This window comes from Haematobacter sp. (assembly GCF_032102465.1).
GTDB lineage: Bacteria > Pseudomonadota > Alphaproteobacteria > Rhodobacterales > Rhodobacteraceae > Haematobacter.
The window spans coordinates 1-107713 of the sequence record NZ_DAMDHB010000012.1; the positions used below are offsets into that span (position 1 = coordinate 1).

Annotated in this window: 112 protein-coding genes, 3 tRNA genes and 1 riboswitch; of the genes, 54 read left to right on the forward strand and 61 right to left on the reverse strand. The window is 66.3% G+C overall.

The window, feature by feature from the left end; translation table 11 throughout:
• The 15 genes from RT513_RS09435 to RT513_RS09505 form a co-directional block, all read left to right on the forward strand.
• Positions 1 to 530, forward strand: a 530-nt coding sequence (locus RT513_RS09435) for a hypothetical protein (RefSeq protein ID WP_313533939.1), incomplete at its 5' end; no start/stop codon positions are given.
• Positions 527 to 907, forward strand: a complete 381-nt coding sequence (locus RT513_RS09440) for a DUF6950 family protein (RefSeq protein WP_290689925.1) — start codon at positions 527 to 529, stop codon at positions 905 to 907. The genes RT513_RS09435 and RT513_RS09440, both read left to right, overlap by 4 nt.
• Positions 904 to 3996: a phage tail protein gene (locus RT513_RS09445; protein ID WP_290689923.1), complete on the forward strand. Its 3093-nt coding sequence runs from the start codon at positions 904 to 906 to the stop codon at positions 3994 to 3996. The genes RT513_RS09440 and RT513_RS09445 overlap by 4 nt, the downstream gene beginning before the upstream one ends.
• Positions 3993 to 4400 (forward strand): hypothetical protein, encoded by a 408-nt coding sequence (locus RT513_RS09450; protein WP_035708892.1) that lies wholly within the window; start codon positions 3993 to 3995, stop codon positions 4398 to 4400. Before RT513_RS09445 ends, RT513_RS09450 begins: the two co-directional genes overlap by 4 nt.
• Positions 4400 to 4798 (forward strand): DUF4376 domain-containing protein, encoded by a 399-nt coding sequence (locus tag RT513_RS09455; protein ID WP_131389554.1) that lies wholly within the window; start codon positions 4400 to 4402, stop codon positions 4796 to 4798. Before RT513_RS09450 ends, RT513_RS09455 begins: the two co-directional genes overlap by 1 nt.
• Position 4799: 1 nt before the next feature.
• The gene (locus RT513_RS09460) at positions 4800 to 5675 is read left to right on the forward strand and encodes a hypothetical protein (protein WP_051911015.1); all 876 of its coding nucleotides are present in this window, start codon (positions 4800 to 4802) and stop codon (positions 5673 to 5675) included.
• A gap of 63 nt (positions 5676 to 5738) precedes the next feature.
• Positions 5739 to 6161: a hypothetical protein gene (locus RT513_RS09465; RefSeq protein WP_035708887.1), complete on the forward strand. Its 423-nt coding sequence runs from the start codon at positions 5739 to 5741 to the stop codon at positions 6159 to 6161.
• 42 nt (positions 6162 to 6203) lie between these two features.
• Positions 6204 to 8591 carry a hypothetical protein gene (locus RT513_RS09470; protein WP_313533941.1) on the forward strand — a complete coding sequence of 796 codons (2388 nt, stop codon included), beginning with the start codon at positions 6204 to 6206 and terminating at the stop codon, positions 8589 to 8591.
• On the forward strand, positions 8591 to 10420 hold the full coding sequence (locus tag RT513_RS09475; protein WP_035708880.1) for a hypothetical protein: 1830 nt from the start codon (positions 8591 to 8593) through the stop codon (positions 10418 to 10420). The genes RT513_RS09470 and RT513_RS09475 overlap by 1 nt, the downstream gene beginning before the upstream one ends.
• Position 10421: 1 nt before the next feature.
• Positions 10422 to 12620: a hypothetical protein gene (locus RT513_RS09480; RefSeq protein ID WP_035708876.1), complete on the forward strand. Its 2199-nt coding sequence runs from the start codon at positions 10422 to 10424 to the stop codon at positions 12618 to 12620.
• A gap of 704 nt (positions 12621 to 13324) precedes the next feature.
• Positions 13325 to 13792, forward strand: coding sequence for a hypothetical protein (locus RT513_RS09485; RefSeq protein WP_035708873.1), 468 nt, complete (start codon positions 13325 to 13327; stop codon positions 13790 to 13792).
• Positions 13779 to 14078 carry a hypothetical protein gene (locus RT513_RS09490; RefSeq protein WP_131389550.1) on the forward strand — a complete coding sequence of 100 codons (300 nt, stop codon included), beginning with the start codon at positions 13779 to 13781 and terminating at the stop codon, positions 14076 to 14078. Before RT513_RS09485 ends, RT513_RS09490 begins: the two co-directional genes overlap by 14 nt.
• Positions 14079 to 14091: 13 nt before the next feature.
• Positions 14092 to 15045, forward strand: a complete 954-nt coding sequence (locus RT513_RS09495) for an N-acetylmuramidase domain-containing protein (protein ID WP_051911014.1) — start codon at positions 14092 to 14094, stop codon at positions 15043 to 15045.
• Positions 15045 to 15266, forward strand: coding sequence for a glutaredoxin family protein (locus tag RT513_RS09500; RefSeq protein WP_242685183.1), 222 nt, complete (start codon positions 15045 to 15047; stop codon positions 15264 to 15266). The genes RT513_RS09495 and RT513_RS09500 overlap by 1 nt, the downstream gene beginning before the upstream one ends.
• On the forward strand, positions 15263 to 15493 hold the full coding sequence (locus RT513_RS09505) for a hypothetical protein (RefSeq protein WP_290689920.1): 231 nt from the start codon (positions 15263 to 15265) through the stop codon (positions 15491 to 15493). The genes RT513_RS09500 and RT513_RS09505 overlap by 4 nt, the downstream gene beginning before the upstream one ends.
• Positions 15494 to 15749: 256 nt before the next feature.
• Here the strand turns inward: RT513_RS09505 and RT513_RS09510 are convergent, their stop codons facing one another.
• From RT513_RS09510 to RT513_RS09535, 6 genes are all read right to left on the reverse strand, one after another.
• Positions 15750 to 16655 (reverse strand): SOS response-associated peptidase, encoded by a 906-nt coding sequence (locus RT513_RS09510; protein WP_313533942.1) that lies wholly within the window; start codon positions 16653 to 16655, stop codon positions 15750 to 15752.
• A gap of 1139 nt (positions 16656 to 17794) precedes the next feature.
• Positions 17795 to 18046, reverse strand: a complete 252-nt coding sequence (locus tag RT513_RS09515; protein ID WP_313533944.1) for a hypothetical protein — start codon at positions 18044 to 18046, stop codon at positions 17795 to 17797.
• Positions 18039 to 19640, reverse strand: a complete 1602-nt coding sequence (locus RT513_RS09520) for a DUF927 domain-containing protein (RefSeq protein ID WP_290689934.1) — start codon at positions 19638 to 19640, stop codon at positions 18039 to 18041. Before RT513_RS09520 ends, RT513_RS09515 begins: the two co-directional genes overlap by 8 nt.
• 85 nt (positions 19641 to 19725) lie before the next feature.
• Complete coding sequence (locus RT513_RS09525) at positions 19726 to 19944, reverse strand: hypothetical protein (RefSeq protein WP_290689918.1); 219 nt, start codon at positions 19942 to 19944, stop codon at positions 19726 to 19728.
• 194 nt (positions 19945 to 20138) lie between these two features.
• Positions 20139 to 20498, reverse strand: coding sequence for a hypothetical protein (locus tag RT513_RS09530; protein WP_290689917.1), 360 nt, complete (start codon positions 20496 to 20498; stop codon positions 20139 to 20141).
• 114 nt (positions 20499 to 20612) lie between these two features.
• Positions 20613 to 20810: a hypothetical protein gene (locus RT513_RS09535; RefSeq protein WP_313533945.1), complete on the reverse strand. Its 198-nt coding sequence runs from the start codon at positions 20808 to 20810 to the stop codon at positions 20613 to 20615.
• A gap of 90 nt (positions 20811 to 20900) precedes the next feature.
• Here RT513_RS09535 and RT513_RS09540 point away from each other — a divergent pair, with 90 nt between their 5' ends.
• Positions 20901 to 21134, forward strand: coding sequence for a helix-turn-helix transcriptional regulator (locus RT513_RS09540; protein WP_290689913.1), 234 nt, complete (start codon positions 20901 to 20903; stop codon positions 21132 to 21134).
• A gap of 23 nt (positions 21135 to 21157) precedes the next feature.
• Positions 21158 to 21715, forward strand: a complete 558-nt coding sequence (locus RT513_RS09545; RefSeq protein ID WP_313533946.1) for a hypothetical protein — start codon at positions 21158 to 21160, stop codon at positions 21713 to 21715.
• A gap of 243 nt (positions 21716 to 21958) precedes the next feature.
• On the opposite strand, the gene RT513_RS09550 is transcribed toward RT513_RS09545, so the two are convergent.
• Complete coding sequence (locus RT513_RS09550; RefSeq protein WP_290689910.1) at positions 21959 to 22393, reverse strand: hypothetical protein; 435 nt, start codon at positions 22391 to 22393, stop codon at positions 21959 to 21961.
• A 15-nt stretch (positions 22394 to 22408) separates the two neighbouring features.
• Positions 22409 to 23791 carry a hypothetical protein gene (locus tag RT513_RS09555; protein ID WP_290689909.1) on the reverse strand — a complete coding sequence of 461 codons (1383 nt, stop codon included), beginning with the start codon at positions 23789 to 23791 and terminating at the stop codon, positions 22409 to 22411.
• Between the two features lie 623 nt (positions 23792 to 24414).
• Between RT513_RS09555 and RT513_RS09560 the strand changes: the two genes are divergently transcribed.
• Together RT513_RS09560 and RT513_RS09565 are read left to right on the forward strand one after the other, a co-directional pair.
• Complete coding sequence (locus tag RT513_RS09560) at positions 24415 to 24750, forward strand: hypothetical protein (protein ID WP_313533947.1); 336 nt, start codon at positions 24415 to 24417, stop codon at positions 24748 to 24750.
• 792 nt (positions 24751 to 25542) lie between these two features.
• Entirely contained in the window at positions 25543 to 25698 is a 156-nt protein-coding gene (locus tag RT513_RS09565) for a hypothetical protein (protein WP_290689908.1), read from the forward strand.
• Positions 25699 to 25711: 13 nt separating this feature from the next.
• On the opposite strand, the gene RT513_RS09570 is transcribed toward RT513_RS09565, so the two are convergent.
• The 7 genes from RT513_RS09570 to RT513_RS09600 all read right to left on the reverse strand — a co-directional run bounded on the left by RT513_RS09570 (position 25712) and on the right by RT513_RS09600 (position 32920).
• Positions 25712 to 25788 (reverse strand) — tRNA-Pro (locus tag RT513_RS09570).
• A gap of 179 nt (positions 25789 to 25967) precedes the next feature.
• Entirely contained in the window at positions 25968 to 26726 is a 759-nt protein-coding gene (locus RT513_RS09575) for an ABC transporter ATP-binding protein (protein WP_290689907.1), read from the reverse strand.
• Entirely contained in the window at positions 26723 to 27712 is a 990-nt protein-coding gene (locus RT513_RS09580; protein WP_290689906.1) for an iron ABC transporter permease, read from the reverse strand. The genes RT513_RS09575 and RT513_RS09580 overlap by 4 nt, the downstream gene beginning before the upstream one ends.
• Positions 27709 to 29202 (reverse strand): ABC transporter substrate-binding protein, encoded by a 1494-nt coding sequence (locus RT513_RS09585; RefSeq protein WP_290689905.1) that lies wholly within the window; start codon positions 29200 to 29202, stop codon positions 27709 to 27711. Before RT513_RS09585 ends, RT513_RS09580 begins: the two co-directional genes overlap by 4 nt.
• Positions 29196 to 31091 carry a TonB-dependent receptor plug domain-containing protein gene (locus RT513_RS09590; RefSeq protein ID WP_290689903.1) on the reverse strand — a complete coding sequence of 632 codons (1896 nt, stop codon included), beginning with the start codon at positions 31089 to 31091 and terminating at the stop codon, positions 29196 to 29198. The genes RT513_RS09585 and RT513_RS09590 overlap by 7 nt, the downstream gene beginning before the upstream one ends.
• A 130-nt stretch (positions 31092 to 31221) precedes the next feature.
• Positions 31222 to 31420: riboswitch (cobalamin riboswitch) on the reverse strand.
• 59 nt (positions 31421 to 31479) lie between these two features.
• Positions 31480 to 31944: a copper chaperone PCu(A)C gene (locus RT513_RS09595; RefSeq protein ID WP_290689902.1), complete on the reverse strand. Its 465-nt coding sequence runs from the start codon at positions 31942 to 31944 to the stop codon at positions 31480 to 31482.
• Between the two features lie 157 nt (positions 31945 to 32101).
• Positions 32102 to 32920, reverse strand: a complete 819-nt coding sequence (locus RT513_RS09600) for a protein-disulfide reductase DsbD domain-containing protein (RefSeq protein WP_290689900.1) — start codon at positions 32918 to 32920, stop codon at positions 32102 to 32104.
• A 142-nt stretch (positions 32921 to 33062) separates the two neighbouring features.
• Between RT513_RS09600 and RT513_RS09605 the strand changes: the two genes are divergently transcribed.
• Entirely contained in the window at positions 33063 to 33617 is a 555-nt protein-coding gene (locus RT513_RS09605; protein WP_290689899.1) for a YqgE/AlgH family protein, read from the forward strand.
• 404 nt (positions 33618 to 34021) lie between these two features.
• Here the strand turns inward: RT513_RS09605 and RT513_RS09610 are convergent, their stop codons facing one another.
• A complete protein-coding gene (locus RT513_RS09610; protein WP_290689898.1) occupies positions 34022 to 35026 on the reverse strand; it encodes an L-threonylcarbamoyladenylate synthase in 1005 nt (334 codons plus the stop codon).
• Between the two features lie 82 nt (positions 35027 to 35108).
• Here RT513_RS09610 and RT513_RS09615 point away from each other — a divergent pair, with 82 nt between their 5' ends.
• The 4 genes from RT513_RS09615 to RT513_RS09630 all read left to right on the forward strand — a co-directional run bounded on the left by RT513_RS09615 (position 35109) and on the right by RT513_RS09630 (position 38850).
• Positions 35109 to 36815 carry an acyl-CoA dehydrogenase gene (locus RT513_RS09615; protein WP_290689896.1) on the forward strand — a complete coding sequence of 569 codons (1707 nt, stop codon included), beginning with the start codon at positions 35109 to 35111 and terminating at the stop codon, positions 36813 to 36815.
• The gene (locus RT513_RS09620) at positions 36812 to 37843 is read left to right on the forward strand and encodes an MBL fold metallo-hydrolase (RefSeq protein ID WP_290689894.1); all 1032 of its coding nucleotides are present in this window, start codon (positions 36812 to 36814) and stop codon (positions 37841 to 37843) included. Before RT513_RS09615 ends, RT513_RS09620 begins: the two co-directional genes overlap by 4 nt.
• Before the next feature lie 187 nt (positions 37844 to 38030).
• On the forward strand, positions 38031 to 38186 hold the full coding sequence (locus RT513_RS09625) for an aa3-type cytochrome c oxidase subunit IV (protein WP_306424941.1): 156 nt from the start codon (positions 38031 to 38033) through the stop codon (positions 38184 to 38186).
• 37 nt (positions 38187 to 38223) lie between these two features.
• On the forward strand, positions 38224 to 38850 hold the full coding sequence (locus tag RT513_RS09630; protein WP_290689892.1) for a hypothetical protein: 627 nt from the start codon (positions 38224 to 38226) through the stop codon (positions 38848 to 38850).
• A 69-nt stretch (positions 38851 to 38919) separates the two neighbouring features.
• On the opposite strand, the gene RT513_RS09635 is transcribed toward RT513_RS09630, so the two are convergent.
• The 4 genes from RT513_RS09635 to greA form a co-directional block, all read right to left on the reverse strand.
• Positions 38920 to 39240 (reverse strand): AzlD domain-containing protein, encoded by a 321-nt coding sequence (locus RT513_RS09635; protein ID WP_088215274.1) that lies wholly within the window; start codon positions 39238 to 39240, stop codon positions 38920 to 38922.
• Complete coding sequence (locus tag RT513_RS09640; RefSeq protein WP_290689889.1) at positions 39237 to 39944, reverse strand: AzlC family ABC transporter permease; 708 nt, start codon at positions 39942 to 39944, stop codon at positions 39237 to 39239. The genes RT513_RS09635 and RT513_RS09640 overlap by 4 nt, the downstream gene beginning before the upstream one ends.
• 140 nt (positions 39945 to 40084) lie before the next feature.
• Complete coding sequence (locus tag RT513_RS09645; RefSeq protein WP_290689887.1) at positions 40085 to 41065, reverse strand: hypothetical protein; 981 nt, start codon at positions 41063 to 41065, stop codon at positions 40085 to 40087.
• 25 nt (positions 41066 to 41090) lie between these two features.
• The gene (greA, locus tag RT513_RS09650; protein WP_035708809.1) at positions 41091 to 41561 is read right to left on the reverse strand and encodes a transcription elongation factor GreA; all 471 of its coding nucleotides are present in this window, start codon (positions 41559 to 41561) and stop codon (positions 41091 to 41093) included.
• A gap of 269 nt (positions 41562 to 41830) precedes the next feature.
• Between greA and RT513_RS09655 the strand changes: the two genes are divergently transcribed.
• From RT513_RS09655 to RT513_RS09665, 3 genes are all read left to right on the forward strand, one after another.
• Positions 41831 to 43480 (forward strand): electron transfer flavoprotein-ubiquinone oxidoreductase, encoded by a 1650-nt coding sequence (locus tag RT513_RS09655; protein WP_290689884.1) that lies wholly within the window; start codon positions 41831 to 41833, stop codon positions 43478 to 43480.
• A 96-nt stretch (positions 43481 to 43576) separates the two neighbouring features.
• Positions 43577 to 45280, forward strand: coding sequence for a tetratricopeptide repeat protein (locus tag RT513_RS09660; protein WP_290689882.1), 1704 nt, complete (start codon positions 43577 to 43579; stop codon positions 45278 to 45280).
• 7 nt (positions 45281 to 45287) lie between these two features.
• On the forward strand, positions 45288 to 46133 hold the full coding sequence (locus tag RT513_RS09665; protein WP_409518405.1) for a 4-(cytidine 5'-diphospho)-2-C-methyl-D-erythritol kinase: 846 nt from the start codon (positions 45288 to 45290) through the stop codon (positions 46131 to 46133).
• Between the two features lie 3 nt (positions 46134 to 46136).
• Here the strand turns inward: RT513_RS09665 and RT513_RS09670 are convergent, their stop codons facing one another.
• The gene (locus RT513_RS09670) at positions 46137 to 47075 is read right to left on the reverse strand and encodes a polyprenyl synthetase family protein (RefSeq protein ID WP_256947299.1); all 939 of its coding nucleotides are present in this window, start codon (positions 47073 to 47075) and stop codon (positions 46137 to 46139) included.
• A gap of 100 nt (positions 47076 to 47175) precedes the next feature.
• Between RT513_RS09670 and RT513_RS09675 the strand changes: the two genes are divergently transcribed.
• From RT513_RS09675 to RT513_RS09685, 3 genes are all read left to right on the forward strand, one after another.
• Complete coding sequence (locus tag RT513_RS09675; protein ID WP_290689880.1) at positions 47176 to 47391, forward strand: DUF2007 domain-containing protein; 216 nt, start codon at positions 47176 to 47178, stop codon at positions 47389 to 47391.
• 20 nt (positions 47392 to 47411) lie between these two features.
• A complete protein-coding gene (locus RT513_RS09680) occupies positions 47412 to 48203 on the forward strand; it encodes a tRNA1(Val) (adenine(37)-N6)-methyltransferase (protein WP_290689878.1) in 792 nt (263 codons plus the stop codon).
• A 111-nt stretch (positions 48204 to 48314) separates the two neighbouring features.
• On the forward strand, positions 48315 to 48482 hold the full coding sequence (locus tag RT513_RS09685) for a YdcH family protein (protein WP_088215282.1): 168 nt from the start codon (positions 48315 to 48317) through the stop codon (positions 48480 to 48482).
• Here RT513_RS09685 and RT513_RS09690 read toward each other — a convergent pair.
• From RT513_RS09690 to RT513_RS09700, 3 genes are read right to left on the reverse strand one after another with little or no spacing between them, the layout of a single operon-like run.
• A complete protein-coding gene (locus RT513_RS09690) occupies positions 48460 to 49395 on the reverse strand; it encodes a DMT family transporter (protein ID WP_290689876.1) in 936 nt (311 codons plus the stop codon). The two genes, RT513_RS09685 and RT513_RS09690, sit on opposite strands and share 23 nt — an antisense overlap.
• Complete coding sequence (locus RT513_RS09695) at positions 49373 to 50095, reverse strand: beta-ketoacyl-ACP reductase (RefSeq protein ID WP_035741638.1); 723 nt, start codon at positions 50093 to 50095, stop codon at positions 49373 to 49375. Before RT513_RS09695 ends, RT513_RS09690 begins: the two co-directional genes overlap by 23 nt.
• Positions 50096 to 50150: 55 nt before the next feature.
• Complete coding sequence (locus RT513_RS09700) at positions 50151 to 51326, reverse strand: acetyl-CoA C-acetyltransferase (protein ID WP_088215284.1); 1176 nt, start codon at positions 51324 to 51326, stop codon at positions 50151 to 50153.
• 157 nt (positions 51327 to 51483) lie between these two features.
• Here RT513_RS09700 and RT513_RS09705 point away from each other — a divergent pair, with 157 nt between their 5' ends.
• On the forward strand, positions 51484 to 52074 hold the full coding sequence (locus RT513_RS09705) for a DNA-3-methyladenine glycosylase I (protein WP_290689872.1): 591 nt from the start codon (positions 51484 to 51486) through the stop codon (positions 52072 to 52074).
• Here the strand turns inward: RT513_RS09705 and RT513_RS09710 are convergent.
• Positions 52043 to 52609, reverse strand: a complete 567-nt coding sequence (locus tag RT513_RS09710) for a TlpA disulfide reductase family protein (RefSeq protein ID WP_290689870.1) — start codon at positions 52607 to 52609, stop codon at positions 52043 to 52045. The genes RT513_RS09705 and RT513_RS09710 overlap by 32 nt on opposite strands.
• 28 nt (positions 52610 to 52637) lie before the next feature.
• Between RT513_RS09710 and argH the strand changes: the two genes are divergently transcribed.
• The gene (gene argH / locus RT513_RS09715; RefSeq protein WP_088215339.1) at positions 52638 to 54044 is read left to right on the forward strand and encodes an argininosuccinate lyase; all 1407 of its coding nucleotides are present in this window, start codon (positions 52638 to 52640) and stop codon (positions 54042 to 54044) included.
• Positions 54041 to 54211 (forward strand): hypothetical protein, encoded by a 171-nt coding sequence (locus RT513_RS09720; protein WP_179209159.1) that lies wholly within the window; start codon positions 54041 to 54043, stop codon positions 54209 to 54211. The genes argH and RT513_RS09720 overlap by 4 nt, the downstream gene beginning before the upstream one ends.
• A gap of 369 nt (positions 54212 to 54580) precedes the next feature.
• Here the strand turns inward: RT513_RS09720 and RT513_RS09725 are convergent, their stop codons facing one another.
• Positions 54581 to 55930 carry an Nramp family divalent metal transporter gene (locus RT513_RS09725; protein WP_290689868.1) on the reverse strand — a complete coding sequence of 450 codons (1350 nt, stop codon included), beginning with the start codon at positions 55928 to 55930 and terminating at the stop codon, positions 54581 to 54583.
• 126 nt (positions 55931 to 56056) lie between these two features.
• On the opposite strand from RT513_RS09725, the gene RT513_RS09730 reads away from it, so the two are divergent.
• From RT513_RS09730 to RT513_RS09760, 7 genes are all read left to right on the forward strand, one after another.
• The gene (locus RT513_RS09730) at positions 56057 to 56893 is read left to right on the forward strand and encodes an alpha/beta fold hydrolase (RefSeq protein WP_290689866.1); all 837 of its coding nucleotides are present in this window, start codon (positions 56057 to 56059) and stop codon (positions 56891 to 56893) included.
• Positions 56894 to 56993: 100 nt separating this feature from the next.
• Complete coding sequence (gene rpiA / locus RT513_RS09735; protein ID WP_088215289.1) at positions 56994 to 57770, forward strand: ribose-5-phosphate isomerase RpiA; 777 nt, start codon at positions 56994 to 56996, stop codon at positions 57768 to 57770.
• Between the two features lie 10 nt (positions 57771 to 57780).
• A complete protein-coding gene (gene gor / locus RT513_RS09740; RefSeq protein ID WP_290689863.1) occupies positions 57781 to 59136 on the forward strand; it encodes a glutathione-disulfide reductase in 1356 nt (451 codons plus the stop codon).
• A gap of 94 nt (positions 59137 to 59230) precedes the next feature.
• Complete coding sequence (gene hflK / locus RT513_RS09745; RefSeq protein ID WP_290689862.1) at positions 59231 to 60412, forward strand: FtsH protease activity modulator HflK; 1182 nt, start codon at positions 59231 to 59233, stop codon at positions 60410 to 60412.
• Positions 60412 to 61293 (forward strand): protease modulator HflC, encoded by an 882-nt coding sequence (hflC, locus tag RT513_RS09750; protein ID WP_088215292.1) that lies wholly within the window; start codon positions 60412 to 60414, stop codon positions 61291 to 61293. The genes hflK and hflC overlap by 1 nt, the downstream gene beginning before the upstream one ends.
• A 246-nt stretch (positions 61294 to 61539) precedes the next feature.
• The gene (locus RT513_RS09755) at positions 61540 to 63048 is read left to right on the forward strand and encodes a DegQ family serine endoprotease (RefSeq protein ID WP_373447796.1); all 1509 of its coding nucleotides are present in this window, start codon (positions 61540 to 61542) and stop codon (positions 63046 to 63048) included.
• Between the two features lie 99 nt (positions 63049 to 63147).
• The gene (locus RT513_RS09760) at positions 63148 to 63546 is read left to right on the forward strand and encodes a VOC family protein (RefSeq protein ID WP_088215293.1); all 399 of its coding nucleotides are present in this window, start codon (positions 63148 to 63150) and stop codon (positions 63544 to 63546) included.
• Between the two features lie 207 nt (positions 63547 to 63753).
• Here RT513_RS09760 and RT513_RS09765 read toward each other — a convergent pair whose 3' ends face one another.
• From RT513_RS09765 to RT513_RS09775, 3 genes are all read right to left on the reverse strand, one after another.
• Positions 63754 to 64047, reverse strand: coding sequence for a putative quinol monooxygenase (locus RT513_RS09765; RefSeq protein WP_088215294.1), 294 nt, complete (start codon positions 64045 to 64047; stop codon positions 63754 to 63756).
• Positions 64048 to 64125: 78 nt separating this feature from the next.
• Positions 64126 to 65532, reverse strand: coding sequence for a type I glutamate--ammonia ligase (glnA, locus tag RT513_RS09770; RefSeq protein WP_088215295.1), 1407 nt, complete (start codon positions 65530 to 65532; stop codon positions 64126 to 64128).
• 78 nt (positions 65533 to 65610) lie between these two features.
• Positions 65611 to 65949: a P-II family nitrogen regulator gene (locus tag RT513_RS09775; RefSeq protein WP_035741620.1), complete on the reverse strand. Its 339-nt coding sequence runs from the start codon at positions 65947 to 65949 to the stop codon at positions 65611 to 65613.
• Positions 65950 to 66121: 172 nt separating this feature from the next.
• Between RT513_RS09775 and RT513_RS09780 the strand changes: the two genes are divergently transcribed.
• Positions 66122 to 67657, forward strand: a complete 1536-nt coding sequence (locus tag RT513_RS09780) for an NAD(P)H-hydrate dehydratase (RefSeq protein ID WP_290689860.1) — start codon at positions 66122 to 66124, stop codon at positions 67655 to 67657.
• A gap of 132 nt (positions 67658 to 67789) precedes the next feature.
• Here the strand turns inward: RT513_RS09780 and RT513_RS09785 are convergent.
• A tRNA-Leu gene (locus RT513_RS09785) sits at positions 67790 to 67873 on the reverse strand.
• Positions 67874 to 68098: 225 nt separating this feature from the next.
• Between RT513_RS09785 and tig the strand changes: the two genes are divergently transcribed.
• Positions 68099 to 69427, forward strand: coding sequence for a trigger factor (tig, locus tag RT513_RS09790; RefSeq protein WP_088215296.1), 1329 nt, complete (start codon positions 68099 to 68101; stop codon positions 69425 to 69427).
• A gap of 891 nt (positions 69428 to 70318) precedes the next feature.
• Here tig and rplI read toward each other — a convergent pair.
• Genes rplI through rpsF form a run of 3 tightly spaced genes read right to left on the reverse strand, consistent with a single transcriptional unit; the run spans position 70319 to position 71527 of the window.
• On the reverse strand, positions 70319 to 70891 hold the full coding sequence (gene rplI, locus RT513_RS09795; RefSeq protein WP_088215297.1) for a 50S ribosomal protein L9: 573 nt from the start codon (positions 70889 to 70891) through the stop codon (positions 70319 to 70321).
• Positions 70892 to 70901: 10 nt separating this feature from the next.
• A complete protein-coding gene (gene rpsR / locus RT513_RS09800) occupies positions 70902 to 71129 on the reverse strand; it encodes a 30S ribosomal protein S18 (protein WP_035708741.1) in 228 nt (75 codons plus the stop codon).
• 20 nt (positions 71130 to 71149) lie between these two features.
• Entirely contained in the window at positions 71150 to 71527 is a 378-nt protein-coding gene (gene rpsF, locus RT513_RS09805; protein ID WP_035708738.1) for a 30S ribosomal protein S6, read from the reverse strand.
• A 204-nt stretch (positions 71528 to 71731) separates the two neighbouring features.
• Between rpsF and fabD the strand changes: the two genes are divergently transcribed.
• Positions 71732 to 72670 carry an ACP S-malonyltransferase gene (gene fabD, locus RT513_RS09810; RefSeq protein WP_290689859.1) on the forward strand — a complete coding sequence of 313 codons (939 nt, stop codon included), beginning with the start codon at positions 71732 to 71734 and terminating at the stop codon, positions 72668 to 72670.
• 4 nt (positions 72671 to 72674) lie between these two features.
• On the opposite strand, the gene RT513_RS09815 is transcribed toward fabD, so the two are convergent.
• Complete coding sequence (locus RT513_RS09815) at positions 72675 to 73136, reverse strand: DUF2726 domain-containing protein (RefSeq protein WP_313533948.1); 462 nt, start codon at positions 73134 to 73136, stop codon at positions 72675 to 72677.
• A gap of 255 nt (positions 73137 to 73391) precedes the next feature.
• Here RT513_RS09815 and fabG point away from each other — a divergent pair, with 255 nt between their 5' ends.
• Positions 73392 to 74126 (forward strand): 3-oxoacyl-[acyl-carrier-protein] reductase, encoded by a 735-nt coding sequence (gene fabG, locus RT513_RS09820; RefSeq protein ID WP_088215300.1) that lies wholly within the window; start codon positions 73392 to 73394, stop codon positions 74124 to 74126.
• Between the two features lie 153 nt (positions 74127 to 74279).
• Positions 74280 to 74513, forward strand: a complete 234-nt coding sequence (locus tag RT513_RS09825; RefSeq protein WP_035708729.1) for an acyl carrier protein — start codon at positions 74280 to 74282, stop codon at positions 74511 to 74513.
• 81 nt (positions 74514 to 74594) lie between these two features.
• Here RT513_RS09825 and RT513_RS09830 read toward each other — a convergent pair whose 3' ends face one another.
• The 6 genes from RT513_RS09830 to RT513_RS09855 form a co-directional block, all read right to left on the reverse strand.
• The gene (locus RT513_RS09830; RefSeq protein ID WP_088215301.1) at positions 74595 to 75107 is read right to left on the reverse strand and encodes a CHAP domain-containing protein; all 513 of its coding nucleotides are present in this window, start codon (positions 75105 to 75107) and stop codon (positions 74595 to 74597) included.
• Between the two features lie 227 nt (positions 75108 to 75334).
• On the reverse strand, positions 75335 to 76324 hold the full coding sequence (locus RT513_RS09835; RefSeq protein WP_290689857.1) for a GGDEF domain-containing protein: 990 nt from the start codon (positions 76322 to 76324) through the stop codon (positions 75335 to 75337).
• 3 nt (positions 76325 to 76327) lie between these two features.
• Entirely contained in the window at positions 76328 to 76909 is a 582-nt protein-coding gene (locus RT513_RS09840; protein ID WP_290689856.1) for a heme NO-binding domain-containing protein, read from the reverse strand.
• 64 nt (positions 76910 to 76973) lie between these two features.
• Complete coding sequence (locus RT513_RS09845; RefSeq protein ID WP_290689855.1) at positions 76974 to 78464, reverse strand: trimethylamine methyltransferase family protein; 1491 nt, start codon at positions 78462 to 78464, stop codon at positions 76974 to 76976.
• Between the two features lie 106 nt (positions 78465 to 78570).
• Entirely contained in the window at positions 78571 to 79320 is a 750-nt protein-coding gene (locus RT513_RS09850; protein ID WP_290689853.1) for an HAD family hydrolase, read from the reverse strand.
• 176 nt (positions 79321 to 79496) lie between these two features.
• Complete coding sequence (locus RT513_RS09855; protein WP_088215306.1) at positions 79497 to 79781, reverse strand: DUF3572 domain-containing protein; 285 nt, start codon at positions 79779 to 79781, stop codon at positions 79497 to 79499.
• 85 nt (positions 79782 to 79866) lie between these two features.
• Between RT513_RS09855 and RT513_RS09860 the strand changes: the two genes are divergently transcribed.
• Positions 79867 to 81207, forward strand: coding sequence for a diguanylate cyclase domain-containing protein (locus tag RT513_RS09860; protein WP_290689852.1), 1341 nt, complete (start codon positions 79867 to 79869; stop codon positions 81205 to 81207).
• Between the two features lie 249 nt (positions 81208 to 81456).
• Here RT513_RS09860 and RT513_RS09865 read toward each other — a convergent pair whose 3' ends face one another.
• The gene (locus RT513_RS09865; RefSeq protein ID WP_179209163.1) at positions 81457 to 81783 is read right to left on the reverse strand and encodes a HesB/IscA family protein; all 327 of its coding nucleotides are present in this window, start codon (positions 81781 to 81783) and stop codon (positions 81457 to 81459) included.
• 81 nt (positions 81784 to 81864) lie between these two features.
• Between RT513_RS09865 and RT513_RS09870 the strand changes: the two genes are divergently transcribed.
• Entirely contained in the window at positions 81865 to 83010 is a 1146-nt protein-coding gene (locus RT513_RS09870) for a deoxyguanosinetriphosphate triphosphohydrolase (RefSeq protein WP_088215309.1), read from the forward strand.
• Between the two features lie 106 nt (positions 83011 to 83116).
• Here RT513_RS09870 and scpB read toward each other — a convergent pair whose 3' ends face one another.
• The 13 genes from scpB to RT513_RS09935 all read right to left on the reverse strand — a co-directional run bounded on the left by scpB (position 83117) and on the right by RT513_RS09935 (position 94065).
• Positions 83117 to 83770 (reverse strand): SMC-Scp complex subunit ScpB, encoded by a 654-nt coding sequence (gene scpB, locus RT513_RS09875; protein ID WP_290689851.1) that lies wholly within the window; start codon positions 83768 to 83770, stop codon positions 83117 to 83119.
• On the reverse strand, positions 83767 to 84549 hold the full coding sequence (locus tag RT513_RS09880) for a ScpA family protein (RefSeq protein ID WP_290689928.1): 783 nt from the start codon (positions 84547 to 84549) through the stop codon (positions 83767 to 83769). Before RT513_RS09880 ends, scpB begins: the two co-directional genes overlap by 4 nt.
• A 253-nt stretch (positions 84550 to 84802) precedes the next feature.
• Complete coding sequence (gene nagZ, locus RT513_RS09885; protein ID WP_290689850.1) at positions 84803 to 85807, reverse strand: beta-N-acetylhexosaminidase; 1005 nt, start codon at positions 85805 to 85807, stop codon at positions 84803 to 84805.
• On the reverse strand, positions 85807 to 86697 hold the full coding sequence (locus RT513_RS09890) for an SPOR domain-containing protein (RefSeq protein WP_313533950.1): 891 nt from the start codon (positions 86695 to 86697) through the stop codon (positions 85807 to 85809). Before RT513_RS09890 ends, nagZ begins: the two co-directional genes overlap by 1 nt.
• Positions 86698 to 86787: 90 nt before the next feature.
• Positions 86788 to 88533: an arginine--tRNA ligase gene (argS, locus tag RT513_RS09895; RefSeq protein WP_088215313.1), complete on the reverse strand. Its 1746-nt coding sequence runs from the start codon at positions 88531 to 88533 to the stop codon at positions 86788 to 86790.
• A 159-nt stretch (positions 88534 to 88692) separates the two neighbouring features.
• Complete coding sequence (locus RT513_RS09900) at positions 88693 to 89793, reverse strand: 2'-deoxycytidine 5'-triphosphate deaminase (RefSeq protein WP_290689845.1); 1101 nt, start codon at positions 89791 to 89793, stop codon at positions 88693 to 88695.
• Positions 89794 to 89816: 23 nt separating this feature from the next.
• Positions 89817 to 89894: transfer RNA gene (locus RT513_RS09905), tRNA-Pro, on the reverse strand.
• A gap of 109 nt (positions 89895 to 90003) precedes the next feature.
• A complete protein-coding gene (locus RT513_RS09910) occupies positions 90004 to 90657 on the reverse strand; it encodes a MerR family transcriptional regulator (protein WP_409518406.1) in 654 nt (217 codons plus the stop codon).
• A gap of 2 nt (positions 90658 to 90659) precedes the next feature.
• The gene (gene ihfA, locus RT513_RS09915) at positions 90660 to 90962 is read right to left on the reverse strand and encodes an integration host factor subunit alpha (RefSeq protein WP_035708692.1); all 303 of its coding nucleotides are present in this window, start codon (positions 90960 to 90962) and stop codon (positions 90660 to 90662) included.
• Positions 90963 to 91036: 74 nt separating this feature from the next.
• Positions 91037 to 92011, reverse strand: coding sequence for a beta-ketoacyl-ACP synthase III (locus RT513_RS09920; protein WP_290688776.1), 975 nt, complete (start codon positions 92009 to 92011; stop codon positions 91037 to 91039).
• Positions 92008 to 93102: a phosphate acyltransferase PlsX gene (gene plsX / locus RT513_RS09925; protein WP_088215316.1), complete on the reverse strand. Its 1095-nt coding sequence runs from the start codon at positions 93100 to 93102 to the stop codon at positions 92008 to 92010. Before plsX ends, RT513_RS09920 begins: the two co-directional genes overlap by 4 nt.
• Before the next feature lie 46 nt (positions 93103 to 93148).
• The gene (gene rpmF, locus RT513_RS09930; protein ID WP_084684014.1) at positions 93149 to 93355 is read right to left on the reverse strand and encodes a 50S ribosomal protein L32; all 207 of its coding nucleotides are present in this window, start codon (positions 93353 to 93355) and stop codon (positions 93149 to 93151) included.
• Positions 93356 to 93522: 167 nt separating this feature from the next.
• Positions 93523 to 94065, reverse strand: coding sequence for a YceD family protein (locus tag RT513_RS09935; RefSeq protein ID WP_290688780.1), 543 nt, complete (start codon positions 94063 to 94065; stop codon positions 93523 to 93525).
• Between the two features lie 207 nt (positions 94066 to 94272).
• On the opposite strand from RT513_RS09935, the gene RT513_RS09940 reads away from it, so the two are divergent.
• Positions 94273 to 94737, forward strand: a complete 465-nt coding sequence (locus RT513_RS09940) for an outer membrane protein assembly factor BamE (protein WP_256947298.1) — start codon at positions 94273 to 94275, stop codon at positions 94735 to 94737.
• A gap of 54 nt (positions 94738 to 94791) precedes the next feature.
• Here the strand turns inward: RT513_RS09940 and msrB are convergent, their stop codons facing one another.
• Both msrB and RT513_RS09950 read right to left on the reverse strand, forming a co-directional pair.
• Positions 94792 to 95205 carry a peptide-methionine (R)-S-oxide reductase MsrB gene (gene msrB, locus RT513_RS09945; RefSeq protein ID WP_088215319.1) on the reverse strand — a complete coding sequence of 138 codons (414 nt, stop codon included), beginning with the start codon at positions 95203 to 95205 and terminating at the stop codon, positions 94792 to 94794.
• Positions 95206 to 95293: 88 nt separating this feature from the next.
• On the reverse strand, positions 95294 to 96040 hold the full coding sequence (locus RT513_RS09950) for a rhomboid family intramembrane serine protease (RefSeq protein ID WP_290688783.1): 747 nt from the start codon (positions 96038 to 96040) through the stop codon (positions 95294 to 95296).
• 251 nt (positions 96041 to 96291) lie between these two features.
• Here RT513_RS09950 and aroQ point away from each other — a divergent pair, with 251 nt between their 5' ends.
• The 4 genes from aroQ to RT513_RS09970 all read left to right on the forward strand — a co-directional run bounded on the left by aroQ (position 96292) and on the right by RT513_RS09970 (position 99851).
• Complete coding sequence (gene aroQ, locus RT513_RS09955) at positions 96292 to 96729, forward strand: type II 3-dehydroquinate dehydratase (RefSeq protein WP_290688785.1); 438 nt, start codon at positions 96292 to 96294, stop codon at positions 96727 to 96729.
• 207 nt (positions 96730 to 96936) lie between these two features.
• On the forward strand, positions 96937 to 98031 hold the full coding sequence (hisC, locus tag RT513_RS09960) for a histidinol-phosphate transaminase (RefSeq protein ID WP_290688787.1): 1095 nt from the start codon (positions 96937 to 96939) through the stop codon (positions 98029 to 98031).
• On the forward strand, positions 98031 to 98951 hold the full coding sequence (locus RT513_RS09965) for a prephenate/arogenate dehydrogenase family protein (RefSeq protein WP_088215323.1): 921 nt from the start codon (positions 98031 to 98033) through the stop codon (positions 98949 to 98951). The genes hisC and RT513_RS09965 overlap by 1 nt, the downstream gene beginning before the upstream one ends.
• Positions 98952 to 99851, forward strand: coding sequence for an extensin family protein (locus RT513_RS09970; RefSeq protein ID WP_290688789.1), 900 nt, complete (start codon positions 98952 to 98954; stop codon positions 99849 to 99851). It abuts the gene before it with no gap.
• A 796-nt stretch (positions 99852 to 100647) separates the two neighbouring features.
• Here the strand turns inward: RT513_RS09970 and RT513_RS09975 are convergent.
• Positions 100648 to 101688 (reverse strand): DUF2125 domain-containing protein, encoded by a 1041-nt coding sequence (locus RT513_RS09975; protein ID WP_290688794.1) that lies wholly within the window; start codon positions 101686 to 101688, stop codon positions 100648 to 100650.
• A 43-nt stretch (positions 101689 to 101731) separates the two neighbouring features.
• On the opposite strand from RT513_RS09975, the gene RT513_RS09980 reads away from it, so the two are divergent.
• On the forward strand, positions 101732 to 102289 hold the full coding sequence (locus RT513_RS09980) for a gamma-glutamylcyclotransferase (RefSeq protein WP_290688803.1): 558 nt from the start codon (positions 101732 to 101734) through the stop codon (positions 102287 to 102289).
• Here RT513_RS09980 and RT513_RS09985 read toward each other — a convergent pair.
• The 4 genes from RT513_RS09985 to RT513_RS10000 all read right to left on the reverse strand — a co-directional run bounded on the left by RT513_RS09985 (position 102282) and on the right by RT513_RS10000 (position 105295).
• The gene (locus RT513_RS09985; protein ID WP_290688796.1) at positions 102282 to 103001 is read right to left on the reverse strand and encodes an LrgB family protein; all 720 of its coding nucleotides are present in this window, start codon (positions 102999 to 103001) and stop codon (positions 102282 to 102284) included. The two genes, RT513_RS09980 and RT513_RS09985, sit on opposite strands and share 8 nt — an antisense overlap.
• Positions 102994 to 103350 carry a CidA/LrgA family protein gene (locus tag RT513_RS09990; RefSeq protein ID WP_088215328.1) on the reverse strand — a complete coding sequence of 119 codons (357 nt, stop codon included), beginning with the start codon at positions 103348 to 103350 and terminating at the stop codon, positions 102994 to 102996. The genes RT513_RS09985 and RT513_RS09990 overlap by 8 nt, the downstream gene beginning before the upstream one ends.
• Positions 103351 to 103896: 546 nt before the next feature.
• Complete coding sequence (locus tag RT513_RS09995) at positions 103897 to 104385, reverse strand: GNAT family N-acetyltransferase (protein WP_290688797.1); 489 nt, start codon at positions 104383 to 104385, stop codon at positions 103897 to 103899.
• A 94-nt stretch (positions 104386 to 104479) separates the two neighbouring features.
• Positions 104480 to 105295: a GNAT family N-acetyltransferase gene (locus RT513_RS10000; RefSeq protein WP_290688799.1), complete on the reverse strand. Its 816-nt coding sequence runs from the start codon at positions 105293 to 105295 to the stop codon at positions 104480 to 104482.
• Positions 105296 to 105411: 116 nt separating this feature from the next.
• On the opposite strand from RT513_RS10000, the gene RT513_RS10005 reads away from it, so the two are divergent.
• Positions 105412 to 107713, forward strand: a 2302-nt coding sequence (locus tag RT513_RS10005; RefSeq protein WP_313533955.1) for an AAA family ATPase, incomplete at its 3' end; no start/stop codon positions are given.

Below are 107713 nucleotides of genomic sequence, written 5' to 3' on the forward strand. Positions count from 1 at the left end.
TCGCCGCGCGCAACCGGGACACCGGTGCGCTGGAAGGCATCGGCTTCTGGAACGGGGATGATCATCAGACCATTGCCGGTCGGCCCTACTTCGGGGCGGAGAACCTGCAGGCGGTTGGAACGCTTGTCTCAGAGGTGGGTCTCACGATCCGGTATCTCGATGTAAGTTTTGCGGGTGTGACGCCGGAGGTCCTGCAGGCCGCACGCGGCTTTGACCTGAAGGGTGCGGCGGCCGAGCTGCACCGGGTGGACTTCGATCTGATCTCGGACGAGCTGACCGGCAGTCCGGAACGTCTTTTCAAGGGATGGATCGACAAGTCGATCATCAACACGCCGCCGGTCGGTTCGTCCGGTGCGACGGTAGAGCTGTCCCTCGCGAGTGCCAGCCGGGCGCTTACCCGCACACTGACCACGAAATATTCCGACGCCAGCCAGCGACTGCGCGATGCGAATGACCGATTCTTCGCGGATGCGGAGATTTCCGCGCAGCCGATGTGGGGCGCACGCCAGACAGGGGGCCGGAGACGATGAACACGCAGATGATGCTCTTCGACTATATCGCTGCTGTCTGGTCACGCCCGATGGATGACGGCCACGATTGCGCCCGGTTCGCGGATGACTGGTATCGTGCCGTGCACGGCGAAAGCCTGATGCCGTTCAATTACCGCTCGCAGGGGCGCGCGCTCGCCCGGCTGCGCAAGATGGGCTTTGCCGATCATGTCGCCTATCTGGCGACCCGTCTGGAGGAATGCCCGGTCGCTCTGGGTCAGGTGGGCGATATCGCCGCTGTGCCCGGCCAGCAATATCCCGCCCTTGGGATCGTGCAGGGGGAAGGTATCTACGCGCCGATGCCAACGGGCAAGATCGTCGTGCCCCTTACTGCGGCCGAACGGATGTTCCGGCTATGAGACGGCTGCTGCTCGCCACGACGCTTTTGGCCGGTCTCTGGGCGGCTCCCGCTGCCGCCGATCCGGTCTCTTTCGCGCTGCTCGCCAATGGCGCAAGCTTCTGGTCAGCCTTCGGGGCGACGATCGGCAGTGTGGCGCTGCGCCTCGGCGCTGTCGTGGGCGCGTCGCTGCTGTCGCAGAAGCTGGCTGCCAGAAAGGCGGTCGGCTCCGGCGGCGTGAAGTTGCAGACGACAGTGGGCGGCATCACGCCCCAGACCTTCGTGATGGGGCGCTACGCCACTGCCGGACAGCTGGCAGCCCCGCTTATGACCGGGGCCACAACGCCGGGTCACACCCCGAACCCGGTGCTGTTCTACATCATGGCGCTTGGCTGTCGGCCGGGTCAGACGGTACGGCGTGTCATCATCAATGACGATTACGCCGAGCTCGGCGAGGAGATGATCAACCGCGCCGGGCTCGGTGAAGTGCTCCCGGTCCTCGGCAAGTATTCAGACGCCGCATTCCTGCGTCATTATGACGGCAGCCAGACGGTGGTTGACCCGGTGTTGAGCCAGCATTTCGGCACCGCCGCGAACCGGCCATGGGGATCGGACCGGATCGGGCATGGCATCCCCTACGCCGTGGCTATGTTCAAATTCGACGCCAGGGTCTGGTCGGGTCAGCCGTCGATCCGCTTCGAAGTGGACGGCGCGCCGCTCTACGATCCACGCTTCGACAGCACGATGGGCGGCTCTGGTCCGCAGCGGTGGTCCGATCAGGCGACCTGGGCACAGACCGCGAATCTTGCGGTGATGATCTACAACCTGCTGCGCGGTATCCGCCTGCCTGACGGAAATATTTACGGTGGGAGTGCCGCGGCAGAAGACCTGCCTCTTGCGAACTGGTTCGCAGCGATGAATGCCTGCGATGCTCTTGTGGATCTGGAAGCAGGCGGCAGCGAGCCCGCCTATCACGGCGGTACGGAGGTCTCCGTCGATGAGGACCCGGCGGACGTCATCGAGCGCCTGCTGGCGGGTTGCGATGGGCAGCTGGTGGAAGCCGGCGGCGTCTGGCGTATCCGCATCGGTCCGCCGGCGCTGCCCGTGCTGTTCCTGACGGAGACCGACGATATCCTTGTTACCTCTGCGCAGACGCTCGACCAGTTCCCGGGCGACGCCGATCTCTACAACGGTATTCAGGCGGCATATGTCGACCCTGCCGCGCTCTGGGCGGAGAAGGACGCGCCGCCGCGCTACAATGCGGCGTGGGAGGCCGAAGACGGGCAGCGCCGGGTGGCGGAGCTTCAGTTGCCGGTGGTGACGAGCGCGACGCAGGCGCAGCGGCTGATGGAGGCGAACCTCGCCGACAACCGGCGTTTCCGGGTGATCAACATCACGCTCGGGCCGTATGCCTCCATGCTGGAACCTCTCGACAGCATTGCCTGGACGAGCGGGGTCGAGGGGTATACCGGCAAAGTCTTTGAGGTCACGCGGGTCGACGAGGACCTCGGCACCGCCACGGTGACCATCACCGCCCGGGAGCGTGACCAGAGCGATTACAATTGGTCACCTTCACAGGAACTGCCCGTCATCCCATCCGACCCCGGCACCGGGCCTGTGGTCGTACAGGCGGTCCCCGGCTGGACCGTGGCCGCGATCACTTATCGGGACAGCGCGGGCCGTGCGCGGCGCCCTGCGATCCAGATGGGATGGACGCCGGAGGGCGCGGTGGATGCGAAAGGTATCCACTGGGAAATCCACATGGTCGGCACGGCGGAGATCATCTCAGGGCCGCTCGTCGCGATGGAGGCCGGCGGCGCCATCGTCATGGACGGCATCCTGCCCAATGCGACCTATGAGGTGCGCGCCCGCATCGAGGCGGACCGGCAGACGATGTGGACGAGCCCGGTCACCGTCACCACACCCGACGTGCGCCTCTCCGAACTCGATATCACCTATGGTGAGGGTGTGGTCGAGGAAGTGAATGAGTTCGTCGACGGGTATACGCAGTGGCTGAAGGACAGCACGCGGGACTTGTTGGAAAGCACCCGTCGCAATGTCTTCCGGGATATCGACGCCGACACCGCCGCCTATACCGCGCGTCAGAAAATCAGGCGGGAGGTGACCCAGACCGCGGAAGGGGTGACGGCCAGCTACCGCGAGGAGATCACTGCCGCCACCGGTCCGGGATCGGCACTGGCCCAGCAGCTGACGGAATTGAATGCCACTGTCGCAGGCAAGGCCTCGGCCACGGCCCTCAACGCGCTGACCACCCGCGTCACCACCGCCGAGGGCGACATCGATGCGACGGCGCAGGCGCTCACCGATCTGGCTGTCGTCGTCAACGGCAAGGCCTCGTCAACGGCCGTCAGCGCGCTGCAGACGCAGGTCACCCAGCAGGGCAGTGATATCACCGCCAATGCCAATGCTATCACGGCGCTCGATGTCGCGGTGGGCCGGATGTCTGCCAGCGCGCTGTTCCGGGCCTACACGGTCGCCAACGCCGGGGGGTCGCTGTCGCGGATCGCCCTTCAGGCGGCGGCCTCCTCCGGCGAGGCTAACAGCGCGCGCTCCGCCGCGATCTTTCTGGAGGCGATGTCGGGCGGGCTGAGCCGCGTCGCCATCGTGGCGGATCAGTTCGTCGTCATCAATGGCAGCGCCCGCGAGGCGCCGTTTATCGTCGAGAACGGGGTCCTGAAGGCCAAGGCCTTGCTGGTCGATGAGCTGGTGGTGCGCGGCAACATCGTCACCGGCGCGGTCACGCAGGCCACGACGATCTCGGCAAGCACGCCGCTCGCGCTCTCCGACAATGATGTTGCCCTGCAGCTCGACCTCGGCACCGTGCCGGAGGATGAGACGCTGACCGCCCAGACCAATTTCGTGTGGACCGGCAATAATACCCGCCTCTCGCTCAACTGGTGGTTTCTGGAGGACGGCCTCTGGCTGCTTGGCGATACCGTCGACAGCTTCGGGGGGAAATCCGGCGCGCGTACCGGCTTCATGACGCTCTTGATCCCGGGCGGGGGTCAGCGGCGCGTCATGCTGACCGCGAAATCCAACGGCATATCGATCACCACCCGCCGCCTGACCGTGAAGGTGCCGAAACGATGACCCATGCCGCTGAACTGACCCACTCCGCGCTCATCGACGCGGAGGGCTGTGTGCTGCAGTCCTGGCCAACGGACAGGGCGCCTGACCCGCTGCCCGAGGGGGAGATCGTCGCGATCAGCCCGTGGTATGACCACACGCTGATACGGTGGGACGGGGAGGTCTGGGTGCCGCGCGCGACCTGCGTCGTCGAGGCGGTACCGACCGGGGCGGAGGTTACTGCGCCGGAGGGCACGATCATCGAGGTCTGGGACTTGGAGGCGGACTATCTGCTGGCCACGCTCTCGCCCTCGGAGGCCGACGACTACCGCGTCTCAATCGAGCTGAGTGACCTCGGCCGCTACGCGATTGATGTCCAGCCGCCCTCGCCCTGGCTGCGATCCCGTCTCATCGTGGAGATCATCTGATGGTGGAAGTAAGGCGCAACAGCGCGGCAGTGCTCGCCGCGCGCAAGGCGGTGAAATCCGCCGCAGTGACGCTCAGGCGGCAGGAGGTTGAGAGCGGCACGGCCACGATCGCCGGGGTGCCGATCTGGATCGACGCGACCAGTCAGGGGAAGCTGACCGGGGCTGCGGTCGCGGCGGGGCTCGACCCGGCCATGTCGCTCGTCTGGAAGGGCAGCGACGGGGAATTCTATCAGCTCGACGCAGCTGCGGTGATCACACTGGCCCAAGGCGCCATGGCCTTTGTGCAGGCGGCATTTGCCCGCGAGGGCCAGCTGCTGGCGGAAATCACGGCAGCGCCCGATCTGGACGCCCTCTCGCTCATCGACATCGCCACCGGCTGGCCGGGACAGGAGACCTGACATGCTCATGACCCGTCACTATGCGACCGGCACGGTCAGTGTCCCGGCAGGCGGCACCGCTGTCACCGGCGCCGGCACCGGCTGGGCAGGCGCGATCCGCGCGGGCGATGTGCTCTGGATCGCTGGCATCACCTGTCGCATTGCAAGCGTCAACAGCGCGACCTCCGTGACGCTCGCCCGCCCGTGGCCGGGGCCAGCCGCCAGCGCGGCACCCTATGAGGTCTGGCTGACGCCTGACGACGTGCTCTACGGCGAGGCGACCCGGCAGCTGATCGATATGCTGGATGAGGGCGCGCTCTCCGCGCTGTCGGGCGTCACGATGGCGGCAGACAAGGTGCCGTATTTCGACGGTCCCGGAACGGCCACGACAGCGACGCTCACCACCGCCGCGCGCGCGATTCTCGGGCTGTCCGGCGCTGCGGGGGCGGCGAAAATCCCGGTGGTCACGGGCACCGGCACAGCGGCGCTGCGCGATATCGTGGGTGTGGCCGCGCAATCGGGGGGCGTACCAACCGGGGCGCTGATCGAAACGGGGTCCAACAGTAATGGCGCGTATTGGCGGTTTGCAGGCGGGTTTCAGATTTGCATCGTTGGAGAGCGGGCGGTGTCGCACAACGGCGCCGATAACAATCAGCTTCGTGGCAGCTGGTCGTATGCCTTACCCTTTTCTGCGGTTCCGGCCGTCTTTTGGTCGCTCAACCCGTCCCGACAGACGGCTGGTAACGTCGATCGGGCGCGGCTGGCCAATATCTGGACTGAAGCGTTTGTGACTGGCGTCAACCTCTACGCGCTCAAACAACAGTCTGCTGCCGCCTGGGCCGCAGGTGATGTGCTGTCGGGTATCGACCTCGTCGCCGTGGGCCGCTGGCACGCCTGATCTTCAACCCACTTTTTCTGACAAACCCCGCCTCGCGCGGGCTTTTTTCTATGGGAGCACAGAATGCCGATCACCGCCCTTACCAAGATTATCGGGGAGGTCCGCGATGTACGCGGGCGTCCTGTTACCGGCACGCTCACCTTCAAGTCCAGCGGGCTGGGGATTGACGACGCCTTCGTGGCGCCCGCGGAGGTGACAGCCTCGCTCGATGCTTCAGGCGCTTTTGAAGTTGATCTGTGGCCGAACACGGCGGGACTCACGGCCACCAAGTACTCCGTATCGCTTGCAGGCAACGGCCTGAGCCAGACACCGATCCAGATCGGTGACGTTGTGATCCCGGAGAGCGAAACCCCGATTGAGCTCTCTCTGCTCACGAACGGTACGTGGATTGTTCCGGGCAAGAAATACGTCCAGCTGACGCAGTCGGCCTATGACGCTCTGCCCGCCAAAGCGGCTGACACGATCTACATCGTCGTGGAGGGCTGACCCGTGGCCGATATAGTCAGAATGTATAGCGGTCCTCTGCGGGTGAGGGCGATCTACCATGCCGACGTGCTGATCTGGTCTGAAGCCGGCACAGTGCCCGCCGGAGTGGTCGCGTGGTCCGGTTCAGCGACAGACCGTGCCGGCGAAATTGAAGTTCGTCTGCTGTCTGAGCCGCCGGAGGGGGCGGACGCCGTTTATATCATCGATGGCGTCGAGCGGCTTGTAACCAGCTCTCCACAGCAGGGCGGCCGCTTCATCATTTCCGACGGCATCATTGCCGGTGCGCCGCAATCCATGCAGGTAGCCTGGCGGAATGCAGCCGGACGCGGTCCGCTTGGCACGGCGCAGGTTGTCGAAAGCGCGCTGGATGAAGTTGAGCTGATCAGCCCACCGGTACTGCTCATTTCCAATCTGGTGCTCACGGGCGGTGAGGTGGGCCGCGAAAGAGCCAACTGGGGTGCAGGTGTTACCGCCGGACCGGGCGGGTGGGTCGAATGGAACGGATCGGAGTGGATACCGAGCACACAGACCGGAGACGAGTTCATCGCCGGCGCGGGAGGCAGCCAGTTTACGTGGGAAGAAGTGGGGACCGATGCGACAGGCCGGACACGCAAGGTAAGAGCGGAGCCAGCGACGGTCTATGCCATGCCAGTCATGGTCACCCCCGCGACTTACACGAGCGCAGGACAGCCGGGGGCGCAGTACATCTCCACACGAGCAACATTTTCCGGCTACCCGGCGCCAGATATCAACGGTTTCGTGCAACGCCAGCTCGGCACCACAGGGGCCATTGAATTGGTGGCTGAGACAGGGACCGAGGCAGAAGGTTATCGCTACCGTCCGGCCACCCGTGCCACTGTGGACAGCCTCGGCTTCGAGACCTGGGATTATGGTGCGGGATGGGGGCCGGTTGTTACGGTCCCGGCGGTAGCCCCGACCGTCAGTCTCGCCCGTACGCCCTCTGGGGCAATCACGCAGGGTGATACAGTCACGCTGGATGCGGCTCGAACCGGAACGCCTGATCCGACCCCGGTGTGGGAGATCACCCGCAACGGAGCACCGTTCACCACCGCTGGCGGCACATGGTCGCGGTATATCGACGATATCGAGGACGGCAATTACGTCGTGACGGTGACTGTCACCAACAGCGCCGGCACGGCCACGGATACGCTGTCTTTCACAGCCGCAGCCGCCAGTACTGACGTTCCTCCGTACGTCATCAGCAACCCCAATCTCCCAGCTCTCACGGAGGGCGTCGAGGTAACGGCGCCCGCTGCGACCTTTGGCGGAACGCCTGTCCCGACAGCCAGCCAAAAAATCCAGCGCCGTCTGCCACCAGCGACGACTTGGGAGGACACCGGAACGGGGCTGACCTTTGTCCCAGCGGCCAATTATGTCTACAGCCGCCTTGCCACGGTGAGTAATGGCGTCGGCCCTGCCCTGGTCGTCCGCAGTGCCGAGAGCGGGGCCGTCGTTCAAGTGGACTGGGCATTCACCGAAGTGGACGGTCTTATCACGATCGTCAAGTCTCCGGGGCAGCCTCCGACACCGTCGGTCACAGATATCACGTATAACAGCGCGCGCATCGTTCCCGGAACTGTCGCATCCCCGGCGTTCACCGGCTTTGCGGTGATGCCGAAAGCCGACTGGAACGGCACGAACCCCGAACTGAGCCAGCGGGGCAACCTGCAACAGTTCACAGGGACGCAGTTCAACAGCCCCGCGCCAAAAGTCGATCTGATGGTCTGGCGCAGGAGCGCGAAAGGGCTGTTCACGACGGCTGCCGCGCCAATCGCGCCGGAGTTCGCGGATACGTTTGACGCTGCGACGGGTGACCTTGCCGGCCACCAATCGGACAGCGAGCATATCTGGGCAGCCCCGGTGTCAGGCACGATGCGGATCACCGCCGCAGGACGCCTGCGTGGCACGACGAACAACTCCGGGACTGACCTGCAGCTGACGAATTACGAGCTGCCCACCGCTGGGGGGTATGTTGAGGCTGTCGGCAGACAGATGGGCGGCGGAACTCCGCCCACTGCCGTGCGTCGCACTGGCACCCTGAGTGTAGTCGCGCTCTACGCGGATGCCGCCAACTGCCTGCTTTTGAGCTTTTTCGTCGCGTCGGCAGGCTCTGCGAGCGATGCGATCCTCGTGCAGGAGCGGATCGGCGGGACTGTGACATCGCGGATTACCCACTCCATGCCCGGGCTGGGCGACGCCATCGCTGAGCACACGGCGCGGGTCGTCATCAACCGGTCGACAAAAGCGTTGTCGCTCCTCGTCGATGGCACACAGGTCGGCACCGGGACGTATACCGGCGCCTATCCGGTCGGCTCGAAGTTGGGCGCGCGCTGGCAAGGTTCGACCTCGCAAGCGCCTTCGGAAAATGGTGCAATGCAGTTCGTGGAAATCTCTGCGGGGAGGCTCTGATGCCGGTCTTTGCCTATTCCCGAACGGCCGTGGGAGACTCTGACACACGCCTGACAGGCTCGGTCCAGCTGGCGGCACTGCTGTCAGAGCAGGGCTACGCGGTCGAGCAGTGGAGCGTCGTGGCGGGCGAATACACGACGTCTGACACTCAGACAGCCCAGCCGTTCACCGCGACGAGCTCGTCCGGTCTGGTGACAATTGAGGGCATCATGCCCCCCGGAGCGCGGCTTATCTACACCGATGACCCACAGCGGCAGGCGATTATCCTGCTGCCCGCTGGCGGGACGGTGACGGTCAACAGCCGGACGCCTGCGACCACGGCAGATGAGTATGGGCGGACCATCCATGGGTCCACGGTGAATATCGGCGTGATGACAAGCTCCGTTGGGCTGGCGCGTCCGCACGGTTATGATGGCCGGTCGCGGCCCGGCTATACACAGGTCAATGATACCTATTCACAGTCTAAGCTGGCGACATTCCCGGTTATGCTGACCGCTGGCGATGTCATTAACTGCGCTCTGTCTGAGGTGCCGCTTCTGTCTGCCGCAAACGGCTCTCTCATCACTGAATATCTCTCCCTGACCGTGATGGAGGGGACGGCTCCAAGCGGTGATTTGTTCGCGCCTCAAGTCTGCCGTGCGGCGGGTGTCGCTCCGGTACTGACCGGTATCGACATTGACGCAATCTATGACAGCCTTCCGCGCTATGATGCATCTGAGACAAGCCCGCCTGCCGATCTGGACCTCTACCTCCAATACGCAGAAAAATTCCAAGGCTCCCTCCGGGCAAACTATCAGGCCGGGGATGGCACGTTTAAAGGCGGGTATGGCGAATTCATGCCGAATAATTCCGGTTTCGGGGGGACTGGGTATGGTCGTGGCATGTCGCAGGTGGCTGCGGGCCTTTTCCCGTTGCTCTGGACGAATGCGGGAACAGAGGAGCAGACCAAGCGGGCGCTCCGGGCGATAATCTCGTCCGGAATTCAGCAGGACGGGATAAATACGGGTCCAAACGGCGGCATCTGGACGACCAATTTTCCCATGATCTACCTTGCCCGCCATTTCACGGGCAAAAGCCTGTCGTCGTTCGTCATGGGAGCAAAAGGGGTTGCTCCGCAGAGCGGCGGAAACGTCCTTGGGCAATTCTATCAGGAAACGGCACAAAACCTGCTGCGCTACCGGACACCGCATACGAATTCATCTGATCCGGTGATCTGTAACTTAAGAGAAGTTCTGGCCGTCAACGGGCAGGATATAACAGTAGATAATACAGCGAATACATCAAGGCGCACCTCCAAGCTGGGGTTCCGTGGACTTCTTCTCAAAAGTCAGGACGGCACAAAGTCAAACCGGATGACCGGCCCCACGCCCGGGAATGCCTCGGGTAACTCTTTTGTCGTGACTGTAGAGGGCGCCCATACGTTCGTCGTTGGGGAGCAGGTCTGGTTCTCCGAGGACGGAACCCTAGTTCCGGGAGACCCTAACTGGTCTATCCGGTGGAGAGACAATATCCCAACATACACGCACGTCGACAACCCTGCGGCTGGCGCAGACTATCGAAAACAAGCGGTGGGCGGGGACTTCGTCCTTGTCGCGCAGGCGCTAGGTATTGTTCAGCCGTCATGGACGCCGGTCGTTCAGTATGCAAAGCGCACCCTGCCGATAGAGGGGGCAGCCTTCGGGATTTACCCTTCGGAATTCTCCCCTTACTCCCACATATTTGAGGGCGAAACCATCGTCGCGTCAGACGACCCCACGACGACATGGGGGATGCGCTTGTGGCGGAAGCATTGGTCCACGCTCGAAACCATACCCCAGATCGGAGCCTGACATGCCGCTGTTTACCTATTCCCGCACGGCTATCGGCGATTCCGATACGCGGTTTACCAGTTCCGTTCAGCTTGCAGCACTCTTGTCAGAGCAGGGCTATGCCGTCGAGCAGCTGCATGAGCTGGCGGGGGAGTACACGACCGAGGATCGCGTTGTGCCGCAAAACAGGATCGTCGTGGCACATCTGGCGCAGTCAGAGCCGGTTAGCTGCACTGAGCGCGGAAGCTTCTACCAGCAGCTCATACCGCCAGATTTGACGCGGGACGGAAATCTTGTCCTGATGCAGCGCAACGGGGCAAACAACTCTGTCGATTCAGCATCTCGCACAGAGGCGATTACGACCGCAACAAAGCGCACGTTCAATTCGTCAATGGCCCTGCTTGCCAATGCGCTGGAATACATCACGCCCGGCGTGGACTATGCGCTGGTAGAGCTTGGCGAAGCGGGAACAGGCCGCACCGAGCTTGTAAACGACAACAGCAACGGAGGTCGGCAGTGGCATTTCACAGCCGATATGATTGGTGAGTGTCTGACGGAGTTAAAGAAATACCCGGACCGGATTGCAGAGTTCTGGTATGCGAATGACAGAAGCTATGAGAATAGGTGGCTTCGTGTATTTTCTCCGCTTTATTATGGACAGCTTGAAAATGGTGCGGCCTTCGATCTTCACAATCCTAACCCCGATGTAGCGACAGATAGCGATGTGAAAATTCGAAGCGTCGTTTTCGACCATTGCTTCTGGGATTTTGAAGAATCCGACCCCACTCAGGTTGGCCGGGGTCTTTTCCCGCGCGATATTCCCTTCGACTTGCAGCCGCACAGCCCGTGGTCCTCAAGTATTATAGCCTATCTGGGCATCGAGCGTTTTGCGAAAGACAGCCGGTTCCAGTCTCTCGGCGGCGTGTTCGGCTGCCCAGCCAGTATGTGGCAAACCGATGACGGCAATCACCCCGGTAAAGTGCACTGGGCCGGGCAAGGCGAGGCTGTCTACGGATTTTTCCTCTGGCCGATGCTCAGAGCGGCGGGGGTTACGGTAAATCCCCCGGTTTTGGGAAATCTCACAGTCGGACCGGGAGGGGCTTATGCTGAGGTAGGATTGTCGCAAGGAAACGGCGGCATCCTTTCCACTAAGGCGCTCGTGCACAATATCCAGCCGGACCAGAAATGGCTCGATGAGGCCCCGGAGTTTCAGGAAGTCATGGGGTTCGGCATCCTTCGTGCGGGAGAGCCGCCCAGCCAAGCCTATTTCATCAGCCGCCCCGGCGTGAATCCTGCCATCGACGCAAAATACCTCGGCACTGTGACCATCGTTGGCGGGAAAATCCGGTTCACCATGCAGGTGCCTCTCAAGAAGGGCGACCTGATATTTCCGATGAGGGCCAAGGAGATCAGCGAAACCGCGCCCGCCTTGGCCGGGCCATATTATCGCAGCGACTATGGGAGATATTTCTTCCCCCGCGAGGAGAGCATGATCCGCATGTTCTATCCCGTGGAACATATCCCTGCGTGGTTTGATCCGGCCTCCCCTTGGGGGGTCTCTGGCATTGAGATCAATCAGTGGCAGCAGGGGTTCATGGTTCAGGAAGATGTGCCAGAGACGCACTTCACAACCGCAGGCAATGGACCCTTCTTCCGTCGCACTGACAATCTTCCCACAGGAACGACGAAAATTCGGCACCGGATCATGTGGCGGGTGCCGAACAGCGCCGCATATGTTTCAGCCAACTCCACAAGCCGCTGGCTGGCATCCATCGACACCAACGCATTTGATTTCGGGTATGTCTCGCAGCTGGATTCCATCCGGCTTGAGAGCATCAAGGACGGATCAGGCGGCACAGTCCTTGGTGAAACGCAAATCGGCAGGGTGCATCGCGGTCTCTGGATGCTGCTGGAATTCTACGCCGACTTCAACGAGGGGGCCGCCGGCACCTTCGGCGTTCGGATGAACGGCGAGGCCAACAATGAGGCGTGGACAAAATATCCGTTCAGCCAGAAAGGGACGGGGGCATTCACGACAAGCCGCCCGCTTCGCATCCACGGCATCGCATCCCGGCCAATGAATGCGGGGATCGAGATAGCCTCGCATCAGGTGTGGATCACCTCAGGCGGAACGGAAACCCTATGGATGGAGGTCGCCGGCAACGCAGCGACGGTCAATGCGTCGCCCTACAAAGACCCTGCGTCCGGGAACGCGGTCTAAGCCCTTCGGCGGCGACTCACTGCATAGAGAGCTGCTGTCCCGGCCAGTAAGAACGGGGCGGCGGCGGGGAGTGGAACGGGCGCGGGCGTTACTTCCACTGTCCAAGTTCCGGGGCCATAGCTGCGGGCGTCATCTGTGCTGTCATATCCGTCAGGACCGAAGGAATATGGGTCTGGTGACCCCCCAACTGCAGAGCCGCCCGACCAGCTCAATACCGAAAGATCATCCCCAATCTCTATGTGGAAGCCCGAGTGATATTGAATTGGGGAGTACATAAAAATCAGGCCGTAAGAGGTTACTCCGGCCGCGCTCCAATCTGGCATGCTAGAAAACGTGCTAGAACCTGAATATTGGGAGCCATTGCCTGATGTTATCGAGTAAGTAGCGGTGCGTTCATTCGTTGTGAATTCCAAGGTTGCACCGGCTAAACTTCCTCCGGGCAGCAAAGATTCATCTACGATAAAGCCACCTGTAATTCTTCCGTATGGGGTTATCGGGTAGACGAGTTCCGGGAGCCAGTACATCATCTGCCCGGTATAATTGTACGTCACGATCGCCGCCCCTGCCTGACCGGCCATCAGAGCAGCCGCAGCCGCCAGCGCAAACGCTCTCATCCTCAAATCCCCCGGATTAACCAACGCCTCACGGTCGCGTGAGTCGGGCGATTCGGGCAAGCACAATCTTCATAAACATCAGAGGCCTGCATGATCGTGGTCAGACGCCTGCGCGAGGGTATCGTCGCGCACTTTCCGATCCGGTTCAGCGAGTGGCTGATGCTGTTTCCAGCTGTGGCCATGGGCATCGCCCTGCGGTTTCAGCAGGACATGTTCAGCGTCACGCCCTCGTTTGCGGCAGTTGCCCGATGGGGCGATGAGACGTTCTGGGCAGTCCTGTTGCTCGGATGCGGGGCGATGCGGCTGCTGGCACTCGTGGTCAACGGCACCTTCGCGGGCTTCCGCTGGTCGCCGCATCTGAGGGCGTTGGCCAGCGTAGCGGGGGCACTGACATGGGCGCAGTTCGCCGTCGGTATCCTGAGCGCCGCCGTCTTTGAGGGCGGGACGTGGTCGGGCGTGGTCATGTACTCAACGATGCTCCTGGCGGAGATCGTCAATCTCGCCCGTGCGTCCGGCGATATCCAAGCTGGCCGGGGTGTGGACCGTGAACATCGCTGAACTGGATCTGGAAAAAGCCGCCAATGCCCTCGTCGTGCTGATCCTCGGCCTCGCCGCCGCTTTTGGCTGGAACCGGCGAAAGCAGGCCGCTCCGCAGGAAGAGGTCATGGAGGTCTCTGCCGCGATCGTCAGCGACAAGGCAGCCCGCGAGATCATCGAGGCGCTGGACCGCAATACCGAAGCGCTGGAGCGCAACAGTGAGACCGCAGAGGACATGCGCGATGAAATTCGTGACGTCACCCGGTCGATGTCGTCGCTGGCCGTAGAGCTGGCCCGCAAGAGGTAAGGAGCCTCATCCCATGACAGAGCCTTGGAAGGGCGCCGCGCATCGTGCGGTCGCCGATGATTTCGTGCGCGCGGCTGAGCGGATCGGCTGCGAGGTGGCGGCGATCCGCGCCGTATGGGCAGTGGAGGCGGCGGGGTCTCCCTATCGCCCGGATGGCTCGCTGCAGCGTCGGTTTGAGCCGCACAAGCTGCGGGTGCCGATCGGCGACTATCGCTCCAGCCTGCGCCTGACGGCGGCGCGCCGGGAGGCGCTGTTTCAGCAGGCCTATGCCCGCGATCCGGAGGACGCGCTGCGGGCGACCAGCTGGGGCGGGCCGCAGATTATGGGATTCAACGCCAGCGCCGCCGGCTACATCACTGCGCTCGGCATGGTGCGCGCCATGGCGGAGAGCGAGGCGGAGCAGGTCACCGCGTTTACGACGCTGATCCTGTCATGGGGGCTGGACAGTGCGCTCCGGGCGCATGACTGGCGCACCTTTGCCGCGCGCTACAATGGCTCGGGCAATGTGGCCGAGTATGCGACCAGCATCGAGACGGCTTATCAGGAAATTTCCGGGCAGGCCTCGCCCGTCGTGCTGCGGGCCGGTGCCCGTGGGGAGGCGGTGCGGCGTCTGCAGCTGGCCCTCGGGGTCGAGCCGGACGGCGCCTTCGGCCCGGAGACAGAGGCGGCAGTGCGGATATTTCAGGGGCAGTCCGGCCTGCCGGTGGATGGCATCGTCGGCGCGCGCACTTGGGCGGCATTGGCGCGGCGCCGAGATGCGCAGCCGATTCGCCAGCCCGCGCGGGAGGATCGTCTGGCGCAGATCACCAAGGTCAGCGCCGCCGCGGGCGGGCTGGCCTCGGCCGTCGCGGCCATCGGCGACGCGCTGCCGGAATCGACGCTCAATATCCTTGTCGGCGGCGGGATGATCCTCGGGCTGATTGCGGTGGCGCTATGGGCATTTCAGCGCAGCCGGGGGGTCGCGTGATGGTCATCCTCTACACTGCCCCCGACTGCCAGCCCTGCCGCGCCACCAAGCGTGCGCTTCAGCAACGCGGCATCGCCTATGAGGAGGTTGATCTCAGCCGCGATGCCGAGGCGCTCGCGCGGGTGCGCTCATGGGGCTACCAGTCCGCCCCCGTGGTCTATCTCGGACAAGACCATCACTGGTACGGCTATCGGCCCGATCTGCTCGCGGGGCTGACATGACGTGGCTGCTATCCACCCGCCTCGGCCGCGCGATGGCCGCGCTCGGCGGGATCATCGTGACGCTGCTGCTGACCTTTGCGGGCGGCAAGCGCGAGGGCCGGCGCGATGCGCGCGCCGATCGCCTGCAGGACTATCAGGACACCCGGCGGAGGATGGACGATGCGGATGTATCTCGCGGCGATGCTGCTGACGATCTGCGCTGGCTGCGCGACCGGTCGCAGCGGTGAGGCGATCTGCGACGGGACGGCGGCGTCCCGGGCGGCGCTTGCTGCCGCGTTGGTTGCAGACGGCGGGCCGCAGAGCCGCGCGGCGGGGCGTGATCTGATCGCGCGGGTGGATGCGGGGTGCCTATCGCCATTGGACAAAGGAAAATTGCGTGGCGCCTTCATATTTCCCTCAAGCGATAAACCATAGTTCACGATGCACGCATGACGTGTGCATTTCAAGGAGGGAGATGGCGCTAAAAGCGTACAGCGCTTGGCCCTAGCCGCGGGCCACCAAAACGTCATCGGGCAGGGGCCGCTGAAGCTCTTTCGCAACAACCCATGGCGCGGTCAGCCATGTCTGCCACTCGACAGGCTCGGTGAGGATAACAGGCATCGCCTTAGGGTGGATTGCGCCCACTTCGGCATTCGGCGGGCAAGTCAAGAAACCATAGAGGTCGTCAGTCGTCTCGCCGTCCTTGACCTTCCGAACTGACCGCCATCCGGGCACATGAATACCCGCGAAGAACGCAGGCGCTTCCGCGTCCCGCAATCTGAACCACGCCACTCCGAGGCCCGGCCCCCGCGGCTCCGCGAAGGCAGTGAGCGGGACGAGGCAGCGATGCGCCACGCCAAGCCAACGTCGCCAATGTGGGGAGCCGGTGTTGCGGACATTCGTCACGCCCCGGTCGTAGGGTGCGCCGCGCTGGTGCAGCACAGTCTGCGGCGTGGGCAAGCCCCAGCGCGCCATGACCAGCTCCAGCCCCTCCGCCCCGTGGCGGACAATCGGGGCCATCTGGTCGGGGTAGATTTCGGGCTGCGGCTGAAGGTTGCCCAGCCGATCAAGCGGGGCAGGGGTGAAGAGCTGTCGCATGTAATCCTGCGACTTCTTCGACGCATATAAGTTGCACATATCCCAGTCCTTCTCCTCGCGCCGGCCGAACGGCAGGTGCGGCGACGAATAGGTGACGCACTCGGTGCCATCGGCCAGCACAAGGCCCGGAAACCGCGCCATGAACGCGTTCGCCTCCTCCAGCCCCCGCAGGTGCAGTTCCAGCACGTCCGGGCTGCCCGGCTGGCACTGAGAGGTTGTCGCGTGCTCCGTCAGGCCGATCTGGTGGAGCCACGGCCAGATGTCATTCGCTCCGCGCAACCCGCCCGACGGGACGATTACGCGGAGCGTCACCGGCCAAGCGCGGAGATCAATTTTCCATTGTGGCGTGGAGCGACGGGTCATGGCGCAGAGGCCAAAGCGGGGGTCATGGCAGTGATCCTCGTGGCAGCGAGTCTCATTGTTCTACATTTGTTCCGTCCACTAGTCGAGTCAGGATTGCCTAGGTGATCGCGGATGAGGCCGATTTAAGTTTACAGCCGCCTTCGCAACCCATTGAAACTGAACGGGTGAGCAATTAGCTGCTTTACAGCGTATGTATCTGAATTTAAGCAACTATTCCGGTCCTGTTGGGCTCACCACTAGATACAAGGGCTCAGGCGGAAACGTCTGAGCCCTTTGCTTTTGCGGACTACCATCGGGCTACCACGTCGCGCGATTTCGCGGTGCGCGGGGGATGGAGCGTAAACCCCGGATAACCATCACCTCGCGCCGGGAGGGCGCAGGAGGAGGTTCCGTCGCGCCAGTTGGCCTCCCCGCATCTCCGTGAAAGTCAGGGGCGGGTTGGGGAGAAGACGGCGCGCAGGGAGGGGCTGGGGCCGATGGTCAGGCGAGCTGCGCGCGCTTGGACGGCAGCGGAAGGGAGCAAATGCAAATGGCGGCTCTTCAAAATCGCTGTAACCTCTGTACCTTGTAACCCATATATCTAAATATATGTAATAACTACATTATTTCATAACGCGCAGGTTACAAAAGCGGTTACAAAAATCAGACGGCTGTAACCAAATATCCATTTGAAATCATTCAATATATCTGATTTCAGGTGCCGCAACACCCCGGTTTTGCCCTCGATTTGCCCCCTCAGAATGGGCCTTTTTTCCGTAAATCACACGCATGAAAATGGCGGTCCCCCCGCCGGTCCCGGGCCGGAATGCCAGATTTTCCGACCACCCCCCCCCGGGGGGTGGCACTGCCATCGGCTGGGCGGGATGGAGGCTCGCAAGGTCCGGAACTGGCGGGCGGGCGCCTGCGGCATCCGCCGCCTGCCACATCTCATCATGTTCATGTCTCCGCCGGTGCTGGCGCTCAGATGCGAGCGGATGGACCATGCGGCGCGACAGGATGCCTGCCCGACCGGGGCGCGGGGAGGGCTGCACCCGCTGCGAATACAGAAATCAATGTTTGAAGCAAGCGGGCGGGTGCTGCGCGGGGGGTTAGCAGGCCGAGGGAAACCGGCCCCCAGCCCGAAACGCAGAAGCCAGGCCATGCGCCCGGCGTGCGAGGGTTTCGGCCTGCGCACGCGGGAGCCCGCCGTCATATTCCATGATGGCCGCCCGCTCCTCGGCCAGCTCATGGGTAAGGAGCGCGTCGTCGTCTTGTAGTGACGGCGAAGCGGTCGCTTGCGCGTTGGGCAGGGCGGCGAACACCCTGCCCAACGCCGCCCAGTCCGGTCCCGGCTCAGGCATCGCTGTCCCCCAGATCACCCATCAGCGCGGCATGGTTGAGCTGATAGAGCCGCGCCGGGGCCTTCTCGCTCGGCACCTTGAAGACCTTGGACAGGGCCTGCAACCGCGCGCCCTTCTCCGTCACCTCATGGCGAGCGATCACCCCGGCCTCGGCCAGCCCCTCCAGCACGCTCTTGCGGTCCAGCCCGGCCAGCAGCTCGGCCATGTCGGAGGTGTGCAGGAAGAAGATCGGCGGGGCGTCCAGCTGTTCTTCGCTACCACGGCGCACGTAGCCCAACGCATTCAGCCGGACCACGGTGCGGGAATCGGGATGCCACGGCAGGAAACGCGCGTGCCCGTCCACTTCCACCGCGCGGCGCAGGCGCGCCTGCGCATCCGCCACCTTGCTGGAGCCGATCCCGCCACGTTCGCTCAGCCAGTCCCGAAAGCAGCGCAGCGCGGCCTCTGCCGCCGCGCTTTGCGGCCAGCCCGTGACGCCCAGGGCGGAGGCCACCTCACCCGCCGCCGCGACGAGGGCGAAGCGGTCCGTCACCCGGCGCACCTGCCCATCGGCCCCGGCGGGCACCGCCGCCGTGCAGAAGCCCTGCCGCAACCCGGCAATTCCCTGCCGCATCCCCGGCAGATCGGCCACCATCTGGCGCAGGAAGGCCCGCGCTGCCGTGCCGTAGACCTTGGCGGAGGCCGCCTTCAGGTGCTGGGCGAAGGAGGCGGCATCGGCCGCGCCGTGCAGGTCATCGAACAGGCCCAGCCCCTTGCCGGCATCGGCGCGCAGGTCGATCACCCGCACCTCCATACCGGCGGCGATGCGCTGGCCACTTTCCCTGATCTTGTCGGCCAGCCCCATCGCGCCGTTGGACAGGAAGATCAGCCGCCACTCATGCGCCTTGCGGGCCTGCCCTTCGCGCCCGGCGCGCGCCTTGCCCACGCCGTTGCCCAGCATGTAGGCCGCCGCCCCCGCCGCCTTGCTTTCCACCTGGCTCAGCTCGTCCAGGCAGAGGCAGGCGCCGTTGTGCATGGCGGCCAGCGCCTCCAGCGCGTTATCGGTTGCCCGCCAGCTCTGGATATAGCCGCGCGGTCCGCCGCCGCCCCAGACGGAGCCCGCAACGGAAAGCGCGGTGGATTTCCCCGAGGAGGAGGCGCCGCGCAGGTGGAAGCCGCCGCCTTTATCCCCCGTCACCGCCAGAAGCGGCCCGGCGAGCGCGGCCGAAATTGCCAGGATCAGGCGCGAATTGCCGAGTGCCGGTGCTGCGACGGCGGCCTGCCACTCTTCCAGCGTGCCCGCGACGTGCAGGGCATGCTCCAGCCGCTCGGCCGATTGCAGGATCACCCGTTCGTCGGTCGCCTCGGCGCTGATCGTCTCGTTCGGCAGCACGAAGGCGGTGCCATGCCAGCCGATGCCGGAAACGCAGCGGGCGCGTTCGGGGGGATCGGAGCCGATCAGGTATTCAAAGAGCCAGTCCCGCCACTTCCGGCCGGCGCCGGGCGCGGGCACCCAGCCGAGGCGCAGCAGTTCGGCCCGGATGGATTCGCCGGAGCCCGCCAGCAGCGCGGCCGGCATCGGCCATTGGTGAACCGCAGCATGTGATGGGTGAATTCCGCTTGGTCAGCCGGGGTTTCGGCTTGTGGGCGGGTCGCGGCGATGTAGTCGTGGATGGTCACTTTGATATTGGTATCCAGCATCACGCGGCGCCTTGTCGGATGTGCTGAGAACGCGGCGCGCGTCGATCCAGGCGAGAATATCCGCCACCCGGTACCGCACCGATCGGTTGATCTTGACCATCGGCGGGGCCGTCGCCGCGCACGGCCGAAACTTCCAGGAAGCGACGCGACAGGCCGATGCGCTCCCCCACCTCGGGACGAGCGAGCAGTCGGTCGCCGCTTTTCTTACGGTCTTGCATTGAGTTTCTCCTTTCGCCCCGACACTGCGCCGGGGGCCAGGGAGGAAGGTGCGAGAGGAGAGCCGGGGATAAAATGCTGCACAACAAGCGTATCGTTTCCTAACTGCGGCGTTTCATTTCTTTCGGTGCCGTCGCTTCGCGCCCCAGCTGCGCGGCAAGGCGCAGCTGGGATCAGTTCAACGCGACAGCATGCTTCATGCCGCGCACGCGGTAAGCGCGCGGGCTTCGCGCCAGATCGGGTCTGTCTCCCAGTCGAGCAGGACACCGCCGCAGACGCTGCCGGCGATCAGCTTGGCGGCGAAGTCAGCGGCGCAGGTGCAGGGCAGCGCCAGCATCTCGTCTTCGATTGCGGCGGCGGGCTGCAAGAGAAGGCGCTCAATCTCCTCATCTTCCTCCGGGCCGGTGGCGGTCGAGATACGGGCGTCTGCGGCCTCCAGAAGCGCGCGATGCTGGCGAAACAACCGCAGGATCGGCGTATCCAGGGCGGACGAACCGCTTGCCAGAGGTGCCGCAGCGGCCGCTCCGGCCAGTGGCAGGGCCGCCAACGGCGCCATCCCCGCACCCTTGAGGACCGCGCGCCGGCTTGGCGCCCCCGGGGCGATGCCCGGAAAAGAGGTTTGCATGACTGTCTCCATTGTGAGGAAGGTGACGGCGGCCGCCGCTCAGATCTAGCGGCCGTCCAGCAGGCCGGTGATCAGGGCGCGCGCGCCGCATGTACTGGGCACCTCGCGCTCATGATCGGTGTAGCCATACGGTTTCTCGCCGGCATCAAGCGCAAGCGTCAGCAGATCGTGGATTTCGGCAAGGGTCGCAGCGGGCAAGCTGTGGTAGGCTGCCAAAACGAGGTTCGGCATCAGGCGCGTCATGTATAGTTGTGGCACCCATAATTTTGGGTATAGTCACCATATTGCCGCCAGTTTGGCGCTGTCAATCATTTAGTTGGGTATGAAACACAAATGACAGGAAATCAGCTTAAGGCAGCTCGTGCGCTCGCTGGCCTGGAGCAAGCGGATGTCGCCTCCTCGGCGCGCGTCAGTATCAATACTGTCAGAAATATGGAGGCAGCGGGGAAGGAAATGGTGCGGGCGCGCTTGGACACGTTGACCAAGGTATGCACCGCCCTAGAAGCGGCCGGCGTTGAGTTCATCCCCGAAAAGGGCGCTGGCGTGGGTGTCAGGCTGCGCAAATGACCACTGACAGATGGGGTGACGGAATGACTGTTGCCGATTTTCACATCGGCATGGAATTCCTCTGCGGTGATCGGCGCTGGCGTTGCACTGACGTGGGAACGCGCGTCATAGCCGCCATCCGGGTGGATCAGGTGGCCCCCATGCGTAGTTCCGGCAAGCCGATGCCGGTTCTGGCGCAAAAGGAAGCCGAGGCTGAAGGCTGGTTCAACGGCCCGCCCTACGCCGTTGCGGAAATCGTCTTTGACGAGGAAGACATGAAGGCGTGTGAACCCGCCGGATCGCAGGCGTCGAGTTCCTCGCCGGGAATGGCGCGGCGCCGGGATTCGGCGGAAGAAACAGGGAGACACGAAAGAATGACCGAACACGAGATAGACGAAGGCGTGGCCGATACGACCGGCGAAGTCTTTGGCGGTTTCCAGCACGAGGCGGGCGATAGGGCTTACGTCGCCCATCAGCATTTCGTGGACTTCGTGCAGCGTCACCCCTTCATCGAGCAGCGCCCCGATCTGGCTGCGCTGGCGTATCGGGTGGATGAGGCGATGGCCGATCTGTATCAGGCAATCTGGAAGGTGGAGGAGTGACCATCCCGCAAGAATCACCTGCCTCGCAATTCTTCCGCAATCTCCAATTCCAAGGGAGGAACCTCGGGGTCAATCCTGCCCGGCGCGCGCCATTCCTTAGGCGCGGCGTACTTCCAGACCTCCCGCGAGGCACGGTGACTTCTCAGGCCAAGATGTTCTCTCCCGCCGACGAAGAAGGAATGCTTCATGCGGAGGCCGGGGTTCCGCTCGACAAGCAACTTCAGCGCCTTGGCGGCATCTTCTTCAGCGTCTCTGTCCTGAACTGGCAGCTGCCCGACGGCGCGGGGTTCCCTTCTGGCAGTAAGCCGTCAGCGCGGCGGCGGCCGGCGTGAGGATGATTGGGGCAATGGATTTGACGTAATCCGCACGCACCAAGTCTCCGTTTTTGAAAGTGCACAAATCGCGTTGCAGGAGCATCATTCCGCCTTGCATATCGGCGCAGGCTATAACGCGCCTGCTTTTGATCAATCCGTCGCGGAGTTCAGCTAGCGTGTCTCCTATCTCGTAAGGGAACGAGGCGTCATCGCGATCTTCACTCAATTCGAATAGCGAGAGATAATCCATTTCGCCAATTCCGCCCGCATCCCGAAAGAGGGTCTCGATATCGTCAAACCAATACCAGTCCAGAGTTTTGGTATCCTGTTCCTCAAGTGCGGTTAGGCATCTCGTAAAATCCAAGCGATGGCCTGTTCGTTAAAGCCTCCACCTTCGGCAGTTTTTCGATGGCAGGCCGCACAACACGCTCCCGATAGACGAGCTTAATCCGCGCTTGCCGTGCCTTCTCCAGCTACTGAGCGCGCCAGCGGGCCGCCTCCTGTTCGACACGGGTGGCCTTGGTTTGCTGCGCCTTGGCACGCCCCTGGCACCAGAGTTCGCTTTTGACCGGTCCATCCGGTTCGGTTTCGCCGAACTGTAAAGCGGTGCGCTCAACCCATCCGGCCGCATATTTGCGCCCAGCCATATGATCCCCTTGCAAGGCAGCTCGCACGGCTCCAGCGATCGCGGTCTGTCCTGGCAGATCAGCTGCAGGACCGCGACGGCCTCTCCGGCGCCTGGGGCGAGGGCCAGCTTGAAGCCGAGGATCACCGGCTGGCGGTGTCGATGGCGGCCACCATCCAGAGCCGTATGGTCTGCATCTTTGCCCTCTCGGCCGAAGTCAGGCCCCTGGACACCGACCAGATCGACGGCGGTGAGCAGATCGACATTTCGTTCATCGATTTCCACCCGCTCGCCGATGCGCTCGCTTCTGAGCCCGCGGTCGTAAAAGCCGAACTTGCGCGCGGCATGGTCGCGGCCGTGCCGCTGGACGGCGACCTCGAAAGGATCGAGCAATGCAACCTTGCGGCGCACGCTGCGCGCGGAGGGAGGGGTCAGCGGCGGCAGGCCGCGCTCCGCCCGCTGCAGGTTCTCTTCCTCGATCCGCCCCCCGATCGCCTCAACGAGCCGTGCGAGGGGCGGTTGCTGAAGCATCAGGTAGATGCCGTCGATCTGCTCCGCGGCGATCCGCTCCACCTCTGGATAGATGCGATTGCCCTGATCGCCGGAGCCGGGCTTGCGCGCCAGCGCCAGCGGATTGCCACCGGCACGGTCCACCTCGCGGACCCACCCCGGCAAGGCGCGCAGGGAGGGCGGCTGGCGCTCGGGGGGCAGGAGTGCTCCGGCCCCGCGCTTCCCGCGGCTCGCCCTGCGGTCGGCAAGCGCCTGGATCTGCGGCATGAACCGCAACACCGAACTCTCCGCGCGGCCCACGTTTCCGGCCCGGCGGAGCACGCGCTTGTACGTAGGAGAGCTTCCAGACAGGAGCGTGCGCTGCGGGGCGGGCATGGTGCTGATATAACGATGCGTCGCGCGAAGCCTCGCACCTTTCGGTCGCGGGTTCTCCTCCTCCGCCCAAAGACGGGTGCCGGGCTGCGTCAGCCTCGTCACCGGTTCCGTATGCGAGAAGGTTTTCAGGTCGTCCGGATCCTTGACATTGACGAAGCCGAGTGCGGCTGGCGTCGCCGTCAGCAAGCGGTAGGTCCGCGCGCCGATCTGCAGGCGGTCTGCCGGGCGGAAGCGAAGATGCGGCGCGCTCATGCCTGGACCTCCGGCCAAAAACAGGTGAGCGCACCGATCCGGCTGCGGTCTTCGCGACAAATACGGCCGGCGAAGAGGAGCCGGGTCGCCGCCGGCCAAGCCTGCGGACCGAGCCCGGTGCCTGCGGCCAGCCGGTGGAGCGGCTGCGGTTCCGACTGGCTGGCCAACCAGTCGGAACCGGATCGTCGGCCGCCGGATCGGGGCAGCGCCGCGCCTCCTGCAGCCGGGTCGCGTTCCAGACCTCATCGGGATGCAGGTCGCGGTCGGTGATCAGGATCAGTCGGGCGGCGAGGGTTAGCGGCATCGCGGCCTCGACACGGCGGAGCTCCTCCCGGAACGCCGCCTTGGCCCACGGCTTGACGGCGATGGCGATGCGGGTGCCGTCCGCGCGGATGAACAGGAAGTCGAGATGATGTATTCTTTCCTTGTCGCTGGCCGCTCCGTAGCAGACCGCGCCGGGTTGCTCGATCAGCTCCCAGGCATCGCGACGGGCGGCTCAGGCGGTCCGGCGTTTCAGGCGGCGCAAGCCGGCCAGCGCCGCAAGGCCGGAGAGCACGAACGGCGCCGCAGCCGACAGTGGAACTGGCGCGGATGGCGGCTCCGGTTCATTCCCATCGAGGCGCGTGACGACCACGGACGTGTTGAAGGCACGGCACGTGAGTTACGGCGCGCTGATAACCGGTGCTGTTCCCATCGGGATCGTAGAAGTATCGGATGTTGTCGATGGAGAAAGCGACCTGTCCTCCCCATTCATCCGGCAATATCGAAGCGGTAAAGGGCTCTTCGAAGTCAAGGTCGAGGAATGGCCGATAGACACCGAAACCCGTGTTCGCATCGTATGTGTTGGTTTCCACGGGCGCAGGATTATCCCACCCCTCGTGGAACTGCCAAAGCGCGTAGAGTTGCTGATAGATCCCGTCCGGCTCCCAGAGTTTCTGGTTGATTCGACGCGCCCATAGCCGAAACTTTCGCTATTGAGCCTGGCCGCATTCTCGCGGGTAAACAGCAACCTATCCGGCGTCCTGATCTCCACGAAGGTCAGCGCTCCCTCCAGCAGCAGGTTCGTCCAGTTACCGTCATCAGTGTCCGTCAACACCACTTCCGACAGTGACGTGTCATAGCGCAGGGTAGTGGTGACGGGCACGCCGGCGAAATCGCCGTGATTGACCCGCTCGTTCTCACCTCTTCGCCATCGGTGAGGTATCCCGAGTATTCGGTGATGCGATAATCGCCGGTTCCTGTGAAAACCGCCTGGATGACGGCCGCCTGCCCGATGGCAGGAAGTCCGAACAAGGAGACGATTGCGTCGGTAGAAAGCCGAGTATGCTTCATTGCAAAGATCCTTCTGCAAGACCGTAACGAGCGCGCTTCGGCCCTGACGGAAGGATGAGCCTCCCGCGCATGACGCAGTTGCGCTATCGGCGACGCTTTTTTTCGCGGTTTCTGCGTCTTCAGCGGCGCCAGACCAGCGGTATCCGCCCGTCCCGCTGTCTGGACATGCGCCCTGTCCAGGAGCGGGGCGAATCATGTCCCCGGCGGAGGCGGGCACGGCCTCCCTTCCCGCGGCTCAAAGTGCCTGAAAACCGGTCGAACACTACTCTCGCAGGTTGTGACCCGCCGTTTCGATGGCGCAGGAGGGCCGATTCCCCCGATCGCAGGGACCGCCTGGAAGGATGGCGTTTTGAAATGAACCCGCCTGTATTATCCTGCCAGCGGACTTCAGACGAACATTTCAAAGAAGCGGAGGGCCGGTGCAGGGAATTCAGCCCCGCCACGAACAGGCGCTCATCGCCTCGCTTCACCGTGCCGCCTTCGATCCTTCGGGCTGGCAAGGTTTCGTTGATGGCATCGGCGCTGCGCTCCCCGGCGTGGCCGGCGGGCTCTTCGGAAGAATTTCAGAGAATTGACAAAAATCGGGAATGGTCGGAGCGAGAGGATTCGAACCTCCGACCCCCTGCTCCCGAAGCAGGTGCGCTACCAGGCTGCGCTACGCTCCGACCGTGGGAGGCGGACTAACCGATGACGGAGGGGTTTGCAAGGGGCCTTGCGGAGAGATTTGTCGGCTTGGAACATGTAGCGGGGTTGCGGCGGGAAAGGCAGGGGCTTGCGCCGAAGATTGGGTGGGGCAGGTGGCCCGGACGGCTGGCCTCGACGTAGCGGAGGGCTTGCCGAACCCTCAGCGCGAGGGTTGGCGGGAAATCACCGAGAGCGGCTGGAATACCATGCCCTGCGGTGTCCGGGCGGTGAAGGCGGTGATGCCGAATACCCGCGCGACGGTCTCCGGGGAGAGGACCGCCTCCGGCTCTCCCTCGGCGTCGATGCTGCCCGCATGCATCAGGATAAGGCGGGTGCAATGCCTTGCCGCAAGGCCAAGGTCGTGGAGCGAGGCGAGCACGGCGCCGCCCCGGGCAGCGATGCTGGCAAACACGTCCATGGCGTGGATCTGGGCGGCCGGATCCAGCCCGGCGACAGGCTCATCCGCGATCATGAGCGGCGTGTCCTGTGCGATCATCCGTGCGATGAGGACGCGGGCCTGTTCCCCGCCTGACAGCTCCGTGGCCGGCCGCTCGCGGAATTCCGTCAGGTCCAGCAGCGCCATGGCCTCCTCCACGATCTGCCGGTCCCTTGCCCCCGCCGGATGAGCCGCGCGGCCGAGGGCCACCACCCGCTCCACCGACAGGGGCCAGGCGATCTCCCGGCCCTGCGGCATGAAGGCAGCCTGCCGTGCCCGTTCCGAAGTGGGGAGCGCGGCGAGGGAGGAGCTCCCGCCGCTGGGCAGAAGGCCGAGCGCTGCGCGCAACAGGGTGGTCTTGCCTGCGCCGTTCGGGCCGAGAAGACCCACGAACTCTCCCGGACGAACGCAGAGGTCGATGCCTGCCAGAACGGTGCGGCCGCCGCGACGGACGGTCAGGCCGTGGGTTGTCAGCAAGGTCATGTCGTTTCCCGCCGCAGCCGCCATATGAGGTGGAAGAAGAACGGCGCGCCGACCAGCGCCGTGAGCACGCCCAGCTTCAGATCCCGCCCCGGCGCGATTGTCCGGGCGGCGATATCGGCGGCAAGGATCACCGCAGCGCCGCCAAGCGCGGAGGCCGGAAGCAGACGCGCAGGACTGGCGCCCACCGCGCGGCGCAGCAGATGCGGGACGACCAGCCCGACGAAGCCAACCGCGCCCGCCACCGCGGTGACGGAGCCGATCAGCGCCACCACACCGGCAAGCAGCATGAGCCGCAGCCGGGGAAGCGAGACCCCCATGGTCGCCGCCGTTTCCTCCCCGAGCGTGAGCGCCTCCAGCCCCCGGCGGGTGGCAAGGATCAGCCCGGTGCCGAGACAGAAGAACGGAAGCACCATCCAGACATGCAGCATGGAGCGGTCGGCGAGCGATCCCATCATCCAGAAGACGATCTCGTTCGCCGCGAAGGGATTGGGCGAGAGGTTCAGCACCAGCGAAGTCATCGCCCCCGCCAGCGCCGAAATGGCGATGCCGGCGAGGATCAGCGGCATGGCCCCGCCGCGACTGCCCGCGAGCATCAGGATCAGGACGAAGGAGAGCAGCGCCCCGGCGAGCGGTGCGGCCATGAAGAACGCGGGCGCGGCAGCGGCCAGCCCCGTCTGAAGCGCCAGCACCGCGCCGAGCGCCGCCGAGGCGGAGGTGCCGATCAGCCCCGGCTCCGCCAGCGGATTGCGCAGGAAACCCTGCATCGCCGCACCGGAGAGCCCGAGGCTCGCCCCGAGCAGAATGGCGAGCAATGCACGGGGCAGGCGTATCTCCTGCATGACGATCACCAGAAGGGGATCGCCCCGCCCCAGAAGCGCCCGGACCGCATCGAGCGGCGGCACCTCCGCCTGCCCGATGAGCAGCGAGGCCGCGAACAGCAGAGCCACGGCCGCGCCGAGGGCAGGGAGCAGGCGGCGGGCAGTCACGGGGGCGCTGCCCTGTCCCGGAGCCGCCGGACCGCGTCGATCACATGCGGCGTGCCGCAAACCCAGTCGCCATCGGCCAGCGCCCCCTGCGCCGCCCCGGCCAGTGCGGCAAGGGCAGGGTGATCCAGAAGATCCTCCGCGCGGGACGATCCGGCATAGCGCTCCCCCCGGATGATCAGGTCGGGATCGGCCAGCACCAGCTGTTCCAGCGACACCATGCCGCCGCCGCGGAGTCCAAGCTCCGACGCGATATTGGCAAGCCCCGCAGCGGCAAGGATCTCTCCCGCAAGGCTGGCATCGCCCGCCGTATAGCCGTTGGCATAATACAGCGCCGCGCGGCGCCGGTCGGCGGGCGGTTGGCCAAGCGCGGCGAGGTCGGCGTCGAACCGCTTGACGAGGCTTTCCGCCTCCGCCGTCCGGCCCAGAGCCGCGCCCATCCGCCGGACATTGTCGCGGATACCGGCGAGGCTGGTCTCCGGGTCAAACACCTCGACCGGCACGCCGATGCGGCGCAGGAGAGCGGTGGTTGCCGCGGAGCCGTAGCGCCCGGCCAGCACGAGGTCCGGTTGCAGCAGAACGATCTCCTCCGCCAGCCCGTGGTTGTGGGGGTAGCGGGCTGCCTCCTCCGTCATGGCGGAAGAGCGGGGATCACTTGCGAGATGGCTGATGGAGACCAGTTGCCCCGGTGCCGCCAGCATCATGGCAAGCTGGTCGGTGCAGAGGTTCACCGAGACGACGCGTCTGGAGACGGCGGCGGTCCCTGCTGCGGGGCTGGACGCAGGGGCCTCCGCTCCGGCGCGTTTCTCCCCTGCGGATACCGGAGGGGCGGACGTGTCCACGTGAGCGGCGCTCGGAGCAAGGGCATGGGGCGTCCTGCTGTCTGCCGAAGCGTCTTGCGCTGTTCCGGTCGCAAGGCCCGCGACAGCGGCGGAGGTTGCGAACAGGGGAGTCGGCCCCCGCTGCGCGGCAGAGACAAGGGCCAAAGATGCGCGACCGATGACGCGCTGTCGCGTGACGCGATCCCGCCGCGCAGCAGAGAGAGGGGTCAGAGACGCGCCCCTCCCCGGTGCGGCATCCGGCCCTCCTTCCGGCATAAGGGCGGCGCGTCCGGCGACTCCGGTGAGGAGGGTTTCTGCAACCGCCAGGGGTGCCGCAAAGGGTGCTTCCGATGCGATGCCCGAAACGGTTCCGGGAACCTTGAGCCGCCCCGCTTCAAGCCCCGCTCCGGTGGCCCCGGTGAGGGCGAATGTTTCTGAAACCGCCGATGCGCTGACCGAAGCGGTGCCGAGAGCCGCGATGCGCCCCGCTTCAAGCCCCGTATAGGGCACGGGCATCGACGTCAGGAAAGGTCGAGAGAATGGGGTAAGGACGGCGGCCGCAGGGAACGCGGGCGCCATCGAAGCGTCGGTCTCCGTCCGGGCGGCAAGCTCCGCGGCCTGCGCGGAAACCGCGAAGGTGAGAAGCGCCGTCCCGATGAGCCGTGCTACCATTTCGCCTCCAGCCCGAGATAGGCCTGCCGCCCTTGGTTTCGGAAACCCCAGACGTCCATGTACTCCTTGTCGAACAGGTTCACCACGCGGGCGGTGGCGCGGAGGTTTTCCGTGAGATCGTAACCGGCGGCGAGGTTGACGAGCGTATAGTTGCCCAGTTCCTTCGTCTCGTAGAAGCCCCAGTACTGCGTATCGTAATTGCCCGCCACGTAACGGATATCGGCGGTGAGCGATCCGCGACCGTTCAGCACCTGCTGCGTGGCGCCCAGACCAAGCTCATGCCGGGGGCGGCGCACTTCCACCGTGCCGTCAGGGTTCTTTGCGTCCAGATAGGTGTAGCTGACCGACAGACGCAGATCCTCCGTCGCATCGAACCGCCCGGCGATCTCCACCCCTTCACGCGGGCTCTTGCCCCGCTGGTTGATGTAGCTCGCCCTCCCGTCCGGGGCGGCGCCATAGACATAGGTGATCTCGTCTTCCATCTTCTCGTTGAAGTAGGTGACGTCGATCAGCCCGCGTCCGTTCAGCAGTTCCGCCTCGACGCCGATATCGTAGCCGGTGTTGCGCTCAGGCCTCAATGCGGGATTGCCGATGGTGTAACCGTCATTGGCGAAAAGCTCGTAATAGGAGGGTTTCACCAGTCCCCGCCCGGCAGAGGCATGCACACGGAAAGCGCTGTCCGGGATCTGCCACGACAGGCCGATGTTCCAGCTCGTGAAATCCTCGAACGTGTCGAAATCGTCATGGCGGAGGCCCGCCTGCACATCCACGCCCGTGTCGAAGGAGCCGCGGTATTCCACGGCCACCGAATTGTTGGCGCGATCATAGTCGCGGGCAGTGTCGTTCTCGTCCTCCGACCGTTCGAGCATGACGTTGAGCAGGTGCCGCGCCTCGGTCACCGGCCGGCCGTCCAGCCCGTAGCTGAGCCGGTATTTCAGCGCGCGCGTCTCCCCCCGCGTCTCCGCGGCCTCCGTCGTGCCCTGCCGAAAGACCGAGTTCTGAAATTCCAGCCGGTTGACGAGCCGTCCTTCCAGCATTTCGTATTCGGCCCAGAGGGAGCCGGTGAACTCCTTGCGCTCCCCCGTGAGGTGCGGATCGTCGATCAGATAATCGCGATAGCCGGTGGCGGCATAGTTCGTCGCGTCGTAGCCATAGTTCTCTTCGGAATGCCGCAGGGTAAAGCCGAGCTTCAGGGCCTCCGTCGCCTGCCAGTCGCCGGTCAACCCGATGGTGCGGCGGTCAATCCCGTCTTTCTCGCTGCCGGTGAAGGCGGGGTTGTAGCCGTGATCGTCCCGCTTCGAGACGTTGAAGGACAACCCGCCCCGCTCCGTCCGCTGGGTGACCCAGCCGGAGGCCGCATAGCCGTTGCCGACCTCCACCGCACCGCCGTAATGCGTGCCGATCTCTCCCCGCCGGGTGATGATGTTGATGACCCCGGCAGACGCATTCGAGCCGAAATAGACCGACTGAGGGCCGCGCAGCACCTCGATCCGCTCGACATTCGCGGTTTCCAGCCCGGTCAGGATATACTCGTCATTGCCGCCCGTCGCCGGAACCCCGTCGATGAGGATGAGGGTGTGGTTCGCCTCTGCGCCCCGGAGGCGGATCTGCGTGAAGCTGGGGCCGGCGGAGGTGACGGAGACGCCCGGCACTCCGCGGAGCGCGTCCTGTACGGTGCGGATGCCGCGCTCATCGATCTCCGCCGCGGTTATCACGGTGAAGGCGCGCCCATAGGCACCCGCGGCAATGGGGGTAAGCCCGCCGGACAACACGATGCTGTCCAGCATCACCGGAGAGCCGGTCTGGGCATGAGCGGCCAGCGGGACATGAACGGCCAGCGGGGCGAGGGCGGTAAGAACTGTGATCGTCCTGATGCCAGTGAAGGTCATCGCAGGGGCCTTTCCAACGCGATGCCGCATACATGGCGGCCCGCGAATTGCAGAATGGCCTGATGGGAGTCCCGCAGGCCGGTGACGTCACCTCTGCGGAAGGGCCGCTTTCCAGACGCACCCCGCGCCGGAAATGGGTGAGCGCTGCGGCAGGTCTCCTGGCTCGCGGGTCATCGCTCGGGCCGGTCTTCCCGGAGGCGGACCTCCAGTGACGTTCTTGGCCGTCGCTCGCCGCTCACAGTTGCGGGGGCAGCCGCGGTCTTGCCCGAAGGCGCACCGCAGTTCCCTTTTCATCCGGCCTTACCGGAACCGAAGCAGACCATGGATGATCCGCTCCGCCGATTCTTGTCAAGCGCGAAGGGGGGCGCCCCCTTCGCGAATGGCCGGATCAGTTGGGCGAATGCCCGTTGCCCATGCCGGCCTTGCGGGCCTCCACATTGAATACGACCGGGACTTCGCCCGCGTTTTCGAACACAAGAACCGCGTCCATCCGGTCGGCAGCGGACCACAGACGGGTTTCGGGCGCGGTGAAGCTCACATGCGGGCCGGTGGGGCTCAGGTGCACGGTCTCTCCGGCGGGAATGGTGATGGGGCCTGCGGAAGTGGTGGCAACCATGTTCCGAAAACGCTCTGCCGTACGGAGGCTCGCTTCACCCTTCGCCGGGCGGATGGCGACCAGCCGGTCATCGGTCGCGCCCGCATTCGTGACGGAGAAATAGCCCTGCGGTGCCTGCCCGTCTCGGGTCGTCTCGAAAGCATAGGGATGCCCGACCGTCAGATCGCCCGCGCGGAAATCATGCGCGAAGGCGGGGGTGGCAAGCAGAAGCGACATCAGCGGAAGGCTGCGAAACATGGATACTCCAATCATACTGGGATCATACTGGACCTGCCGGCGAAGCGGCGGGCACGCTCCCTAACAGAAAGGATCAGGGCATGCGAGGCGCAGCGTTCCTGATTTTGCCATAATTTTGTGCATAACCGGTATGATCGCGCGACATTATGTCGCGATGTCAGCCCGCCGGGCAGCCCAGCATATCCACCGCGCCCCTGTCGCCGATAAGCGTGATGCGCAGCCGGGAACGGTCCAGCGCCAGCGTCTCTCCGGGAGGGGGAACGAGATCCGCGGAGGCCGTCACGCCATGGGCCTCCCGCCGCGTATCGCTTTCCGACACCCAGACGGAGGGGTCCGGTGTCTCAAACACCGCAAGTTCCCGTCCCCCAAGCGATGGAGCCTGAAAGGAGGCCGTCACGCGGAGCCCGTCCGGGATTGCCTCCACACGGCAGCGCAGGCTCTTTACCCCTGCCATGTCTGCATCCAGCGGGCCGGAGGCCAGGGCCGCGCGGATTGCCGGGTCCGGCTGCTTCGTCACCGGCAGGACGGCGTCGATCCGAAGATCGACCGGCACACAGATGTCGCGGCAGACCCCCAGCATGACATGGCTCCGCAGCGAAATGGGCTGATCCGCATTCCGCGCGCGGATTTCCAGGGGCAGGACCAGCTCGCGCGTATAGCCGACCGTGCGCATTCCGTTCAGCTCGAACACATGCGGCGCGGGCCAGTGCAGCGTCACATCCGCCAGGTTCTCCGAGCCGCTCCAGTCAAAACCGGGCGGGATGCCCGCATCCCCCGGTGCGCGCCAGTAGGTCTTCCACTGGTCGGCGAGCGTCAGGCGGATGGCCGCGAGATGGCTGCCATCGGCCTGCCGCCAGCCGGGAAGAACCTCTGCCTGCACCACGTCCTGCGGACGCGTTGGGGCGGCATGTCCCGCGAGGGCAGGCAGCAGCGTCGCTGCGGCAAAGGCGAGGAGGGGGAGCGGGCTGAGCATCATGGCGGGACTGTCGGCGGGATGTCGCAGGACTTGAAATCACATTCCGGCGAAGAGATGGCATTGTCTCCCATGCGACGCAATCTCCGCTTGTGCCGATAGTCCGGTGCGCCATCTTATGCTCATGAGCAACAGGACCACGCATATGTCTGACCTGGGGGGCAAGCTCCTCATCGCGATGCCCGGTCTGGGCGATCCGCGGTTTGAAAGGAGCGTGATCCTGATCTGCGCCCATTCTCCGCAGGGGTCCATGGGGCTTGTCGTCAACAAGCCGGCTGCGGATATCAGTTTTGAGGCGCTGTTGGACCAGCTTTCCATACCCCACCTCGGGGGCCGCTGCCCGATCCATGTCGGCGGCCCGATGGAAGCCGCCCGCGGCTTTGTCCTCCATTCGCCGCAGATCGATGAGGAGGAGGCCGGGACGATAGAGGTCGGCCCCCACTTCGCGATGACCACCACGCCCGATATCCTGCGGGAGATCGCGCGCGGCACTGGGCCGGGGCAGGCGCTCCTGGCGCTGGGCTACGCAGGTTGGGGCCCGGGTCAGTTGGAGAACGAGATTCTCCGCGATGACTGGTTGGTGTGCGACGCGCTTCCCGACCTCGTCTTCGCCGCCGACAACGGAACGAAGTGGCTTGCCGCGATCCGGTCGATGGGCGTGGATCCGATAAGCCTGTCGGCCTTCGGCGGCAGGGCCTGAGGGTTCCGGCGTTCGGCGCGGTGGCCGCAGTGGCGGACCTCGCCATCGCGTTCCTCCTGTGCGAGCGCGACCGATGTCGTCGCCTTGCGGGCATCCCGTCCGATGAGCATGCGGCTCAGCATCCGGTCCCCCTTTCTGAGGCGCGCCACCGGCAAATCCGGCGCAGCCTTTGAACAGAGAATGCGGCGCAAAAGGTCCCTGAGCCAGTCACCGCGCAGCCGGATCATGGGATCTGACAGCCTGCTGAAAAAGTTCGCAAGGGTCATGCCTGCGCTCTGGGAATCGGCAGATCTGACCCGGACTTGCCTGAAGCGTGTCGATTTTCGGCTGGTGTTCGCAGAGGGTGAAGGATTCCACGCCACGCGGGTCCAACGCGGGTCTGAAACCCTTTCTTCGGCAGCCTGCTAAGCTGATCGGTCAAACGGATCGGTCACGGGCCGTGGGGCGGCGGCACGGCGCAACCTGTCGTTGATCGCGCGCCCCAACCCGGTTTCCGGGATGGGTGAGACGGCGATGACCGTTCCGGGGCCGGTGTCGATTTCCCGCATGTAGTGAAAGAGGTTGGCCGCCGCTTCCGTCAGATCACCTGCGGGAGAGAGGTTCAGCGTGGCGCCCGCATCCTGGGGCCCGAAGCCGAGCCATGCCTCCCCCGGTGCGGGCCGGGTGGCGAGGCGCATCTCGGCCCGCGGCGCGTAGTGGGAGGAGAGCTGCCCCGGCGCGACGGGCCGCGCCGGATCGGCCGCGGGCGCGGGGATCGCACGGCCCAAAGCGGCTTCCAGATCCTCGAGCGCCAGCCCGCCGGGGCGGAGCAGCAGCGGTGCCTCCAGCAGCCCGACGATCGTCGATTCCACCCCCACGGCGGCCTCTCCGCCGTCGATCACCGCTTCGATCCGCCCGTCAAGACCGTCGAGCACATGGGCCGCGCGGGTCGGGCTGACCCGGCCCGAGGGATTGGCGGATGGCGCGGCCAGAGGCCCGCCGAACCGGCGGAGCAACGCCTGTGCGACGGGATGCGCGGGCACCCGCACCGCCACGCTGTCATTGCCCGCCGTGACCAGCGGCGACAGCCCCGCTTCCGGCAGCAGCGGCAGGACGAGCGTCAGCGGCCCCGGCCAGAAGGCGCGGGCCAGCCGCTCCGCCTCCGGCGTCAGCCGGGCATAGCGGCCCACGCCTGCCAGATCGGCGACATGGATGATGAGAGGATTGAACCGGGGCCGCCCCTTCGCCTCGAAGATGCGCGCCACCGCGTGATCCTGCCGCGCATCGGCGGCCAGCCCATAGACCGTTTCCGTCGGCAGGGCCACCAGCCCCCCCTCTGCCAGAAGGCGCGCCGCGGTCTCTATCCCCGCGCCGTCAGGGGCGAGACGGCGTGTGGTTCCAGTGACGCTGCGTTGGGGCTTGCCGGTCATGTTGCTTTGTTTAGCCTTCGTGCCAGTTGATGCCGAGATACGCGCCCGGGCGGTCGCCGCCAAGGTGCGAGGGGAGAATTCGATGGCTTTTCGCGCGCCGGTGAAGGATCAGACCTTCATCTTCGATCATATCGTTGGTTTTCAGGGCCTCTCCGCCACAGAGCCCTATGCGGATGCCACGCGCGATCTGGCGCAGCAGATCCTCGATGAGGCGGCCAAGCTGGCGGGGGATGTCCTCGCGCCGCTGAACCGGGCAGGCGATCTGACGCCCGCAAAGTTGGAGAACGGCGTCGTCCGCACCTCTCCCGGCTTTGCCGAAGGGTATCGCGCCATCGCGGAGGGCGGCTGGGTCGGCATGTCGGCGGCCCCGGAATTCGGCGGGATGGGCCTGCCGATCACGCTGGCCACGGCGGTGAACGAGATGTTCTCCGGCGCCTGCCTGTCGCTGCACCTGAACCCCCTGCTCACCCAGGGCCAGATCGAGGCGCTGGAGCATCACGCCACGGATGAGCTGAAGCGCCTTTACCTGCCGAAACTGACCTCCGGGGAATGGAACGGCACGATGAACCTCACCGAACCCGGCGCGGGGTCGGATGTCGGCGCGCTGGTGACGAAGGCGGTGGACAACGGCGACGGCACCTTCGCGATTTCGGGGCAGAAGATCTTCATCACCTGGGGCGACGGGGATTTCATGCCCAATGTGTGCCACCTCGTGCTGGCGCGGCTCCCCGATGGCGGGCCGGGCGTCAAGGGGATCAGCCTGTTCCTCGTGCCGAAGCTGCTCCTCGATGAGGACGGCGAACCCGGACCCAGAAACGGCGTGCGCGTCGTGTCGCTGGAGCACAAGATGGGCCTGCATGGCTCGCCGACCTGCGTGATGGAATACGACAATGCGACCGGCTGGCTGATCGGCGAGCGGAACGGCGGCATCAAGGCGATGTTCACCATGATGAACAACGCCCGTCTCGGTGTGGCGACCCAGGGGGTCGGCGTGGCGGAGGCTGCCTGCCAGCAGGCGCTGGCCTATGCGCTGGACCGCAGGCAGGGCAAAACGCCGGTGCCGGGCCGGGGCACGATCATCGACCATGCCGACGTGCGGCGGATGCTGGCCGGCATGAAGGCGCAGACCTTCGCTGCCCGCTGCATCGTGCTGGACTGTGCGCTCGCCCTCGACATGGCCAAGGCCACGGGCGAGGCGGAGTGGGAGGCCCGCGCGGGCGTGCTGACCCCCATCGCCAAGGCCTTCGCCACCGATACCGGCAACGAGGTCACCCAGACCTCCATCCAGATCCACGGCGGCATGGGCTTCATCGAGGAGACGGGCGCCGCCCAGCTTGCCCGCGACGTGCGGGTCTGCGCCATCTACGAGGGGACGAACGGCATTCAGGCCGCCGATCTCGTCGGCCGCAAGATGATGGACGGGGGGGAGGCGATCAACCGCCTGATCGACGAGATACAGTCCGGGGCGGAGGCCGCGAAACCCGACCATCCGCAACTGGCTGAGGAGGTCTGGAACGCCGCCGAGTCGCTCCGCGAGGTAACGGACTGGCTCGTCGCCCAGCCCGTGAACGACCGCTTTGCCGGGTCCGTGCCCTATCTGCGGGCCTTCGCGCTGGTGCTGGGGGGATCCTACCACCTTCGGGCCGCCTGCTCCGACCCGGCAGAACGGGAGGCGCTGGCCACCTTCTTCATCCGCCGGATGCTGCCCGACCATGTTTCGCTCCTGCGGCAGGCGCATGAGGGGGCTGCGGGGCTCTATGCTGTCACGGCAGAGGAACTGGCGGTTTGAACGCGCTGCGCTATCCGCTAGAGGCGCCGCCCGCACCGGGTGACGTGGCCGAAATCGCCGAGGGCGTGTTGTGGATCCGGGTGCCACTGCCGCTGCGCCTCGATCATGTGAACGCCTATGCCTTCGACGATGGCGATGGCTGGACGCTGGTCGATACCGGTTTCGACACGCCCCCCACGCGCGAGATGTGGGAAGCTGTCCTGTCGGGCCCGCTGGCGGGCCGGCCCGTCCGCCGGGTGATCGGCACCCACCACCACCCGGACCATATCGGCCTTGCCGGATGGTTCGTGGAGAAGCACGGGGCGGAGCTGGTCACCACGCGAACGGCCTTCCTCTTTGCCCGGATGCTGCGGCTGGAGGCCCATGATCGCCCGCCGGAGACACAGCTTTCCTTCTGGCGGGCCTGTGGCATGGATGCGGCGATCTATGACAAGCGCGCGAACGACCGGCCCTACAACAGTTCCGATGTCGTCCATGCCATCCCCGGCACCTTCCGCCGCATCGCGGAGGGGGATGCCATCCACATCGGCGGGCGGGATTTCGAGGTGCATATCGGCAACGGCCATGCGCCGGAGCATGCGACGCTGTGGAGCAGTGACGGCAGCCTCGTGATTGCGGGCGATCAGATCCTGTCCACCATCTCGCCCAATCTCGGCGTCTATGCGACGGAGCCGGAGGCCGATCCGGTGGGCGACTGGCTGGAAAGCTGCACGCGTCTGGGCCGTTATGCCCGCGAGGGGCAGTTGGCGCTTTCCGGGCATAAGCTGCCGTTCTTTGGGATCGGGCCACGGCTCGCGCAGATGATCTCCGGCCATGTCGCGGCGCTCGACCGTCTGGAGGAGGCGCTTGCCACCCCGCGTCGTGCGGCGGAGTGCTTCCCCTTCCTGTTCCGCCGCCCGATCGGCGAGAGCGAATATACGCTCGCGCTGGGGGAGGCGGTCGCCCATCTCAACCACCTGACCCAAACGGGCAGGGCGCGGCGCTACCGCGAACCGGGGAGCGAGGCGTGGCTCTGGAAGCGCACCTGACATGAGGTCCGGGATCTGGGAGCCAGGGGTTGGGAGCCAGGATCTGGGGGTAGGATCTGCGGCCCGGGAACTGCGGGGCAGAACGGCAACGTTCTGTGCCCGTGGCGCGGCTGGTCCTTCCGTTGGTGGTGACAGGGGCCTCCTGATAAGCTATCGCTTCGGAACGAAGAACTGACAGGAAGGCGAGATGATGCAGGACCACGCCCAATCCCCCGCCCACGAGCATGGCACGATGGATATCTCCGCGCAGGAGAAGACCTTCGAGGGCTTCATCCGCTTCATGACCTACGGGACGGTGGTTGTTCTGCTCCTCCTCATCTTTCTCGCGCTGACCACTCTCTGATCATGCGGGCATTCTGCGGGGCGGAGGTTGCCGTCCGATGAACGCTGCAGGCTGGCTGCGGCTTGTGGCCGTGGTGTCGATGCCGCTGTGGCTTGTCGCCTGCGGCGCGGCGGAAAAGACATGGGCGCCCGATGCGGCGGTGCAGGCGGCGACCTATCGTTTCGATGGGCCGCCCATGCTGACGCTCTATACCGCGATCAACAACAACACCGGAGCGGGGGAGCACTCCGGCCTGATGATCAACGCCGATCAGCGCGTCCTTTTCGACCCTGCCGGAAGCTGGACACATAGCAAGGTGCCCGAGCGGAACGATGTCCATTACGGCATCAGCGCAGGCGTGGAGCACTGGTATGTCAACTACCACGCCCGCCCGGCCTATCACGTGGTTCGTCAGGAACTCGTGGTGACACCCGCCGTCGCGGCAGAGGCCAAGCGGCTGGCAGAGGCCTATGGCGCGACGCCCAAGGCGATGTGCGCCCGCGCTGTCAGCACCGTCCTGTCCCAGCTTCCGGGCTTTGAGGGGATCGGGCGGACCTATTTCCCGAAGACGCTGATGGAGGAATTCGGAGAGATGCCGGGCGTCGTCACGACCTATTTCTACGATGACGACGAGGACAATTCGAACCCGCTTCGGCAGCAGGACCATCCCGATCCGATTCGCTGACCGTGATTGAGCGATCATCCTTCACGGCCTTCAGTGCTGGCCGTCGGTGCTTGTCATCGGTGAGGGCCGTCAGAAGAAATAGGGCAGTACCAGCGCCACGCCGCCGCCCAGGATCGCGGCAAGGGTGCTGCGCGTGATCATCCCGACCACGATCGTCGCCCCCGCCGCCATGAGGCGCAGCGGATCCAGCCCGCCGTCCGGCGCGTGCTGAAGGACGATGGGCATGGCGAGCCCCGGCAGCACCGCCGCCGCCGTGTAGCGCAGATGGCGTTGCAGCCAGTCCGGGAAGGGCCGGTTTCCCATCAGCCCGAGGAAGGAGAAGCGGAGCAGGAACGTGCCCGCCCCGAGCGCAAGGATGATCCCCCAGATCTCCAGCTTGCCATAGCTCATTCCCGCACCCTCCGCCGCGCCAGAAGCTGCTCCACCGCCGCGCCCGCCATCATCGCGAAAACAGCCGCGATGAGCAGGCCGAGGTTGTAGGGGATAAACGAAAACGCAAGCGTGAGGACGACCGATACCACTGCCGCGGCCAGATGGGCGGGGTTGCGCAGCAGCGGTGCGATCATGGCGAGGAAGGTGATCGGGATGGCGAGATCCAGGGGCACGTCGGCCGGAATGAAGCCCCCCGCCGTCGCGCCGACCAATGTGGAGACGGGCCACGGCACCGCAGTGAACAGCACCGCGCCGAAGTAATAGGCCACCTTGTCGCGCAGCCGCATCGGCGCGCCGGTGTCAAACCGCAACGCGCTGATCGCATAGGACTGGTCCGTCAGGCTGTAGGCCGCGAGCGCCCTTTGCCACACCGGCATGCCGCCCAGATGCGGCGCGAGAGAGGCCGAATACATCGCCATGCGGATGTTCACCGCCAGGCCCGTCGCAATGACGATGAGCACGGGCGCATTGTCATTCATCAGTTGCAGGGCGCTGAACTGCGAGGCGCCCGCGATCACCAGGATGGAAAACCCCATGATCTCGATCAGGTTGAACCCCGCCGTGCGGGCCGTGATGCCGAACAGCAGCCCGAAGGGTACGACAACGATGAGGTAGGGCAGGCCCGCAACCACCCCCCGACGAAACCATGGATTGAGAAACATTGGCGCTGGTCGCCTCCGCCGACACCGCGCCACCATAAGGAGACGCGGTTCGGCTTTGCAACCACCCGCCGCCCGCTGACACACCGATATTGCGTCGCTGTGTCCGATGGACGCTGACGGGACCGCCGGTGCCGCGTGGTCTAGTCGAATGTGCCTGCGACGCGGCCGAGCAGCATGAAGGCGCGGGCGGTGCGGGTCATGCCGACCATTGCCAGCATCTCGTCCGGGACGGTGGGGGCGAAGTCGGAAAGGCTGCGGTCGAACTGGCGCAGGAAGTGCTGTGCCGCGTCGCGGAAGACGGGATCGCTCCGCATCCGTGTGGCTGTCGCCGCCAGCACGTTCGGCTCCTCGATCGCACCGAGACCGGCGACGGACTGGCCCCGTGCACCCTCGCTGAACTGCCGCCAGAGCGCGCCGGGGGGCAGTTCCTCCGGCACGAGATCATCCATGTAGATCCCGTCCGCGCCCAGAAGGTTCAGCACGTCCTGCGCCGACCGGATGAGCTTGGCGGCGGTCGGATCCTCCAGTGCCCGGCGAAGGGTGCGTATGCCTTCCGCATCGTCGGGCGAATCGGGGAAGTTCAGAGCACCGATGAAATCCGCTGGCGGCAACGGCTCCTGCTCCGCAGCTTCGGGGGCTGCCTGCTGCGCCATGGGGCGGGGCGGGGCGGGCTGACGGCGCGCCGGTTGCGCCGCGCGCGCGGCTGTGCCTGCCGTGATCGGAGGAAGTACCTGCGCCGCAGAGGGCTGCGAAACGGGCGGTTGCGCAACCGGCGGCTGGCGCAACGGCTGGGCCGTTGCGCCGCGACGCAGGGCATCGATCTCCTGCTGCAGGCTGGCGGCTTCCTCCCGCAGGCGGCGGACCGTGCGCAGACTGGTCGCGATCAGCCAGATCAGCGCTACGGGCATCAGCACCGCCAGCGCGGCGACCAGCGCGGAAAGCGGTCGCCCGCCCTCGCTCCCGTCGCCGGTGAAGAAAAAGACCGCCGCGATCATCAGCCACAGCAGCGTGAGCGCTGCCGCGGCAATGTCGATCAGCGGAAGCTGGCGGAAGGCGCTCCCCTCCGGCGGCAGTCCTGCCGGGCGGGGGGAAGTCTGGTCGTCTTGCGGTGTGTCAGGCATGCGGAATGCGCTTGCGGCGCCCTCCTCAGATATAGCGGACGGTCACGATCTCATAGTTGCGTTCGCCGCCGGGTGTCTTGACCTCGACCGTGTCTCCCTCATCCTTGCCGATGAGCGCGCGGGCGAGGGGGGAACGGATGTTGAGAAGGCCGTTCTCGATGTCGGCCTCCGTTTCACCCACGATCTGGTAGGTCTTTTCCTCTTCGGTGTCCTCATCGACGAGGGTGACCGTTGCGCCGAACTTGATCGGGCCGGACAGGCGGGACGGCTCGATGACCTCCGCCAGCCCGAGAATGGCCTCGATCTGGCCGATCCGGCCCTCGATGAAGCTCTGCCGTTCGCGGGCGGCGTGGTATTCGGCATTCTCGGAGAGGTCGCCATGCTCCCGCGCCTCCGCAATCGCGCGGATCACGGCAGGACGCTCGACCGACTTCAGATTGCGCAGTTCCTCGTCCAGCGCGGACTGACCTTTGCGGGTCATAAGGATCTTTTCCATCGTCGTCTTTCCCGGTCTGGAACAAAAGCACCCGGACGCGCTTGGAGAAGCGCGCGGGTGCATGCGTGTCATTTCTGCTGCACCTGAACCGAGACGGGCGTGGATTGCAAGCCTGATCCACACGGAGAGATCGCGCCGTCGGCGGCGCTTTGCCGCAAGGGCATTGCTGTCAGGCAGCCCGTGACGATTGACCCGTTGGCTACGGCCCGGTAACGCTGGCCCCTGACAAAAGCCAGTTCGCCTGCATCCGCAGGCAAGGGGGGACCAGCATGAGCGACGGAATCGAACGGGAATCGATGGAGTATGACGTGGTCATCGTGGGGGCCGGCCCTGCCGGTCTGTCCGCTGCGATCCGTCTGAAGCAGCTCGATCCCGACCTGTCCGTCGTGGTGCTGGAGAAGGGGTCCGAGGTCGGCGCGCATATCCTCTCGGGCGCGGTTCTCGATCCGGTGGGCCTCAACAAGCTGATCCCCGACTGGAAGGACAAGGGCGCGCCCGTCACCGTGGCCGTGAAGCACGACAGCTTCTACATGCTGGGCGAATCCGGTCAGATCCGGCTGCCGAACTGGCCGATGCCGAAACTGATGTCCAACCACGGCAACTATATCATCTCGCTCGGCAATCTCTGCCGCTGGCTTGCCGGTCAGGCGGAGGAGCTGGGCGTGGAGATTTTCCCCGGCATGGCCTGCTCCCAGATCGTCTATGGGGAGGACGGCACGGTGAAGGGCGTCGTCGCGGGCGAGTTCGGGCGTGAAGCCGACGGCTCCATCGGCGACAGCTATGAACCGGGGATGGAACTGCTCGGGAAATACGTCTTCATCTCGGAAGGCGTGCGCGGCTCGCTGGCCAAGGAGATCATCGCCCGCTACGACCTCTCCGCCGGGCATGAGCCGCAGAAATTCGGCCTCGGCATGAAGGAAATCTGGGAGATCGACCCGGCCAAGCACCGCGAGGGGACGGTCATCCACACGATGGGCTGGCCGCTCGGCAAGAACGCCGACGGCGGATCGTTCATCTATCACGCCGAAAACAACCAGGTGTTCATCGGTTTCGTGGTGCACCTGAACTACAAGAACCCCTACGTCTTCCCCTACATGGAATTCCAGCGCTTCAAGCACCACCCGATGGTGGCGGAGCTTCTGAAGGGCGGCAAGCGCGTGGCCTACGGCGGCCGCGCGATCACCGAGGGCGGCTACCAGTCGCTGCCGAAGATGGTGTTCCCGGGCGGGGCGCTGCTGGGCTGTTCGGCGGGCATGGTGAACGTGCCGCGCATCAAGGGCAGCCACAACGCCATGCTGTCGGGCATCGCGGCGGCGGAGGCGGCGCAGAAGGCGATTGCCGCTGGCCGCACCGGCGACGAGCTTTCGGATTACGAAACCGAAGTCCGCACGGGAGAGATCGGGCGCGACCTGAAGAAGGTGCGCAACGTGAAGCCCCTGTGGTCGAAGATGGGGATGCTCGGCCTTGGTCTCGGCGGGTTCGACATGTGGACCAACTCGCTCTTCGGGGCGAGCCTGTTCGGCACCATGCCGCATCCCAAGACCGATGCCGCCGCCACGGCGGAGGCGTCGGGCTATGCCCCGATCACATATCCCAGACCCGACGGCGTGCTGTCCTTCGATCGGCTGACGAATGTCTCCTTCAGCTTCACCAACCATGAGGAAAGCCAGCCCTGCCACCTCAAGCTGAAGGATCCGACGATCCCGATCAGCTATACCCTGCCGAAATTCGCCGAGCCCGCGCAGCGATATTGCCCTGCCGGCGTCTATGAGGTGATCGAAGGGGCGGAGGGGCCGCGCTTCCAGATCAACTTCCAGAACTGCGTCCACTGCAAGACCTGCGACATCAAGGATCCGCCGCAGAACATCACCTGGACGACGCCTCAGGGCGGTGACGGGCCGAACTATCCGAACATGTAACATTCGGGCGAGCATCCGCCCCGCCTGCGCGGGGCGATTGCCTTGCTGGCGCCCCACGGATACGGTCACCCGAACGTTCGATCTGTGGTGCTCCTGATGTTCCAGCTTTCCCGTCTTGCCGCCTCCCTGCTCTGCGGTACCGCCCTGCTTCTCGGGGCAACGACCGCATGGGCGGATGGCTACGCGGGGCCATACCTCGCCGGTCGCGCCGCCGCGGGGGAGCGGGACTACCGCGCTGCCGGCACCTATTTCCATGAGGCGCTGTCCCATGATCCGGGCAATGCCCAGTTGCAGGAGTTCGCGCTCCTCTCCGATATCGGCCGGGGGGAGTTCGACGCCGCGCTGAAGGTGGCGCAGTCCATGCAGCGCGAAGGGCAGGACAGCCAGCTCGCGGATCTGCTGCTGCTCGTGGACATGATCGGTCGGAAGGACTGGGCAGCGGTAAAGGCCGATGTGCAGGGCGGGCCGAAGATCAGCCCGTTGATCGACGGGCTCGCGGGCGCTTGGGCGGAGTTCGGGCTTGGCCGGATGTCGGATGCGCAGGCCGCCTTCGACAAGGTTGCGGGCAACGAGCCGCTCAAGGCCTTTGCCCTCTATCACAAGGCGCTGGCGCTCGCCGCCGCGGGCGATTTCGAGGGCGCTCAGGCCATTCTGGGCGGCGAGACCGGGCGGGTGGCGAGCATCACGCGCCGGGGCGTCGTCGCACAGGTGGAGGTGCTGAGCCAGCTTGACCGCGACGCCGACGCCATCGCCCTGATCGACAGCACCTTCCAGGGCGACCCGGAGATGGACGGCTTCCGGGCGCGTCTGGAGGCCGGCGAAACGCTGCCCTTCGACGTGGTGCGCTCCGCGTCCGATGGGATGGCCGAGGCATTTCACGGCGTTGCGGGCGTGCTGGCGAACGGCGGCGGCGAGGATGGTTTCACGCTCGTCTATGCCCGCATGGCAGAGCACCTCCGCCCCGATTTTACCGAAGCGATCCTGATGGTTGCAGGCATTCTGGAAAAGCAGGGCCAGTATGACCTTGCGACAGTCGCCTACAACCGTATCCTCCGCAACGATCCGGCCTTCCACGTGGCGGAAATGGGCCGGGCCTCCGCGCTTTATGACGGGGGCCGGACGGAGGCCGCGCTGGAGGCGATGGAACAGCTGGCGAAATCCTCTCCCGATGTGCTGTCCGTGCAGGTGGCTTATGGCGACATGCTCCGCCGGCAGGAGAAGTTCGCCGAAGCCGCGCAAAGCTATGACCGGGCCATCGCTCTGCTGGGAACGCCGGGCCCGCAGCACTGGCCGCTTTTCTTTGCCCGTGGCATTGCGTTCGAGCGTTCTGGCCAGTGGCCGAAGGCGGAGGCCGATTTCCGCAAGGCGCTGGAATTGGCGCCGGATCAGCCCGCCGTGCTGAACTACCTCGGCTATTCCTACGTGGAGCGGCATGAACATCTGGACGAGGCGCTGGGGATGATCCAGCGGGCGGTGGATGCCCGTCCCGATGATGGCGCGATCACCGACAGCCTTGGCTGGGCGCTCTTCCGGATGGGCCGCTATGACGAGGCGGTCGGCCATCTGGAGCGTGCGGCAGAACTGATGCCGGTCGATCCGGTGGTCAATGACCATCTGGGAGACGTTTTCTGGGCCGTCGGGCGCAAGCTGGAGGCCGATTTCCAGTGGCGCCGCGCCCTTTCCTTCAACCCGGAGGAAGATGAGGCGGCGCGCATCCGCAAGAAGCTCTCCATCGGCCTCGATGCGGTGCTGAAGGAGGAGGGTGCTCCTCCCATCGTGCGGACCGGCAACGCAGACTGATCCTCCCGTGGTGCCGCAAGCGACCATCGGGGAATTCGCACCCGCCAAGGTGAACCTCGCCCTGCATGTGACGGGGCGAAGGGCCGATGGCTACCATCTGCTCGACAGTCTGGTGGTCTTTGCCGGGGTGGGGGACAGGGTCACGGTCGCGCCCGGGCCGCTCTCCCTCACCGTGACGGGACCGCGCGCGAATGATGTGCCGCAGGGGGAAGGCAACCTCGTGCTGCGTGCCGCGCGCCTGCTGGGAGCGGAAGCGGCGATCACGCTGGAAAAGCGGCTGCCTGCCGCTGCGGGGATCGGCGGCGGGTCATCCGACGCGGCGGCGACGCTCCGTGCGCTTGCCCGCATGACGGGGCGGGATGCGCCGGGGGCGGGGCTGTCGCTGGGGGCCGATGTGCCGGTGTGCCTCGGCGGCCGACCCGCGCGGATGCAAGGGATCGGGGAGAAGGTGGAGCCGTTGTCCGGCCTGCCGAATTTCTGGCTGGTGCTCGCCAACCCGGGCGTGGACGTGCCGACAGCCGCGGTCTTTGCCGCGCTCGCCCGGCGGGATAACGCGCCCCTGCCGCCGCTCCCCCGTCTCGCGGATGCCGCGGCGCTGGGGCATTGGCTGGCGGCGGAGACGCGCAACGATCTGGAGGAACCGGCCCGCGCCTGTGCGCCCGTCATCGCGGATGTAATCGACATGCTGGCGGCGCAGCCGGGATGCCGCCTCGCCCGGATGTCCGGCTCCGGCGCCACCTGCTTTGGCCTGTTCGATGGCGAGGCGGCGGCAGAAGCCGCGGCGCAGGCAGTGCAGAGGCCGGGCTGGTGGATCGCCGCCGCCCCCGCACTGCGGGAGCCGCCTGCGCTGTAGCGCTCAGTTGATCCGGGCGACCACGAAATCGGCAAGATCGAACAGCATGGCCCTGACCGGATGATCGGGCAGGGGGGCAAGCGATGTCTTCGCCCGCTCGGCCCAGGCGCGCGCTTCTGCTCGCGTTTCCTCCAGCACCCCGTGCTGGTGGAGCAGCCGCAGCGCTTCTTCCAGGTCACCGTCCCGCTGGTCGCCCTTTTCGATGACGCGGGTCCAGAAGCCACGCTCCGGCACGCCGGCCTTTGCCACCGCCTTGATGACCGGCAGCGTCAGCTTCCGCTCCCGGAAGTCGTCGCCGATGTTCTTGCCGATCTCCTGGGTGGAGCCGCCGTAATCCAGCACGTCATCGACGATCTGGAAGGCGATCCCCACCGCATCCCCGTAGTCGCGGAGCGCCGCGACCCATGCCTCCGGCGCGCCCGCGATCACCGCGCCCGATTCCGTCGCGGCGGAGAAGAGCGCCGCAGTCTTGCCGCGCACCACCTTCAGGTAGGTGGCCTCTGTCGTCGCCAGATCCTGCGCGGCGGTAAGCTGGAGCACCTCGCCCTCCGCGATCGTGGCGGAGGCGTTGGACAGGATGTCCAGCACCCGGATGGATCCCGGCTCCACCATCAACTGAAAGGCGCGGGCGAACAGGTAGTCGCCGACGAGAACGGAGGATTTGTTGTCCCACAGCAGGTTCGCCGTCGGACGCCCCCGGCGCTGGCGGCTCTCGTCCACCACGTCGTCATGGAGCAGCGTCGCGGTATGGATGAACTCCACCGTCGCGGCGAGATGGATGTGATAGGGCCCGTCGTAACCGGCAAGCCGCGCGGCGGCGAGCGTCAGCATGGGGCGCAGACGCTTGCCCCCCGCCTCGATCAGATGCGCCGTCACCTCCGGAATCCGCGGTGCATTCTCCGATGCCATGCGCTCGCGGATCAGGCGGTTCACCGCCGCCATATCCTCCGCCAGATAGACGTTCAACGCATCGAGAGGGCGCACGCGCGCCGGTTCCACGCCCGGCCTCGACAACCGGGGGGAAGTCACGTTTACTCCGCTCATGCGAGAAGTGCTGCGAACAAGCGACCCAACCGTCATCCCCTTTGCCGTGGCCTTGCTTCAGGGCGAGGGTATAGCCGCGTTTCCACTGGACGTCCACATGAGCATTCTCGAAGGATCCTTGGGCATTCTGCCGCGGCGCCTCATGGTGCGGGACGGCGATCTGAGCCATGCGCGCCGCGTGCTCATCGACAATGGCCTCACGGTCAGCGACTGATCCATGAGGACGGCCGGCAGATGACGCAGCCCGTGGACGGTGCCCCTGCGCCGCGCTTCGCGGATGGTGACCTGACGTCCGACGGGTTTCTCGGCGGCCGGCTCCGCATCCTGCAACCGCGGGACGGCTATCGTGCGGCTGTCGATCCGGTACTCCTCGCCGCTTCGGTTCCGGCGCGGGAGGGTGAGTCGGTCCTCGAACTCGGTTGCGGGGCGGGCGTGGCGAGCCTGTGTCTGGGCAGGCGTGTGCCGGGGCTGCGTCTGGCCGGGGTGGAGCGTCAGGCCGCCTATGCGGATCTCGCCCGCAGAAATGCCGCGGCCAACGGCATCCCGATGGTGGTGACGGAGGGCGACATCGCCGCGCTTCCCCCGGCCTTGAAGGGGGAAAGCTTCAACCACGTCATCGCGAATCCGCCCTATTATCGCGCGCAAGGCGGCACCCGCGCCAGCGATCCGGGGCGGGAGGCTGCACTCCGGGAGGAAACGCCCCTCGACCTCTGGGTGGAGACGGGGCTGAAGCGGCTTGCTCCCGGGGGGTATCTCAGCATCATTCAGGCGGCGGATCGTTTGCCGGAACTGCTCGCCGCGCTCTCCGCGCGGACGGGGGGTATCGTGGTTCTGCCGCTCGCCCCGCGGGAGGGGCGCGCGGCGCGGCGGATCATCTGCCGGGCACGAAAAGGCAGCCGGGCGGCGTTCCGCCTGCTTGCGCCTTTCGTGCTGCATGAAGGGGCAAGCCACGAGAGAGATGGCGAAAATTTCAAGAATGGTGTCTCTGAAATTCTTCGTGATGGCAAAAACCTGCCATTTCAGTAACAAATATGCTCATCCTGTCGCCGTTACGTCATATCGCCGTTTCATTCCGGGCGTGACACGACTCGTCTCCTGTGTTCCTATCCATTTGTGGATCACCAAAGGAGGAAGACCGTGGCAGTCAGTTCCCACCTGCAAGAGCTCCGCAAAAAGCACGCCGCGCTGTCGGCGCGCGTCGAGGAGGCGCAGCGCAGTCCCGCGACGGACGCGCTCCACATTGCCGAAATGAAGCGGCAGAAGATGCGTCTCAAGGAGGAGATCAAACGTCTTTCGACGCACTGATCTTCCGGCGCGCCTTGCCGGCGCGGGCGGCGAGAGCTGCTCCGCCGGTTATCAGCAGCGCAGCGACGAGCAGGGTGACACTGGCTTCGGCGATGCCTGCGATGATGAGCGCGAGCGTGGATAGCAACGGGGCGGCATAGCTGGCAACACCCAGCAGTTGCACATCTCCCCGCTTCATTCCCACGTCCCACGTATAGAAGGCGATGCCGACCGGCCCCAGTCCCAGCAAAAGGACAGAGGCCCAGCCCATAGGGCTGTCAGGCCAGCTGGTCGGCTCGAATATCACATGCGCCACGGCGGAGAGCACTGCCGTGGCAATACAGAATACGGCTACGCTCTCCGTCGGCACGGTGCCAAGCCTGCGCGAGATGAGGGAATAGGCCGTCCATGTCAGGGCGCAGCCAAAGGCCAGCATCTGCCCCAGCCCGGATGCCGAACCGTCCGACCCTCTGCCCAGCACGATGAGCGCCGCGCCTGCAAAGGCAAGCAGCGCGCCCGCGACATGGGCCGCGCGAAGCCGTTCGCCGGGAAGCGGGGCGGAACCAAGCACGATGAACAGGGGCCAGAGATAGGCGATCAGCCCCGTTTCCGCCGTCGGGCTGAGCCGGAAGGCAGAGAAATACAGGATATGGTATCCGAAAAGCCCGGCCGTTCCAAAGGCATAGACAGCGAGCGGCACGTGCCGCAGCCGATGTGCCGTGCCGGAGACGGCCATCCAGACCACGCCGACCATCCCGCCGATGCCGAAACACAGCGCGTTCAGCAGGAGCGGCGGGACCGGCGACGAGCCTATGGTGAAAAGGGCCAGCAGCGCCCAGAGGAGCACTGCCGACAGGCCGACCAGCGTGGCGCGGCTGCGGGGCGCGTCGAGCGGACGCGCCCCGCCTGCGTCAGACGAAGAACTGTCCGCCATTGGCCGTGATGGTCGAGCCCGTGATGAAGCCCGCGTCGTCGGAGGCGAGGAACACCACGCAGCGCGCGATCTCCTCCGGCTGGCCGAGGCGCCCGGTGGGGATTTGGGCCACGATGCTCTCGCGCACCTTCTCCGGCACGGCCATGACCATCTCCGTCGCGATATAGCCCGGTGCGATGGCGTTCACCGTGATGCCCGCGCGCGCGCCTTCCTGCGCCAGGGCCTTGGTGAAGCCGAGATCGCCTGCCTTGGCGGCGGAGTAATTCGCCTGCCCCACCTGCCCCTTCTGCCCGTTGATGGAGGAGATGGAGATCACGCGGCCGAATTTCCGCTCCCGCATCCCCGGCCAGAGCGGGTGGGTCATGTTGAACAGTCCGCTGAGGTTGGTGTCGATCACCTCGCGCCATTGATCGGGCGTCATCTTGTGAAAGAGCGAGTCCCGCGTGATCCCGGCATTGTTCACCAGAACGTCGATCGGGCCGAGCGCCTCCTCCACTTCCGCGATTCCCGCCTTGCAGGCCTCGTAATCGGCCACCGACCAGCGGAATGCGGGAATGCCGGTGTCGCGGCTGAATTCCTCCGCGGCGGCGCTGTTGCCCGCGTAATTCGCGGCAACCTTGTAGCCCGCATCCCGGAGCGCGAGAGAGATGGCTGCGCCGATCCCCCTCGTGCCACCCGTCACCAATGCGACTCTGGACATAACTTCCCCCCTCTCCTGAAAAATCACTTGTGCGGTAATGGTAGTCCTGTGCCGCTCATCCGCGTTCGAGACACATCGCCACACCCATTCCGCCGCCGATGCAGAGCGTCGCGAGACCCTTCTTCGCGTCGCGCCGGGTCATCTCGTGCAGCAGCGTGTTGAGGATGCGGGCACCCGAAGCGCCGATCGGGTGGCCGATGGCGATGGCGCCACCGTTCACGTTCACGATCTCCGGATCCCAGCCCATCTCCTTGTTCACCGCCAGCGCCTGCGCCGCGAAGGCTTCGTTCGCCTCCACCAGATCGAGGTCCGACACCTTCCAGCCCGCCTTCTCCAGCGCCTTGCGCGAGGCGGGGATCGGCCCGGTGCCCATGATCGCCGGATCGACCCCGGCGGTGGCCCAGGAGGCGATGCGCGCAATGGGTTTCAGGCCGCGCCGCGCCGCTTCCTCCTCCGTCATCAGCAGAACGCCCGCCGCGCCGTCATTGATGCCGGAGGCATTGGCGGCGGTGACGGTGCCATCCTTGGTGAAGGCGGGTTTCAGCTTGGCCATCGCCTCCATCGTCGCGCCGTGGCGGATGTATTCGTCGGCATCCACCGTCACATCGCCCTTGCGGGTCTTCAGCACGACGGGAACGATCTCATCCCGGAAGCGCCCGGCCTTCTGCGCGGCCTCCGCCTTGTTCTGGGAGGCGACGGCGAATTCGTCCTGCGCTTCACGCGTGATCTGGAACTTGGCGGCGACATTCTCCGCCGTCTGGCCCATGTGGTAGCCATTGAAGGCGTCCCACAGCCCGTCTCGGATCATCGAATCGATGAACTTGAGGTCGCCCATCTTGGTGCCCGCGCGCAGATGCTGCACATGGGGGGAAAGGGACATGCTCTCCTGCCCGCCCGCCGCGATCACGGTGGCATCGCCAAGCTGGATGTGCTGCGCCCCGAGCGCCACGGCACGAAGGCCCGAGCCGCAGACCTGATTGATGCCCCAGGCGGCTGATTCGATCGGCAGTCCGGCATTCACATGCGCCTGACGGGCCGGGTTCTGGCCCTGCCCCGCAGGGAGCACCTGGCCGAGAATGGTTTCCGACACATCCTCCCGCGCGATGCCCGCGCGCTCCACCAGCGCCTCCAGCACGACCTTGCCGAGCTCATGGGCAGGCGTGGATGCGAAAGAGCCGTTGAAGCTGCCAACCGCGGTGCGGGCGGCGGAAACGATCACGACATTGGTCATGGCAATTCTCCCCTTGGGCCGGGATGCGTGCAGCACCGGCGCTTGTCCAATCTATGGCCGCTCGCCAAAGAGAGCGCAACACCGACGGCATTCACATCCCCCAGCTTGACCCTGACGCGAAAAAGTTCATTTTTCGTTCTCAAAAGGAGCGTTGCATATGAGCGTCGAGACATCGCCTGCCCGCTGCGGCTGGTGCGGAGCCGATCCGCTATACGTCGCCTATCACGATACGGAATGGGGCGTTCCGCTGCGGGACGGGCGCGCGCTGTGGGAGCTTCTGCAACTGGAAGGGTTTCAGGCCGGGCTGTCGTGGATCACCATCCTGCGCAAGCGGGAGGCGTTCCGGCAGGCCTTTGCCGGGTTCGATCCGGCGGTTGTCGCCGGGTGGGGGGAGGCAGAGGTGGCCCGTCTGCTGACGGATGCCGGCATCGTCCGGCACCGCGGCAAGATCGAGGCCACCATCGGCAATGCGCGGGCCTACCTTGCCCTTGGCGGGCCGGAGCCGTTCGCCGATCTGGTGTGGAGCCATGCGCCCCGCGACCACGTGCCGCCGGAGACCATGGCGCAGGTGCCGCCGAAGACGGCCGATTCCATTGCGCTGTCCAAGGCGCTGTCCCGCGCGGGATTCCGCTTCTGCGGGCCGACCACGGTCTATGCCTTCATGCAGTCGGCGGGGCTGGTCAACGACCATGTCGCCGCCTGCTTCCGTCAGGGCATCATTGCGGGGGCCGGATCAGCGCCTCGATGACCGCCGCCGCCTCCGGCGTGTCCCAGTCGGCATCGCCGATCAGGCGGGCGACCTCCCTGCCGTCGGCATCCACCAGAACGGAGACGGGAAGCCCCAGCACGCCCATGTCGCGCGCCATCTGCATCTTCGGATCGCGCAGGCGCGGCAGTTCCGTCACGCCGATCTCGTTGAGGAACTTGTCCACGCCCCGCGCATCCGAGCGACCGGTCGCCACGGTAACCACTTCGAAAGGCGTATCGGCCATCTTCTTCTGAAGCCGCTCGAGGGATGGCATCTCCTCCCGGCAGGGGGCGCACCACGTTGCCCAGAAGTTGATGAGCACCGGTTTCCCCCGCCATTCGGCGATGGAGCGGGGGTTGCCCGCCTCATCCTCCAGCGCGGCGGAGGAAATGTCGGGCGGGTTGGCGGAGAGGGTGAGCTTGCGCATGTCGCCCGCGCGGGCCGCTTCCATCGCCGCCAGATCGGCCGCGAAGACATGAGGCGTGTTTACGCCAAGCCCGAGGGCCGCGTATAGGAAAAGGGATCGAATGCGCATGTTTCCTCCAGAGGCCACGATGACCAGTATGACCGACAAGGGCACTTCCGACACGGGCGCGAACTCCATGTGGGGTGGCCGCTTCGCCGCAGGGCCGGACGCGATCATGGAGGCGATCAACGCCTCCATCGGGTTCGACCAGCGGCTTGCGGCGCAGGACATCCGCGGCTCGCGCGCCCATGCCGCGATGCTGGCGGTGACGGGCATCATCTCCGATACCGATGCGCAGGCGATCGGGGAAGGGCTGCTCACGGTCTTGTCAGAGATCGAGGGCGGCGCCTTCAAGTTCCGCACCGATCTGGAAGACATCCACATGAACGTGGAGGCCCGGCTGAAGGAGATCATCGGGGAGCCCGCGGGCCGGTTGCACACCGCACGGAGCCGAAACGATCAGGTCGCGCTCGACTTCCGCCTCTGGGTGCGGGACCAGACGGACGCGGTGATCGCCGGGCTGGAACTGCTGATCCGCGCCTTCCTCTCCCAGGCGGAGAAGGGGGCGGATTGGGTGATGCCGGGCTTCACCCATCTCCAGACCGCGCAACCCGTGACCTGGGGCCACCACATGATGGCCTATGTGGAGATGCTGGGGCGGGACATGGGGCGCTTTCAGGATGCCCGCACCCGCATGAATGAAAGCCCGCTCGGCGCCGCCGCGCTGGCCGGCACGTCCTTCCCCATCGACCGGGAGATGACGGCACAGGAACTGGGCTTCGACCGGCCGATGGCCAATTCGCTGGACGCGGTCGCGGACCGGGACTTCGCGCTGGAATTCCTCTCCGCCGCTTCCATCTGCGCCATGCACCTGTCGCGCTTTGCGGAGGAGCTGGTGATCTGGTCCTCCGCCCAGTTCCGTTTCGCGCGGCTGTCTGACCGGTTCTCCACCGGCTCCTCCATCATGCCGCAGAAGCGCAACCCGGATGCGGCGGAGCTTCTGCGCGCCAAGCTGGGCCGGATCCTCGGCGCGACGGTCGCGCTCTTCACCATCATGAAGGGCCTGCCGCTCACCTATTCCAAGGACATGCAGGAGGACAAGGAACAGGTCTTCGACGCCGCCGACAACCTGATCCTGTCGCTCGCCGCGATGGAGGGCATGGTGCGCGACCTGACCGCCAATGTCCCGGTGCTGGAGGCCGCCGCCGCCTCCGGCTTCTCCACGGCGACCGACCTTGCCGACTGGCTGGTGCGGGAACTGGGTCTGCCGTTCCGCGATGCCCACCATGTCACCGGCACGCTGGTCGCCATGGCGGAGAAGAAGGACGTCGATCTGCCGGAACTCACGCTGGCCGAGATGCAGTCGGTGCACCCCGGCATCCGCGACGATGTGTTCGCGGTTCTGGGCGTTCACAATTCCGTCCGCAGCCGCCAGAGCTATGGCGGCACCGCGCCCGATCAGGTGCGCCGCCAGATCGCCCGCTGGAAGGAGAAGCTGGCGTGAGGCTTCTGCCGCTTCTGGCACTGCTGGCGCTGTCGGCCTGCGGGGCCGACGGCGTGCCGCTCTATCCCGACGGAACGCCTGCCACCTATATCGACACGCGGGAGGAGGATGTCACGATCTCCCCCTCCGCCAACTGGGTGGAGCCGCCGCGCGCGCCGCGCTCCTGATGGCATCCGTGTTTGATGGCTAGATGGATGGCCAGACCGGTGGCCACGTGGGTGGCGAGACCGGTGGCCAGACGGGGGACCGGTGCCGGACAGGGTCGCGCCGGTCTGACCGTGTCGCCAGATATGGCCGTATCGCCCGGTTTGGCCGTGTCATCCGGTGCGCCGGGCCACACCGACCGCTGCTCATCCCGGAAACGGGTGGTGCGGGCTGTCATGTTGCCCCACCCATGCTGCCCCACCGTTCGAATCGGCCCGTTCTGTTCGGTGCCGGAAGGGCGGGGACTGGTGTCGGGCACGCGCCCGGAAGCGGTTCGGTGAGGAGACGTGGCTGCGGAGGGGCGGGGCTCGCCGGTTCTCGCCGGTTGCGTTTCAGCCGAGGAAATCCAGCACCAGCTTGGCGTTCAGCGCCACGATGATCGCCGCGATCGTCCATGCGGTGATGCCGAGCCAGCGGGGAGCGACGAGGGCGCCCATCTTCCGCCGGTCGCTGGTGAACAGCACCAGCGGCACCACGGCGAAGGAAAGCTGGAGGCTGAGCACCACCTGCGTCAGGATCAGCAACTCCCCCGTCGCGCGCGGCCCGTAAAGCAGGGTGACGGCGACGGCGGGAACGATGGCGATGGCGCGCGTGACCATCCGCCGGATCCACGGCTTCAGCCGGATCTGGAGAAACCCCTCCATCACCGCCTGACCGGCGAGCGTCGCCGTCACCGTGGAGTTCAGCCCGCAACACAAAAGCGCCACGGCAAAGAGCGTGGGCGCGATGGCGGAGCCGAGGAGCGGGCCGAGAAGCTTGTGCGCATCGTCGATCTCCGCGAGTTCGGTATGTCCCGCACCGTGAAAGCTCGCGGCGGCAAGGATCAGGATGGCGGCATTGATGAGCAGCGCGAACATCAGCGCGATGGTCGAATCCAGCGTCGAATAGGTCAGCGCGGCCCGCTTCTCCGCCACCGTATCGCCATAGGCGCGGGTCTGGACGATGGCGGAATGCAAGTAGAGATTGTGCGGCATGACGGTGGCCCCGAGGATGCCGAGGGCGAGATACAGCATCTCCGGGTTCCGCAGGACTTCCGTCGTGGGGAAGAAACCGCGCAGCACGCCGCCCCAGTCGGGATGGGCAAGGAGGATCTGCACGCAGAAGCTGAAGGTGATCACCCCCAGAAGGGCGATGACGAACGCCTCCAGCCAGCGGAAGCCCTTGCGCTGCAACCACAGGATCAGGAACACATCGAGCGATGTGAGCAGCACGCCGAGTTCCAGCGGCACGCCGAACAGCAGGTTCAGCCCGATGGCCGTTCCGATCACTTCGGCGATGTCGGTGGCGATGATCGCGATCTCCGCCGCAGCCCAGAGGGGGACGGAAACCCATCGCGGAAAGGCATCCCGACAGGCCTGCGCCAGATCGCGGCCCGAGCCGATGGCCAGCCGGGCGCAGAGCGACTGGAGCACGATGGCCATGATGTTCGACAGCAGCGCCACGAACAGCAGGGTATAGCCGAAGCGCGATCCCCCTGCGAGCGAGGTCGCCCAGTTGCCGGGGTCCATATAGCCCACGGCGACCATGTAGCCCGGCCCGATGAAGGCGGCGAAGCGCCGCCAGCGGCCCTTGGGCACCGCGACGCTCGAATGCACGTCCGAGAGCGCGGCCTCCCCCCGGTCCTGCCGCCAGCCGGAGCCGGAGCCGGAGCCGATCTCGCTCAGTCTGAAATTGTCCGGCATGGGGAGGTGCCTGAAATTGAGAAGCGTTCGCAATCTAGGCCCGCCCTGCGCCCTGTCAACGGAAATGCGGGGCAAGGAACAAACCCCGCAGCGGCCCGTTCGCTTCGGAGAGCACAGGAGATGCAGATGGCGATGATCGAGACCCGCGACGGGACCAGGCTCTATGTGAAGGACTGGGGACAGGGGCGGCCTGTGGTGCTGCTGCATGGCTGGCCGCTGTCTTCGGATACATGGGACGATACCGGGATGGCGCTGGCTGCCGCGGGCCATCGGGTGATCGCCTATGACCGGCGCGGCTTCGGACGGTCGGAGCAGCCGTGGACGGGTTATGACTACGATACGCTGGCCGACGATCTGGCGGATGTTCTGGCGGCCACCGGCGCCGGGGATGCGGCGCTCGTCGGCTTTTCCATGGGGGGCGGAGAGGTGGCGCGCTACCTGTCCCGTCACGGCTCCGCGCGGATCTGGGCGGCGGGGCTGGTTTCCTCCGTGGTGCCCTACATGCTGAAGACCCCGGATAATCCCGACGGCACGCCGCAGGAGGTGTTCGACGAGATGGCAAAGGGCATGAGGGAGGACCGCGCCTATTTCTTCGCCGACTTCTTCAAGACCTTTTACGGCAAGACGCTGATGCAGGGCGGTGGTCTGCTGACCGGCGGCGTCAGCGACGAGGTTGTTCAATGGTCCTGCAATCTCGCGATGCAGGCGAGCCTCAAGGCGACGCTGGCCTGTGCGGAGGCCTTCGCGACCACGGATTTCCGCCCCGACCTGACGGCCTTCACCATGCCGACGCTCATCATCCACGGAACGGGCGACAAGACGGTGCCGATCGACGCCTCCGCCCGCGCCGCGGCGCGTGGCATCGCGAACAGCCAGCTGGTCGAGTACGAGGGTGGGCCGCACGGGTTGCAGGCCTCTCACAAGGAGCGGCTGACGGCGGATCTGCTGGCCTTCCTGCGTTGACCGCCGAAAGGACCATGACCCCTGCGCGGCCGTCCCGGCAATTGGCTCTCGCAGGGCGGTCACAACTTGCTATAACGGCAGGCAAAGCAAGGAGCCTGCCATGTCCCTCTCCCCCATCGACCGGGCCAAGGTCGTTGCCGCCCGCCGCGCCGTGGACTTCATCGAGGACGGAATGAAGGTGGGTCTGGGCACCGGCTCAACCGCTGCCTTCATGGTGCGACGGCTGGGCGAAGTGGTGCGGGAGGAGGGGCTTCGCGTCACGGCGGTGCCGACCTCCACGCGCACGGCGGATCTGGCGCGGGAACTCGGCATCCCGCTCACCACGCTGGATGAGGCTGGCTGGCTCGACGTGACCATCGACGGGGCGGATGAATTCGACGGGGCGCTCAACCTTGTCAAGGGCGGCGGCGGGGCGCTGCTGCGGGAGAAGATCGTGGCGACGGCCTCCGACCGGATGATCGTCATCGCGGATGCGGCCAAGGAAGTCGGCATGCTCGGCGCCTTCGACCTGCCGGTGGAGGTGATCCCCTTCGGCATGCAGGCCACCCGCACGCTGATCGAGGAGGTTCTGGCCGGGCAGGACGTGATGGGCCGCACCCTTACCCTGCGGATGGCGGGGGAGCGGCCTTTCGTCACGGACGAGGGCAACCATATCTTCGATCTCTCGCTCGCACGGATCGGCAATCCCGGCTCTCTGGCGCTCATGCTGAACCAGATCCCCGGCGTGGTGGAGAACGGGCTTTTCATCGACATTTGCGATACCGTGGTCATCGGCCATGCCGACGGGCGGGTGGAACTGCGCGACCTTGATGCCGGGACCGTCTCCATCGAACGGAGCGATCTGGGCGAGGGCGACAACATCTTCGCGGATCTCTAGGAGCAGTCGCATGTCCTTCGACCTCGACCTGTTCGTGATCGGCGCGGGTTCCGGCGGCGTGCGCGCGGCCCGTGTGGCGGCGCAGTGCGGCGCAAGGGTCGCCGTCGCGGAGGAATACCGCGTGGGCGGCACCTGTGTCATCCGCGGCTGCGTGCCGAAGAAGCTGATGGTCTTCGCCTCCTCCTTTCCGGCGGTGGTGGAGGATGCGCGGGCCTACGGCTGGGATGCGAGCATCGGCAGCTTCGACTGGAGCCGCTTCCGCAAGGCGCTGCATGACGAGCTGGACCGGCTCGAGGCGATCTACCGCGCCAATCTGGAGCGGGCGGGTGTCACCATCCATCCTGCCCGCGCGGTGCTGGAGGATGCACATACCGTCCGGCTCGACAGCGGTGAGCGGTTCACCGCGAAGCATATCCTGATCGCCACGGGCGGCGCGCCCTTCATCCCGGAGATCCCGGGGCGGGAGCTTGCCTCCACCTCCAACGACATGTTCCTGATGGAGGAACTGCCGCGCTCCATCCTCGTGGTGGGCGGAGGGTATATCGCCTGCGAATTCGCTTGCATTCTCAACAGTCTGGGCGTGGATGTGACGCTGGCCTACCGTGGGCCGCAGATCCTGCGGGCCTTCGATGAGGAGGTCCGCGGCCATGTCTCCGCCGCGATGCGGGGCGCGGGCATCGACATCCGCACGGAGACGGATGTAGCGGCGCTGCATCCCGCTGCGGATGGCGTGCGCGTCGCCTTCGCCGATGGCGGGCAGGGGGATTACGGGCGGGTGCTCTACGCCACCGGCCGGGTGCCCTCGACCGGCGGGCTGGGGCTGGAGGCGCTGGGCGTGCGGCTGCGCAAGTCCGGGGCCATCGCGGTGGATGAGTGGTCGCAGACCTCCGTCCCCTCCATCTATGCGGTAGGCGACGTGACCGACCGGGTGAATCTCACCCCCGTCGCCATCCGGGAGGGGCAGGCCTTCGCCGAGACCGTGTTTCACGGCACCCCCACGAAGGCGGATCATGACCTTGTCCCCTCCGCCGTGTTCACCCAACCGGAAATGGCCGGGATCGGCATGACGGAGCAGGAAGGGCGGGAACGGGGCGGAGTGCAGATCTACTCCACCGCCTTCCGACCGATGCGGACGCTCTTCGCGGGGCGGGAGGACCGGGTGCTGATGAAACTGGTGGTGGACAGCGAGAGCCGCCGCGTGCTCGGGTGTCACATCGTCGCACCGGAAGCGGGGGAGATGATCCAGCTTGCCGCGATTGCGGTGAAGATGGGCGCGACCAAGGAAGACTTCGACAGAACCGTGGCCGTTCACCCCACGATGGCGGAGGAACTGGTCACCATGAAGGCGCCGTCCCGGTCATGGTGACGCACCCCCCGGCGCTTGACATGAGCGGCGATAGTCCACAGTTGGCACCTCGCACCAGTGCGGAACCGAGGCGGAGAGGAAGGAAACCGGATTAATGGCAGGACATTCCGGCGGCCCCTGGGGGGGCGGAGGATCAGGCAGCGGTGGCGGCGACAACCGGGGGGACGATCCCCGCGGCGGGAACCGGCGCCCCGGTGAAGGTCCGCAGATCCCCGAACTCGACCAGATCATGAAGAAGGGGCAGGAGCAGCTCCGCGTGCTGATGGGCGGCCGCGGGACCGGCTCCGGCGGCCCGCGCCAGTCCGGCCCTGGTCTGGGCATCACGCGCAAGGGCGTGTTTCTGGCGATCGGCGCGCTGTTCATCGGCTGGCTCGCGCTCTCCTTCTATACGGTCCGGCAGGAAGAGCGCTCGGTCGAGCTGCTGTTCGGACGCTACTACAAGACCGGGGAACCCGGTCTGAACTTCGCGCCCTGGCCGGTGGTGACACGGGAGATCTTCTCCGTCACCGGCGAGCGCACGCTGGACATCGGCTCCAACGCCAATTCCCGCCGCTCCGACGGGCTGATGCTCACGCAGGACGAGAACCTCGTGGATACGGAGTTCCAGGTCGTCTGGAACATCAACGATCCGTCGAAATACCTGTTCAACCTCGCCGATCCGATGGACACGATCCGCGCCGTTTCGGAAAGCGCCATGCGCGACATCATCGCGCGCTCGCAGATGGCGCCGATCCTGAACCGGGACCGGGGGATCATCGCCTCCGACCTGCAACAGGCGGTGCAATCGACTCTGGACACCTATGACAGCGGCATCAACATCATCCGGGTCAACTTCGACCGCGCTGACCCGCCGTCCGAGGTGATCGACAGCTTCCGTCAGGTGCAGGCGGCGCGTCAGGAACGCGACCGGCTCCAGAATCAGGCGGATGCCTATGCGAACCGCGTGCTTGCCGGGGCGCGAGGGGAAAGCGCCCGCGTCCTGGAAGAGGCCGAGGGCTACCGCGCGCAGGCCGTCAACGTGGCGCAGGGTGAGGCGAGCCGCTTCGTCTCCGTCTATGACGAATACCGGAATGCGCCCGACGTAACCCGTCGCCGGATGTATCTGGAAACCATGGAGCGCGTCTTCGGCCGCGTGGACAAGGTGATCGTCGATGGCGTGAACGGCGAGAACGGGCAGGGCGTGCTGCCGCTTCTGCCGCTGGGCAACCGGGCCATGCCGCAGATGCCCGCCGCCGGCGCTGCCGGGGCCGCGACGACGAACGGGGGGAACAACTGATGAAACGCTCCACCATCGGCATTGTCGTCGTTGTTCTTCTGGCCGTTCTGGGCCTGTCCTCCATCTTCATCGTCGATGAGCGGGAACGGGTTCTGGTCCTCCAGTTCGGAGAGGTGAAGGCGGTTCGCGAGGACCCGGGGATGTATGTGAAGATCCCCTTCATTCAGGAAGTCGTCCGCTATGATGGGCGGATCCTGAGCCTGCCCACGCAACCGGCGGAGATCACGCCGCTCGACGACCGTCGTCTGGTCGTCGATGCCTTCGCCCGCTGGCGTATCGCCGATGTGGTGCGCTTCCGCGAGGCCGTCGGCGTCGAGGGCGAGCGCGCGGCACAGGCGCGGTTGGAGCGGATCCTGAATGCGGAAATCCGTGAGGTTCTGGGGTCCGTGCCGTCCGGGGCGGTGCTCTCGGAGGATCGGACCCCGCTTATGAACCGCATCCGCGATCAGGCCCGCGTGCAGGCGCAGGCGCTCGGGATCGAGGTGATCGACGTGCGCCTGACCCGCACCGACCTGCCGGAGCAAAACCTCGCCGCGACCTTTGCCCGGATGCGGGCGGAGCGGGAGCGGGAGGCCGCCGACGAGATCGCGCGCGGGAACGAGGCCGCGCAGCGTATTCAGGCGCTGGCCGACCGGACGGTGACGGAGCTTGTCTCCGACGCCCGCCGTCAGAGTGAGGTCGTCCGCGGTGAGGCCGATGCAGAGCGGAACCGCATCTATGCCGAGGCATTCGGCCGTGACCCGGAGTTCTTCGCCTTTACCCGGTCGCTCACCGCCTATGAGAATGCGCTTCAGCAGAACAACACCTCCGTGGTGATGAGCCCCGGAAGCGAGTTCTTCGAGTTCTTCCGAAGCGACAGCGGCACCCAACCCGCGAACTGATGGAAAAGGCCGGTCCCAGCGACCGGCCTTTTCATTGGTAGGCCTTTTCATTCGGGCCTTCACGAAGCGCTTGCTCTCTCCAACCACCCGTGAAACCCTTCATGTTACGAAGTTTCACACCGAATTGAGACACCGCGACGGTCGTTGATTTGCGGCGAAAGCGCACAGGTCCCACATAGGAGGAGACGGTTCGGGAGCTAGTTGCTTCGCCGAACCCTGAAGAGGAAGGAGCTCGGAGTGTCGTCCTTGGTCGTCAAATCACAATCGCTGCGCAGTGCCCCGGCGCGCGCCTTGCTGGCCCTTGGGCTGGTCGCCGGGCTGGGCCTGAGCACGGCGCTGGTGCCGGTTCTCGCGCCCCCCGCCTTCGCTCAGACCGCCCCGAACGGGACCCCGCTGAGCTTTGCCGACCTCGCGGAGCGGGTCAGCCCGGCGGTGGTCAACATCACCACCACATCCACCGTCGCCACCTCCACGCAGGGCGGGATCCCCGGCGTTCCCCCGGGATCGCCGTTCGAGGATTTCTTCCGTGACTTCATGCCCCCCGGCCAAGGTGGCGGAGAAGGCGCCCGTCCGGTTCCGCGGCGGAGCCAAGCGCTCGGCTCGGGCTTCATCATCTCCGCCGACGGTTTCATCGTCACCAACAACCACGTCATCGAGGGCGCGGACCAGATCCAGATCGAGACCTACGCAGGCGAGAAGCTGGATGCCAAGGTCGTGGGCACCGATCCCAACACCGACATCGCCCTCCTGAAGGTGGAGGATGCCAAGCAGCTTCCCTTCGTGAAATTCGGCGATTCCAACCGGATCCGCGTGGGCGAGCCGGTAATGGCCGTCGGTAACCCGCTGGGGCAGGGTTTCTCCGTTTCCTCCGGCATCGTCTCTGCCCGAGGGCGGGCGCTGCAGGGCACCTATGACGACTACATTCAGACCGACGCGGCGATCAACCGGGGGAACTCCGGCGGGCCGCTCTTCGACATGGATGGTGAGGTGATCGGGGTGAATACCGCGATCCTCAGCCCCAACGGGGGGTCCATCGGGATCGGTTTCGCCATGTCCTCGGCGGTCGTGTCCCGCGTGGTCGATCAGCTTAAGGAGTTTGGCGAGACGCGGCGCGGCTGGCTTGGTGTGCGCATTCAGGACGTGACGCCGGATATCGCCGAATCCATGGGGCTGGCGAGCGCGGGCGGCGCCCTCGTGACCGATGTTCCGCAGGGGCCGGCGGAGGTTGCCGGGATCAAATCGGGCGATGTCATCACCCAGTTCGACGGAGTGAAGGTGAACGATACCCGCGAACTCGTCCGTCAGGTCGGCGCCACGGAGGTCGGCAAGAAGGTGGAGGTCGCCCTCACGCGCGAGGGCAAGCCTGTGACGGTGGAGCTGACGCTTGGCCGCCGTGAGGAAGCCGAAGGCGCGAAGGTGGTTCCCGCAGCCGCTGCACCGCAGGCGCAGAAGGAGCAGACGCTTCTCGGCATGACCGTCACCACGCTGACGCCCGAAATGCGCAAGCAGCTTGAAGTGCCGAACGGCACCGACGGTCTGGTGATCACCGGCATCGACGATGGCAGCGAAGCCTTTGAAAAGGGTCTGCGCAACGGCGATCTCATCACCGAGGCGGGGCAGCAGAAGGTCTCCTCGCCGAAGGATCTGGAGGCCCGGATTTCCGAGGCCAAGGACGCGGGGCGCAAATCGCTTCTCCTCCTCATCCGCCGCGAGGGTGAGCCGCGCTTCGTGGCGCTCTCCGTCGATCAGGTGTGACATCATCAGGTGATATCTCCGGGGGGCCGGGTCCGTGTTTCGGGCCCGGCCCTTGTGCATGAGGGGCCTTCGCATGTTCAGCAACGAACGGTTCGCGTGATGGAGGCGCAGGCGCTTCGCATCGCGCGGCCGAGTGACGATCTGGAGGCCGTGGTCGCGTTTTACCGTGATGGTCTGGGATTTGAGGTCATCGCCAGTTTCGAGGCGCACGACGGGTTCGATGGCGTCATGCTGGGCAGGCCGGGACTGGCCTATCACCTTGAGTTCACGCGGAAGTCTGGTCATCCAGCGGGGCGTGCGCCGACACAGGACAATCTGCTGGTCTTCTACATCCCGGACCCCGCGGAATGGCAGGCGGCCGTCGGGCGTCTGCGGCGCGAGGGGCATGAGCCGGTGTCGTCTTTCAACCCCTATTGGGACAGAAGCGGCAGGACATTCGAGGATCCCGACGGCTATCGCGTCGTGCTTCAGAATGCAGCTTGGCCTGGACAGACCTGACGGGCTGCTGAAAAGGCTTTTGGCCTGCGCTTGAGCGGAAATTGTTCTAAATCTGACAAAAAAGCCGGAAATCCATATCTTTCGAAGGATTTCCGGTTCAATTTTCCGATTACCGGCACATGACACGACACTTCAGGATCTTGTCAGCAGCCCGCCACGGTCGAGTGGGTTGCACCCTGCCGGCCCCCCGTCAGGGCAGGGTCTCTGCTATTCCCCGCGTTCGATGCGGTAGTCGCGCTCGATATGGGCCGTCTGTCGCCCCCAGTCGGAGGCCTTCACCCGCTCCTGATGTGCAGTGAAGGCCGCGCGATCGACGAAGGCTTCCCTGACGGCGAAGCGCATGGGATCGGACATGGAACGCACGACCTCGAAGGACAGGCAACCCGGCTCCGCGCGGCTGAGCCGGGTGTGCTCATCCAGCAGCGCCGCGGCCAGATCGGCATCCGCCATCGTGGCGCAGAGCAGCCACCCGGTCAGCACCACGGTCTCGTTGTCCTCCATCCGCTCCTCCCCAAGGCATATGAAAAACCCCCGGAGGACTCGCCTCCGGGGGTTTCGGTATCACTGTCCCATCCTGCCTCAGCAGGAGTAATACATCTGGTATTCGATCGGGTGGGGGGTGTGCTCGTAGTTATACACTTCTTCCCACTTGAGGGCCATGTAGCCTTCGAGCTGGTCCTTGGTGAACACGTCGCCCGCGAGCAGGAACTCGTGATCCGCTTCCAGTTCGGTCAGCGCCTCGCGCAGCGAGCCGCAGACGGTCGGGATGGTCGCCAGTTCTTCCGGCGGAAGATCGTAAAGGTCCTTGTCGGAGGCCGGGCCCGGGTCGATCTTGTTCTTGATCCCGTCGATGCCCGCCATGAGCAGCGCGGAGAAGCACAGGTAGGGGTTCGCCGACGGATCGGGGAAGCGGGCTTCCACACGTTTGGCCTTGGGCGATTCCGACCACGGAATACGCACGCAGCCCGAGCGGTTGCGGGCGGAGTAGGCGCGCAGAACCGGGGCTTCGAAGCCGGGGATCAGGCGCTTGTAGGAGTTGGTGGACGGGTTGGTGATCGCGTTCAGCGCCTTGGCATGCTTCAGGACGCCCCCGATGAACCACAGGGCTTCCTGGCTGAGGTCCGCGTATTTGTCACCGGCGAAGAGCGGCTTGCCGTCCTTCCAGATCGACATGTTCACGTGCATCCCGGTGCCGTTGTCGCCGCGCATCGGCTTCGGCATGAAGGTCACCGACTTGCCATAGGCGGCAGCGACGTTCTGGATGACGTATTTGTATTTGAGCAGCTCGTCTGCCTGCTTGGTCAGCGAACCGAAGATCAGGCCGAGTTCGTGCTGGTTGGACGCCACTTCGTGGTGGTGCTTGTCCACCTTCATGCCCATCCGCTTCATGGTGGAGAGCATTTCGGACCGCAGATCCTGCGCCGGGTCGATCGGGTTCACCGGGAAGTAGCCGCCCTTGATGCCGGGACGGTGACCCATGTTGCCCATCTCGTAGGCGGTGTCGGTGTTCCAGGCGCCATCGACGGCATCGACCTCGAACGCCACCTTGTTCATCGACACGGCATAGCGCACGTCGTCGAAGACGAAGAATTCGGCTTCCGGTCCCCAGTAGGACGTGTCGCCGATGCCCGTGGACTTCAGGTAGGCTTCCGCCTTCAGCGCCGTGGAGCGCGGATCGCGGGAGTAGGGCTCCATCGTGTCGGGCTCGACGACGTTGCAGTGAATGCAGAGCGTCTTTTCCGCGTAGAACGGGTCGATATAGCCCGATTCGGTGTCCGGCATCAGCTTCATGTCGGACTGGTCGATGGATTTCCAGCCGGCGATGGAGGAGCCGTCGAACATGAAGCCTTCCGTCAGGAAGTCCTCATCGACCTGGTCCGCCATGACCGTCACGTGCTGGAGCTTGCCCCGCGGGTCCGTGAAGCGGATATCGACATATTCGACATCCTCGTCCTTCAGGATCTGGAGAACCTTCTCGTTGCTCATCTGGCGTCGTTTCCTTCTGTTGAGCAGTCCTTGGCCGGAGAGGCGCCACGCGCGCTCCCGGCGTATTCTTCTGGCGGATCAGACGGCGTCGTCGCCGGTCTCACCCGTGCGGATGCGGATGGCCTGTTCGACCGGCGAGATGAAGATCTTCCCGTCGCCGATCTTGTCGGTCCGTGCGGCGGAGATGATCGCCTCGACGGCGGCATCGACCTGATCGTCGGTCAGAACCACCTCGATCTTCACCTTGGGCAGGAAATCCACCACATATTCGGCACCGCGATAGAGCTCGGTATGGCCCTTCTGGCGCCCGAACCCCTTGACTTCGATCACGGAGAGCCCCTGAACACCGACTTCCTGAAGCGCTTCCTTCACCTCATCGAGCTTGAAGGGTTTTATGATCGCTTCGACTTTCTTCATGGTGTGGCGACTCCCTCGGACTATACCGTTGCTGTCAGACCATTTTCGCGGCGGCGGGACAATGCGCCTCCCGAAAGCTTCGGAGGGATAGCGGAAAATCGGCAAATAATCGCACATAAAATGTGCATTAAGATTACGCAGCGGGCGAAATGAAAACAGATTGGCATGAATTATGACAGAAGTTCTGACATCTGCCCAAATGCGCGCCATCGAGGACACGGCTTTCCGGTCCGGCGCCGCAACTCCGCTCGACCTGATGGAGCGGGCGGGGCAGGGGGTCGTTGCCGCCATTCTGGAGGAGGGGATGCGGCGGGGCGGCCTGCCGCGACGCGCGCTTGTGGCCTGCGGGCCAGGCAACAACGGCGGGGATGGCTATGTCGTGGCGCGGCTGCTGCACGGGCTGGGCTGGCAGGTGGAGGCGGCGCATTTCGGCGTGCTCGACCGCATGTCCCCTGCGGCCGCGGAAAACTTCCGGCGCTGGCGGCAAATTTCGGAAACCTCGCGCTGGGAGGCGGATAGCCTTGCGCAACAGCCGCCCGGCGTGGTGATCGACGCGGTCTATGGCATCGGCTTCCGGGGCCTGTGGGACCGTCCGCCCGTGCTGGAGCTGCTCGACCGTCTGTCGCGGCGGGAGGGCTGGCTGCGGGTCGCCGTGGACATCGCGTCGGGGGTGGATGCGGATACTGGCCGGCAGGGGGCGGAGATCGCGCCGATGGACCTGACGGTGACCTTTCACGCGCCGAAACGGGGCCACCTGCTTCTGCCGGGGGCGGAGATTGCCGGCCGGCTCGCCGTCGTGGACATCGGGCTGCGACCGGAGAACGACGCATGGCGTGGTGATCTCCCACCGGTCAGGCGTCTGGAGCGGCCCGAGGCCGATACGCTGGACAAGGCGACCGCCGGCCACAAGTTCCGTCACGGCCATGCGCTGATCCTCTGCGGTCCGGCGGGCACGGGGGGCGCGGCGCGGCTGGCGGCGCGGAGCGCGCTCCGGGTGGGGGCGGGACTGGTGACGCTGGTCTGTCCGCCGGAGGCCGTGGCGGAGAACGCGGCGCGTCTTGATGCAGTGATGATCCGCGCGGCGGCGGAGCTCCCCGCGCTGCTGGCGGATCGTCGTGTCACCGCCCTTTGCCTCGGCCCCGGCTTTGGCGTCGCGCGGGCGGCGAGCGTGCTGGCGCAGGCCCTCACCGCCCCGGCCGTGGTTCTGGACGCGGATGCATTGACCGCGCTGGCGGAGCGGCGGGAGGTGATGCCGCTCGCGACCCCCGCCGTTCTGACCCCGCATGAGGGAGAGTTCGCCCGGCTGTTCCCCGACCTTGGCGACCGTCTGGCCCAGGGCGAAAGCCGCGTTGATCTGGTGCGCGAAGCGGCGGCGCGGGCGGGGGCCACCGTTCTGCTTAAGGGAGCGGTCACCGTGATCGCGGAGCCGTCCGGTGCGGTCTGGCTCCATGCCGCGGTGGCGGAGGAGGCCGCGCCATGGCTGGCCACGGCGGGGTCGGGGGATGTGCTCGCCGGGCTGATCGCGGGGCTGCTGGCGCGCGGGTTCCCTCCCGGTCGGGCCGCGCGGACCGCTGTCTGGTTGCACGCCGATGCGGCGCGCCGTTTCGGCCCCGGCCTCATCGCGGAAGACCTGCCCGACAGGGTGCCCGAGTGCCTGCGCGCGCTGGGTGTGGGCGCCAAAAGGAGGGGCGGCGCGGAGGCGCGGTGAAACCGCTGTTCCTCTCGCCGCCCTGCCGAAGCCTGACAGGAAATCACGGGCGGGAAGGGCCCGGTGGGAGCTGTGTGCCGGACCTCCGGGAAGGGCGGGAAGAGCACGACCGGACGCGACTGGAGGGTTGGCTGGTGCGGGCGAAGGGACTCGAACCCCCACACCTTGCGGCGGCAGGACCTAAACCTGCTGCGTCTACCATTCCGCCACGCCCGCACTCTTGCCTGTATCTAGCGCTCGGGGTGCCTCGTCAACTGGCACAAAACCTGTGACCAAAGTTGTGGCCACCCTGATCGCGTAACGCTGCTTTCTTCTTCCCATCCGCCCAAAACCTCAATAAAAGGCCACCCAATCGCGAGGTGAACAGATTTGGATTCTGGCGCCGCAAGGCGTGGGGGTTCGAGTCCCTTCACCCGCACCAGAGAGGAAAAGGACGGATATATGCAGGTCACCGAGACCCTGAACGAAGGCCTTAAGCGCGGTTACCAGATCACGGTGACGGCAGCCGAGCTGGAAGCCAAGGTGCAGGAAAAGCTCATCGAAGCGCAGCCCGAGGTTGAGCTGAAAGGCTTCCGCAAGGGCAAGGTGCCGATGGCGATGCTGAAGAAGCAATTCGGCCCGCGTTTGCTGGGCGATGCCATGCAGGACACCATCGACGGCGCGATGAAGGAGCATTTCGAGCAGTCCGGCGACCGCCCGGCCCTCCAGCCCGACGTGAAGATGCAGGACGGCGAGACCTGGAAGGAAGGCGACGACGTGGTCGTCAACTTCACCTATGAGGCGCTGCCCGAGATCCCGGGCTTCGACCGGGGGGAAATCGCGCTGGAGCGTCTGGTCGTGAAGGCCGATGACGCTTCCGTCGATGAGGCTCTGCAGAATCTCGCCGAAACCGCCAAATCCTACGAGGACAAGGACGGCGCGGCCGAGGATGGCGATCAGGTCGTGATCGACTTCGTCGGCAAGGTGGATGGCGAAGCTTTCGAGGGCGGCTCCGCGGAGGATTATCCGCTGGTTCTGGGCTCCGGCTCCTTCATCCCGGGGTTCGAGGAGCAGCTCGTCGGCGTGAAGACCGGTGACGAGAAGGACGTGGACGTCAGCTTCCCCGAGCAATACGGCGCCCCGCATCTGGCCGGCAAGGCCGCTGTCTTCACCGTCACCGTGAAGGGCGTGAAGGCACCGAAAACCGCCGAGATCGACGACGAGCTGGCGAAGAAATTCGGCGCCGAGGATCTCGCGCAGCTCAAGTCGCAGATCAAGGAGCGTCTGGAAGCCGAATACACCGGCGCAGCGCGTCAGGTGCTGAAGCGCGCGCTGCTCGACCAGCTTGACGGCAAGGTCGCCTTCGACCTTCCGCCGACGCTGGTGGAAGCCGAGGCGAACCAGATCGCCCACCAGCTCTGGCATGAGGAGCACCCGGAGGTGCACACCCATGACCACGGCAACATCGAAGTGAGCGATGAACACCGCAAGCTCGCCGAGCGCCGGGTGCGTCTGGGCCTGCTGCTCGCCGAACTGGGCCGCAAGGAGAACATCGACGTCACCGACGCGGAGATGACGCAGGCCGTGCTCGCGCAGGCCCGTCAGTATCCGGGGCAGGAGCGCGCGTTCTTCGAATTCGTGCAGAAGAACCCGCAGATGCAGCAGCAGCTCCGCGCGCCGATCTTCGAGGACAAGGTCGTTGACTACATCGTCGAAGGCGCGAAGGTGACGGACAAGGAGATCACGAAGGACGATCTCCAGAAGGCCATCGAGGCGCTGGACGAAGTCTGATCCCTGCCGTCGTCGCATGATCCGAAGGCCGCGCCGAAAGGCGCGGCCTTTCTCGTTGATGCCGCGTCTGCCAGTCGGGGGGGAGCGTTCGGGAATGTGGGAGCCGACCGCATCCGCAAGGTGCGATCCGCGACGACGACTCGGCGACTTAAGTCCGCAGCTCGCGTTGCGGCACAGCGCAGCTTGCACGAGGGATGTTGTTATGGCTGGCAGCCCGACAATCCTGCCACGGAGGGAAAGGAGGGGTGCTCACGTCCTTTGAGTGCCTTGCGCGGTCCCGTGAAGGGCGGGATAGCCCATGGTATCCGGCCCCATTTGGGCTTCCGGGTGCATCGCGAGGGGGAACACGCCCCTCCGCTGACCTCCCCGATCAATACCGCAGAGCGCCTACGCGATTCCCTCTCCATGAGGGGATGGTATCATGGCGCCGGGTTCGGAGGAGATGACCGCTCTCGCAAGGCTGCTCAAGGTCGCGGATGAAACAGCGCGCGGCGACGAGAGGATGGAGCCCGTCGCGGCGCAGCCGGGCAGCACGGTGTCAGAGGTTACGGGCGCAATCGGAACGGCAAAGACCACGGCGCCACGCCTACGTCCCCCAAACAAGACGGGCGGCAAGGCGCTGGATCATGTGAGGGCGCATCGACACAAAGCCGGAGGGCAACGAGAGGCCCCCTGAGATGACTATTCGTGGGCGAGAACTCCTCACCGCAATTGGAGAGGCGTTATCCGTTGTATCGCACGTGAAAGCTGATGTGCGCTACACCCTGCCGATGGACGGAGGCTGACTTGCCCACGGAAATGTGACGGGACATGGCAAGGGCGGATACCCGGCAGCAAAGCAAAAGGCCGCGTCCGTGGGACGCGGCCTTTCCACAGGTCGGCTCCAGAGGATCACTCCTCGTCGGAGGCCGCCCCGCCGAGGTCGTCGAACAGTTCCGCGATCTCGAAATCGGCCGCCGCTTCGGCTTCGGCAGCGAGTTCCTGGATCGACTTGCCGGACGCCTGAAGTTCCGCTTCTTCGGCGGAACGCGCAACGTTCACGGCGATGGAGACGGAAACTTCCGGGTGCAGCACGACGGTGACCGGATGGACGCCGAGATCCTTGATCGGGCGATCCAGCGACACCTGCGCGCGGTTCAGCGTGAAACCGTCAGCGGTCGCAGCATCCGCCACGTCGCGGGTGGTGACGGAGCCGTAGAGCGCCCCGGCATCGGAAGCCGAGCGGATCAGCACGAAGGTCTGACCGTCGAGCTTCTCGCCCATCGCTTCGGCGTCTTTCTTCGTCTCGAGGTTGTTGGCCTCGAGCTGCGCCTTCTGGCTTTCGAACTTCGCGATGTTGCCTTCGGTGGCGCGGAGCGCCTTGCCCTGCGGCAGCAGGAAGTTGCGGGCGTACCCGTCCTTGACGTTCACAACTTCGCCCATCTGGCCGAGTTTCTGAACGCGTTGCAGGAGAATGACTTGCATCTTTCTCTCCTTACTTCACAGCGTAGGGGAGGAGCGCAAGGAAACGCGCCCGCTTGATCGCCTGGGCGAGCTTGCGCTGGTTCTTCGCGGAGACGGCGGTGATGCGCGAGGGCACGATCTTGCCGCGTTCGGAGATGTAGCGCTGCAGCAGACGGGTGTCCTTGTAGTCGATCTTGGGCGCGTTATCGCCCCCGAACGGATCGACCTTGCGGCGGCGGAAGAAGGGTTTGTTGGCCATGGATCAATATCCTTTCGAGATCAGAAACGACGCGGACGGTCGCCGCGATCACCGCGGTCGCCACGCTCACGGTCGTCGCGCTTCTGCATCTGCACCGACGGGCCATCCTCGTGCTTTTCGACCTTCACGGTCAGCACGCGCATCACGTCGTCATGCAGACGGGCGAGACGCTCCATCTCCTGCACCGCCGCGGCGGGCGCGTCGGACTTCAGGAAGGCGTAATGCCCCTTGCGGTTCTTGTTGATCTTGTAGGCCATCGTCTTGACGCCCCAGTACTCGTTTTCAACGACCTTGCCGCCGTTATCCGCGAGAACCGTGGAGAAATGTTCGATGAGGCCTTCGGCCTGCGCGTTGGACAGATCCTGACGCGCGATGAGGACATGCTCGTAAAGCGGCATGTAGGCTCCATTGTCAGGCGCATTTCATAGGGCGGGACTTAACCTTCCGCATCCGCCCACGAGAGTCTGCGCCGGTTTCGTGACCAGCGGAAGGAAGGTCGCCTTATACACGGCAGGCGTCGCAGAACAAGGGCAAAGCGCGGTGCCAGGCGTTGCAGGACAGGTCGGGAGCGGGTATCCGCGAGACGCAAAAGGGAGATAGACATGCGCGCATTTGTGTTTCCGGGGCAAGGGGCCCAGACCATCGGCATGGGGCGGGCGCTGGCGGAGAGCTATCCCGCCGCGCGCGCGGTGTTCGCGGAGGTGGATGAGGCGCTCGGCCAGTCCCTGTCCCGCCTCGTCTGGGAAGGGGACCAGGATGAGCTGACGCTGACCGAGAATGCCCAACCCGCGCTGATGGCGACCTCGATCGCCGCGATGCGGGCGCTGGAGTCGGAAGGCGTGGCGATCGGCGCTGCGGCCTATGTCGCGGGGCATTCGCTTGGTGAGTACTCGGCGCTTTGCGCGGCGGAGGCCATCGGCCTTGCGGATACGGCGCGGCTCCTGAAGCTGCGGGGCCGCGCGATGCAGGCGGCTGTTCCGGTAGGAGAGGGTGCGATGGCGGCCCTTCTGGGCCTGGATTTTGCGGCCGCGACCGAAGTTGCCGCGGAAGCTGCGGCGGAAGGCGGGGTCGTGCAGGCGGCCAACGACAATGATCCGGCGCAGGTCGTCATCTCCGGCACACGGGCGGCGGTCGAGCGGGCTGTCGAGATTGCCAAGGGGCGGGGAGCCAAGCGGGCGATCCTTCTGCCGGTCAGCGCGCCGTTCCATTCCTCCCTGATGCAGCCCGCCGCCGATGCAATGGCGGAAGCGCTGTCCGGGGTGGCGGTCGCAGCTCCGGCGGTGCCCGTCGTCTCCAACGTGCGGGCAGAGGCGGTAACCGACCCCGAAGCGATTCGGCAACTGCTGGTGGAGCAGGTCACCGGATCGGTCCGCTGGCGCGAATCGGTGCAGTGGATGGGGGGTCAGGGCGTGACCGAGTTCTGGGAAATCGGCGCGGGCAAAGCCCTTTCGGGGATGATTCGTCGCATTGCCAAGGAAAGCGTCACGCGAACCGTAGGCACGCCAGAGGAAGTCGCCGCGGCTGCGGCCTCCCTCAAGTAAAGGGTCAGGCGGCGGAGCTGAGCGCCCTCGGCGCCGTCGCGCCTGCCACTTTCTGGGCGATGAAACTGCAGATCGCGAGCTCGTCCTGCACCTCGTTCAGGTCGAGATAGGGTATTCCGGCATTCTGGAGGGCCTCCCGCCGGATCGAATCGCGCATCGGGCTGCAATGCGACCCCGCGCAGCCCAGAGCTGCGACAAGCTGTCCCATGTCGTCGATCACGGCGATGTCGAGCCGCTTGGACTTGATGGACAGGTCGGCACGAAGCAGGGCGCTGGTTGAGGTCGTGGTGACCGGCTGAATCGCCTCCTGCAGAGCGACCTGCGCCATGACGCGGTGTTCGGGAGCATATTCCGCCAACGCCGCTTCGACGAGCGGCAGCACATGCGCGGTGCTCCGCGGAAGGAGGGGTTTTACGGTGAATTCGACATTCCGCACCGCCTCAAGCTGCTTCAGCGGGTCGGCCATGGGGGATGGCGTCTTGCGGCGCGATCGTCCAAAAAAGTAGGCGGCGGCTGCGCAGGAGAGAACCAAAAGCAACGTGAAACCGATTCCCGCCGCGATGGCGGTGCCCGACAGGGCCGGGGTCAGCCTTGCGCCATCTAGCGAGATGCTGATTTCCTCCATCGCGATTCTCTCCCTCGCAGGATAGGAGTTGCCGTAAGGGCAACTCGCTGATGCGTCTGCCTATCGTATGCACGTAAAGATAAACAAGAGGCTAAGATGTTCAACCTTGAAGGGAAAAATGCGCTCATAACAGGCGCCTCGGGTGGCATTGGTGCCGAGATCGCCCAGATTTTGTACAATGCGGGTGCGAAGGTCGCGCTCTCCGGTACGCGGGTCGAGCCGCTGGAGGCGCTTTCGGCGAAGCTCGGAAATGCTCCGGTGCTGCCCTGCAACCTCTCTGATCGGGCGCAGGTGGAGGAACTCCCCAAGCGCGCGGTGGAAGCGCTCGGCAGCGTGGACATCCTCGTCAACAACGCGGGCATCACGCGCGACAACCTGTTCATGCGTATGTCGGATGAGGAGTGGCAGTCGGTGATCGACGTCAACCTGACCTCCACCTTCCTGCTCTGCCGTGGCGTGCTGCGCGGCATGATGAAGGCGCGCTGGGGCCGGATCGTGAACATCTCCTCCGTCGTAGGGACGACAGGCAACGCGGGGCAGGGCAACTACGCCGCTTCCAAGGCGGGCATGGTGGGCATGTCGAAGGCGCTGGCCGCCGAGGTGGCGTCCCGCGGGATTACGGTGAACGCTGTGGCGCCGGGCTTCATCGAAACGGCGATGACAGACAAGCTGAACGAGGCGCAGAAATCCGCACTGCTCGCCCAGATCCCCGCTGGCCGGATGGGACGTCCGGCGGAAATCGCCGCCGCCGTCCTCTATCTCTCCAGCCCGGAGGCCGCTTACGTCACTGGAACCACATTGCATGTGAACGGCGGAATGGCGATGATCTGAGCAGCAGGCCGTGGACCGGAAAGCAGTTGCCTCCGTCCGCTCCTGTGATATTAGGCCGCTGACCTGACCGGGAACTCCCGTACGTGCAGGGGTCCGGCATGCCCGGAACGTGACAAAGACGGGAACCTTCCCGACACCATATGAGGACTTGAAATGAGCGACATCGCAGATCGCGTTCGTAAGATCGTCGTCGAGCATCTCGGCGTCGAAGAAGACAAGGTCACCGAGAACGCTTCCTTCATCGACGACCTCGGGGCGGACAGCCTCGACACCGTCGAGCTCGTCATGGCTTTCGAAGAAGAGTTCGGGATCGAGATCCCGGACGACGCGGCCGAGACGATCCAGACCTTCGGCGACGCGGTGAAGTTCATCACCGAAGCCTCCTGACCCCAGGGGTTCGGACGAGACAGGAAAGGGCGCCCCGATGGGCGCCCTTTTCCGTTCGGCGGATGCGTTCGGCAGGAGCGGTTACTTGTGCTGCTGCGGATAGATGAAGCCGGTGACCGGATAGACCCGCCCGAAGCTTTCAGGACGGCTCTCCACCCGTACGGCGGACCAGTCGTTCTTGGCGGAAACGTCGATCACGGCCATGCGCAGCGATACTTCGTTACGGCTCCAGTTGGCGTGATCCACCTTGATCTTGCGCGGCGAGACCAGCTCGGAAACCATCGCGACATGGCCAAGCGGCATCCCCCGGGTCGCGCGGAAAGCCATGACGGAACCGACCTCCGGCGCATTGCCGCGGCCATACTGGCCTTCCGCCTTGTTCCACCACGTCTTTGCATCCCCCCGAAGGTTGATGCCGCTCGCCGTGCGCGCGAAGGGCACGCACCAGACGCGCTGCCCCTTCGCCTGCTTCTGTTTGACTTCCATCAGGGCGAGTTGCTCCCGCCCCGGCTCCATCCCCTGACGGCTGCCAATTTCCCGGGCAGGCGCGGCGCAGGCGCCCAGAACTGCGGCCGTCAGGAGAACAAAGGCCATCTGGCCGGTTTTTCCGACTCGTTTTCCGTTCATAATGTCCCTCAGACGCCGCCGGCTTGCTTTGCCGTGATCTCGCAATCCGGGGAGAATCCGGGATCCTCGGCACTTCGCAAGATGGCTGGGAAAGCGTTAGCAAACTCCTGCTGACGGATGGGAAAGTGCGGCAAATCTCCGCCGATGGCGCTCAGCAATCCGGGTCCGCCCGGAGCGGCGGAGGGTGCCGGAGGTCAGGGCGGAAGGAAACTGACGGAGAGTTGCCCCCGCCCCGCCTGCTTGGAGGCATAAAGCTCCCGGTCCGCGGCATCGAGAATCTCCGTACCGGTGGCGGCGGTCCGGGCGGGAACGATCACCGCCCCCAGACTTGCCCCCAGCCGGACCGCAGGCGCACCATCCAGCGTCCGGCGCGAGAAACGATTGCGCAGGCGGGTGGCGATATCCTCCAGCGGCGCGGCGGAAGTGACGCCTGGAAGCACGACGACGAATTCGTCGCCCCCGATACGGGCGGCATGATCCTGCTGGCGGAGCCGCGTGGTCAGGATACGACCCGTTTCCCGCAACACGTCGTCGCCTGCGGCATGGCCCAGCGTGTCGTTGACCTGCTTGAAGAAATCCAGATCCGCATGCACGAGCGCGAAGGGCGTGCCTGCGCGGATCACATCCTCCAGCGCCCGCTCCATCGCGCGCCGGTTGCCGAGGCCGGTGAGCGGGTCCGTCAGCGCCTCTGCCTCTGCGCGGGTCTTGGCGCTGCGGAGGCGGTCGTTCCGGCCGCGCAGCTCCCCCATCACGGCGTTCTTCGCCTCGATCAGATAGAGCATCTCGACCGCAAGATCGGTCGGCGCGAAATCCGCCTGCGTCAGCCCGTGCATGCGCACGGCCTCGGCCACGCCGACGCCGAAGGAGAGGTTCAGGAACACTTCGCCCCCGCCCAGAGGCACGGCGATGCCTCTCAGCTCGCGGCCTCCGCGTCCGGGGAGCTGAAGGTAGAGACGCGGATCGTCCGACTGGGCAATATCCTCCAGCCGGATGCCGCGGGAGCCGTTGCGGAGGCTGAACACCTCTCCGAACGGCCGTCCGACAAGCGGCTCCGGCCCGGTGACACGGGCGATCGTCGGCCCTGCGGCGCGCACCTTCATGTCGGCGGCGATCCACAGGAACATCGGCATGAGCCGTGCGAGGGCGTCGCGGCTGAAGCGCATGTGGCAAGGGGTACGGTCCATCCTTCACCCCGCCAGATCGAAATGCCGGCCGGGCGTGTGGGACCAGTGCGGCACATCTATCTCTATCCGTTCTCCGCCCTGGGGCAGATCCTGCACCTCTTCCATCAGGACGAGGGCGCCGTATTCGTCCGCCATGGCGCGCAATACGCCGCTCGCCAGATGGCCGGCGCCGGGCAGGCGGAACCGGCAGGTGAGCCGGAAGCGACCGCCGCCGAGCTCCTCCATCTCCAGCCTCGGCAGATCGAGTTCCGGCAGTGCGAGACGCCCCCAGCCGGGCAGATGATCGACGGAGCGGAGGAATTCGAGAAAGCTGACACCGGAAAACCGCAGCAGGCGGCGAAAGGCGCCGCCCTCCTGCCCGGAGACGATATGGGTGCCCAAATCCTCCAGCAGGTCGCATCGCCGCCGGTTCAGCCGTTCGGCGGCGATGTCCAGCAAGCGGCAGGTGATGTCGTCGTCATAGACCAGGATCGGTTCGAAACCTTCCGCGTCGATTCGGGCCTCTGCCGCGAGGGCGGCCCAGAAGTCGTTGCCGAAGGTATTGCGCAGGTAGGAGTGCAGAGATCGGTTGAAGAGTCCGTGCATGGAAGGGCCCCCGGTTCAGAGGCAGCATTTCACAGCCGGGTTAAGAAAGTATCACGGAGCGCTGTCAGTCGAGGCTGGCGTCCAGTTCGCGGCTGCGCTTGGTCACGAAATCCGCCATCGCCTCCGCCCGGGCCGGATCGAGGGCGGGCGGCTCATAGGCGTCGAGGATGCGCCGCGCGCGCTTGGCCGCCCGCTCGCTGGCCCAGAGCGCGCCGTCCTCCTCCCACACCGGGTAGGGCCGCCAGTCGGAGGCGACAGGTTCGGGGAAGGCAGCCCCCGTGCCAGCCCCCGTGCCAGTCCCCGTGCCGCCCGCGCCGGGAAGCCCCGCCAGCAGATCCTCCTCCTCCGTCCCACCGGAGGAGGTCTGCCAGTAGCGCTGGACAAGCTGGATCTGCTCACAGTCGAGAACGAACTTTTCCACGCTGGCGGCCGTCCCTCGCGACAGCCAGCCCGCCGCGTGATGGAGCAGGTTCGCGCCGGACCGCACCCCGCTCCACAGGCTGTTGGCCGTTTCCGCCATCGCTTGCGCATCGGCGATATTCGCGGTGGACGCCGCGGTTGCGCGGAAGGGCAGGTGAAGGCTCCGCGCGATCTGCCCCAGCGCCTCCGTCATGCGAAGGCTCTCTGCCGTGCCGAATACCGGTGCGCCGAAGGTCGGACCGAGACATGCGGACAGGGCGCCCAGAATGACCGGCGTTCCAGGGCGGGCCTGCTGCACCAGTGCCACCACCGCCAGCGCCTCCGCGAGCGCGAGCGTCACCATGCCGGCGACCGTTACCCCCGAGCCGGCCTCCGCCATGACGAGCGGGGTCACCATCACCGCCTGCCCGGCCCGCGCGGCGCAGAGCGTGGCGGCCAGCACGCTCGCATCGAAGATGAGCGGGCCGGCGGAGTTGATATTGACATAAAGGCGCGGCTTAGCGGCGAAATCCGCCTCCTCCAGGCCGGCGGCGAGCCCCGCCAGCGTCATCACGTCCCGCACCGCGGCAGGGCCGAGCGGATAGGCGTGAATGACCTTGTCCGTCAGACGAAGGGCCGCCTCCGCGCAGACGAGATGGCGCATGGGAGGGGGAATGTCCTGCGGCTCAACGGGATAGCCGCCAAGGAAATGGATGCAGTTGAAGCTCTGGGCAAGGCGCAGCAGATCCTCGCAGGCCGCGAGGTCGCCGCTCCTGCGCCCGCGCTGCAGATCCCAGACCTCGGTCGCGGAGGCTACCGCACCGAAGAGCATGTGCTGCCCGCCGACGGTGACTGCGCGCGCGGGGTTGCGCGGCTCCAGCCGGAAAGTCGCAGGGGCAAGGCGTGCCATGTCCGACACGAAATCGGGGTCGAAACGCGCGACGTTTCCCTCCACCCTCACCCGCGCGGTGTCCAGCGCCTGACGCAGACCGCCCTCTCCCTCCAGCCCCGGAAGCTCCACGCCGCGCTCCGCCAGCAGGCGCAACGCGGCGCGGCGAATGCGGATGACATCCTCCGGCGAAAGCGGGGCGAGGGGCGGATCGGGGTTCTCCGGCATAGACCACGGCATCTGTCCCGGCACGGCATCGCTCGCCATTGACGCATTTCCCATCTGCAACTTCTCGCCAGAGACATGCTCTCCCCTTACGGGAAAGGATGGCCTGTTCGCGACACGGTCGTGTCGGTTTGGCAGCAAGCGTGGCTCAGGAGACCGATTCCCTGCCGGTTTCCGGGTGGGTCTGGGGCGCTTCGCCCTCCAGCCAGGCGGGGAGGCCGCCGATATTCTCCAGAACGACATCGGCCAGCGGGGCCAGGTCCGCTCTCCGAGCCGGTCCTGTCAGCACGCCCACCGTCCGCATTCCGGCCGCCCTTCCGGCCGAGAGGTCGTGGAGGCTGTCGCCCACCATCACGACGCGGCGGGGATCCAGATCGAAGGCGCGGGCAAAGGCCAGAAGCATTCCGGGCTCCGGCTTGCCGCCATGCCCGCTGTCGGAGCCTGCGACGAAGTCGAACAGGTCAAGCACCTTGGCCTCCGTCAGATGAGCGCGGGCCGGCGCCTCCGCATCGTTGGTGGCAAGGCCGAGGATCAGGCCGCGACGCTTCAGCTGCCGGAGCAGCGGGCCAAGTGGCACGGCGGCCCGCAGGGGGGCCTGTGCGGCCAGCAGGTTCATCCGCGTGACCAGTCCCGCCATGTTGGAACCGGGCAACAAAGGCAGCAGCTTCGCCGCGATCTCCTTCGGCGTGCCTGCGATGACGATGCTGTCTGGCGCGAAGCGGCGCTCCTCCAGATCGTAGCCGATGGCTGCTCCGAGGGATGAGGCGAGCGCCCTGTCCCCTCCGGCCAGATCCTCAAGCAACCGCGAAGACCATGCGGACCAGCTTTCGTTGAAGTCGAAAAGCGTCCCATCCTTGTCGAACACGATCGCGGCGATATCGGGGATGGTGGGGGGCATAGCTGTTTCTCCGCGAGCAAGGTGGAAACCCTGCCCGCTCCGGCTGGGTGTGGCAAGGCGATTGGCGCGACACTCCCGCGCGGGCAGTCGGACGGGAAGCGGGAGCGGGCTGACCCACGCTCCGTCAGACTCCCTTATGCCCACTTGAGCCCATTCAGGCCCTACGTCCGGTGGCCTTACGCCCAGTCAAGCGCTTCGCCGCCCGGGAGCCGTCGGCGGGCCCGCAGGATGGCCTCTGGCCGGACGCCTGCCTCTGCAGCGAATCCCAGTACCAGTTGATCTTCCGTCAGAAGGAAGTCCATGACTGCCGCCAGAAGCTCCGGCTCGCGAGCCGACCGCGCCACGCTTTCCGCCGAAGCCCCGGTGGCGCCGAGGTAGCGCTGCCAGCGGTCTTCATCGGCAGCCAGCCAGCCGAGCGCGGCGATGGCCAGCGTCTCGGCGGATTCACGCTCGTTTTGCATAAATGTCTCCTGATACGGAAAGGAAATTTTAACCAATTTCGTAAAAGGTCGATAAGCAGTCGGCAAGCAGCGGGCGGATATTGGAATGGTCGGAAAAATCCTGATCGTGGATGGGGTGGCGACGAACCGTATCGTCCTCAAGGTCCGCCTTGCCTCTGCCTGCTATGAAACGATTCAGGCGGAGACGGCGGCGCAGGGGCTGACGCTCGCGCGGAGCCTCAGGCCGGACGCCATCCTGCTCGATGTCGGCCTTGCCACGCCCTCCTGCGCCGAGATGTGCCGCACGCTCCGCAGGGACCCGCGAACCCGCCGCCTGCCGGTCATCGTCCTTGGCGCTGCGGGAGGAGATCAGCGGCTGGCCGCCTTGCGCGCCGGCCCGGATGATGCGATGCCGCGACCGGTGGACGACATGATCCTGCTTGCGCGGCTTCGCAGCCTGCTCCGGGCCAGCGATCGTGCGGGCGACTTCGAGGAGGAGGTGCCGGGCTTCGGCCTGTCGGAAGCCGCGGATCCCTTTGAGGCCGCGGCCCATATCGCCGTCGTGACACTTGGCGCCCCCTCCGGCGATCTCTGCCCGCGTCTGGCAGGGGCGCTGGGCGGGGGGCGGACGCAGCACCTCAGCCGCGCGGATGCGCTGGGAAGTGAGGAGGCGGCCGACCTCTATCTTCTGACCGCCGTGGAAGGACGGGAGGAGGAGGCGCTGCAGCTCATGTCCGACCTTCGCTCCCGGCCCAGCAGCAGGGATGCGGCGATCTGCATCCAGTTCCCGGAGTCGTCGCGAAGCGCGCGGGCCATGGCGTTCGATCTCGGCGCCTCGGATGTGGTGGATGCCGATGCGTCGGAGGCCGAGCTGGCCTTCCGCCTTCAGGCACAGCTTCGCCGGAAGCGGCTGGCCGATCGCCGCCGCGCCTCCCTTCGTGCCGGGCTTCGGCTGGCGGTGACCGATCCGCTCACCGGCCTGCCGAACCGTCGTCACATCCTGCCGGAGATCGCGCGGACTTCTGCCGCCGGACGGAATTTCGCGGTGCTTGCGCTGGATATAGACCGTTTCAAGGTCGTGAACGATACTTGGGGGCATGCGGCGGGGGATGCCGTGTTGGTGGAGCTTGCCCGCCGCATCGGTGCCACGATCGGCAATTCGGGTGTTCTCGCGCGTATCGGGGGCGAGGAGTTTCTGGTGCTGCTGCCGGATGCCGCTCTGCCGCAGGCGCAACAGATGGCCGAGGATATCCGCCGCGTGACCGCCGCTGGTCCCGTGTCACTGCCCGACGGGGCCGAGGATGTGCGCGTGACGCTTTCCGTCGGCGTGGCGACCGGTGCCGCGCGCGAGGGGGCGGCGGAGATCATCCGCCGCGCGGATCAGGCCCTGCTCCGCGCGAAGGCGGAGGGACGCGACATGGTGAGCGTGAGCCTTTCGGCAGCCTGAGCGGAAGCCCTTTTATGGGTCTTGGCCGGGTCTGGCGCAAATTGGCCAGAGGCAGCGCGGGCGCCTGCCGTGGGTGCGGGTATTGCGCCATCCGGCTTGGCCTTCTGTCACGCGCCAGTTCGGTACTCCGGCGCGGGGAAAGGTCATACGGCGCGCAGCGAGGACGCGACGGCCGGATTTGCAGCACAACACGCGCCGGAGGTTCATAACCGCAGGGGCGCGCGCAGGGGGCCGGAAACCGGAGCGCCTTCAGAGGGAAAAGCTTGTACCGCAGCCGCAGGAGGAGGAGGCGTTCGGATTCTCGATGGTGAACCGCGCGCCGATCAGCGCTTCCGAGAAGTCGATCACCGCGGAGGAGAGGAAGGGGAGGGAGACACTGTCCACCAGCACCCGCGATCCATCCTTCTCGATCACCAGATCGTCGGCCGTCGCCTCATCCAGCCGGATGTCATACTGAAAGCCCGAACAGCCGCCGCCCTCCACCGCCACGCGGAGGGCCTTTCCTTCTCCCGTTGCGGCGTTGATCTCTGCGATGCGGGCAAAGGCCCGGTCGGTCACTTTGGGGGGAAGGGTCAGACTCATGGGAAAACCCGTATCATTCCGGTCATCCCTGCAATATAGGTGGGGGCAAAAGACGGCACAAGAACAGGCAGACCCATGCTCGCGCCCTATGCCTGCCTCCCCGACCAAAGCCGGGGGCGGCTTCACCCCGAACGGATGTCCACTTTCCGTTCGCCGTTTCAGCGGGACCGGGACCGGATCATCCATTCCTCCGCCTTCCGCAGGCTGAAGCACAAGACGCAGGTCTTTGTCGAACACGAAGGCGATTACTACCGCACGCGGCTGACCCACAGCCTTGAGGTGGCGCAGGTGGCGCGGACCATTGCGGGCGTGCTCGATCTCAATACCGAACTGGCGGAGGCCGTGGCTCTGGCGCATGACCTCGGCCATCCGCCCTTCGGCCATACCGGCGAGGATGCGCTGGCGGAACTGATGGCGCCCTATGGCGGGTTCGATCACAATGCGCAGGCGCTCAGGATCGTCACGTCTCTCGAACGGCACTACGCCGATTTCGACGGGCTGAACCTGACATGGGAGACGCTGGAGGGCCTTGCCAAGCACAATGGCCCGGTGGAGCCGCCCTATTCCTACGCTCTGGCAGAGGTGAACGCGGGCTACGACCTCGACCTGTCCACCCATGCCAGCGCGGAGGCGCAGGTGGCCGCAGTGGCCGATGATGTCGCCTACAACCATCACGACCTGCACGACGGGCTGCGCTCCGGCCTGTTCGACGAGAACGACCTGATGGAACTGCCGCTGACCGGCCCGGCCTTTGCGGAGGTGGATCGCCTCTATCCCGGCCTCGACCCCACGCGGCGGCGGCACGAGGCGCTGCGGCGGGTGTTCGGCGTCATGGTGGAGGATGTGATCGCCGTGGCGAGAAACCGGCTCACCGCGGCACAGCCCCAGTCGGTGGACGAGATACGCGCGATGGAGGGGCCGATCATCCGCTTCTCCAAGCCGCTCTTTCAGGAGTTGAAGGCGATCAAGTCCTTCCTGTTCCAGCGCATGTATCGCGCACCCTCCGTCATGCGGGAGCGGGCGCGGGTGACGCAGGTGGTCCGTGACCTGTTTCCGCTCTTCATGAACGATCCGGCGCTTCTGCCGGTGGAATGGCAGGTGGATGTGGCGCGCGCGGCGGATGAGACGCAGCTTGCCCGCGTGGTGCTCGACTATGTCGCGGGCATGACCGACCGTTTCGCCCTTCAGGAACATGCGCGGCTGTTCGGGGAGACGGCCTGACGGCAGCACCGGCGGGGAGGGCCGCGCTCCGGCCTGACCCCGGGAGGTCGGCCCGGGTGCGAGGGGGAGGGTTCCCCCGTCTGGTTCCCCCCGTCAGGTTCTCCGGTCAGGCGCCGAACAGGTCGTCCAGCGTCGCGGGGCGGTCCTCCGGCTCTTCCTCTGTCTCCGACTGCTCCTCCGCCCTGTCCAAGGCGTCTGCACGGTCGAGCGGCACGCGGTTGTCGAGCAGACCTGCCGCCCGCAGCTCCGCCAGACCGGGAAGGTCGCGGGCGGAAGCAAGGGCGAAGTGATCCAGAAACGTCTCCGTCACCATGAAGGTCACGGGGCGTCCCGGGGTCAGCCTGCGGCGGCCGAAGCGTATCCACCCCAGCTCGAACAACTGGTCCAGCGTGCCGCGCGACAGGGCGACGCCACGGATTTCCTCGATCTCCGTCCGGGTGACGGGTTGGTGATAGGCGATGATCGCCAGCGTCTCAACCGCCGCGCGGGACAGGCGGCGTGTCTCCACCACCTCGTCCCGGAACAGGCCGGAGAGGTCCGGCGCGGTGCGGAAGGCCCAGCCCTCGCCCGCACGGCGGAGTTCCACGCCCCGGCCTTCGTAGCGGCGGGCGAGGCGGGCGACGGCCTCCGCCGGATCGCAGCCGTCCGGCATCCGCTCTGCCAGCGCGCGGGTGGTGAGCGGGTCGGCAGAGGCGAAGAGCATGGCCTCCACCATCCGCTCCTGCTCCTCCATCGCGGGCGGGAGGAACAGCCCGGTCATGCGCGCCCCTCGCCGAGCGCGCGGATCTGGATGGGCGCGAAGGTGCTGCCCTGCCTGATTTCCAGCCGCCCCTGCCGCGCAAGCTCCAGCGTTGCAGCAAAGGTCGCGGCTGTGGCGGAGCGGCGGCGTCCGGGGTCCTCCACCCAGCCATCGGGCAGGTAGCGGCGCAGATCCATCCAGCTTCCGCCGTAGCCGATCAGGTCGCGGAGACGGGCGAGCGCCTGCTCCATGGTAAACACGTTCTCCCGGTCGAAGGCATAGGGACGGAACTCCTCCTTGGTGCGGAGCCGGGCATAGGCCTGCATGATATCGGCCAGCGTCGCCGTATAGCGCGTCGTGCGCGCCGCGACGACGGGTTCGGAACGTCCGCGCGGGAACATGTCCATGCCGACGCGGGGCCGGGCCATCAGGCGCTCCGCCGCCTCCCGCATCGCCTGAAGGCGCTCCAGCTGGAAGGCCAGATGCGCGGCCATATCCTCCCCCGAGGGGCCGTCCGCTTCCGGGTCCGGCGGTAGCAGCAGGCGGGATTTCAGGTAGGCGAGCCACGCGGCCATCACCAGATAATCGGCAGCAAGCTCGATACGGAGCGCGCGGGCCTCCTCCACGAAGGCCAGATACTGCTGTGCCAGTTGCAGCACGGAGATGCGGCGCAGGTCCACCTTCTGGCTGCGGGACAGGGAGAGGAGCAGGTCGAGCGGGCCTTCGAAACCCTCCAAATCGACGATCAGCGCCTCTGCCGCGCGCCGCTCGGCAACGGAGCCGGCCGCGTCAGGGTCCACCGATGCGGTGGTGGTCGTCTGAGCGCGGGAGTTGCCGGCGAGAAGGATTGCGCTGGCCCTGCCCGCCGGGGCGGTCACGAGCGGGGCCGGGGGGTGTTTCGGGCCAGCGGCTGCGGAAAGCGCGCCCGGGGCTTTTGCCGGGGCCTTTGCCGGAAGCGAAGGGGCGGATGCCGCGTCGCCTGCTTGGCCGCGTTCGGCCTCGGCCTCCGGCGTGCCTGTGCGGGGGGCTTTCGCCCGCCCTTTGCCGGATGTCTCAGCCACTCACCGGCTCCGCCAGCAGCCGGTCAAGCTCCGCCCGGAGCGTGGGGAGATCGGCCGCATCAGGCGCGTGGCGGGCCGCGAGCGCCCGCTTCCCGCGCTCCGCCGCGATCCCCTCCATCCGGCCGGAGGCGGTGACCACCTCTACCATCTCCGCGCGCTTGCCGTTGCAGTGCAGGATCACATCGCATCCCGCTGCAATTGCCAGGCGGCTCCGCTCCTCCAGACTGCCCGCCAGCGCCTGCATGGAGATGTCGTCCGACATGATGAGATTGCCGAACCCCAGGTCCTGCCGGATCGTCTGCATCACGATGGGCGAGCAGGTCGCCGGGCGCTCCCCATCCAGCGCGGGGAACACGATATGCGCCGTCATCGCCATCGGCAGATCGTTGAGCGCGCGGAAGACGGCGAAATCGGTTTCCTCAAGCTCCTCCAGCGGCGCGGTGACGGTGGGCAGCGAGAGGTGGCTGTCCACCGTTGCGCGGCCATGGCCGGGGATGTGCTTCAGCACCGGAAGCACCCCGCCCTCCAGCAGTCCGTCCGCCACGGCGCGGGAGGCCGCGGTGACGGTCGCCACATCCTCGCCATAGCAGCGGTTGCGGAGGAAGGGATGCGTCGCCGGCCCCGCGATGTCGGCAAGGGGGGCGCAGTTCGCGTCGATCCCCACATCGCGGAGTTCCGCCGCGATCAGCCGATAGCGGAGCCACATGGAGCGCACGGCCTCCGTGCCCGCCCGCGCCATCTGCTCCAGCGGGGGCAGCCACTCCGCCCAGTGCGGCGCGCGGAGCCGCTGGACGCGCCCGCCTTCCTGATCGACGAGCACCGGCGCCTCCCGGCCCACGGCATCGCGCAGATCGTCGGTCAGGCGGCGGACCTGCTCCGGCGTCTCGATATTGCGGGCAAAGAGGATGAAGCCCCAAGGGTCGGCCTCGCGGAAGAACTGGCGTTCGTCGGGCAGGAGGGCGAATCCCTCGCACCCCAGAATGGTGGCTCCGGGCATCAGCGTACCGTTACGGGAATACAGGCGGCCTGTTCGGCCAGAAGGGCGGTGCAGAAGCGTCTCGCATCCGCATCGTCGGCGAAGCCTGCGGCGCGCAGGCGATAGAAGGTGCGTCCGCCGCTTTCCGCAGGCTGGATGACGCGGGAGCGGGAGCGGAGCAGCGCACCGAATTTCGATTGCAGCCGCGCCCATTCCCGCTCCGCCGTCGCGGCATCGTCAAAGGCGCCGAGCTGCACGAGCTGATCGCCGGTCCTGAGGCTCGACGCCTCCACCGGCTGGGCGACCGGCTGCACCACCGGCGCCACTGCCGTGCGGCGCGGCGGGCGGGGCATGGGGCGCAGATCGGCGGAGAGCCGGGCATTGGAGGCGGGCGGATTGGCGGCGGGCGGCGGTTCCTCCGCAAGCGGCTCCTCCGCCGGGCCTTCGGGCGCGAAGATATCAGCGGGGAGGGCGGCCACAGCCTGCGCCACGGCATTGTCCACCGCAGCATCATCCACGGCGGCGGCAACCTTCTCCTGCACGGCTTCGGCCTGCAAGGCGGCGGCGGGACGATCCTCCTCCTCCAGCGTCACGGGGCGCGGAGCGAGGACAAGACGATCAGGCGGCGGCGCGGCCGACCCCTCTGCCGCGACGGCATTCACGGCAAGACCCTGATAGGAGGTCGTCAGCCCGCCAGGGTCCTCGGGCGCGATGCGCATGGGGCCTTCCAGCGCACGGATGACCGGCACGCCCGTCACATCCCGCATGGTAAGCTGGTAGCCCCAGACGGCCAGGCCGATCAGCAGCGATACGGAAACGACCGTTCCCGCCAGATTGACGAACCCCTGCAGGCGCGCCGCTCGCCCTTCCTGCGGAGGGTCTTCCGTCGTCTGGTACTCGTAATCCGCCATGGCTCCGCCTCTCATACCGACGGAGCCGCTCCTCCCCGCAACGGGGAAGGAGGCGTCCTGCTGCCCGCCGCGCCGGCGGCGCGCTTGTTCTCAGCGCATTTCCTCGACCGGCGTGACGCCAAGGATACCAAGGCCCGCGGAAATGACAACGGATACGGCCCGCGCAAGGGCGATTTTCGCCTGCGTCGCGTTGACGTCATCCTCCTGGACAAAGCGGAGCGAAGGCTCGTCATTGCCCTTGTTCCAGAAGGCATGCAGTTCGGACGCCAGTTCATAGAGATAGAAGGCGATCCGGTGCGGCTCGTTATTGCGGGCGGCAATTTCCACCAGCCGCGGCCACTCGGCGATCTTCCGCGCCAGTTCCGTCTCCGCCGGATGGCGGTTCGGGGCGAGATCGGTATCGGCTAGCGTCACGTCATCGACGTCGATCCCCATCTCCGCCGCCTTGCGCAGCACGGAATTCACCCGCGCATTGGCGTATTGGACGTAGAAGACCGGGTTGTCCTTGGATTGCTCCAGCACCTTGTCGAAGTCGAAATCCAGCGGGGCATCGTTCTTGCGGGTGAGCATCACGAAGCGGGTCACGTCGGGGCCGACCTGATCCACCACGTCGCGCAGGGTCACGAAGGTGCCCGCGCGCTTGGACATCTTGAACGGCTCGCCGTTCTTGAACAGCTTCACCAATTGGGTGAGCTTGACGTCGAACTCCACCTTGTTGGCGGAAAGCGCAGCAACCGCCGCCTTCATCCGCTTCACATAACCGCCGTGATCGGCGCCGAACACGTCGATCAGCACGTCGAAGCCGCGCGAGATCTTGTCCCAGTGATAGGCGATGTCGGGGGCGAAATAGGTCCAGGCGCCATCGGATTTGCGGATCGGCCGATCCACGTCATCGCCATAGGCGGTGGAGCGGAACAGCGTCTGCTCCCGCGGCTCCCAGTCGTCGGGCGTCTTGCCCTTCGGCGGTTCCAGCACACCCTTGTAGATCAGCCCCTCGGATTGCAGCCGCTCCAGCGCGCTTTCGATCCGTCCGGTGCCATAGAGCGACTTTTCGGAGAAGAACACGTCCATCTCGATGCCGAGGAGCGCCAGATCCTCTCGGATCATCTTCATCATCTCACCGGTGGCGAAGTCGCGCACCTCGTCCAGCCATTCGGCTTCGGGCTTGTCGAGCAGCGAGGTGCCGTATTTCGCCTTCAGCGCCTCCCCCACCGGGATCAGGTAATCGCCGGGGTAGAGCCCCTCGCGGATCTCGGGGTCAAGGCCGTTGGCCTCCCGGTAGCGCTCATAGGCGGAGCGCGCCAGCACATCGACCTGCGCGCCGCCGTCGTTGATGTAATATTCGCGCGTGACGTCATAGCCCGCGAAATCCAGCAGACGCGAAAGCGCATCCCCGAACACCGCGCCCCGCGTATGGCCGACATGCAGCGGCCCCGTCGGGTTGGCGGAGACGAATTCCACGTTGACCTTCTTGCCCTCGCCGAGCGTGGAGCGGCCGAAATCCGCGCCGTCCGTCACCGCGCCGCGAACCACCGTGTCCCAGACCCAGGGGTGCACCCGCAGGTTCAGGAAGCCCGGACCGGCGACCTCGGCCGCGGCGATGCGGGGATCGACCGTCAGCTTCGCCGCCAGCGCCTCGGCGATGTCGCGGGGTTTCATGTTGGCGGGCTTTGCCAGAACCATGGCGGCATTCGTCGCCAGATCGCCGTGGGCAGCATCGCGCGGCGGCTCCACCGTCACGGCGGAAGTGTCCAGCCCGGCAGGCAGAAGGCCCTCAGCGGTCAGATCCCCGAGGCTGTCGACGACAAGGGCGCGAATGGTGTTGAATATGTTCATCGGGCAATCCTTTGCTTGGTCGGGACATATCACGGCAAGACGCAAGGTCAACTGACCCGCACCGCCGGTCCCTGACCGCTCCGGTTCGTTTCTGCCTTTGACATATTGACCGCGGCGGGGGGTGCAACCCGGCGCGGAGGGATTCCGCTGCGTAAAACCTCAGCGGAAATGCTTGGCGAGCTTCAGCCCCTGGCCCTGATAATTGGAGGCGATGCCCGCACCGTAGAGCCTGTCCGGCAGCTCGGCCATCCGCTCATAAACCAGCCGCCCGACGATCTGACCATGTTCCAGCACGAAAGGCGCCTCGTGGCAGCGCACCTCCAGCACGCCGCGGGAACCGGCGCCGCCCGCCGCCGCATGGCCGAAGCCCGGATCGAAGAAACCTGCGTAATGCACGCGGAACTCCCCCACCATCGCGAGGTAGGGAGCCATCTCGGCCGCGCAATCGGGCGGGATGTGCACCGCCTCCCGGCTGACGAGGATGTAGAACGCGCCCGGATCGAGGATCAGCCGCCCGTCCGTGCTGTGCAGCTCCTCCCAGAAATCGGCTGGGTCGTAGCCGCCGATCCGGTCGAGGTCGATCAGCCCGGCATGGGGCTTGGCCCGGTAGCCGACCAGCGTTCCGCTGTCGGGCTTCAGATCAACCGAGAAGCCGAGCCCCTGGTCGATCACCGGCTCCCCCCCGGCGACGAGCGCGTTTTTCGCGTGGAGCGCGGCGAGTTCCACATCCGTGAGCACGGCATTGCCGCGTTTGAACCGGATCTGGTTCAGGCGCATTCCGGGCCGCACGAGAACGGAGAAGGAGCGGGGACAGATCTCAGCGTAAAGCGGCCCCTCATAGCCGGGGGCAACCCGGTCGAACTCTGTCCCGCCGTCGGTGATCATGCGGGTGAGCAGGTCAAGCCGCCCGGTAGAGCTTTTGGCGTTCGCAACGGCGGCGATCCCGTCGGGGAGGGCGAGACGCTCCTCCAGCGGCACCAGATAGACACAGCCCTTCTCCAGCACCGCGCCGGGGCGGAGGTCGATCTCATGCATGCCGAATTCAGCGATCCGGTCCTTCACCGTCCGCCCCCGGCCTGCAAGGAAAGAGGCGCGCACGCGATAGGCGGTGCCGGACAGGCGGAGATCAAGGCTCGCGGGTTGTATCTGGGCGGGGAGAACAGGTGCTCCGGCGGAGATCACGCCATCGGCAATCATCCGGGAGATCGCGCGATCAGGGAGAACGCCGGTGGGCAATGTCACATCATGCACCCCGGTCATCCCCAATCTGCTGCGGAATTCAATGGTCGGGCCGGCGAGATTCGAACTCGCGACCTTCCGCCCCCCAGACGGACGCGCTAACCAGACTGCGCCACGGCCCGACGGGCGCATACATACCGACTTTGATGGCAGGGGCAAGCGGCAAAGCGCAGTTTCTGCGCGCAAAAGTCACGGGGTCCGCGGGAGACGGGCGGCGCCTGCGGGGCGATGTCACCCCGCCTGACGCATCCTGTCCCGGAGCGCGAGAAGCCGCGACTGCAGCGGGGCCGCTTCGGGCAAGGCCGCGGGCGGCAACCTGCGGAGGCGGGCCAACAGCGCATGCGTATCCAGCCAGAGAACCGCTGCGGGATGCGGCGCGTAAGGGGGCGTGTCTCCCACCGGACCGGCAGGGGCGACAGAGAGCGGCAGGCCCGGCCCGGGGGCGGGATCCGGGTCCGGTTCCGGCTCGGGTGGCGGGCCGGGTTCGGGGATGGGGTCGGGAATCGGCGAAGGCTCCCGCGCGGCGCGTGCCTCTCGCGGGCGGAGGGTGCGGACCATCGCGGTCGGGCGGAGGGGGGCATCATAGGCGGTGCCCATCTCCTCCCCCAGGCCGATCGCGATGACATGCTGAATGCCCCGTTCGCGCAGGATTTTCTGCACGCCACGGATGGTCAGCCCTTCTTCATGCAGCAGCCGCTGAATCCCTGCGATGAGGGTCAGATCCTCCGGGCGGTAGTAGCGCCGCCCGCCCGCCCGCTTCACCGGCTTGATCTGGGTGAAGCGGCTTTCCCAGAAACGCAGCACATGGGCGGGCACGCCGAGCTCGTCGGAGACCTCGCTGATCGTGCGGAACGCCTCAGGTGATTTCTCGACCCCGATCGCCAAGATCAGCCCCGGTTTCCGGCGGCGACGCGATCCTTCATGATGTGGGAGGGCCGGAAGGTCATCACCCGGCGCGGCAGGATCGGCACCTCATCCCCGGTCTTCGGGTTGCGGCCCACGCGGGCGGACTTGTCGCGCACGGAGAATGTGCCGAAGGAGGAGATTTTCACCTGCTCGCCCGCCACCAGCGCGTCCGACATGTGCTGAAGCACGCTCTCGACGAGCGCGGCCGACTCGTTCCGAGACAGGCCGACCTCGCGGAAGACGGCCTCGCTCAGATCCATGCGTGTGAGAGTGCCTTGGCTCATGGTCTATCCTCGCAACAGATCACTGGAAATCCATATGACTGTCAGGGATTAAGCCGGCCAAGTCAACATGCCGGTCACCAGCGGATGACGACCGACCCCCAGGCAAGCCCGCCGCCGATCGCCTCCGTGACGACGAGATCGCCGCGCTTGATCTGCCCGTTCGCCTTGCCCACCGACAGGGCGAGCGGAATGGAGGCGGCGGAGGTGTTGCCGTGATCCTGTACGGTCACCACGACCTTTTCCATCGGCAGGCCCATGCGCTGTGCCGTGGCCTTGATGATGCGCAGGTTCGCCTGATGCGGCACGATCCAGTCCACGTCCTGCGCCTCCAGCCCCGCCTTGGCGAGCGCGGCATGGGCCGTCTCGGCGAGCTTTTCCACCGCCTGACGGAAGACTTCCTTGCCCTGCATCTTCAGCACGCCCGCTGTCCCCGTGGTGGCGACGCCCCCGTCCACGTAGAGGATGTCGCGGTAGCGCCCGTCCGAATGCAGATCGACCGAAAGGATGCCGCGGTCACCGGGCAGGCCATTGCCGGTCGTGGCTTCCAGCACGAGAGCGCCCGCGCCGTCGCCGAAGAGCACGCAGGTGCCGCGGTCCGTCCAGTCGAGGATGCGGCTGAACGTCTCCGCCCCGATGACGAGGACACGCTCCGCCTGACCGGACAGGATCATGCCGTTCGCATTGGCCAGCGCAAAGACGAAGCCCGCGCAGACCGCCTGAACGTCATAGGCAAAGCCCGTCGTCATGCCGAGCCGCTCCTGCACCATGGTGGCGACGGAGGGGAAGGTGAGATCGGGGGTGGAGGTCGCGACGATGATCGCGTCGATGTCGCCCGGTTGCAGGCCCGCATCGGCAAGCGCTGCCCGCGCGGCCTCGGCGGCCATGCCGGATGTCGCCTCCCCCTCCGCAGCGAAATGCCGGCGTTCGATGCCGGACCGGCTGCGGATCCATTCGTCGGAGGTTTCGAGCGTCGCCTCGAATTCGGCATTCGGGACGATCCGGGCGGGCAGGTAATGCCCCACGCCCCGGACGGCGGCACGTCTCGTCATTCGGTGGCTCCGCTGCTGGTGGATCCGGCGGTCTCGCCGGTCTGGAGGGTGGCGAGCGCCGTGGCGACGCGGGAGGCGAGGCGATCCTGGAACCCCGCACGGGCGAGCCGGATGGCGAGGTTGATGGCCGCGGCCATCGCCGTCGCATCGGCGGAGCCGTGCGACTTCACCACCAGCCCGTTCAGCCCGAGAAAGACGCCGCCGTTCGACCGGCGCGGGTCCATCCGACGGGAGAATCGCTTGAGCGATGGCATCGCGAGCAATGCCGCCATGCGGGAGAGCGGTGTCTTCTGGAACGCTTCGCGCAGCGAATCGGCCACCAGCTTGGCAGTGCCTTCCGCCGTCTTGAGCGCGACATTCCCGGTGAAGCCGTCCGTCACGATCACATCGGCCCTGTCGCCCAGAATGTCGTTGCCTTCGACGAAACCGATATAGGCGAAGTTGCTGATACCGGCGGCGGTGGGCATCAGCTCATGCGCGGCCTTCAGCTCTGCCCGACCCTTGTTCTCCTCCGTGCCCACGTTCAGCAAGCCGACGCGGGGTTCCGCAAGGCCGAGCGCGTTGCGGGCATAGGAGGCGCCCATGACGGCGAACTGCACCAGATCTTCGGCATCGGCGCGCACATCGGCGCCCATGTCGAGCATGACATTGAACTCATGCGCATTTCGTGAGGGCCAGGCGCTGGCGATCGCGGGGCGGTTCACGCCCGGCAACTTTCTGAGCCGCAGCATGGAGACCGCCATGAGCGCGCCGGTATTGCCGCAGGAGACCGCCGCCGCGGCCTCTCCGTTCCGCACGCTGTCCACGGCGGACCACATGGAGGTGCCCGCGCCGTTCCGCATCACGTAGGACGGCTTTTCATCCATCGTGACGACCCGTTCGGTCGCACGAATCTCGCAGCGCGCCGCAAGGGGCTTGCGGCGCGCAACGAGCTTTTTCAACTCCGCCTCGTTCCCGTGAACGAGGAACGAAACGTCGGGATTCTTTTCAGCGCTCTCCACGATGCCATCGACGACCGCCGAGGGGCCGCGATCACCGCCCATCGCATCGACGGAGATGACGATGCGTGTGGTGTCCGTCTGGGGCTCCATGCGGTCCGTAACTCGTGGTGGCTTTCTGCCGTATCCCGACTGCGACTTATGCCGCGTCTTCGTCCAGATCGACGTCCTGTCCGGCGGCAACCACTTCACGTTCGTGGTAGTGGCCACAGGACGGGCACACGTGATGCGGGCGCTTCAGTTCGCCGCAATTCGGGCAGTCGTTCGGATTGGCGGCGACGAGCGCGTCATGCGCACGGCGCATGTTGCGACGGGAGCGGGTAACGCGATTCTGAGGGACAGCCATGTCACAACCTCGACTCTGGGGGACAGGCCCCTTTGATAGCACATGAGCCAGCCGCCCTCTTCCTTCCGGGAGCGTGGCAGCCAGCGGTTAAACGAGGCCGGGAACATAGCCGGATTCGCGGTGGGCGCAAGCCCTTTCTGGTCCGCCATCAGGGCGGACCCGGCGGTTCAGTCCTTCTTTGCCAGCTTTTCACGCAGTTGCGCAAGAGAGGCAAAGGGCTTGACGTCGCCGTCGCGCATCGGTGCAACACCCGGTTCGGTGAATACCTGTTCGCCGATCTCCACGCCGTCCGCCCGCGGATAGAGCGGCATGGCAAGGGCCAGCGCCTCTGCCATGACCGCACCCGGGTCGATGGTGGACCCGAGCGGCTCCGCATCGGTATCCTCGGGGATCTCGGCCTCTTCCGCCGGGGGTTCGGGCGGATTGGCGAGATACCGCCGCTCCACATCTTCGCTGACATGGGTGGTGACGGGATCGAGCGTCACGATGCAGGGCTGAACGACTTCTGCCGTCAGATGCCCTTCAAGCACCCAGTCCTCCCGGCCGAGGGGGCGAATTTCGCCGCGGAAATGCACACCCGAGAGGCTGGAGGCCCCAACGGCGGCGGCAAGGTCGGCAAGCTCCTCCCCATCCGGCTTGAAATCGAACCTGGTGGGCTTGCGCGGGCCGAGGCTGTTGATGCGGATCGGATGGGAAAAGGACAGGGGCATGGGCGCTCCGCGATCTCGAGGCCCGTGGCGGGCGGTGGCAGGATGCAGCGTTTTCGCCGCAGTTCATCCCTCCAGATAGGCGAAGCAACGGCAGGCGCAAGCACCGCATTGCTGCATCCGACGAAGGGTATATCTTCCTTCCTTGAACCAGAGCGTGACCTTCTGTAAGCCATGGGGACGCTTGGAAGCAAAAGACAAGGGGACGGAATGGTCAAGCTCCGGTATCTGGCGTGGCGGAGCGTTGCCTGCCTCGCCCTGCCGTTCCTGGTGGCCTGCAGCCCCGTCTATCGCGACCATGGCTATGTTCCGACGGAACATGAGCTGGAACAGGTGCGCGTTGGCGTCGATACGCGCGAGACGGTCGCCCAGTCCATCGGACAGCCGAGCACGCACGGGGTGATGGGTGATTCCGCCTGGTATTTCGTGCAGGACCGCTTCCGCAACTATGGCGCGCTGGCGCCGGAGAACGTGGACCGGCAGGTTCTGGCGATTTCCTTTGCCCCGAGCGGCCATGTCGCGAATATCGAGCGATTCGGCCTGCAGGACGGCAATGTCGTCGTCCTGTCGCGCCGCGTGACCGAATCCGGCATCTCCAACGTCAGCTTCGTCACCCAGCTCCTGCGCAACCTCGGCACTCCGAGCCTTGACCAGATACTGCCCGAAGACCGGTAAGACCGCGCCGCGTGGCGCGACCTCACCGGCTGCCGGCGCGTCAGCGGACGAGGGTCATTCCTTCGGCTCGTGGACCAGCGCCACGCCGTTGATGCAGTAGCGCAGCCCCGTCGGCCCCGGCCCGTCGGGGAACACGTGGCCGAGATGCGCGCCGCAGTTGTCGCAATGCACCTCCACCCGCACCATGCCGTGGCTGCGGTCCACACTCTCGCCCACGGGAGCGCCCTCAGTCGGGGCGGTAAAGGCGGGCCAGCCGCAGTGGCTGTCGAACTTCTCCGCCTGATCGAACAGTTCCGTGCCGCAGCCGACGCAGCGATAGATGGCGGCACCCTGCGGGAAGGCGTCGTGGCTGAAGGGGCGCTCCGTCGCCTGCTCCCGCGTGACGCGATAGGCAAGATCGGAGAGCTGTGCCCGCCATTCGGCCTCGGTCTTCTGCACGGGGAGGGGTTTTTGTTTGATGTCTGTCATTGGGGTCCTCCGGTGATCCGCGACGTGCGGTTGTTTTCAAGGTAGGGATGGAGCGGGGACGCTCCAACCCCGGGGGCCGGGGCGGGCGTCAGCGGCGTCGGCGGATCACCGGAACGTGCGTTCGCCGGAGCTGGGTCGCGGCCGCCGGATGTGGAGGAGCACCCTCCGTCGCCCGCCAGAACGCCGGGCCGCCGAGCCGGAGCCAGAGCGGCACCGCAAGCAGACCTCCCACGACGAAGCCCCCCACATGCGCCCAGTGCGCGACCCCGGCATCCGCCTCCGCCGTGAAGGCCCCGGCAACGATCTGGATCACGAACCAGTAGGCCAGCACGAGGGAGGCGGGCAGAGTGATGATCCGTATGAAGAAGATGAAGATGACGAGAAGATCGACCCGCGCCTTCGGGAACAGCAGGAGATAGCCGCCCATCACCCCGGCGATGGCACCGGAGGCGCCCACCATCGGCACGGAAGACGTCGGCCCCGCCGCGATCTGCAACGCTCCCGCACCCAGCCCGGAGGCGATGTAGAACGCCAGAAACGGCAGCCGCCCCATCCGGTCCTCCAGATTGTCGCCAAAGACATAGAGGAACAGCATATTGCCGAGGAGGTGCAGGAAGCCTCCGTGCAGGAACATCGACGTCAACGCGGTTTCCGGTCTCTCTCCCGCCATGAAGCGGGCGGGCACCAGTCCCCAGCGGTCGTAGAAGGCAGCCAGCCCCGCCGGGTCCGCCATCAGCGGCAACATCATCACGAAGACCGCGACGTTGAGCGCGATCAGCAGCCAGGTGACGATCGGCTGACGGGAGGCGGGATTGTGATCGCGAAACGGGAACATGCGTCATTTTCTCCGGCATGCGGCAAGGGTCAAGGGCGCGATGGGTTTCGGAGGCAGCCGCGGGCGGTCATGCGACATCCGGCGCCGGTCTGCCCGCGCCGGGGCACGGGCGCGACCGCGTTCGGCATCTCCCTTCCTCCGCGCCGGGCACGCACCTGCGTCGCCGCCGGCGCTTCCGTGCGGAAGCCTGCACCGACCCACTGACGCGGGCCGGAACATGGGATAAGCAGGGGGCCGAAGGGAGCCGCACCATGAAAACCATCCATATTCTCAATGGCCCGAACCTCAACCTCCTCGGTCGCCGTCAGCCGGATATCTACGGACACGAAACGCTCGCCGATGTGGAGACCGCCTGCGAAAAGCTGGCGCATTCGCTTGGGCTTTCCATCGTCTTCCGGCAGTCCAACCACGAAGGGGAGCTTGTGGACTGGATCCATACCGCGCGGGAGGAGGCGGTGGGCATCGTCATCAACCCCGCGGCCTATACCCACACGTCGGCGGCGATTCTCGATGCCCTGAATGCCTTCGAGGGGCCGGTGATGGAGGTGCATATCTCCAACGTCCACAAGCGGGAGAGCTTCCGCCATCACTCCTATGTCTCGCTCCGGGCCGACGGGGTGATCGCGGGCTGCGGGACGGAGGGCTACCTTCTGGCGCTCCGCCGGCTGGCGACGCTGGTCGCGGACTGACGACGGGTCGCGCCTTCGCAGCGGCGCGGCGGAGAAGCCGCCGCCCCGCCGCATGATCGGCCTCGGACCGCCCGCTTCGACAGGATGCGCCGAGGCCCCGCGAGGCCCCGCGAGGCGATGCCGGCGCGCCACATCGGCCAACTTGTCGCTGGCGGAAAAAGGGTCGCGCGTTTAAGACCGGTGCGCAATTCTGGCGAGAGGTGCCCCATGTCCGACATCCGCCCGCAACCCGGTATCATGGAGATCGCTCTCTATGAAGGCGGAGCATCGCATGTCGCAGGTCAGACGGATGCGATCAAGCTCTCGTCCAACGAAAACCCCTTCGGCCCTTCCGATCGCGCGAAGGAGGCCTTCTCCCGGGCCGTGCACAGGCTGCACCGCTATCCCTCGACGGATCATGCGGCGCTCCGTCAGGCGATCGGCGAGGTGCATGGGCTGGACCCGTCCCGGATCATCTGCGGCGTGGGATCGGACGAGATCCTGAACCTTCTCGCGCAGGCCTATGTCGGGCCGGGGGATGAGGTTGTGTTCACCGAACACGGCTTCCTGCTCTACCGGACTTCCACGCTGGCCGCGGGCGGCACGCCCGTCGCGGTGAAGGAGCGGGAGCGGACGACCGATGTGGATGCGATCCTTGCCGCCTGCACGGAGCGGACGCGGCTCGTCTATCTGGCCAACCCCAACAACCCGACGGGCACGATGATCGGCCTGCCGGAGCTGGAGCGGCTGGCGTCCGGCCTGCCGGAGGGGGCTGTCCTCGTGCTGGACGGCGCCTATGCCGAGTATGTGGAAGGCTATGATGCCGGGGCCGCTCTGGCGACGCGGATGCCCAATGTCTTCATGACGCGCACGTTTTCCAAGATCTATGGCCTTGGCGGTCTGCGGATCGGCTGGGGCTACGGTCCGAAGGAGATCGTGGATGTGCTCAACCGCATCCGCGGGCCGTTCAACCTGTCCAGCGCGCAGCTTGAGACGGCGGAGGCGGCTGTCCGCGATCAGGATTACGTCGCGCGCTGCCGGGCGGAGAACGCCCGTCTGCGGACATGGCTCGCGGCCTCGCTGGCGGAGAAGGGCGTGCCCTCGGACATTTCGACGGCGAATTTCATCCTTGCCCGGTTCGCGGACGAGGCGGAGGCACAGGCCTGTGACACCTACCTTCAGTCGCAGGGCCTGATCGTGCGGCGCGTGGCCGGTTATGGCCTGCCCAACTGCCTGCGCATCACCGTGGGAGACGAGGCATCCTGCCGCCGCGTGGCGCATGCGGTCGGCCAGTTCAAGGCGCGCGAAGGCGGAGCGGTCTGATGGCGGTGCTTTATGATCGTGTGGCGCTGATCGGGCTTGGCCTCATCGCCTCCTCCATGGCCCATGCGATACGGAAGGCCGGCCTCGCGCGGGAGATCGTCGGCTATGCCCGCAGCGCGGAAACGCGGGCCACGGCGCTGGAGATCGGCCTGTGCGACCGGGTGACGGAGACGGCGGCGGAGGCGGTGGAGGATGCGGACCTCGTCGTGCTCTGCATCCCGGTGGGCGGCATGGGCGATGTGGCGCGGGAGATTGGCCCGCATCTGAAGCCCGGCGCGACGCTGACCGATGTCGGTTCGGTCAAGCAGGCGGTGATCGACGCCGTGGCGCCCTTCGTGCCGGCGGGGGTGGAGTTCATCCCCGGCCACCCGCTTGCCGGGACGGAGCATTCCGGCCCCCGCTCCGGTTTCGCCGAGCTGTTCCGCAATCGCTGGTGGATCCTCGTGCCGCTTCCGGGCGGATCGGACGCGGCGCTGGAACGGCTGGAGGCGCTCTGCCGCGGCATGGGCGCGAATGTGGAGACGATGGATGCGGAGCATCACGACCTCGTCCTCGCCGTCACCTCCCACACTCCGCATCTTATCGCCTATACGATGGTCGGCGTTGCAGATGATCTTGGCAGGGTCACCGATAGCGAGGTAATCAAGTTCTCTGCGGCAGGCTTCCGGGACTTCACGCGCATTGCCGCTTCCGATCCGACGATGTGGCGCGATGTCTTCCTCACCAACCGGGAGGCCACGCTGGAGATCCTCGGGCGGTTCACGGAGGAGCTTTTCGCGCTGCAACGCGCGATCAGGATGGGGGACGGCCAGATGCTCTTCGACTATTTCACCCGCACGCGTGCCATTCGGCGCGGCATCATCCAGGCGGGCCAGGATACCGCCGCCCCCGACTTCGGGCGCACGAAGGCGGGCGACTGAGTGAAGCGGCGGCGCGCGCTCGCCCTCTGGCTCTGTCTCACGGGCGTCGCTTTGGCGGGTGCCGCCGCTGCGGGGCCGCTGCGGTCCGACGTCCCGAAGACGCGCCCTTTCGCATCCGGCACCACCCCGGCAACGCCCGGTCCGGGCGGGGCAGTGCTTTCCGCAACGCGCCCGCTGCCCCGGCCCGCAGGGCTTGCCGCTTCGCAGGGGAAGGCCGTTGCGGCGGGGGAAGGGATGGCGCTGCTGGACGCGCTGCTCCGCCCCATGCCCCGCCCGCCGCAGATCGCGGCGAAGCGCATGCGGGAGGCCGCGCCGCTGGTGCAGAACGTGTCCTTCATCGCCCCTGTGCCGCCCGGTGCCACATCGCGGCAAGGCTCCGGCCTTTGCGGGGTTCCGAAGCTGACCGGACGGCGGATCGCCCCTGTCACCTCCCGTATTACCGGTTGCGGCATTCCCGAAGCGGTGGAGGTCACGGCGGTGGATGGCGTCCAGCTCAGCCAACCGGCGATGGTGGATTGCCCGACGGCGACCGCCCTTGACCAATGGGTGAGGACGGCGCTGAAACCTGCCGTCGGGCAGCAGGGGGGCGGGGTGAAATCGCTCCAGATCGCCGGGACCTATGCCTGCCGTCCGCGCAACAATCTGGCGGGCGGCAAGATCTCCGAACATGGGCGCGGCAAGGCGGTGGATGTCGCGGCAGTGGTTCTGGCGAATGGTCAGGCGCTCAATGTCGCGCGGGACTGGGGCAGGGGGCAGGCGGGGCAGATCCTGAAGACCGCCCACAGCAAGGCCTGCGGGATCTTCGGGACCACTCTTGGCCCCGGATCCGACGGCTATCATGAAGACCATCTGCATTTCGACACCGCCGTCCGCCGCAACGGCAGCGCCTATTGCCGCTGACGCGGCGTGCCGTTCGTCTGGCCGGGACGGGTGGCTTGAGCGGGTGGCGTGCTGTCGGCGGAGTGCACTGCCCCCGTCGCCACGGGCATCGTCCAGCGCCGGGCCGTGGCCGCGCGCGGCGATCCGCGGCGGCCTGAAAAGCTGAAAAGGCCTGAAGCGCCATGCCTATGCTTGGGAAGCCGGCCCGGGGCATCGCCAAGATGTGCAGGATTTTCGGCCGGATTTCATCGGAGTGCGAGCAACTGCCGCGCCATCACAAGCCTCAAAACCTTCTCAGCCGGCATGAACAGGGTGCTGAGAAAGATCTCTGGGTCTGGCGGGGTGAAATCCAGCCCGAAATCCATGCATTATTGGTGATTCCGGGGCTGATTCCCCGATTTCCAGAGTATGGTCATGACACTTCAGAGCTTTTTCGGCAGCCTGTTAACAGAGTGCTGAAAAAGACATGGGTCTATCGGCCTTACGTTGGAAAACCAGAAAATCTGTCCGGTCACGAACCAAAACCTGCGGTTCCCGGGGGAGATCGTCAACCATATAGGGAAAGTCTCCGCCCCGGAGCAACCTAGGACTACCTTCTCAACGCCTCTTAAGTCCACCGCTTCCGTCAGGCGCGCCCGGACGCGAAGCATCAGGATCATGAGGGGTGCACCATGGACGCCGGACGCGGCTGATTTCCGTCCTGACCCGGCGGGGTTGCGACCGGCTCCGTGCACAGCGCGTCGGCATGCAGGATCACCGGTCGCCTGACCCTATCGCCACAGCCTCCTGCCAGCAGCAGAACCTCCGGCGACGGGGCCTATCCCCGCCGTTCGCGCAGCACGGGCGGGATGGTCGTCAGCGGAACCGGGCCAAGGAACACCACGCCGGAAGAGACGCGCAGCGGCACATCCAGCGTTTTTGCCCCGAGCGTGGTTCCCGCCATGACGCGCAGCGCCACTTCGGCCACCGAACGGTTCTCCTCCGGCACGATGCCGAGCGCGATGACGATGTTCAGGATCGTTTCCCAGCCGCTCACACGCAGATGCAGCGTTCCGTCCGCCAATCCCTCGGCGCCCATGGCCAGATCGCCGGAAAGCCGCAGGTTGGCGTTTCCCCAGATGACGCCCGCATCGCGGATGCCGATCGCCCGAATCTCCGGCGTGACGCCGTTCCGGTCGAACATCGCCCGGTCGAGCGGCGCATCGAGAGTGAGCGAGGCATCGAGCGTAACCGCCTCTATCGCATCCGGCAGGCGACTCCGCGGATCGATGTCGAGCCTCAGTGTGCCGCCCGGCGCAAGCTGTGCGGCAGAGAGTGAGAGGTCATAGGTGTCGGCCGGGGCACCCGGCTGCTCCGTCGGTTGCAGGGCCGCCACAACCTTCGGCAACGCCAGCGACCATCCCCGGTCGGAAGCAAGCGTCACCGCCTCCCCCTCCGTGACCAGCCGTTGCAGCGCCATGCCGGGCGGCAGGCGGGTGCGGATGCTGCCTTGCATCCGGGCGGAGGTGACGGCGAGCGTCTGGTCAGGCAGGTGGATGGTCTGGCTGTCGGGCAGGGTGGCGATGATGTGAGTGGGTTGATAGGCCAGCGCCTGCAACCGCAGGAAGGGAGCCTGCCAGCCGTATCCGCTGCGGGGGTCGCGGATGTCGGGCGCGGTCAGTTCCAGATCGAAGCGGTAGGGAAACCCCCGGACCGAAAGGCCCTGATGTCCGATCGCCATGCCACGCTGTTGCTGCTCCGCGATGAAGGCAGTCGCACCATGCTCCACCTTCGAGGCGGCGAAGAACCACCATCCCGTCCAGCCGAGCAGCAGGAGGAGGGCGAAGCCGAGGATGAAGCGCATGGTCTTTCCCTTCACGCTGTGCTCCTTCTGTCTATATCGGGAGGCGGCGAAGCAACAGATGGGGACGCAGGTGGCGGAGATCGCATTCTGGGTATTCGGGTATGGTTCGCTGATGTGGGAGCCGGGGTTCCGCCCGGTCGCCCGGCAATGCGCGCGGCTGGAAGGCTGGCACAGGTGCTTCTGCATGCGCTCCATCCACCATCGCGGCACGGTGGAGGCGCCGGGGCTCGTCCTCGCGCTCGACCGGCAGGAGGGCGCCTTCTGTGACGGTGTGGCGCTGGCGGTTGCGGCGGAGGAGGCGCCGGAGGTGCTCGCGATGCTCAGGGAGCGGGAGCTTGTCAGTTCCGCCTACCTCGAGACCTCCCAACTCGTGACGCTGGGGGATGGCAGACGGGTGGAGGCGCTGACCTATGTCATTGACCCCGACCATGTGCAGTATTGCGCGAACCTGCCGCTGGAGGAGCAGGCCCGCATCATCGCCGCCGCGGCGGGCGGGCGCGGCCCGAACAGCGAGTACCTGCACAATACCGTCGCTCATCTGGAGACGCTGGGCTTCGAGGATGCCGATCTCATGTGGCTTGCCGCGCGTGTGCGGGGTCTGGCCCCGGTCAGTTGAGGAAAACCCGCGCGATCCACGGCGCGATGAGCGAGGTCAGCACGGCGTTCAGCCCCATGCCGATCCCGGCGAAGGCGCCCGCCGTCTCGTTGACCTGAAACGCCCGCGCGGTGCCCACTCCATGCGCCGCGACCCCCACCGCGAAGCCCCGCGCCCGCCAGTCCCGCACGCCGAGCGCGTTGAGCAGCGGCGTGACGACGATGGCCCCGGTGATCCCCGTGAGCAGGACCAGCGCCGCGGCGAGGGTGGGGGAGCCGCCGATCTTTTCCGTGATGCCGATGGCGACCGGGGCGGTGACCGACTTCGGGACGAGCGACAGCAGCGTCTCGTGGCTCGCCCCCAGCAGATGCGCGATGACCAGCACGGACCCCATGGCGGTCAGCGATCCGACGACCAGAGCCGCGACAAGGGGGATAAGGGCTGTCCGCAGGTTCGGCAGATTGTCGTAAAGCGGGAGCGCCAGACACACCGTCGCCGGGCCGAGCAGGAAGTGGACGTATTGCGCGCCCTCGAAATACACCGGATAGGGCGTGCCCGTCGCCAGCAGCAGCCCGCCGATCATGATGACCGAGAGCAGCACCGGGTTCACGAAGGGTTTGCGCCCCGACGCACGGAAGGCCACGTCCGCGATCACATAGGCGCCGAGCGTGAGGGTGAGCCACAGCAGCGGCGCGTGGGACAGGTAGCTCCAGATCTCCGCGAAGTCAGTCATGCCGCGCCCCCTTCATCAGACGCGCGACCGCGACGAAGGTCACGGCCCCGGCTGCGATGGCGAGAATCGTGCTTCCGACAAGCGCCGCGCCGATGGCCAGCCCCTCGCTCTCCAGCAGCGGCAGATGCCCGATCACGCCGACACCGGCAGGCACGAACAGCAGCGACAGATTGCCGAGGATGCCGGTCGCCACGGGCCGGATCGCCCGGACCAGCCGGGGCGACAGCACCAGCGCCACGGCCATCAGCACCATGCCGACGACCGGGCCGGGCACCTGGATCGGAAACAGCCGGGCCAGCGCCTCGCCCACAAGCTGGCAGGCGAGGATGAGGAACAGAGGCAGGATCATGGAGGGCGACCTTTTGCGGATGGCCAGAGGCTACGCCCGCAGCGGCAGGGGGTAAGCGGACGCGCCTGCCGTATGGGGCTCCCCCGGAAGCTACGCCCGCTGGGGCGGGAGGCGCAAGACGGGCCGGGCTGCTCCGGCAGGTGCGGCGGGGGCCTCACCAGACTGCGGGAGACAACGCTTCTGCGCTCACGGCCTTCCTCCACGATCCGGTATTGCAAAGCGATCCGGCGAGCGGGGGAGCCGGGCCGGCACCGGCGTTCCGGGACGCATCGCGTGGAACGGCGTGCATGGTGGAAAGCTCCGCACGTTCTGACAGAGCTCCCGGCAGGCTCCGGGCGGTCCCCATCCCGTCGAGCAGCCGGGGAGGCTCAGGCGACGGGAGGGCGGCGCTTGCGCGCTGACGGTCTTTCTCCACGACCCGGTATTGCAGAGCGATCTGGCGAGCGCGGGAGCCGGGCCGGGCACCGGCGCTCCGGGACGCATCGCGTGGAGCGGCGGGCATGGTGGAAAGCTCCGCAGGGTCTGCGCGTCCGGCGTCGGGGAGGCTCAGGCAGAGGAAGACAACGCTTCTGCGCTCACGGTCTTTCTCCAGGTGAAGGACGTCGGACGCGCATAGCCGGGATGGGCTGTCTCCGCGACGCGGTGGAACCCCATCCCGGCAAAGATCGCGTGATTCTCCACCAGTTCCACCCGCGTCTGGAGTTCGAGCGCCGCGTAGCCGAGCGCACGGGCGCGTGTTTCCGCCAAGGCCACCAGCCGCCGGGAGAGGCCCTGTCCGCGCGCCGCCGCCGCCACCGCGAGCTTGCCGAGATAGAGTGCCTCTGCCTGTGGTGTCAGAAAGACGCAGGCCTGCAGCTCCCTGGGCCCGTCGATCAGCCAGACCTCCCCCGTTTCCGCCTGCTCGGCGATGGAGGCGACCGACATCCGGTGCATGGAGGAGGGCGGGTCGATCCGCGCGTCCATATAGGCGAAGCTCTCCCGGATCAGCCGGAGGATCTGCGGGAAATCTGCGGGGGTCGCGATACGGGGTGTCATGGGCCGGAGGTTTGCCTGTGTGAGGATGCGGGAGCGCCGAAGCGGAGGGCGTTGCGATCTCTGCGGGCCTTTCGCCCGACCGATGCCGCCGAGGTCAGGATCCGGGATCGGACAGGTGAAGCCAGGGCAGACGCTCCTCCACGAAGTCATGGCCTTCGGGCGCGAAGGCGGCGGGATCGTCCTGCGAACAGGCGTAGAAATGCATCTCGCCGCCCTTTGCCGGACGATAACCCATGGGGGAGCCGCATGTGGGGCAGAAATAGCGCGTGACACCGGGGGAGGAGGCGTAGCTCGCCGGTTCTTCGCCCGTCCAGCGCCAGCCGCCGTCCCTGACTGCAAAGAAGCTGGTCATCGGGGAGGAGGTCGCCCTGCGGCAGCTTTCGCAGTGGCAATGGAGCTGCCAGAGCACCTCTCCCTCCGCGCGGTAACGGATGCGGCCACAGAGGCAGCGGCCCTCCCGCGGGAGGGATTTTTCCATGAACAGGCTGTCCGGGTGGGGGTCGTAGTCGCCGAATGGCCCCCGCTCGCGGTAGCCGAGCGCGCGATAGAGCGCCACGGCGGCAGGCAGCGCCGGGCCGGTCTCCAGCCGCATCAGGCGGCTGCCCGCGGCATGGGCCTCCTGCTCGAGCGCGATCATGAGGCTGCGTGCCACGCCCCGCCCGCGGGCGGCGGGGCGCATCCAGAGCCGCTTGACCTCTCCGTAACCCGGCCTGGCCACCAGCGCCACGCAACCGAGCGCCTGCCCCTCCTCCCGCGCGATCAGGAAGACGCCGGGGGAGGCGGCGATCTCCTCCGCCGTCAGCGTGAAGATCCCGCCCCCCGGAAACACCGCTTCCATATGCGCCTGACTTTCCGCGACAAGGGCGCGTCCATCCGGCGTGAGGGGGCTTTCGGCGGCGATCGAAATCATGTCTGGGTCCAGATGTTGTGGCAATTCCGGGTCTGACTGCCGCCGGTGGGGATGTGATCGACAGGCAGCAGGTTTCGCCCTAGGATGCCCGCTCCACTCCAGAGGGAAGGTTCTCCTTGCGCTTCGTACGGCTCAGGCTCAACGGCTTCAAGAGTTTCGTCGATCCGACCGACCTCGTCATCGCCGAGGGGCTGACGGGGGTCGTCGGGCCGAACGGCTGCGGCAAGTCGAACCTGCTGGAAGCGCTGCGCTGGGTGATGGGGGAAACCCGGCCAAGCGCGATGCGCGGCGGCGGGATGGAGGATGTGATCTTTGCGGGCGCGGCCTCCCGCTCCGCGCGGGGTTTTGCGGAGGTGGCGCTCAGCATCGACAACAGCGAGCGGCTGGCCCCGCCTGCCTTCAATGACACCGATGCGCTGGACATCGTGCGGCGCATCACCCGCGATCAGGGTTCGGCCTACCGGGTGAACGGCAAGGATGTGCGGGCGCGGGACGTGCAGATGCTGTTCGCGGATGCCTCCACCGGCGCGCATTCGCCCGCGCTGGTCCGGCAGGGCCAGATCGCCGAGCTTATCAACGCCCGCCCGCAGGCCCGGCGGCGGATACTGGAGGAAGCGGCGGGGATCTCCGGCCTTTATCAACGCCGGCATGAGGCGGAGTTGCGGCTGTCCGCCACCACCCAGAACCTTGAGCGCGTCGATGACATGCTGGAGCAGTTCCTCCAGCAGATGCGCGTGCTGGAGAAGCAGGCGCGGCAGGCGGCCCGCTACCGGGAGATCGGCGCAGCGCTTCGCCGGGCGGAGGGTGCCTTGTTGCTTGCCCGCTGGCAGGAGGCTGTCGCCGCCGCGGAAGCCGCACGGACCGGGGCGGAGCAGGCCTCCCGCAAGGCCGCGGAGACAGGGGCCGCGGCAGAGGAAGCCGCCACCCTCCGCACGGACCTCGCCGCCGAAATCCCGGGGCTGAGGGAGGAGGCCTCCATCGCCACCGCTGTCGTGGAACGTCTGCGTCTCCAGCAGGCGGCCCTTGCGGAGGAGGAGGCACGCGCGGGAGAGGCGGTTGCGACCCTGCGCGCGCGGGCGGACCAGCTTGCCGCCGACCGGGAGCGGGAAGCCGCGCTCCACCGGGACGCGGGCGAAACGCTCCGCCGGCTGGAGGAGGAGGCGCGCGCGCTTCTGCAGGCGGGCGATGGCCATGAGGAACGTCTGGCGGAGGCAGAGGAGTCGGCAGAGGCCGCGGCAGAGGTGCTGGCCGAAGCGGAGGCGCGGCTCGTCGGGCTGACGGAAACGCTGGCCCGTGCCGTCGCCGATCACGAGAGCGGCCAGAGGCGGCTCTCCGCCGCCGAGACCATGGCGGAACGGAGCCTCCGGGACGCCGCCCGCGCCAGCGCGCAAGCGGAGGAGGCCGAGCAGCTCCGGGCGCGCGCCGTCGAAGCCGCGGAGGCCGCGGCGGAGGGGCAGGAGGCAGGTGCCTGTGCCGTGGAGATCGCGGAGGAAGCGATCGTCACGGCGGAGACGCGGCTCCGGCGCGTTCAGGGAGAGGAGAGCGAGGCCCGGACCCAACGCACCGCCGCGGAAGCCGTCGTGCGCGCGATCTCGGCCGAGGTTACGACGCTTGGCCGGATGGTGGAGCAGGCGCGCGGCAAGAGCGCCCGGGTTCTGGATCAGGTTACCGTCTCCGCAGGCTATGAAAAGGCGCTGGGCGCGGCGCTCGCCGATGACCTCGACCTGCCGGAGCGGGAGAGAGACGGGTCCGGCTGGCGGCACCTGCCGCCGCTGCGGGAAGGGGGACTGCCCGAGGGGGTGGAGCCGCTGGCCCGGCATGTCGATGGCCCGCTGGCGCTTGCCCGCCGGCTGGCGCATATCGGCGTGGTGACGGCGGATCGTGCGGCGGCGCTGCTCCCGGCGCTCATGCCCGGAGTACGGCTCGTGACGCGGGAGGGGGATCTTTTCCGCTGGGACGGGCTCGTCCGCGTCGCGGGGGACGGCGTGTCGGATGCTGCGCGGCAACTGGCACAGCGCAACCGCCTCGCCACGCTGCGGGTGGAACTGGCGGAGGCGGAGGCGCGGGCGGAGGCGCTCTGCGAGGGGCATGAGGCGCTGGCGGACGCCCTTGCCGCCGCAGCCGCGGCCGAGAAATCCGCCCGGATGGCCCGCAAGGAGGCGGAGCAGCGGCTGGCGGAGGCAAGCCGGGCGCTGAACCGGGCGGAAACGGAGCGTTCGGTGGCGGAAGGCCGGATGGAGACGACCCGCCTCGCCGCGCGCACGCATCGGGAACAGGTGGAGCGCGCGGCGGAGGAGGTGGAGGAGGCCCGTGCGGCCATGACCGCCTTCCCGCCGCTTGACGGATTGCGCGAGGATGCCGCCGCCGCCCGGCGCGCGGTGGAGCAGGCGCGGGCCGCCACGCTGCACCGCCGTGCCG

Excerpts from the sequence above, each read along its gene's own strand:
- RT513_RS09460 (WP_051911015.1), top strand. The coding sequence starts at position 4,800 with ATGCTCATGACCCGTCACTATGCGACCGGCACGGTCAGTGTCCCGGCA.
- RT513_RS09530 (WP_290689917.1), bottom strand. The coding sequence starts at position 20,498 with ATGGCGCCGTTGGCGGCCCTGCCACTGGCCGGAGCGGCCGCTGCGGCA.
- RT513_RS09595 (WP_290689902.1), bottom strand. The coding sequence starts at position 31,944 with ATGTTTCGCAGCCTTCCGCTGATGTCGCTTCTGCTTGCCACCCCCGCC.
- RT513_RS09695 (WP_035741638.1), bottom strand. The coding sequence starts at position 50,095 with ATGTCCAGAGTCGCATTGGTGACGGGTGGCACGAGGGGGATCGGCGCA.
- RT513_RS09600 (WP_290689900.1), bottom strand. The coding sequence starts at position 32,920 with ATGATGCTCAGCCCGCTCCCCCTCCTCGCCTTTGCCGCAGCGACGCTG.
- rplI (WP_088215297.1), bottom strand. The coding sequence starts at position 70,891 with ATGCAAGTCATTCTCCTGCAACGCGTTCAGAAACTCGGCCAGATGGGC.
- RT513_RS09505 (WP_290689920.1), top strand. The coding sequence starts at position 15,263 with ATGACGTGGCTGCTATCCACCCGCCTCGGCCGCGCGATGGCCGCGCTC.
- RT513_RS09900 (WP_290689845.1), bottom strand. The coding sequence starts at position 89,793 with ATGACCGGGGTGCATGATGTGACATTGCCCACCGGCGTTCTCCCTGAT.
- RT513_RS09990 (WP_088215328.1), bottom strand. The coding sequence starts at position 103,350 with ATGATCCTGCCTCTGTTCCTCATCCTCGCCTGCCAGCTTGTGGGCGAG.
- RT513_RS09540 (WP_290689913.1), top strand. The coding sequence starts at position 20,901 with ATGACAGGAAATCAGCTTAAGGCAGCTCGTGCGCTCGCTGGCCTGGAG.
- RT513_RS09980 (WP_290688803.1), top strand. The coding sequence starts at position 101,732 with ATGGGGACGCAGGTGGCGGAGATCGCATTCTGGGTATTCGGGTATGGT.
- RT513_RS09545 (WP_313533946.1), top strand. The coding sequence starts at position 21,158 with ATGACTGTTGCCGATTTTCACATCGGCATGGAATTCCTCTGCGGTGAT.
- hflK (WP_290689862.1), top strand. The coding sequence starts at position 59,231 with ATGGCAGGACATTCCGGCGGCCCCTGGGGGGGCGGAGGATCAGGCAGC.
- scpB (WP_290689851.1), bottom strand. The coding sequence starts at position 83,770 with ATGACCGGGCTGTTCCTCCCGCCCGCGATGGAGGAGCAGGAGCGGATG.
- RT513_RS09725 (WP_290689868.1), bottom strand. The coding sequence starts at position 55,930 with ATGCCGGACAATTTCAGACTGAGCGAGATCGGCTCCGGCTCCGGCTCC.
- greA (WP_035708809.1), bottom strand. The coding sequence starts at position 41,561 with ATGGAAAAGATCCTTATGACCCGCAAAGGTCAGTCCGCGCTGGACGAG.
- RT513_RS09525 (WP_290689918.1), bottom strand. The coding sequence starts at position 19,944 with ATGCAAGACCGTAAGAAAAGCGGCGACCGACTGCTCGCTCGTCCCGAG.
- RT513_RS09670 (WP_256947299.1), bottom strand. The coding sequence starts at position 47,075 with ATGGCGGCGGTGAACCGCCTGATCCGCGAGCGCATGGCATCGGAGAAT.
- hisC (WP_290688787.1), top strand. The coding sequence starts at position 96,937 with ATGTCCGACATCCGCCCGCAACCCGGTATCATGGAGATCGCTCTCTAT.
- RT513_RS09815 (WP_313533948.1), bottom strand. The coding sequence starts at position 73,136 with ATGGCCGACCCGCTGAAGCAGCTTGAGGCGGTGCGGAATGTCGAATTC.
- RT513_RS09625 (WP_306424941.1), top strand. The coding sequence starts at position 38,031 with ATGATGCAGGACCACGCCCAATCCCCCGCCCACGAGCATGGCACGATG.
- RT513_RS09590 (WP_290689903.1), bottom strand. The coding sequence starts at position 31,091 with ATGACCTTCACTGGCATCAGGACGATCACAGTTCTTACCGCCCTCGCC.
- RT513_RS10000 (WP_290688799.1), bottom strand. The coding sequence starts at position 105,295 with ATGATTTCGATCGCCGCCGAAAGCCCCCTCACGCCGGATGGACGCGCC.
- RT513_RS09710 (WP_290689870.1), bottom strand. The coding sequence starts at position 52,609 with ATGCGCATTCGATCCCTTTTCCTATACGCGGCCCTCGGGCTTGGCGTA.
- msrB (WP_088215319.1), bottom strand. The coding sequence starts at position 95,205 with ATGACAGACATCAAACAAAAACCCCTCCCCGTGCAGAAGACCGAGGCC.
- rpsR (WP_035708741.1), bottom strand. The coding sequence starts at position 71,129 with ATGGCCAACAAACCCTTCTTCCGCCGCCGCAAGGTCGATCCGTTCGGG.
- RT513_RS09825 (WP_035708729.1), top strand. The coding sequence starts at position 74,280 with ATGAGCGACATCGCAGATCGCGTTCGTAAGATCGTCGTCGAGCATCTC.
- rpiA (WP_088215289.1), top strand. The coding sequence starts at position 56,994 with ATGTCCCTCTCCCCCATCGACCGGGCCAAGGTCGTTGCCGCCCGCCGC.
- plsX (WP_088215316.1), bottom strand. The coding sequence starts at position 93,102 with ATGGAGCCCCAGACGGACACCACACGCATCGTCATCTCCGTCGATGCG.
- RT513_RS09575 (WP_290689907.1), bottom strand. The coding sequence starts at position 26,726 with ATGACCTTGCTGACAACCCACGGCCTGACCGTCCGTCGCGGCGGCCGC.
- RT513_RS09850 (WP_290689853.1), bottom strand. The coding sequence starts at position 79,320 with ATGCCCCCCACCATCCCCGATATCGCCGCGATCGTGTTCGACAAGGAT.
- ihfA (WP_035708692.1), bottom strand. The coding sequence starts at position 90,962 with ATGAGCCAAGGCACTCTCACACGCATGGATCTGAGCGAGGCCGTCTTC.
- RT513_RS09985 (WP_290688796.1), bottom strand. The coding sequence starts at position 103,001 with ATGACTGACTTCGCGGAGATCTGGAGCTACCTGTCCCACGCGCCGCTG.
- RT513_RS09760 (WP_088215293.1), top strand. The coding sequence starts at position 63,148 with ATGGAGGCGCAGGCGCTTCGCATCGCGCGGCCGAGTGACGATCTGGAG.
- rpsF (WP_035708738.1), bottom strand. The coding sequence starts at position 71,527 with ATGCCGCTTTACGAGCATGTCCTCATCGCGCGTCAGGATCTGTCCAAC.
- rpmF (WP_084684014.1), bottom strand. The coding sequence starts at position 93,355 with ATGGCTGTCCCTCAGAATCGCGTTACCCGCTCCCGTCGCAACATGCGC.
- RT513_RS09635 (WP_088215274.1), bottom strand. The coding sequence starts at position 39,240 with ATGAGCTATGGCAAGCTGGAGATCTGGGGGATCATCCTTGCGCTCGGG.
- RT513_RS09485 (WP_035708873.1), top strand. The coding sequence starts at position 13,325 with ATGATCGTGGTCAGACGCCTGCGCGAGGGTATCGTCGCGCACTTTCCG.
- RT513_RS09780 (WP_290689860.1), top strand. The coding sequence starts at position 66,122 with ATGACAGAAGTTCTGACATCTGCCCAAATGCGCGCCATCGAGGACACG.
- RT513_RS09965 (WP_088215323.1), top strand. The coding sequence starts at position 98,031 with ATGGCGGTGCTTTATGATCGTGTGGCGCTGATCGGGCTTGGCCTCATC.
- RT513_RS09730 (WP_290689866.1), top strand. The coding sequence starts at position 56,057 with ATGGCGATGATCGAGACCCGCGACGGGACCAGGCTCTATGTGAAGGAC.
- RT513_RS09830 (WP_088215301.1), bottom strand. The coding sequence starts at position 75,107 with ATGGCCTTTGTTCTCCTGACGGCCGCAGTTCTGGGCGCCTGCGCCGCG.
- fabG (WP_088215300.1), top strand. The coding sequence starts at position 73,392 with ATGTTCAACCTTGAAGGGAAAAATGCGCTCATAACAGGCGCCTCGGGT.
- RT513_RS09675 (WP_290689880.1), top strand. The coding sequence starts at position 47,176 with ATGCGAGAAGTGCTGCGAACAAGCGACCCAACCGTCATCCCCTTTGCC.
- RT513_RS09680 (WP_290689878.1), top strand. The coding sequence starts at position 47,412 with ATGACGCAGCCCGTGGACGGTGCCCCTGCGCCGCGCTTCGCGGATGGT.
- RT513_RS09475 (WP_035708880.1), top strand. The coding sequence starts at position 8,591 with ATGCCGGTCTTTGCCTATTCCCGAACGGCCGTGGGAGACTCTGACACA.
- aroQ (WP_290688785.1), top strand. The coding sequence starts at position 96,292 with ATGAAAACCATCCATATTCTCAATGGCCCGAACCTCAACCTCCTCGGT.
- gor (WP_290689863.1), top strand. The coding sequence starts at position 57,781 with ATGTCCTTCGACCTCGACCTGTTCGTGATCGGCGCGGGTTCCGGCGGC.
- RT513_RS09655 (WP_290689884.1), top strand. The coding sequence starts at position 41,831 with ATGAGCGACGGAATCGAACGGGAATCGATGGAGTATGACGTGGTCATC.
- RT513_RS09605 (WP_290689899.1), top strand. The coding sequence starts at position 33,063 with ATGTCTGACCTGGGGGGCAAGCTCCTCATCGCGATGCCCGGTCTGGGC.
- RT513_RS09660 (WP_290689882.1), top strand. The coding sequence starts at position 43,577 with ATGTTCCAGCTTTCCCGTCTTGCCGCCTCCCTGCTCTGCGGTACCGCC.
- RT513_RS09935 (WP_290688780.1), bottom strand. The coding sequence starts at position 94,065 with ATGCCCCTGTCCTTTTCCCATCCGATCCGCATCAACAGCCTCGGCCCG.
- RT513_RS09495 (WP_051911014.1), top strand. The coding sequence starts at position 14,092 with ATGACAGAGCCTTGGAAGGGCGCCGCGCATCGTGCGGTCGCCGATGAT.
- argH (WP_088215339.1), top strand. The coding sequence starts at position 52,638 with ATGACCGACAAGGGCACTTCCGACACGGGCGCGAACTCCATGTGGGGT.
- RT513_RS09610 (WP_290689898.1), bottom strand. The coding sequence starts at position 35,026 with ATGACCGGCAAGCCCCAACGCAGCGTCACTGGAACCACACGCCGTCTC.
- hflC (WP_088215292.1), top strand. The coding sequence starts at position 60,412 with ATGAAACGCTCCACCATCGGCATTGTCGTCGTTGTTCTTCTGGCCGTT.
- RT513_RS09640 (WP_290689889.1), bottom strand. The coding sequence starts at position 39,944 with ATGTTTCTCAATCCATGGTTTCGTCGGGGGGTGGTTGCGGGCCTGCCC.
- RT513_RS09835 (WP_290689857.1), bottom strand. The coding sequence starts at position 76,324 with ATGGACCGTACCCCTTGCCACATGCGCTTCAGCCGCGACGCCCTCGCA.
- glnA (WP_088215295.1), bottom strand. The coding sequence starts at position 65,532 with ATGAGCAACGAGAAGGTTCTCCAGATCCTGAAGGACGAGGATGTCGAA.
- RT513_RS09995 (WP_290688797.1), bottom strand. The coding sequence starts at position 104,385 with ATGACACCCCGTATCGCGACCCCCGCAGATTTCCCGCAGATCCTCCGG.
- RT513_RS09585 (WP_290689905.1), bottom strand. The coding sequence starts at position 29,202 with ATGGTAGCACGGCTCATCGGGACGGCGCTTCTCACCTTCGCGGTTTCC.
- argS (WP_088215313.1), bottom strand. The coding sequence starts at position 88,533 with ATGAACATATTCAACACCATTCGCGCCCTTGTCGTCGACAGCCTCGGG.
- RT513_RS09950 (WP_290688783.1), bottom strand. The coding sequence starts at position 96,040 with ATGTTCCCGTTTCGCGATCACAATCCCGCCTCCCGTCAGCCGATCGTC.
- fabD (WP_290689859.1), top strand. The coding sequence starts at position 71,732 with ATGCGCGCATTTGTGTTTCCGGGGCAAGGGGCCCAGACCATCGGCATG.
- RT513_RS09920 (WP_290688776.1), bottom strand. The coding sequence starts at position 92,011 with ATGACGAGACGTGCCGCCGTCCGGGGCGTGGGGCATTACCTGCCCGCC.
- RT513_RS09705 (WP_290689872.1), top strand. The coding sequence starts at position 51,484 with ATGAGCGTCGAGACATCGCCTGCCCGCTGCGGCTGGTGCGGAGCCGAT.
- RT513_RS09615 (WP_290689896.1), top strand. The coding sequence starts at position 35,109 with ATGGCTTTTCGCGCGCCGGTGAAGGATCAGACCTTCATCTTCGATCAT.
- RT513_RS09690 (WP_290689876.1), bottom strand. The coding sequence starts at position 49,395 with ATGGCGGACAGTTCTTCGTCTGACGCAGGCGGGGCGCGTCCGCTCGAC.
- tig (WP_088215296.1), top strand. The coding sequence starts at position 68,099 with ATGCAGGTCACCGAGACCCTGAACGAAGGCCTTAAGCGCGGTTACCAG.
- RT513_RS09630 (WP_290689892.1), top strand. The coding sequence starts at position 38,224 with ATGAACGCTGCAGGCTGGCTGCGGCTTGTGGCCGTGGTGTCGATGCCG.
- nagZ (WP_290689850.1), bottom strand. The coding sequence starts at position 85,807 with ATGCCCGGAGCCACCATTCTGGGGTGCGAGGGATTCGCCCTCCTGCCC.
- RT513_RS09700 (WP_088215284.1), bottom strand. The coding sequence starts at position 51,326 with ATGACCAATGTCGTGATCGTTTCCGCCGCCCGCACCGCGGTTGGCAGC.
- RT513_RS09515 (WP_313533944.1), bottom strand. The coding sequence starts at position 18,046 with ATGCCTGAGCCGGGACCGGACTGGGCGGCGTTGGGCAGGGTGTTCGCC.
- RT513_RS09890 (WP_313533950.1), bottom strand. The coding sequence starts at position 86,697 with ATGGCGGATTACGAGTACCAGACGACGGAAGACCCTCCGCAGGAAGGG.
- RT513_RS09450 (WP_035708892.1), top strand. The coding sequence starts at position 3,993 with ATGACCCATGCCGCTGAACTGACCCACTCCGCGCTCATCGACGCGGAG.
- RT513_RS09465 (WP_035708887.1), top strand. The coding sequence starts at position 5,739 with ATGCCGATCACCGCCCTTACCAAGATTATCGGGGAGGTCCGCGATGTA.
- RT513_RS09535 (WP_313533945.1), bottom strand. The coding sequence starts at position 20,810 with ATGACGCGCCTGATGCCGAACCTCGTTTTGGCAGCCTACCACAGCTTG.
- RT513_RS09455 (WP_131389554.1), top strand. The coding sequence starts at position 4,400 with ATGGTGGAAGTAAGGCGCAACAGCGCGGCAGTGCTCGCCGCGCGCAAG.
- RT513_RS09645 (WP_290689887.1), bottom strand. The coding sequence starts at position 41,065 with ATGCCTGACACACCGCAAGACGACCAGACTTCCCCCCGCCCGGCAGGA.
- RT513_RS09845 (WP_290689855.1), bottom strand. The coding sequence starts at position 78,464 with ATGGCGAGCGATGCCGTGCCGGGACAGATGCCGTGGTCTATGCCGGAG.
- RT513_RS09860 (WP_290689852.1), top strand. The coding sequence starts at position 79,867 with ATGGTCGGAAAAATCCTGATCGTGGATGGGGTGGCGACGAACCGTATC.
- RT513_RS09775 (WP_035741620.1), bottom strand. The coding sequence starts at position 65,949 with ATGAAGAAAGTCGAAGCGATCATAAAACCCTTCAAGCTCGATGAGGTG.
- RT513_RS09500 (WP_242685183.1), top strand. The coding sequence starts at position 15,045 with ATGGTCATCCTCTACACTGCCCCCGACTGCCAGCCCTGCCGCGCCACC.
- RT513_RS09555 (WP_290689909.1), bottom strand. The coding sequence starts at position 23,791 with ATGAGCGCGCCGCATCTTCGCTTCCGCCCGGCAGACCGCCTGCAGATC.
- RT513_RS09765 (WP_088215294.1), bottom strand. The coding sequence starts at position 64,047 with ATGGAGGACAACGAGACCGTGGTGCTGACCGGGTGGCTGCTCTGCGCC.
- RT513_RS09840 (WP_290689856.1), bottom strand. The coding sequence starts at position 76,909 with ATGCACGGACTCTTCAACCGATCTCTGCACTCCTACCTGCGCAATACC.
- RT513_RS09445 (WP_290689923.1), top strand. The coding sequence starts at position 904 with ATGAGACGGCTGCTGCTCGCCACGACGCTTTTGGCCGGTCTCTGGGCG.
- RT513_RS09855 (WP_088215306.1), bottom strand. The coding sequence starts at position 79,781 with ATGCAAAACGAGCGTGAATCCGCCGAGACGCTGGCCATCGCCGCGCTC.
- RT513_RS09440 (WP_290689925.1), top strand. The coding sequence starts at position 527 with ATGAACACGCAGATGATGCTCTTCGACTATATCGCTGCTGTCTGGTCA.
- RT513_RS09480 (WP_035708876.1), top strand. The coding sequence starts at position 10,422 with ATGCCGCTGTTTACCTATTCCCGCACGGCTATCGGCGATTCCGATACG.
- RT513_RS09940 (WP_256947298.1), top strand. The coding sequence starts at position 94,273 with ATGGTCAAGCTCCGGTATCTGGCGTGGCGGAGCGTTGCCTGCCTCGCC.
- RT513_RS09870 (WP_088215309.1), top strand. The coding sequence starts at position 81,865 with ATGCTCGCGCCCTATGCCTGCCTCCCCGACCAAAGCCGGGGGCGGCTT.